The sequence below is a fragment of the Bordetella genomosp. 7 genome, from assembly GCF_002261415.1.
Classification (GTDB): Bacteria; Pseudomonadota; Gammaproteobacteria; order Burkholderiales; family Burkholderiaceae_B; genus Bordetella_A.
On sequence record NZ_NEVI01000014.1, the window covers coordinates 280,787 to 393,297 of the forward strand.

A 112,511-nucleotide genomic window follows, 5' to 3' on the forward strand; every position below is an offset into this window, starting at 1 on the left:
CGTTGCATCATCAGGCTGCGCCCTGCCCACCACGCGCCTACCGCCGCCCCGGCGCAGGCGCCGAGCGCGCCCCCGACCACCACGGCAATATCGCCGCTGGACAGAAAAATTGCCGCGACGGTGGCCAGCAATGCGCCCACGGCTGCCAGGGCCGCTGCGCGCCAAGCCAGGCTGTAGCGGACCTGGCCGGCCTGCGCCTCGGGGTCATCCGCCCACGATTGCACTTGCCCAGTGCGCCGGCCGCCGCGGAACAGGCTCACCGCGTCTTCGCGGAACCCATCGGTAAACAGGGCATGGGCGGCGCTCTTGGCCGATGGAACACTATCGAAACGGGCAACGATTATCGACGACATACGCAGACCCTTGGCAGATAGACCGTGCCCCTATTCTGCTCGTAGTCCGACGGCGAATCCCCCTGCTTTGGCAACCAGCGGTAATGCAGTATTTCGCCGAAGCCACCCCAGATACACTTGTTCGGGAACTCGGCCGATTGGCTATCGTTTAGTTAAAAAGCATTGCAATCGGCGTCGTATGCTTGACAGCGCAACGGGGTGCGCCGCGACAATAGCCTACGCACAACTGCCTGGAAACCGTCGAATGGTCCCACCCCGCAGCATGTTCGCCCCCGCGTCGCACGCCCTGGCAGAAGACTCGCCCGGCGCGCCGGCGCAGGCCAGCCAGGAACTACAGGCCGGGTTGCTGGCCCCATCGCCGCATATTGACCCCAAGTACCTGTACGACCGCCTGGGCTCCAGTCTGTTCACAGCCATCACGCTACTGCCCGAGTACTACCCCACCCGCTGCGAAGCAGAGATACTGCAGGAGCATGCGGCCGATATCGCCGCGCATGCGGGGAAAGTCGAGGCCTTGATAGACGTGGGCGCCGGCGACTGTGTCAAGGCCGAACGCCTGTTCGCCAGCCTGCAACCGCGCCGCTACGTGCCTATTGATATCTCGGCCGGCTACCTGCAAACGGCGGTACAGCGCCTGCAACACTCGCATCCGGATATCGAGATCATGGCAGTCTGCCAGGATGTCCACGACACGCTCGACCTGCCGCACGCCATTCCCGAACGGAACCGGCTGTTTTTCTACCCCGGCTCGAGCATCGGAAACCTCGACCCCGGCCGGGCAGCGCGGATGCTCGCGCGCATCCGCGCCGCCTGCCCCGGCGGGGGCCTGCTGGTGGGCGTCGACCGGGTCAAGCCGCGCAGCATACTCGAGCCGGCCTATGACGACGCATTGCGCCTGACCGCCGCATTCAATCTCAACCTGCTGCGACACGTAAACCAGTTGCTGGGCAGCGACTTCCAGGTGGATGACTGGTCCCACGTGGCGCACTACGATGAAGCCAACTCGCGCATCCAGATGTTCCTGCAGGCGCAACGCGATGTGCTCGTACGCTGGCCCGCAGGACAGCGGCGCTTTGCCGCCGGCCAGCGCATTCATACCGAGAACTCGTATAAGTACACGCCCGAGAAATTCCGCGACCTGCTCGCCCAGGCGGGCTTTCGCGACATACAACATTGGTCGGACGAGCGCGGCTGGTTTTCCGTGTTCAGCGCCCGCGCTTGATCCGCAATACCCGAGACGCCATGGACGCTCCCGTCTTGCCAGCACAGCCCGCCGGGCCAGATTCTCTTGCCGCAACGCCGCCCGTGCGTGAACTTGCGCAACGCTATGCCGATGTGCGCGGATTGACGCGCATGCTCGCGCAACCCCTGAGCGCCGAAGATTGCCAGATCCAGTCCATGCCCGACTGCAGCCCGGTGAAATGGCACCTGGCCCACACAACCTGGTTCTTCGAGACTTTCCTGCTGACGCGATTCCAGCCCGGCTACGAACCGTTCCACCCGCAATACCGGGTGCTGTTCAACTCGTACTACAACGCCGTGGGCGAAAAGCATCCGCGTCCGCAGCGCGGCATGCTGTCGCGGCCGTCCCTGGATGACGTTCTGCGATATCGTGAACATGTAGACCTGGCCATGGCGAAACTGCTTGGCGACACGGCCGACCCCGCTTGCGCCGCGCTGGCCGAACTGGGCCTGAATCACGAACAGCAGCACCAGGAACTCATTCTCACCGACATCAAGCACGCCCTGTCCTTGAACCCGCTGCGACCGGCCTATGCGCAGGCGTCGCAGCCATCCGGCACAACGCCCAGCTTGCCCGCGGGCTGGGTGCGCTACAAGGGCGGCATCGTGCGCATCGGCCACGAACAGGCCGGTTTCGCCTTCGACAACGAAGGCCCGCCCCATGATGTACTGCTGCAGCCGTTCCTGCTGGCCGACCGCCTGGTCACCCAAGCTGAATACCTGGAGTTCATGAACGACGGCGGCTATCGCCGCCCCGAACTGTGGCTGTCGCTGGGGTGGGAACGCGTATGCGGCGAACAATGGCAGGCGCCGCTGTACTGGGAACATCACCAGGGCGGCTGGCACGCGCTCACCCTGCAAGGCATGCAGCCGCTTGATCCGGCCGCGCCAGTGACGCATATCAGCTACTACGAAGCGGATGCCTACGCGCGCTGGAAACAGGCGCGGCTGCCTCGTGAAGCCGAATGGGAACACGCGGCCCGCACGCTCGCCGAGCCCGGCCCCGCCAACCTGCTCGACGCGCAACGACTGCACCCCCAGCCCGCGCCCGCCGGGGGCCGCGTGCCCACGGCACCGGCCCAGCTCTATGGCGACACCTGGGAATGGACCTGCAGCGCCTACGACGCGTATCCGGGCTACGCGCCCGCGGCGGGCGCGGTGGGCAAATACAACGGCAAATTCATGTGCAACCAGTTTGTGCTGCGCGGCGGCTCGTGCGTCACGCCGCCCGGCCATATTCGCGCCACTTACCGCAATTTCTTCCCGCCGGAAGCGCGATGGCAGTTCTCCGGGATCCGCCTGGCGCGTGACGCCTAGGCTGTTTGCAAGAAGCAAAACGATCGTGCTAGAATTTTGTTCTTGCCCGGGCACGCGCTGCCAGGCAGGAAGCAGGCGCAGGCATATCATGCCCCCCTTGCTTAGGCGCATTAGCTCAGCCGGTTAGAGCGACGGAATCATAATCCGCAGGTCCCCTGTTCGAATCAGGGATGCGCCACCAGAATTACACGGCCCGCAGCAATGCGGGCCGTTTTTATTCGCGCGCCCGGCTCAACGTAGCCCAATTCCTGCCCGCATCCACATCGCCGTGCCGCCAACAGCCAAATGGCCCGCGCGTGGGCGGGCCATTCTGCGTCGAGCGTGTGGACCAGGCTACGCGGCCACGCGCAAATGCCGCCCGGGCTTGCCCGGCTTGGCGGGCCGCAGCAGGCTGCTGGGCACGTCTTCCACCAGAGCCGGTTCGCACCGTGCGCTGACCTGCCCCGGCAATATCCAGCTTTTGCCGTCTTTGCACTCGGTGGCCTGCAGATGCCTGGCCAGGCGCAGCGCATCAAGCTCGGCGCGCTCGCGCCCCGATCGCACCATGTCGCAGAAGCGCGCAAAGCTGAACGTATGCGCACCTTCGCGCCCGATGATATCGACGCATCCGCGATATTCGCCGAAGTCGACCTCATGCACCCGTGGCCGGATGGAATAACTCACCTTGGAAGCGAAAGCAGAAAGCGTGTCCATGGCTTGATCTCCCTGTGAAGTGATGCCCTTCCAGGGTAGAGCAAGACACGTACCCGCACGTGTTTCCTTTGCAATCGTTGAGAACGATTACTGCGCGGTTACAACTGCCACACTTGCCTACATCCCATCGGATGCGGGCAGGTCGTCCCGCGCCCGGGCCTTGTCGAGGTCGGTGCTGAACAGATCCCAGCAGGCCACAAACAGCGCCGCCACCAGGGGCCCGATGACGAAGCCATTCAGGCCGAACAGGGCCATGCCTCCCAAGGTGGATATCAGCACGACATAGTCGGGCAGCTTGGTGTCCTTGCCCACCAGCAGGGGCCGCAGCACGTTGTCGACCATGCCGATCACCAGCACTCCGAACAGGATAAGCACCACCCCTTGCCAGACAGCGCCGGTGCCCAGGAAGTAAATGGCTACCGGCACCCAGATCAGGCCGGCGCCGATGGCGGGCAACAGCGACAGGAACGCCATGACCACGCCCCACAGCACCGGGCCCTGTACCCCCAGCAGAAAGAAAATTGTGCCGCCCAGGGCGCCCTGCACTGCGGCCACCACGATATTGCCCTTGACGGTGGCGCGTATGACCGTGGTGAACTTGCGCAGCAGATGCGTCTTGCGCGCCTTGCTCAGCGGCAGCGCGCCGCGCAGCCGCGCCGACAGCAATGATCCGTCGCGCAGCAGAAAGAACAGCAGGTACAGCATGACGCCGAAGCTGATCACGAACTGGAAGGTATCCTGCCCGATGTTGAAGGCCTGTGTGGCAAGAAACTGGCTACCCTGCATGACGCCGGCGGTCAGCTTGTCTTGCATGCTGGTCAGGTCGCCCAGGCCGAAACGGTCGAGCAGTTCCTGCACCGACACCGGCAGCGCGCCCAGAACCTGCTGAAAATACGCGCCGAAGTTCACGCTGCCGGACTTGACGCGCTGGTACAGGTTGGCGCCCTCTTGCACGAGCGACCCGGCGATGAAGGCTACGGGCACTATCACCACCAACAAGACTAGGGTCAACGAGATGAGCGCGGCCAGGTTGCGGCGCGCCCCCAGCTTGGCCGCGATTTGCCGATGCGCCGGAGCAAAAATGATGGCCAGGATGGCGCCCCAGAACACGGCGCCGTAGAACGGCCACAACACTGCCAGGAAGGCGATTGTGACTACGGTCAGCAACAGCAAGAAAAAACGGTAATGCAGGCTAGATCCGCTCATGTTTCAGTCCTGTCCCGGCGGTTGCAGTGTGATGCGCATTGTACAAAGCCCGCCGCAGATCAGTCGGGGGCAAGGGCCCAAAGACCGGCCCGGGCCTGACCGATGGTGGTCGCGTGTCCGTTCAGAATATCGAGCAGCCGATTGAGTTCGTGCAGTACGGATGGGTCGCGCACCGCCGCGGCGTCTGCGGTTACCGCGATCTGATCGCCGTGCCGGTCCACGTATTCCACGACACGCAACGCATCGTCCGTTGCCGCTGCCGCGGTCGCGAGCCAAACGTCCAGTCGGGCCCCTTGGTCGATGACGATGCGCTGGTATACCGGCGCATAGACGCGTTGCACTTCGTCTGGCTGCCGCAGTTCGGCGACCTCGGCGTTCGCGTGGCCCAGCGCCTGCTGCAGGTCGTCACGCGCGCGCGCCAGCGCCTGCCGGTCGGTGGCCAGCGCCGGCCCGCGCTCGAGCAACTGCGCCAGGGTATGAAGTTCGTCGTGCTCGAGCGCGGCCTTCAAGACGTCGACTGCCCGCCGGGCGACCTGGTCGTAATCTGCCAGCACCTCGTAATGTCGGGCGTATGTGCCGAAGGCATCGCGCTGCGCATCATCCGGCACGCGCAACGGGCCGGTGTGCTCGGGCATAGCCTGTGGCTGCAACCAAGCGATAAATGCCGCGCGCTCTTCAGGTTCGTTATTCATGCATGCCGCAAGCGCCAGCCCGACCACCGCCAGCCAGGCTAGGCGAAACCATCCGTTCACCACCATACGCTCAATACTCAAGAGTCCTCCCGGCCCGGCTGTCTTGCCGCCGGTTCGAACATTACCTGAACTGCGCCCCTGCAGGGCGGGTATACAGGTATTGTTGCCTGGGAATCGATATGTGACAGCCGCGCGACCGCAACGGGCCGCCCGCAGCTGGCCGCCCGCAGCTGGCCGGCCTCTTGCCCTACAATGCTCGGCATGACCACCAGACCCGACGCCACCCCGCAACCCTGGGGCTACAGCCACCCTGACTGCCGCGGCGCCACGGCATTCCTGTTCTTCACTTCAGACCTGGCGCGCACGGTCAACCAGGAACTGGCGTCGCCCCCGATCGACGACGCCGCCCTGGCACGCGCCCAGCAGGCGGTCGACGCCCTGCTGCAACGCTATATCGACATCCAGGCTGCCCCGGCGGCCTTTGCCGGCCAGCGCATCACTTTGAAGCTTGAGCATTCGCCTGGCGGTGGCGCGCAGGTGGCACTCGAAATGTCACCCGAACTGGAAGACCAGATCATCGAAGCGCAGCGTCTTGCCCACCAGGACGCCGCCCTCAGGCAACAAGGGCACTGAACCCAAAAAAGTATTGACAAAACAATAATTTAGTCCTACTATTAATGGTTTGCGACGCCCCAGCCAGGGCGCGCTCAATACACGGGTATTCGAAAAGATTGCCGGCCGTCAACGCGATTCGTCCGGCTATTCAATAAAGTCATCCCGTCGCAGCCATCCGGCTGGTCATTGCGCCGCAATGCCTGCCATGGCTGCCGCCCGGTACGCGGGCGGCAACTTCCCGCCGACATCGGCAACCGCCCCGGGCCGCCTCGAAGCGCATTGCGCTTGCGTATGCCCGATCGCACCAGCTAGTGCACACAGGCCACGTCGCCCCTGCATGCGCACGCACGTTGCTGCATTTCCATAACGACAACTCGAAAGGAAACAATATGAACCGATCCATCCACGCCCTGAACGTCGCCCAGCTCCTGCCTCGCGACCGCCACTGCAAGCTCGACCACACGCCTATTCACGTGGGCGACGTGGTGCACCTCAAACCTGCCAACGGGCCCGAAATCCGCGCCACCGTGATCTACAACGCGCCGATCAATGGCACGGTGACCTACACCACTGACCTGGTGCGGCCGTGCGGGCAGTCCGTCGGCCCCGCCATGCGTATCCGCTTTCGCCACGAACACGTGCACCGCATCGAGCCGGTGCGCCGCCCGGAATCCCGCACTGCCTGACCCGGCCGGCATCGCCGGCACGCATGCTAAAGTCGGCGTCGTCGCCTTCTTTTGTCTTGCCCATGCAGCACACACGTTCGTCCGTACGCATCTGGGATCTTCCCACCCGCCTGTTCCACTGGGCCCTGGCCGCCTGCATCGTCGGCGCATACATCAGCGTCAAGCTCGGCGGCTTGTACATGGAATGGCATGTATGGTTCGGCCTGGCCACGCTGGGGCTGGTGGCATTCCGGTTGATGTGGGGGTTGGTAGGGCCGCGCTATGCCCGGTTCGCCACCTTCGTGCGAGGCCCCGCAGCGGTCAAACGCTATCTGCAAGGGGCGATGGCCCCGGCCGGACACAACCCCCTGGGCGCCTGGTCTGTGCTCGCCCTGCTGGCCGTTGTGGGTTTCCAGGCAGTCAGCGGCCTGTTCGCCACCGACGACATCATGACGCAAGGCCCGCTCTACGCGCGCGTCGAGGAGCCCTTGTCGGCATGGTTTACGTCGTGGCACGGCACCAACGAGTGGGTCATCATAGGCCTGGTCTGCCTGCACTTGCTGGCCGTGGCCTGGTATGCGGTAGTGCGCCGCAAACGCCTGGTGCGCACCATGATCACCGGAGACGCTCGCCCGCAGGATGTGCCGCCCGGCACCCCGCCCGCCGATGACGGGCTGCACATATGGCTGCGCGCCCTGCTGGTCGCCGGCCTTGCCGCCGCGCTCGTATTCTGGATACGGTCGCTGGAAGTGGTCGCCAGCTTCTCGTTTTAGCTGGCCACCCAACCATACAAGACAAACCCCCCGGCACCCGCAAGGGCGCCGGGGGGTTTGCTTTTCGGCCACGGACAGCCGTTATTTCTTCTTCCGGTACGAGTCGTGGCAGGCCTTGCAGCTTGCTCCCACATCGCCAAAAGCCGCGCGCAGTTTGTCCAGGTCGCCCGAATCAGCCGCCGCGGTAAGCTTGGTCATGCTCTGGGCGAACCGTTCGCGCTTCTGCTCGAAACCGGCCGCATCGCTCCAGACTTCCGGACGCGCATCGCCGCCTTCGGTGCCCGGCCCGAACGCAGCCCAGGGCAAGGCGGCCAGCGTATTCAGGATTTGCACATTCGCCTTGATCTGCTCGGCATCGTACGGCGCCTGGCCCTTGATGACCGGTTGCATGCGGCCAAAATGCGAGCCCATCAGCGCGAGGGCCGACTGCCGGTACTTGATGGCGTCGGCCGGCTTGGCGAACTGCGCATGCGCCGCAGCGGGCCACAGCGACGTGACACTGATACAGGCGGCAAGAGCCAACATGGGGAACTGCTTCATGAATAATCTCCCGTGAAGGACAGACAAAGCCGGACGACCGGCAGTGTACGGACTATATCGCCCGCGCAAGTTGCGCCGCCAGCCCCACGTACGTGCGGGGCGTCATGGCCAGCAGGCGCGCCTTGGGTTCGTCGGGCAACTCCAGGCCCTGGATGAATTCGCGCAAGGCTTCTTCGGTGATGCCCTTGCCCCGGGTAAGGGCCTTGAGCTGTTCGTAAGGCTGAGGCAACCCGTAGCGACGCATCACGGTCTGCACCGGCTCGGCCAGCACCTCCCAGCATGCGTCGATATCCGCATCGATGGCGGCGGCATTCACTTCCAGCTTGCCCAGGCCGCGCAGGCACGAGTCCCACGCCACCAGGCTGTACCCGAACCCCACCCCCAGGTTGCGCAGCACGGTGGAGTCGGTAAGGTCGCGCTGCCAGCGCGACACCGGCAGCTTCTCGGACAAATGGCGCAGCACAGCATTGGCCAGTCCCAGGTTGCCTTCGGAATTCTCGAAATCGATAGGGTTGACCTTGTGCGGCATGGTGGAAGACCCCACCTCGCCTTCTTTCAGGCGCTGCTTGAAGTACCCCAGCGCCACATACCCCCAGATATCGCGATCGAGATCCAGCACGATGACGTTGGCACGCGCCACGGCGTCAAACAGCGCCGCCATCCAGTCGTGCGGTTCGATCTGGATGGTGTGGCGATTTTGCGTCAGCCCCAGGCCGGCCAGCACGCGCGCGCTGAAGGCGGGCCAATCGATCTCGGGATAGGCCGACAGGTGCGCGTTGTAGTTGCCCGTGGCGCCGTTGAGTTTTGCCAGAGGCTCGACCGCCTCGATGGCGGCAATGGCGCGCTGCAGCCGGGCCGCCACATTGGCGAACTCCTTGCCCAGCGTGGTGGGGCTGGCCGGCTGGCCGTGCGTACGCGACAGCATCGGCTGGTCGGCATGCTGCCCGGCCATTGCCTGCAGGGTGTCGGCTATCTGGCGCAGGCGCGGAACCAGCACCTGGGAGCGCGCACGGGTCAGCATCAGTGCATGCGACGTATTGTTGATGTCTTCCGACGTGCAGGCAAAGTGGATGAATTCGGCGGCGCGGGCCAGTTCGGGGTCGCCTTCAACCTGCTCTTTCAGCCAGTATTCCACCGCCTTGACGTCGTGATTGGTGGTGCGTTCGATTTCCTTGATGCGGGCGGCATCGGATTCGGAGAAGTCGCGCACCAATTGGGCCAGCCGGCTGCGCGCGGCCTGCGTGAATGGAGGCAGTTCGGGCAGGCCGGCGTCGGACAACGCCACCAGCCACGCCACTTCGACTTCGACCCGATGGGCCATGAAGCCCGCCTCGGACAAAAGCCCCCGCAGCGCATCGCCCCGGGCGGCGTAGCGGCCGTCCAACGGGGACAGCGCATTGAGATAACTGATCTGATCGGCGATTTGCATGGCGAAGTGGGGGAAAAGACGAATGAACGGGCGGGCTGGCGATTTTATCACCCAGGCTGTGTAACAACTTGGCAACAATCCGTGGCATAAAGAGAACTTCGCACATTAGCGGATACCGCTCCTGCTATACTGCGGCCGCTTTCCGACTTCGCTTGTGGCCTCCATGAAACTGATCGGCTCGCTTACCAGTCCCTATGTCCGCAAAGTGCGGGTCGTCATGGCCGAGAAGAAGCTGGACTTCCAGCTCGAACTCGAAAACGTCTGGTCTCCCGACACCCAGATCCATACCTACAACCCGCTGGGCAAAGTGCCCTGCCTGGTCATGGAAGACGGCGGCGCTCTGTTCGATTCGCGCGTCATCGTCGAGTACGTGGATACCCTGTCGCCGGTTGCCCGGCTGATTCCGCAATCGGGGCGCGAGCGCGCCGCAGTCAAGTGCTGGGAGGCCATTGCCGATGGCGTGCTTGACGCCTGTGTCACGATCGTAAAAGAAAACCAACGCCCCGAGACGCAGCGCAGCCCGGACTGGATCGAGCGCCAGTATCGGAAGATTCACGCGTCTCTGGACGCGATGAACACCAGCCTGGGCGACCAGCCGCATTGCATGGGCGTGAACTACACCCTGGCCGACATCGCCGTGGGATGCGCCCTGGGATACCTTGATTTCCGTTTTGCGTCGCTGGACTGGCGCGCGGACCATTCCCATCTGGCGCGCCTGTACGAAAAACTGTCGGCGCGCGTCTCGTTCATCGACAGCGCGCCCCCGCGGTAAGCGCGGTTTCCGGCGCCGCCAGGCCGCCGCGCGGCGGGCCGCGCCGGAGTCTGATCATGTGCGTCCGGGCATGGGGCCACGCCCGCGAGCGGGCGCAACCCCAGTTGTGCGCTTACATCGCGAACGCCTGCCAGGCCTTGACCAGCATGTATGCGGCCAGCGCAAACAACAGGCAGGCAAATACCCGCTTGAGCGTGGCCACGGGCAGGCGATGCGCCATGCGGGCGCCAGCCGGCGCGGTAAGCACGCTGGTGGCCACCAGGGCCAGCAAGGCCGGCCAATAGATGTAGCCCAGCATGCCTGGCCGGCTGATCTGCTCGTTCAGCCCCGACACGACGTAGCCGACACTATTGGCCAGGGCAATGGGAAACCCCAGCGCGGCCGACGTGGAAACGGCGGAGTGCAGCGCGACATTGCACCAGACCATGAACGGAACCGACAGGAACCCGCCCCCGGCGCCCACCAGCCCCGACAGGAACCCGATACCGGCGCCGGCCGCCGTGGTGCCCGCGATACCCGGCATCTGGCGGGACGGCTTGGGCTTTTTGTTGCGCAACATGCTCCAGGCCGAATAACCCACGAACAGCGCAAAGAACAGGGACAGCCAGGCGGTACTCAACGCCGCAAACGCGGCGCCGCCCGACAGCAAGCCGCCCACGATGATGCCCGGCGCCATGGCGAACACGATCTTCCATTGAATGGTGCCCTTGCGCTGGTGCGCGCGCACACTGGATACCGAAGTAAACAGAATGGAGGTCATGGACGTGGCGATGGCGGCGTGCACGATAAGATCCGGCGACATCCCCTGCCAGGTAAACAGCATTGTCAGGAAGGGAACCAGCAGCATCCCCCCACCGATGCCCAGCAGGCCGGCCGCGAACCCCACCACGGCTCCCAGCGCCAACAGGCAAACCAGCATTGCTACATCCACGTACTACTCCTTGGCTTGATAGAAAAAACGTGCGCGCGGCCCGGGCGGCATCAGGCGATGATGCCGCCGCCCAGGCAAATATCGCCGTCATACAGTACGGCCGACTGGCCGGGGGTTACCGCCCACTGGGGCTGGCTGAATGACAGCCCGAAATCGGTTTGCGTGACGGCATCGATGGCGCAGGCCGCGTCGGCCTGGCGGTAACGCGTCTTGGCGCCGTAGTCGCCCGGTTGCGGCGGACGGCCCGCCACCCAGCTGGCGTCCTGCGCCTTCAGGCTGCTCGAAAGCAGCCATGGATGGTCGTGACCCTGCACGACATACAGAATATTGCGTTCGAGGTCCTTGCGGGCCACGTACCAGGCGTCGGCCGTGCCGTCTTCGCGCTGGCTGCCCTTGACGCCGCCCACCCCCAACCCCTTGCGCTGGCCCAGCGTATAGAAAGACAAGCCGTGATGGCGCCCCACGCGCTGGCCTTCCGGCGTCAGGATATCGCCGGGCTCGGTCGGCAGGTAGCGGTTCAGGAACTCGCGAAACGGCCGCTCGCCGATAAAGCAGATGCCAGTCGAATCTTTCTTGGCGGCATTGTGCAACCCGATCTCATGGGCGATCCGGCGCACCTCGGTCTTGTTGATTTCCCCCAGCGGGAACAAGGTGCGCGACAGCTGCGCCTGGTTCAGCCTGTGCAGGAAGTAGCTCTGGTCTTTGGTGGCATCCAGCGCTTTCAGCAACTGGTATTCGCGGCCATGCGGCCCGGCAATGGCGCGCACCCGAGCGTAATGGCCCGTGGCAATATGGTCGGCGCCAAGCGTCATCGCATGGTCGAGAAACGCCTTGAACTTGATCTCGGCGTTGCACAGCACATCGGGATTGGGCGTGCGGCCGGCCGAATACTCGCGCAGAAACTCGGCGAAGACGCGGTCTTTGTATTCGGCGGCAAAATTGACGTACTCGAATTCCACACCCACCAGGTCGGCTACGCTGGCCGCGTCCAGCAAGTCCTGGCGGGTCGAGCAATATTCCGAATCGTCATCGTCTTCCCAGTTCTTCATGAACAGGCCGATGACTTCGTACCCCTGCTGCTTGAGCAGCCAGGCGGAAACAGACGAATCGACGCCGCCGGACATGCCGACGACTACGCGGCGGCCTTTGCCGGAAATCGGGGGGAGTGTTGCAGGTGACATGGCGGCCATTTTAGAGCGAGGCGGCCCGGACCGATGCGGAGGCCTCTGCCGGACGCGGCTCGGCCGCCGCGGACACCTCCATCAGCCAGGCGCGAAATGCCTGCAGGATGGGCAGGCTGGCCTTCTGCTCGGGGTAGCACAGGTAATAGCCCTGGCGTGCGCGTATCGGCAACCGCAACGCCACCGCCAGCTTGCCGTCGCGAAGCTCGTCTTCGATGAGGCAGCGCGGAATCAGCGCGATGCCAAAGCCGGCGGCGGCGGCCTGCGACAACAGGGAGTACTGATCGAAACGTGCGCCCTCGAGCGCGCGCCGCGTGTCGCAACCGGCCTGCTCGAACCAATCGCGCCAGCCTTCCAGTGCGGACGTATGGTGCAGTAGCGGATAGCGCAACAGTTCGTCGGCCTGCTCACAGCCGTCCGAAATCAGGCGCGGGCTGCATACGGGCACGACATCCCGCCCCACGATGTAATCGGCCCCGCTGCCGGGCCAGATGCCGTCGCCAAATCGTACAGCGGCGTCCAGCTCATGGTTGGAAAAGTCGTAGCCCAGGCGATGAGGCAGGAACTCCACATGGATATCCGGCCGCACCCTCATGAACGCCGCCAGACGGGGAATAAGCCACCGCGCGCCGAACGTGGGCATGCAGGTCAGGTACAGCGTGCCGCCCTTGCCCTGGTGAGCGATAAGCTCGACCGTGGCAGCCTCGATCTGCCCCAGGCCCGCCTGGATTTTCTTCAGATAGCTTTGCCCTGCTTCCGTCAGGACCAGGCCCTGCCGGATACGCAGGAATAGTTCCACCCCAAGAAACTGTTCCAGGTGTTTCACTTGTTTGCTGACGGCCCCCTGCGTTACGCAGAGTTCCTGAGCCGCCCGCGTGAAGCTGCTATGTCTGGCAGCGACTTCAAAGGCCTGGAGGTCGGTAAGGGAAGGACAGAATCGGCGCATCGGGCGCGAGGCAATTCGTAACGAATTACAACAACAAGCATGACCAAAAGGAATAGCTTACGGAGAATCTTTCGTTTGCGCAAATGGGCGCGCGCCGCCCAGAATCGTGGAGTTTGCGAATCGCAACGCACCGACTATTTCTTTCAGGGGAATCCATGCAACGTCGCAATGTCATTCTAGGCCTGTCTCTGGCCGCCGTGCTGGCCTCGCCGCTGGGCGCAGGCATCGCCCACGCCCAGGACGCGTATCCCAACAAACCGATACGCCTGGTCGTGCCCTTCCCGCCCGGCGGCACCACCGATATCGTCGGCCGCTTGTTCGCCGACCAGCTCGGCAAGGTGCTGGGCCAACCCGTGGTGGTGGAAAACAAGGCTGGCGCCGGCGGCTCCATCGGCAGCGCCCAGCTGGCCAGCAGCGAACCCGATGGCTACACGCTGGGCATCGCCACGGTGAGCACCCATGGCATCAACCCGGCCATCTACCACAACCTGCCCTTCGACGCCGAGAAAGACTTCACCCCGATCTCGAACCTGGCAGCCGTGCCCAACGTCATGGTCGTCAACCCCAAGGTGCCGGCCAAGAACATGGCCGAGTTCATTGCGCTGGTCAAGAAAGAGCCGGGCAAGCTTGCTTACGCCTCGGCCGGCAACGGCTCGGTGTCCCACATGATGGGCGAACTCTTCAAGATGGCGTCCGGCACCGACCTGATGCACGTGCCCTATCGTGGCGTCGGCCCCGCGCTGAACGACACGCTGGCCGGCCAGGTGGACGTGCTGTATGACAACCTGCCTTCGTCGCTGCCGCACATACAGGCCGGCAAGCTCGTGGCGCTGGCGGTGGCCTCGCCCAAGCGCGTCGCCGCGCTGCCCGACGTGCCTACTTTCGCCGAAGCCGGGCTGGAACCCGTAAACGATTCGTCCTGGTTCGGGCTCGTGGCGCCGGGCAATCTGCCCAAGCCCATCGTCGACAAGCTGTACGCCGCCGTCGTGAAGGCCAGCGCTGACCCTGCCGTGATCCAACGCCTGGAAAACCTGGGCGCCGCGCCCGTGGCCAACACGCCCGACGCATACGCCCAGCAGATCTCGGCCGAAATCGCCAAGAACAAGCGTATCGCCAAAGAAGCCAACGTCAAGATCGACTGATCGATCGGGCCTCCGCCCTCCCCGGGCGGAGGCTTTTCCGCTTTTGCCTTGCCATCCCCATGCTCATCACCGAACCCCTGTCCTATCGCCTGGCGCTGCCCGCCGACTATCCCGAAGCCTCGGCCGCCCTGGTGCTGGACTCGCCGCACAGCGGCACCGCCTACCCCCCGGATTTCGCATCATCGGCGCCCCTGGGCGCGCTGCGCACGGCGGAAGACACCTGGGTCGATGACCTGTGGGGCGATGCGGTATCGATGGGCGTGCCGCTGATCGCGGCCTCGTTTCCACGCGCCTATATCGACGCCAACCGTTCGGTCGAAGAAATCGATCCGCAACTGCTCGATCAGCCCTGGCCCGAGCCGCTGCCGGAATCGCCCAAGGTAAAGCTGGGCAAAGGCCTGATATGGCGCATGCTGGACGACGGCACGCCGCTGTACGACCGCAAACTCAGCGTGGACGAAGTGCGGCATCGCATCGATGCCTGCTGGAAGCCATACCACGCGCGCCTGGGCCAGCTGATCGACGCCGCACATGCGCGCCACGGCAAGGTCTGGCACATCAACTGCCACTCCATGCCCAGCGTCGCCGGCGCGTACGCCACCGACAAGCCTGGCCTGGTGCATCCCGATTTCGTGCTGGGCGACCGTGACGGCTCGACCAGCGATCCGGCGTTCCGTGAGTTCGTCGCGGCCTGGCTGGGCGAGCGCGGCTACGACGTTACTGTCAACGACCCTTACAAGGGCGTTGAGCTGGTGCGTGCCTTCGGCCAACCTTCGCAAGGCCGTCACAGCCTGCAGGTAGAGATCAACCGCAAACTCTACATGGATGAAACCAGCCTGCGCCCCACCGCCAACTATGCCAAGCTGAAGAGCGATCTGCGCGACCTGACGGCCGCGCTGCTCGACTGGACCCGTACACAGCTGGGCTGAACCAAGCCGCCGGATCGGCCGCCTGGCCCCTGCGGCCGGGCGTCTGACCCTTGGTCGCGGCCCCTCGTGGGCCGCCGCACCCCTTCCCCGACATTCTCCCAAGCCGCGACAAATGCGGCTTATCTTTCGCACGGCCGCCCAAATAAATGCATGCACATACATTTATGTTGACATGCCTGCGCGGCGCCAATAATATGCATGCACATGCATTTATATGGAGAGCCCATGCATACCATCACCGTCTACTCCGACTTTGTATGCCCGTACTGCCTGCTGGCAGAAAAGGTCCTGTCGGAAAGCCTGGCCGGCAACGAGTTCCGCATCGATTGGCGGGCCTTTGAACTGAGGCCCTACCCGGTGCCGACGCTCAAGCCGCAGGACGCGTACCTGCCTGAAGTCTGGCGGCAGTCCGTCTATCCGCTGGCTGAACGGCTCGGCGTGCCCATCCGCCTGCCTGCGATTTCTCCTCAACCCCGCACCCGATTGGCCAGCGAGCTGCTGTGGCTGGCTCAAGAGCGTGGCCGGGGCCATTCGTACACCATGCAGGTTCTGCGCGCATTTTTCCAGGACAGTCAGGACATCGGCAACGCCGAAGTTCTGGTACGGCTGGCCGGGCAATCGGGGCTGGACTCAGAAGAAGCCGGCCAAGCGCTTGATTCCGGCCGATACAGCGGCGCACACCGCGCGGCGCAGCATCACGCGCGCGATGTCCTGGGCATCACCTCCGTACCAACCATCATCGTGGGCAACCAGACCTTCCGCGGCATACCGGCCCCGGCTGCGTTGGCCAGCGCCCTGGTCTCTATTTAAGGAAACAACATGAACTGGATCTATCTGAGCGTCGCCGTAGTGTTCGAGATCGCCGTCGCCGTCAGCGCAGGCAAGGCCATGGGATTCACCCGTCTCGGCTGGACGGTCGCCACGCTTGCCAGCGGCGCCATCGCGACGTTTTTCCTGAGCCTTGCCCTGCTCACCTTCGATGTGGGCGTGGGCTACGCAATCTGGACGTCAGTAGCCGGCGTGGGCATTGTGATACTCGGCGCACTGTTCTTCGGCCAACCGATAACCGGCAAGAAACTGCTCGGCATACTACTTGTGATAGGCGGCGTGGTGGGCCTGCGGCTAAGCGGCGCGGCTTAACAGAAAAGGATGGGAAACGACATGACTACTGAAAAGCAAACAAACAACGGGCGAGCCTGGCTGATGCTGATGCTGGCGAGTGCTTTCGAGATCGGCTACGCACTGAGCGTAGCCAGCAGCAAGGCCTTCACAGTTCTGGACTGGTCACTCGCCGCCGGGGTGTTTTTCCTGCTGACGCTATACACGCTGAGCGTGGCGCTGCGCACCATCGACGTGGGCATCGGCTACGCAGTATGGGCCGGCATAGGTTCGGTGGGCGCAGCCGCCCTGGGCAGCGTAATGTTGCACCAGCCGCTCACCCTGGCGCAGGCGTTCTGGCTGGCCGTGATCATCGCGGGCGTGGTGTGGCTGAAGCTGGCCGACAGCGCGCGGCTCGCGACACTCTCGCAAGGCGCAGCCTCGGGGGCCAGGCAATGAACGGCCAACCCCAGGAACTCATTCTCAAGCGCATGCAGGAAACAGTGGAGCTGTCACTGCGCCAAGTGGACCGCGGAGGCATACCCTTTGCTGCCATGGTGCTGGATGTTCATGGCCGCGTGCTGGGCAGCGGTGTGAACCAGGTGCGCGAACACCATGATCCTACGGCCCACGCGGAAGTGCAGGCCATGCGCAATGCCTGCGCACGGGCAGGTGCGACGCGCCTGCCCGGCACGATCCTGCTGGCATCTGGCGAACCATGTGCCCTGTGTTACCTGGCCGCGCTTTATGCGGGTGTGACGCAGATCTGGTTTGCAGCCAGCCGCGACGAGGCCGCCGCGCATGGATTCGACTACCGCGACACCTATCGGATCTTTGCGCACGACCCGCTGGATTGGCCCGCTGCGGCCTCGGCGCGGCTCGCGGTGCCGCCGGCCCACAAGCCTTTTCATGCGCACCGGGCGCGCGGCCGCGCGCCATGACGGGCATGGGCGCCAACTTGCATGGCCATGCATATGCGAAAATGTGCTTTTCTGCAGGCTGACATCGGTTCCGGAATGAGCAAGAAGAGCGACGCATGGCTGCACCTGATCCAGGTGGTTGCGGCAGTCGAGAACGACCTGGGCAAGACGCTGCAGGCCGGCCACGGCCTGGGGCTGTCGGAATACCGTGCGCTGGCCGCCCTGGCGCAAGCCGAAAACGCGGAACTGCGCATGCAGGACCTGGCCTCGCACCTGGGGCTGAACCAGAGTTCGGTCTCGCGCATGGTCGAACGGCTCGAACGCGCCGCCCTGACCGTGCGCGACCTTTGTCCGGACGACAGGCGCGGCGTTTATACGGTGCTTACCGATGCCGGCCGTGCGCGGCTGGAGCAGGCCCGCCCAGACTATGAGCGCGCATTGTCCGGGGCGCTGAAAAAGCACCAGGGCGACAGATTCCTGTCCGCGGGCGCGCCCAAGGCCAGGTAGGCCCGCGCCTGCCCCAACGCGGCCGCGCTACGACTTCGTCGTCTGCGCCTGCAACAGTTCGTCCACGATCTCGATCCAGTGCCGCACCGGCGTATCGGTACCGCTTTGCAGGTGGGCAACACAACCCATGTTGGACGACAGGATGATGGGCGGCTCCTGCGCCGCGATGGACTTGAGCTTGCGGTCGCGCAGTTCCAGCGCCATGTCGGGGTTCAGCACCGAATAGGCGCCCGCCGAGCCGCAACACAGATGGGTGTCGGCGAAAGGCTGCAGCTCAAACCCCAGATCGGCCAGCAGGCGTTCGCTGACTGTGCGCAGGCCCTGCCAGTGCTGCAACGTGCAAGGCGGATGGAATGCCGCCTTGCCGGCGCGTGCCATGCGGGTGCGCAATGCCGGCGCATGCGGAGCCACGACCTCGGCTACGTCCTTTACCATGTCGACGATGCGCGCCGCTTTCCCGGCATAGCGCGCATCCCTGCGCAGATGGTGGGCGTATTCCTTGACCATGGCGCCGCACCCGGACGCGTTCATCACGATGGCCTCGATCTCGCCGCGCTCGACCATCGGCCACCAGACATCGATGTTGGCCCGCATCTGGTCCAACGCTTCGTCCTGGGCGTCGAGGTGAAAGTTGATGGCCCCGCAACACCCTGCGCCGGGCGTCACACGCGCCCCGATGCCGATCGCATCCAGCACGCGCACGGTGGCGGCATCGATGGTGGGCATCATGGCTGGCTGCACACAGCCGGCCAGCAGCAGCACCTGGCGCGCATGGCCCCTGGTGTCCGGCAACCGCCCCGGGTCGCGCCGCACCGGCACCTTGCGTCTGAGCGCGGCCGGCAACAGTTCCCGCAGCATCTGCCCCGCGCGCATCGCCGGAGCGAACAGGGCGGAGTTCATTCCTTTGCGCAACAGCAGCCGCATCATGCGGTCGCGCCACGGGCGCCGCACCTTTTCGTCGACCAGGCGGCGCCCGATATCGACCAGGTGCCCGTACTGCACCCCCGACGGACAGGTGGTTTCACAGTTGCGGCATGTCAGGCAGCGGTCCAGATGCTGTTGAGTCGAATGGGAGGGCTGCGCGCCTTCAAGCACCTGCTTGATGAGATAGATGCGGCCGCGCGGCCCATCCAGCTCGTCGCCGAGCACCTGGTACGTCGGGCACGTGGCCGTACAGAACCCGCAATGCACGCAGCGACGCAGGATCGCGTCGGCCTCGCGGCCGTTGTCGGTGTCACGCGCCCAGGAAGCAAGATTAGTTTGCATACCGGGTCATAGCTCCCGTACCAGGCGGCCTGGATTGAACAAGCCGGCCGGATCCAGTTCATGTTTCAGGCGCCGCGTAATCGCCGCCACGCCAGGCGAAAGCGGATGGAACACGCCATCGTCCGGGGTCGCCGTGCCGTTGGCGCGGAACAACGTGGCGTGTCCGCCCAGCCGCTGCGCAAGCTCGCGCATCGCATGCGCGTCGGCGTTGCCGCTGACCCAACGCTGGCCGCCACCCCATTCGATCAGTGCCGGCCTGTCCAGCCCCAGCCCCGGCGCCGCCGGCGGCAAAGCCAGGCGCCACAGGGGCAGGCCGCGGCTGAAAAACGGATGGGTCTGCTCCCGCAGCGACGTCCAGAACCGTTGCGCGTCGGCCGGGTCCATTTCATCGCCGCCGATGTGCCTGGCTGCCGCGCGTACCGCCGCGGGAGCGCCGGACAGGCGTACCGTCACGCAGCCTTCGTCGCCATCGGCCGGGACCCAGCAGCTGGCCGACACCGCAAGCGGCCGGGCGCGCCAGGCCGCGAAGTGTTGCAGCGCCTGCGCCTCTGTGGCGTCGTAACGAACAGTGCGTTCCTCGTAGGGCCGCGGCATCACCTTGAGCGATACGTCAAGAATCGCGCCGAAGATCCCATGCGACCCGGCCAGTAACCGCGATACATCGTAGCCCGCCACGTTCTTCATGACTTCGCCGCCGAATGACAGAACGCGGCCCTGCGAATCGAGCAACCGCGCGCCCAGCACGTAATCGCGCACCGCCCCTGCCGCCATCCGGCGCGGCCCGGCCAGGCCGGCGGCCACACAGCCGCCAACGGTGGCCGCCGACCCGAAATGCGGCGGCTCGAACGCCAGCATCTGCCCCTGTTCATCGAGCACCGCTTCCAGCATGGCCAGCGGCGTGCCGGCGCGCGCCGTCACAACCAGCTCGGACGGCTGGTAGCTGATGATGCCGTTGTAAGGGGTCATGTCGAGCAGGCAGTGGCCGTCCTGGGGCGTCACCGCCCGGTAGTTGCCGTAGAACGATTTGCTGCCGCCGCCCATCACAAACAGCGGCCGGTGGCCGGCGCGCGCCGTCATGACCTGCTCGCACAGTTCCCTGAGGACAAATTCCATAAAGCGCAGCCCTAGAAGCGCGCCAGATCGGGAAAACTTATTTGGCCCGCGTGTACGTGCATCTTGCCGTATTCCGCGCAGCGAGCCAGGGTCGGTATGACCTTTTCGGGGTTCAGCAGGCCAGGAGGGTCAAACGCCCTCTTCACTGCAAGAAACGCGTCCAGTTCATCACGCGAAAATTGCACACACATTTGATTTATCTTCTCCATTCCCACCCCGTGCTCTCCGGTCAGGGTGCCTCCCACCTGCACGCACAGCTCAAGAATTGCCGCGCCGAATTTTTCCGCCCGCTCGACCTCGTCGGGCTTATTGGAATCAAACAGGATCAACGGATGCAGGTTGCCGTCTCCCGCGTGAAACACATTGGCGCAGCGCAGCCCGAACTCATCTTCCATCTGCTCGATGGCGCCCAGCACGCGCGCCAGGTGGCGACGAGGAATCGTGCCGTCCATACAGTAATAGTCGGGCGAGATCCGGCCTGCAGCGGGAAAGGCGTTCTTGCGCCCTGCCCAGAACCGCAGCCGTTCGGCTTCGTCGCGCGAGACCTGCAGGCGCGTGGCGCCGGCCTGGCGGAAAACCGCCTCCATGCGCTCGACTTCGTGGGCGACTTCTTCGGGTGTGCCGTCGGATTCGCACAGCAGTATGGCCTGCGCCGTGAGATCGTAGCCCGCATTGACGAAGGGCTCGACCATCTGCACCGCCCGTCGATCCATCATCTCGAGCCCGGCCGGTATGATGCCGGCAGCGATGACGTCGGTCACGGCCTGCCCGGCGGCCTCGATGCTGGAGAAGCTGGCCATGATCACCTGCGCGCACGCAGGCCTGGGTATCAGCTTGACGGCTATTTCGGTCACGAGCCCCAGCATGCCTTCGGAGCCGACGAACAACGCCAGCAGGTCCAGCCCCGGAGCGTCGGGCGCATCGGAGCCCAGCTCGACCACGTCGCCATCGATGGTGACCACGCGCGCGCGCAACACGTTATGCACAGTCAGGCCGTATTTCAGGCAATGCACGCCCCCTGAATTTTCAGCCACGTTGCCGCCGATGGTGCAGGCAATCTGGCTCGAAGGGTCTGGCGCGTAATACAGGCCATAAGGCGCGGCCGCCTCGGAGATGGCAAGATTTCGCACCCCCGGCTCGACGACGGCCGTGCAGCTGGCCACATCCACGTGCTTGATGCGGTTGAATTTGGCCAACCCCACCAATATGCCTTGTGAATGCGGCATGGCGCCGCCCGACAGGCCCGTGCCGGCGCCGCGTGCCACCACGGGCACGTTCATGCGCTTGCACAGCCGCAGTACGGCCACCACCTGCTCCTCGGTTTCGGGAAGCACCACTACGGGCGGCAGCGTCCGATACAGCGACAGGCCGTCGCATTCGTATGGGCGCGTGTCTTCTTCACGGTGGAGCACGCAATGGGCCGGCAGCACCCCGTGCAGTGCGTCGATGACGCGGGTGGCGGAGAAAGGCTGCGAGGCGTGACTGAGGTTCGGTTCTGCCAGGGAATTCATGAGCGCAACGATAGCGCGCGCCTATCATTCGCGGCAGAGCGGATTTACCCGCACACGCACGCCCCAACCAAACCCCGCCCGCCCCGGCTACCAGCTGATGACCTTGCCCGGATTGAGGATATTGTGGGGATCCAGGGCATGCTTGATGCTGCGCATAAGGGCCAGCGCATCGGGGCCGTGCTCATCTGCCATGAATTGCATCTTGTGCAGGCCGATGCCGTGTTCGCCCGTGCACGTACCGTCGGCGGCGATCGCGCGCCGCACCAAATTGTGATTTATGGTTTCAGACTCTTGCCATTCTGCTTCGCTGTCGGGATCCAGCAACATCAGTACGTGGAAATTGCCGTCGCCCACGTGACCGACGATGGTGTAGGGAAAGCTGGCCTGTTCAAGTTCGTCGACGGTTTCCCGCACGCAATCCGCCAGCCGGGAAATGGGCACGCAGACGTCGGTCGTGCTGGCGCGGCAACCGGGCCGCAGCTGCAGCCCCGCAAAGTAGGCATTGTGCCGCGCCGTCCAGAGCCGGTTGCGGTCTTCGGGACGCTCGGCCCACTCGAAATCCATGCCGCCGTGGTCGGCCGTGATGCTCTGCACCAGTGCGGCCTGCTCTTGCACGGCCGCAGGGCTGCCGTGGAACTCGAACACCAGCATGGGCGATTCGCGCAGGTTCAGCTTGCTGTGCAGATTGACCGCGCGCACCGCGGCCGTATCCATGAATTCCACCCGGGCCACGGGCACGCCCATCTGGATGATCTCGATGACGCTCATGACGGCCTCATCGAGCACCGGAAAGTTGCAAACCGCTGCGGACACTGCCTCGGGCTGCGGATACAGGCGCACGGTTACCTCGGTGATGATGCCCAGCGTGCCTTCGCTGCCCACGAACAGGCGGGTAAGGTCGTAGCCTGCCGATGACTTGCGCGCCCGGCTCGAAGTGCGGATGACGCGACCGTCGGCAGTGACCACCGTCAGCGACACGACATTCTCGCGCATGGTGCCGTACCGTACCGCGTTGGTGCCCGATGCCCGCGTCGCGGCCATGCCGCCCAGGCTGGCGTCGGCGCCCGGGTCGATGGGAAAGAACAAGCCGGTATCGCGGATCTGCTCGTTGAGCTGCTTGCGTGTCACCCCGGCCTGCACCGTGGCGGTCAGGTCTTCGGCATTGACGGCCAGCAACTGGTTCATGCGCGACAAATCCAGGCTGATACCGCCCTGGATGGCCAGCAGATGGCCTTCCAGCGATGACCCGGCGCCGTAGGGAATGAGCGGCACGCGATGCTCATTGCAAAGGCGGGCCACCGCCGCCACCTCTTCGGTGGTTTCGGCAAACACCACTGCATCGGGCAGCATGGGCGGATACGGCGATTCGTCGCGCCCATGATGCTCGCGCACGGCGTGCGACACAGAAAGGCGGTCAGCGAACTGCGCGCGCAGGGCATCCAGGCATGAAGAAGGAACCGGGCGGCGCAGGGTTTCGGCTGTGGCGGGTGCATTCATGGCGACATCAACGCAGGAAAGATTTGGAACCTTCCATTCTACGCCGCCCGCAGCCGGGCGGCCGCCTGTGGCTGGCGCCGTGGCCGCGCCCGCCCCCGTGCGCCTATTTGCCGGCGGTGGCCAGCACCCGGCGCCGCTCTTTCACGGCGCGGGCCAGCCGTTCCAGCACCTGAACCGAAGCGTCCCAATCGATGCAGCCGTCGGTGATGCTCTGACCGTAGACCAGCGGTTCCCCCGGCAGCATATCCTGCCGCCCTCCTACCAGGTGGCTCTCTACCATCAGGCCGACAATGCGCGCATCACCGGCCTCGACCTGGCGCGCCACGTCGTCGGCCACCAGCGGCTGATTCTCGGGCTTCTTGCTGCTGTTGGCGTGGCTGGCGTCGATCATGACGCGCTGCGCCAACCCCGACTTGGCCATTTCCTGGCATGCCGCCGAGACACTGGCCGCATCGTAGTTGGGCGCCTTGCCGCCGCGCAGGATCACGTGGCAGTCTTCATTGCCAGCCGTTGCGACAATGGCGGAGTGCCCGCCCTTGGTCACCGAAAGAAAATGATGCGGCTGCGACGCGGCCTTGATCGCATCGACGGCGATCTTCACATTGCCGTCGGTGCCGTTCTTGAAACCCACCGGACACGACAGCCCGGAAGCCAGCTCGCGATGAACCTGGCTTTCGGTCGTGCGCGCCCCGATGGCGCCCCAGGACACCAGGTCAGCGATGTACTGCGGGGTGATCATGTCCAGGAATTCGCAGCCGGCGGGCAACCCCTGCGTGTTGATGTCCAGCAGCAGCTCGCGGGCCACCCGGATACCGCGGTTGATGTCGAAACTGCCGTCCAGCGCCGGGTCGTTGATGAGCCCCTTCCATCCCACCGTGGTGCGCGGCTTCTCGAAGTACACCCGCATCACGATTTCGAGTTCGCCGAGCAGGCGGTCGCGCACTGGCTTCAGGCGCGATGCATACTCGAGGGCCGCACGGGTATCGTGAATAGAACAAGGGCCGATGACGACAATCAGGCGGTCGTCCATGCCGTGCAGGATGCGGTGCATGCCCTGGCGCGCCTGGAAAACGGTTTCGGATGCCTGCTGGGTGCAGGGAAACTCGCGCATGACGTGCGACGGCGGGTTCAGTTCTTTGATTTCGCGAATGCGTAAGTCGTCGGTATTGTGCGACACGGTAAAACTCCTGGATGACCCGCCAGGCTGACGGCACAAAAAAGCCGCCAGGGTGCTGGCGGCTTTTTTGAGGGATTCGGTACGAACTTCAGGTTGAGCGTGCCCCTTCCTCCGCCAGCGGCTTCAGAAACCCAAAAAAATAAAAATAAAAAGCGGGGGACGCGAACTTCATAGCGGCAAACTCTAGCACATAGTTTTTCGGCCGTCCACGGTTTTCTGGCTGCGGAACCCGGCCGGCAGCCAGCCATCCAACCCTCATGACTGCTCGACTCACCAGATTGTCCTGGCTCTGGCGCGCAACAAAGCGCCTGGCCCTGCTCGTGGCGCTGGGCGCCCTGGCCTGGTGGGGCTGGCCCCGCCTGCCCGACGGCTGGCGCGCGCCCTGGCACATCGTCAGGTTGAGTCTCCAGCCCGCGCCCACCGCCCTGCCCGTCCCGGTGGCCGGGGTCGCGCCACAGCAACTGGCCGACACCTGGGGCGCGTCCCGTGGCGCCGATCGCCGCCACGAGGGCATCGACATATTCGCGCCGCGCGGCACGCCGGTGCTGTCAGCCACAGAGGGCGTGGTAACGCGCCTGGACACCACGCCCATAGGCGGCAAGGTCGCGTGGGTGCTGGGCCCGGGCAGGCAGATGCACTATTACGCGCACCTGGACGGCTACGCGGCCGCCGCCCCGGGCAAACTGGTGGCGCCGGGCGAGCCGCTGGGCTACGTCGGCAACAGCGGCAACGCGCGCGGCACACCGCCGCATCTGCATTACGGCATATATCAATCGGGCGGCGCCATCAATCCGTACCCCCTGCTGCGCGCCCCTTGATCCGCCCGGGCGCTACACTCTTGGTTCCCAGGACAACACCGAACGATATGGCCACCGAGGTATGGACTCGCACGCGGCGCTGGCTGACGATAGGCGCCGGCGTCGTGCTGTTGGGGCTGGCGCTGTTATTTACCGCCAGTTGGGTCATGCGCGACACGTCGCCCCAGTACAGCACGCAGGCGCGCACGGGCAGCGGCGAACTGCTCAAGCTGACGCTGCCCGACGATTCCACCGTGGCGCTCAACCGCAATACCGCCCTGGCCGTCGCGTATTTTTCCCGGCGGCGTCACATCGCGCTGGGCAGCGGCGAGGCATTTTTCCATGTGCGCTGGCAGCGCCGCGCCGCCTTTGAAGTGAGCAACGGCCCGGACACCATTGAAATCGTCGGCACCCGCGTTCCCGTGCCGGATACCCGATTCAATGTTCGGGCAACCCCCGACGCCTTGCAAGTGCAAGTACAGGCCGGAACCGTAAGGGTGCAGACCCCGGCGGCCGGCCCGCGCGATTATGTGGAACTGCACGCCGGCGACAGCCTGACACTGTGGCGTGACCAGCGGCCGCATGAACTGGCGCGGGTCGACCCGGCCAGCGTAGGCGGCTGGCTCGGCGCACCCTGATGCCCGGCCGGGCGCTCAGCCTGTGCCGCCCACCGTCAGGCCATCCATGCGCACGGTCGGCATCCCCACGCCCACGGGCACGCTCTGGCCGTCCTTGCCGCAGGTGCCCACGCCCGAATCGAGCTGCAGGTCGTTGCCGATCAGGCTGACGCGGTTCATCGCGTCGGGGCCATTGCCGATCAGCGTGGCTCCCTTGACGGGATAGGTCACCTTGCCGTTCTCGATCATGTAGGCCTCGGAAGCCGAAAACACGAACTTGCCGTTCGTGATATCGACCTGGCCGCCGCCGAAGTTGGCCGCGTACAGGCCGCGCTTGACCGAGGCGATGATTTCCTGCGGCGGCGTGTCGCCCGCCAGCATGTAGGTGTTGGTCATGCGGGGCATGGGAAGATGCGCGAACGACTCACGGCGCCCGTTGCCGGTGGCCGCCGTCTTCATCAACCGCGCATTCAGCGTATCTTGCATATAGCCGCGCAAAATGCCGTCTTCGATCAGCACATTGCACTGCGTGGCATTGCCTTCGTCGTCGATATTCAGCGAACCGCGACGATCGGGCAAAGTTCCGTCGTCGATGACGGTAACGCCCTTGGACGCCACCCGTTGGCCTATGCGCCCCGAAAAAATACTGGACCCTTTACGGTTGAAATCGCCCTCCAGGCCGTGCCCCACCGCTTCGTGCAGCAAGATGCCCGGCCAGCCCGACCCCAGCACCACCGTCATTTCACCGGCGGGCGCAGGCCGGGCCTCGAGATTGACCATGGCCTCGTGTACCGCGCGCTCGACATAGCCCTGCAGAATTTCGTCGGAAAAATAATCGAGGCCCAGGCGCCCGCCGCCGCCGGCATGGCCCATCTCGCGACGCCCGTTGCGCTCGGCGATCACGGTCAGCGACAGCCGCACCAGCGGACGCACATCGGCCGCCAGCCGCCCATCGCTGCCGGCCACGAGCACTACGTCGTATTCGGCGCCGAGCCCGGCCATCACCTGGATGACTTGCGGGTCGCGCGCGCGCGCCATGCGCTCGACGCGCTCGAGCAGCGCCACTTTTTCGGGCGCGGTCAGGGTCGACAGCGGGTCGATGTCCGCATACAGGCTGCGGCCTGAAACAGGCGGCACCTGCGCGGCCACCTTCACCTTGCCCGCGCCCCGCCGTGCAATGCCCCGCACCGCATGGGCCGAGGACAGCAGCGCGTCCGGCGACAGCGAATCGGAATAGGCAAAGGCGGTTTTCTCGCCGCTGATGGCGCGCACGCCCACGCCCTGCCCGATGGAAAAACTGCCGGTCTTGACGATGCCTTCTTCGAGGCTCCAGCCTTCGCTGCGCGTGTACTGGAAATACAGGTCGGCATAGTCGACCTTGTGGGTGAAAATCTCGCCCAGGGCCCGGGCCAGGTGCGCTTCGTCCAGACCCCAGGGGTCGAGCAGCAGTGACTTGGCAGTGGCCAGGGATTGAATATCAGGATCTATCAGGTTCATTAAATGTTGTCTCTGTGTCTACAGGACGCGATGGCGCAGCGCGGGCAGCGAGGCCCGCACTTGCGCCAGACGCTCAGCCTCTATGGTACCGCTGACCACGCCCGGCCCCTCTGGCAATACGTCGATAATTTCGCCCCAGGGGTCGATCAGCATCGAATGGCCCCAGGTACGGCGGCCATTGGGGTGGCGGCCTCCCTGGGCGGCAGCGAGCACATAACATTGGTTTTCAATGGCGCGCGCGCGCAGCAATAATTCCCAGTGCGCTTTACCGGTGGTATAGGTAAATGCCGCGGGCACCAGAATCAGGTCCACTTGCCCCAACGCCCGATACAGTTCGGGAAAGCGCAGGTCGTAACACACCGACAAACCCACCCGCCCCCACGGCGCATCGAAAGCCCGTACCGTGTCACCCGGACGGATCGCGATGGATTCGTCGTACGCTTCGTTGCCGCGCTTGAAATTGAATAAATGGATCTTGTCATAGCGAGCCGCCGGCTGACCGTCCGGGCCGTATACAAACGTCGTATTGAATACGCGGCCGGGATCCGGGCACGCCAGCGGTAAGGTTCCCCCCGCCAGCCATACCTGATGGCGGCGCGCCTGTGCCGCAAGAAAGTCCTGGACGGGCCCGGCGCCGGGTTCTTCTTTGATTTCAAGCTTTTGCAGGTCGCCATGGCCCATGAAGCAGAAATATTCGGGCAAGGAAACCAGGCGCGCCCCGGCGGCGGCGGCCTTCTCGATTAATTCGGCGGCTTGCGCAAGATTATCCTGCACATTGGGCGTGGAAATCATCTGAATTGCGGCCACATGCGTCGAATTCGAGCCAGAATTACCCATATTTAGACCCTCTGCCAAATTAAAAACAGCGCACCATAATGTTCGCCACATATGAACTTCTGTATTATGTGCGTAATGCCGCAACTTCGAACATTATGCGGCGCCATTTCGTATATACCCAATAAATCCCAGGACACCACATGGCCCGAGAAAGCTATTCCGCCTTGCAAGCAAAGATAGAAAGAGAAATCAACAAATTGCAAAAAAAAGCCGAAGCTTTGCAGAATAAGCGGCGCAAACCGGTAATCGCGTCAATCATTACGTCCATGCGCGAATACAATATTACCCCTGAAGAAATTGCGTTGGCCTTTAATAAAGGCGTCAAGGCGCCGCGCGGCGCCAGCGCACGCAAGGCGGCTCCCGCCAAGCGTCAGGTGGCGCCCAAATATCGCCACCCCGAAACCGGCGAAACCTGGAGCGGCCGCGGCAAGCCCCCGCGCTGGTTGACGGCCGAAGAGGCCGCGGGCCGCACCCGCGACGCCTTTCTTATTGCCGATTAACGGCGGCGCAACGGCCCGGCATTGCCTGCAAGAGCCACCGGCGGCGCCCACGCCGCCGGTTTCAGCACGGTAACGTAACAGAACGCGGATATAACGCGACGCCCTAGCGCCCCGACGGGTATTCAACCTGGCGCTCCGAGCCATTATTACCCGGAAAACCGTCGAAAATCGCGCGCGCCAGATACGGCATGGTGCGCACCAGGTCTTCCTGCCCAGTCACGATATAAGCCGACGCCCGATATACTTCGGCGCCGCCCCGGGCGGTATCGGTTATCTGCACGCTGAGCCGGTTGCGATAGGCCACGGCGGGCACGTCTACCCAATCGGGGCCCCAATAGCCCACGCCCGGCCCCCACCAGCGGGGCCCGTAAAATCCGCCGAACCCGCCATAGAAATATGGATCGTAGGCGCGGCGCACCATCACCTGAGTCTGCTGCGCCCCATATTCGAACGACACGTGAAAACGCGCTTTCTGGCCCGGTTGAGCCTCGACCAGACCGGTGGGCCCGATGCTCGCCCGCAGCGCGTCTTGATAGGTCTGGTATTCAAGGTTGCCGGCCTGTCCTGGCGTGGCGTCCACGAATTTATAGGTCTGGCCTTCGACCCCGGCCGGCCATTGCTGGAAGGACGTCACCCGCGCCTGCACCGTGGGCGCGGCGCATCCGCTTAGCAAACCCGCCGACAAAACCAAAGCCAAGGCGGCCCAGCGCCACATTTTCGACCAGATTGCTGACATGATGCTTCTCCCAGGGCGCCTATCGTACGCAAGTTTCGACCGCGCCGGGGCCCGAAAGTTTTCAACGGGATATTTCTGCCGGCCATCGAGCACATAGCGTGCCACTACAATACGCCATTGCCTATTCTGGACTGATTCCGCGCATGCGTACCGAAACCCCTGTAACCGTGTATCGCAAGGATTATCGACCCTACCCGTACGCGATTCCGGAAGTGTCGCTGGAGTTCGACCTTGATCCCGATTCCACACTCGTGCAAAGCAAGCTGCGGGTGCAGCGCAAGGCAGACGCCGCCCCAGACGCGCCGCTCGTGCTCGATGGCACCGACCTGCAACTGATATCGCTGCGCGTCGATGGCCGGGACTGGCCGGCAAGCGGGTACACGCTCGACGACGAAACCCTGAGCATCTGCGGCCTGCCGCCCGAGGCCGTGGTCGAGATCGCCAGCCGTTGCCGGCCCCAGGCCAATTCGACCCTGATGGGCCTATACGTGTCGGGCGGCAATTTCTTCACGCAATGCGAGGCTGAAGGGTTCCGGCGCATTACCTGGTTTGCCGACCGGCCCGACGTCATGTCGCGCTACCGCGTCACGCTGCGGGCAAGCCCCGACTTCCCCGTCCTGCTGTCCAACGGCAACCTGCTGGACACCGCCACGCTGCCGGACGGGCGCCAGCAAGCCCAATGGGAAGACCCCTTCCCCAAGCCCTGCTATTTGTTCGCGCTGGTGGCCGGCCGCCTGACGCACCGCGAGACCACGGTGCGCACGGCCTCCGGGCGCGCCGTTCTGCTGCAGGTATACAGCGACCCCGGCTCGGAAGACCGCACGCAATGGGCTCTGGAATCGCTGGAGCGGGCGCTGCGCTGGGACGAAACCCGCTTCGGCCTCGAGCTCGACCTGGACCGTTTCATGGTGGTCGCAGTGCGCGACTTCAACATGGGCGCCATGGAAAACAAGGGCTTGAACATTTTCAATGCCGCATATGTGCTGGCCGACCCGCAAACCGCCACCGACGCCAATTACGAAGGCATCGAGGCCGTCATCGGCCATGAATACTTCCATAACTGGACGGGCAACCGGGTCACCTGCCGCGACTGGTTCCAGCTCAGCCTGAAAGAAGGCCTGACGGTATTCCGCGACCAGGAATTCACCGCCGACATGATGGCGCGCGATCTGGACCCCGCCGCGGCCGCCAGCGCGCGCGCCGTCAAGCGCATCGATGACGTGGTCACGCTGCGCGCCGCGCAGTTTCCCGAAGACGCCGGCCCCATGGCTCATCCCATACGTCCGGAAAGCTACCAGGAAATCGGCAACTTCTATACCGCCACGGTATACGAGAAGGGGGCCGAGGTCATCCGCATGCAGCACACGCTTTTGGGCGCCGAGGGCTTTCGCGCAGGCATGGACGAGTACTTCCGCCGCCACGATGGCCAGGCCGTGACCTGCGACGACTTCGTCGCGGCGATGGAATCGGTCTACATGCGCCAGCATCCCGGGCGCGACCTTGCGGTATTCCGTCGCTGGTACAGCCAGGCGGGTACGCCGCGCGTGACGGTCACGCTGGATTACCAACCCGCCACGCGGCGCTGCACCGTCACCCTGGCGCAACAATGCCCGCCGGTTGGGGTGGAAAAACGCGCCGGCAGCGACTATGTCAAGCAGCCTTTCCACATTCCTTTTGCCCTGGGGCTGCTCGACCCGCAGGGGCGTGCCCAGCCGCTGCGGCTGGGCAACGGCGCGGCGCAAGATACGGTGCTGCTGGAATTGACGCAGGCGCGCCAGCAATGGGTGTTCGAAGGCATTCCCGCCAAGCCCGTGCCATCGTTGCTGCGCGGATTTTCCGCGCCGGTCATCGTGGAATACGACTGGACCGATGCCGAGCTGGCCCTGCTGTCCGCCCACGACACCGACCCGTTCGCACGATGGGAAGCCGGACAGGAGCTCGCGACCCGGCAGATACTCGGCCTGGCGGCGCAGCACCAGTCGGGCGCCGACCTGCGCGTGGACGCCGGGTTTGTCGACGCTTGGCGCGCGCTGCTTACCGACCCTGCGCTGGACGCGGGCTACCGCGCGCGCGCGCTGGCCCTGCCTTCGGAGAAAACGCTGGCCGAACGCATGCACGAGATCGACCCGCGCGCCCTGGCCGTGGCGCGCGACTTCCTGCGCGCCGCGCTGGGCCGTGAACTCGCCGATCAATGGCGCAACGCCTTCGATGCCAACCAGACGCCCGGTGCGTACAGCCCGGCCCCCGGCCCCGCGGGCCGCCGCGCCCTGAAGAACCAGGCGCTTGCACACCTGATGGCGGCGGAAATCAATGGCGCGCAAACACTGGCGCAAGACCAATTCGCCCAGGCAGACAACATGACCGACCGCCTGGCCGCCCTGTCCGCCCTGGTGAATCACGGCCATCCCGACGTCGCCGCCGAGGCATTGGCAACCTTCTATGCCGGCTGGCAGGACGATCCGCTGGTCGTCGACAAATGGTTCGCGCTTCAGGCCACCGCCATCAGTACCGATGTGGCTGCCGTGCGCGCGCTGATGGCGCATCCGGCCTTCACACTGCGCAACCCCAACCGCGCGCGCGCACTGGTATTCCAGTTCTGCCTGAACAATGCGCGCGGCATGCACCGCCCGGATGGCGACGGCTATGCTTATTGGGCCGAGCAGGTTCTGGCCCTGGACGCCCTGAACCCCGAAATCGCCGCCAGATTGGCGCGCGCGCTCGACAACTGGAGTCGCTTCGTGCCCGCGTTGCGCACGCCCATGCAGCAAGCGCTGCAGACGGTTCGCAGCCAGCCTGGCCTGTCGCGCAATGTTGTCGAAATCGTATCCAAGGCACTGGAGCTCGCCGCTTGAGTTCCAGGCCCTTATTCGCTGCCAACGGAGACCGCTCTTGAAACACAAAACCCTTACTCAATACTTGGTCGAGCAGCAGCGCTCGGCCGATGCGCTGGCCCCCGAAGTACGCCTGCTGATCGAAATCGTGGCCCGCGCCTGCAAGGCGATCAGCCACGCCGTCAGCAAAGGCGCGCTGGGCGGCGTGCTGGGCAGCCTGGACTCCGAAAACGTCCAGGGCGAAGTCCAGAAAAAACTGGACGTCCTGTCCAACGAAATCTTGCTCGAGGCCAACGAATGGGGCGGCCACCTGGCCGCGATGGCGTCCGAAGAAATGGAAACCATCCATCTGATTCCCAACCGGTATCCCAAGGGCGAGTATCTGCTGCTGTTCGATCCCCTGGACGGCTCGTCGAACATCGACGTCAACGTGTCGATCGGCACGATTTTCTCGGTATTGCGCGCCCCTCACCATGTGTCCGGGGCCGAAGTCTGCGAACAGGATTTCCTGCAGCCCGGCAACCAGCAGGTTGCGGCAGGCTACGCGGTGTACGGGCCGCAGACCATGCTGGTGCTCACCATCGGCAATGGCGTCGTCGGCTTTACGCTGGACCGCGAAATGGGCTCGTGGGTACTGACGCACGACCAGATCCGCGTGCCCGAGGACACCAAAGAATTTGCCATCAACATGTCGAACATGCGCCATTGGGCCCCGCCCGTGCGGCGCTATATCGACGAATGCCTTGCCGGCACCACCGGCCCGTTGGGCAAAGACTACAACATGCGCTGGATCGCCTCGATGGTGGCCGATGTGCATCGCATCCTGACCCGCGGCGGCATCTTCATGTATCCCTGGGATGCGCGCGAACCGGGCAAGGCGGGCAAGCTGCGCCTGATGTACGAAGCCAATCCCATGAGCATGATCATCGAGCAGGCGGGCGGCGCGGCAATCGACGGCAACCAGCGCATTCTGGACATCCAGCCCGAAAAGCTGCATCAGCGCGTCAGCGTCATACTGGGATCAAAAAACGAGGTGGAGCGCGTGGGCCGCTACCACGCGGAAGCGACAGCTGCGCAAGCCTGATTGCGCTGTCGAAGGTGTCCGGCTCTTGCAGGAGCCAGACACCTTTTTAACTTGAGCGCCGCAATGCCGGCTACCCGGCAAGCCAGAACGATCAATCAACCTCTTCGATCGTCTTCACGTCGTCCTTGTTCATCTGGACTTTGCTGCCGTTCTGTTCGTACTCGTAAAAGCCGCTATTCTTGTCGTACTCGGGCTCATCCGGGGTCACGACCTGGCCGCCGTCGCGCGTATGCACCACCGAGGGCGACGAGCAACCCGCCAGTACGCCGACTCCGGACAGGATCAGGGCAAGCGTCGTGGTCTTGAGTTTCATGGGCGTTTCTCCGTCTGGTTGAACGAAGTTTCACTGTAGGCTCGCGCCCGTGCCCGGACAGTGACGGGATGTCGGCAAAATGCATAAGTGTGTAATGGCGCGGCCCGCGCCGGCGCGCCTACGCATTGACGCGATCGTGCGCGGCGCCGGCGATAAAAAAAACCCCGGCATGAACGCTCCGGGGTTTTTTCGGGGTTGCAAACTTACACAGCGGATACACCCTTACACCTTGGCATGAGCCTCGATGTAGCGTCGAACCAACTGTGCGTCGCAGTCCAAGACCGTGACCCGCTGGGGCAGCGATTCCAGCCCTGCCAGCGCGGGCGGCGGCGTAACGGGACGGCCCAGGGCAGCCTCGATGGTGTCCGAGAATTTCGCCGGCAAGGCTGTCTCGAGCACGAGCATGGGCACGCCAGGCTCGACGAACTCGCGAGCCACCTTCACCCCATCGGCGGTATGCGGATCAACCAGAACGCCCGTGGTGTCGTACGTGGAACGGATAACTGCCAGCCGGTCGGCATGCGTGCTGGTGCCTGCCAGGAAGCCATAGCGCGATTCGAATTCCGGCTTCAGCTCGGACAGGTCGAAGTAGCCATCGCGCGCAAGCCCTGCCCACAACGCCTGTACACGGCCCGGATCGCGGCCCGTGAGGTCGAACACAAAGCGCTCGAAATTGGACGCCCGCGAAATGTCCATGGACGGGCTGGACGTGGCGAACGTATCGGCCGCCCCGCGCGGACGATAGATACCCGTGCGGAAAAATTCTTCCAGCACATTGTTCTCGTTGGTGGCCAGCACCAGGCGACGCACCGGCAAGCCCATGGATCGCGCAATGTGGCCCGACAGGATGTTGCCGAAATTGCCCGACGGCACGGCAAACGAGACTTCCTGCCCCGGCGCGGTGGTGGCGCGCAGCCAGCCCTGAAAGTAATACACCACCTGGGCCGCGATGCGCGCCCAGTTGATGGAATTGACAGCGCCGATGCGGTAACGCGTCTTGAATTCCAGGTCGCCCGCCAGGGCCTTGACGATATCCTGCGCGTCGTCGAACACGCCGCGCACGGCGATGTTGTGGATGTTTTCGTCTTGCAGCGAATACATCTGCGCGCGCTGGAACGCGCTCATGCGGCCGTGCGGCGACAGCATGAACACGGCCACGCCTTTCTTGCCGCGCAAGGCATACTCGGCCGCCGACCCCGTGTCACCCGAGGTGGCGCCCAGGATGTTCAGGGTGGCGTTGCGCTGCGTGAGCACATACTCGAACACTTGGCCGAGGAACTGCATGGCCATGTCCTTGAAGGCCAGTGTCGGCCCCTCGGACAGACCCAGCAGATGCAGCCCGCCATCGAGCGGGCGCAACGGCACGATATCTTCGCTGCTGAAGACGCCCTGCCGATAGGCTGCGCGCGTCAGTGCGCGCAAGTCGTCGGCGGGAATGTCGGTGGCAAAGCGTGACAGGACCTCATAGGCCAGTTCGGCGTACGACAGGCCGCGCCAGCTTTCGAGCGTTTCGGCAGAGATCTGCGGCAGCGACTCGGGCACGGCCAGGCCGCCATCGGGCGCCAGGCCTTCGAGCAGGATGTCGCTGAAGGCTTGCGGGGCCATGCCGCCGCGGGTGGATATGTATTTCATGTCAGTGTCTCGACACGCAGGCGCGTCACGTTGGAACGCACGAACGGCAATTGCTCGATGCTGCAGATGGCGCGCGCCACATCGCCTTCTGTCGCCTGATGTGTCAGGAAGATGATGTCGGCCCCGCCGATATGGGACGGCTGCTGGATCATGGAGCCAATGGAAATGGAATGGTCGGCCAGCACGCGGGCGATATCGGCCAGCACGCCAGGCTGGTCGTCTACGCGCAGGCGCAGGTAGTACGAGGTGCTGACCTGCTCGATAGGCAGAATGGGCAGGTCGGACAGCGCATCGGGCTGGAAAGCCAGGTGCGGCACGCGGTTGCCCGGATCGGCCGTATGCAGTCGCGTGACATCGACCAGATCGGCCACCACGGCCGATGCGGTGGGTTCTTCGCCGGCGCCCTGCCCGTAGTAAAGCGTGGGGCCCACGGCGTCGCCGCGCACCAGCACAGCGTTCATTGCGCCTTCGACGTTGGCGATCAGGCGCTCGGCGGGCACCAGCGCCGGATGCACGCGCAGCTCGATGCCATCGGTGCGGCGCTTGGTGATGCCCAGCAGCTTGATCCGATACCCCAGGCGCTCGGCGTGGGCGATGTCTTCCTGGGCCAGTTGCGAAATGCCCTCGATATAGGCTTTGTCGAACTGCACCGGCACCCCGAACGCGAGCGAGGCCAACAGGGTCAGTTTATGGGCGGCGTCGACGCCTTCGATGTCGAACGTCGGATCGGCCTCGGCGTAGCCCAGCCGTTGCGCTTCTGCCAGCACGTCGGCAAACGGCAGGCCGCGCGATCGCATTTCGGACAGGATGAAGTTCGTGGTGCCGTTGATGATGCCGGCCAGCCATTCGATACGATTGGCCGTCAGCCCTTCGCGTATGGCCTTGATGATGGGAATGCCGCCCGCCACGGCCGCCTCGAAGGCGACCATCACGCCTTGCGCAGAGGCCGCGGCGAAGATTTCGTTGCCATGCTTGGCCAGCAACGCCTTGTTCGCGGTGACCACGTGCTTGCCATGCGCAATGGCTTCGAGCACGAGTTCGCGCGCCAGCGTATCGCCGCCGATCAGTTCGACCACGATATCCACTTCGGGATCGCGCACCAGCGCATGCACGTCGCTATCGACCGCCACCCCGTCGCCCACGCGGGCGCGCGCCTTGGCGACGTCGCGCACGGCAACCCGGCTGACCTCGATGCGCCTTCCGGCCCGGCGGGCGATTTCTTCGGCGTTGCGCGACAGCACTGTCCAGGTGCCCCCGCCCACCACGCCCAGGCCCAGCAAGCCGATCTTGATGGGTTGCAGCTCGGCGCGCGGAAAGGAAGCGGGCGTCGCAGACAGCGTACTTGCAGAATTCGTCATTTCAGTTTCCAGATACGGCGGGCATCGGCACATGGCGGCATGCCGCCATGTGCCGACGGCGGCTCGTTTACTTCAGCAGCCCGTCTTTGCGGAACATATCCTTGATGCCGCGCACGGCCTGGCGCGTGCGCTGCTCGTTTTCGATGAGCGCGAAGCGCACGTATTCGTCGCCGTATTCTCCGAAGCCGATGCCGGGCGAAACGGCGACCTTCGCGTCAGACAACAGGCGCTTGGCGAATTCGAGCGAACCCATGGCCCGGTAAGGTTCGGGAATCAGCGCCCAGATGTACATCGAGGCTTTGGGAATCTCGACGTTCCAGCCCGCTTCATGCAGGCCGCGCGCCAGCACGTCTCGACGGCTGCGGTATTGCTCGACGACTTCGGTCACGCATTCCTGCGGGCCGTCCAGCGCCGCGATCGAAGCCACCTGGATCGGCGTGAAGGTGCCGTAGTCGTGGTAGCTCTTGATGCGCGCCAGCGCATTGACGAGTTCGCGGTTGCCCACCATGTAGCCGATGCGCCAGCCGGCCATGTTATAGCTCTTGCTCATGGTGAAGAATTCGACTGCCACGTCGCGCGCCCCTTCCACCTGCATGATGGACGGCGCGACGTAGCCATCGAAGCAGATGTCGGCGTACGCCAGGTCGTGCACGACCAGGATATCGTGTTCCTTGGCCAGCGCGACCACCCGCTCGAAGAACGACAGGTCGACGCATTGCGCGGTGGGATTGCTGGGAAAGCCCAGAATCATCATCTTGGGCTTGGGAATGGATTCGCGCACCGCGCGCTCGAGCTCTTCGAAAAAATCGACGCCCGGCGTCATGCGCACCGAGCGGATGTTGGCGCCCGCGATGACGGCGCCGTAGATGTGGATGGGGTAGCTGGGGTTGGGCACCAGCACGGTGTCGCCGCGGTCGAGCGTGGCCAGCATCAGGTGCGCCAGGCCCTCTTTCGAGCCGATCGTGACGATAGCCTCGCTGTCGGGGTCGAGTTCGACGGCATAGCGGCGCTGGTACCAGTCGCAGATGGCCTTGCGCAGCCGCGGGATGCCCTTGGATACGGAATAGCCGTGCGTCGTGGGCCGCGTCGAGGCTTCGACCAGCTTGTCGACGATGTGCTTGGGCGTGGGGCCGTCGGGGTTGCCCATGGACATGTCGATGATGTCCTCGCCGCGCCGCCGGGCGGCCATTTTGAGCTCGCCAGTGATATTGAACACGTACGGCGGCAGACGCTCGATGCGGGAGAACTTCCTCATGGGGACATTCCTAGGGTTAAGGCGGGACGCGCAGCGCAGTTTGCGGCGCAGCAAAACTCAGTAATCTAGCGCAAGCGGGCCCAGGCGGCAAATGGGGCATTCCACCCCCCCTCGCCCAGGGATATCCTGCAACATGGCCCGATTCCAATGCGCTATCATCGGAAGCATCAAGCCGGAGTTTTTATTGAAGCTGCATACTGACCCTGCATCGGCCCTGAACACGGTAACCGCCTACGGTGACGGTTACATCGAGGTCAACCAGGTACGATTTTCCCACGCGGTGGCCTTCGGTCCCGAAGGCGCCGTCGCCGAGTGGCCGGTCCGGACCGCCACAGATATCACCGCCGCCCTGCTGCAGCAGGCTGCCGGCCTGACCCAGGCGACAAGCGACCCCATGGCCTTCCTGGACGCGCCCGAATCGGCGGCCCCGGCCCGTGGCCAGGGCCCCGAAGTGCTGCTGGTAGGCACGGGCGCGCGGCAGCGGCTGTTGCCGCACGACGTGCTGCGCCCCATGCTGGCCGCCGGCGTGGGCGTGGAAGTCATGGATACGCAGGCAGCCGCGCGCACCTACAACATCCTGATGGCCGAGGGCCGGCGCGTAATCGTCGCCCTGCTGCCCACCGACGGAGATTCCCCCGCATGACGCCTCACATAGGCAAGCCCGCCCCGTCTTTCACCGCCGAAAGCACGATAGGCCCTCTCAGTCTCGAACAATGCCGCGGCCGTGCCGTCGTGCTGTATTTCTACCCCAAGGACAACACCCCGGGCTGCACCACTGAAAGCCAGGATTTCCGCGACCTGCACGCCGATTTCCTGGCCACCGGCGCCGTCGTCATTGGCGTGTCGCGCGATTCCCTGAAGTCGCACGCGAACTTCCAGGCCAAGCACCAGTTGCCCTTTCCCCTGATTTCCGATGCCGACGAAACCGTATGCAATCTGTACGGCGTCATCAAGCAGAAGAATATGTACGGTAAACAGGTACGCGGCATCGAGCGCAGCACCTTCCTCATCGATGCCGAAGGCCGGCTCGTGCAGGAATGGCGCGGGGTGAAGGTGCCCAACCACGCCAACGAAGTGCTGCAGGCCGCCCGCAGCATCGGTTGAACCGAGAACTTTTTTTGTCAGGCGCTATAGCCGGCCCCACAGGAGACCCCCCTACATGCCGCTACCGAAGTTGCCCTCCCGACCCGCAGCTATCCTGACATTCCCCTCGGGCGAAGCCGCCCGTACCAAAACCAAGCCCTCCAGACGGGCCGACACCCCCAAGAGCGCCCCGGCTGCAGCGGCTGCGCTGCCCGTGCAGCCCGAACTGGATGGCCTGAAACCGCATTCCGCCCCGGCGGCGCAGGCCGTGCCGGCCGCGCCCTCGCGACGCCCGACGCCGGCCGCGGCGCCGGCGCGCAAGCCGAAAGCCCGCGCCGGCGCCGCCGGACGCAAGCTCTTCGTGCTGGACACCAACGTGCTGCTGCACGACCCGAGTTCGTTGTTCCGCTTCGAAGAACACGACATCTTCCTGCCCATGATGACGCTCGAAGAGCTCGATCACCAGAAAAAGGGCATGTCGGAAGTGGCGCGCAACGCGCGGCAGGTAAGCCGCTCGCTCGACGCGCTGGTGCATGACGCCAGCCAGCTGGACGACGGCCTCGAACTGAGCGCGCTGGGCAACAAAGAAGCCACCGGTCGCCTGATGTTCCAGACCACGGCCATACACAGCACGCTGCCGGCCGACCTGCCGATGGGCAAGGCCGACAATCAGATCCTGGGCGTGGTGCGCGCGCTGCAGGAACGCTACCCGCAGCGCGAAGTCGTGCTGGTGTCCAAGGACATCAACATGCGCCTGAAGGCGCGCACGCTGGGCATGGCGGCCGAAGACTATTACAACGATCACGTCCTGGAAGACACCGACCTGATGTATTCGGGCGTGATGCAGCTGCCCGAAGACTTCTGGAACCGCCATGGCAAGGACGTCGAATCCTGGCAGCAAGGCGGCACCACGTTTTACCGCGTGCACGGGCCGCTCTGCGCGCAGTTCGTCGTCAACCAGTTCGTGTATTTCGAGGGGCAGATGCCGCTGTATGCGCAGGTGCGCGAAGTCAGCGGCAAAACGGCGGTGCTGGCCACGCTGCGCGACTACACGCACGGCAAGAACAACGTGTGGGGCATCACGGCGCGCAACCGCGAGCAGAACTTCGCGCTGAACCTGCTGATGAATCCCGACTGCGATTTCGTATCGCTCCTGGGGCAGGCCGGCACGGGCAAGACGCTGCTGGCGCTGGCTTCGGGCATCACGCAGGTACTTGAAACCAAGCGCTATACCGAAATCATCATGACGCGCGTGACCGTGCCCGTGGGCGAAGACATCGGCTTCCTGCCGGGCACCGAAGAAGAAAAAATGCTGCCCTGGATGGGAGCGCTGGAAGACAACCTGGATGTGCTCAACATGGGCGACGGCGACGGCGGCGACTGGGGCCGCGCGGCCACCATGGACCTGATCCGCTCGCGGATCAAGGTCAAGTCGCTGAACTTCATGCGGGGCCGCACGTTCCTCAACAAATACCTCATCATCGATGAAGCCCAGAACCTGACGCCCAAGCAGATGAAAACCCTGGTGACACGCGCCGGCCCGGGCACCAAGGTGGTTTGCCTGGGCAACATCGCCCAGATCGACACACCCTACCTTACCGAAGGCAGTTCGGGCCTGACGTTCGTGGTTGACCGCTTCAAGGGCTGGCCGCACGCCGGGCATGTCACCTTGCAGCGCGGCGAACGTTCGCGGCTGGCCGACTACGCGGGCGACGTACTGTAATGACCCCGGCCCGGCCTGTCGGCATCACCATGGGAGATGCAGCCGGCATCGGCCCGGAAATCATCGTCAAGGCGTGCGCGCAAGGCCTGCGGGCGCCGGCGGTCGTTTATGGCGATGCCGGCATCATGCGGCGCGCCGCGGCCGCCCTGGGCGCGCGCCTGGACGTCGTTGAAGTCGGCTCGGCCGCGCAGGCGCAATGCGAGCCGGGATGCATCGAAGTGGTGCCGTGCGGCGCCCCGTTGCCGCCGGACCTGCCCGTGGGCCAGGCCTGCGCGCCCGCGGGGCAGGCCGCCTACGACTATCTCTGCGCGGCGATCGATGCCGCGCAGGCTGGCCACATCCGGGCCATTGTGACCGCGCCGCTGAGCAAGCATTCGATGCATCTGGCGGGCATAGACCAACCGGGCCATACCGAAATCCTGGCAGAACGCACGCACACGGCCGATTACGCCATGATGCTGGCCAACGACGAACTGCGCGTGCTGCTGGTAACCATACACATCGCGCTGGCCGACGTGCCGCGCGCCATCACGTTGCAGGCAGAATCCCGCGCCATCCGGCTCGCCGACCGCGCATGCCGCCAGATGGGCATTGCACGGCCGCGCATCGCCGTGGCCGGGCTGAACCCGCATGCGGGCGAAGACGGCAAGTTCGGACGCGAAGACATCGACATCATCGGGCCGGCCATCGCACAGGCCCGCGACGCCGGCCTGGACGTATCGGGCCCCTGGCCCGGCGATACCGTGTTCATGCGCGCGCGCCGGGGCGAATTCGACATCGTGGTGGCCCAGTATCACGACCAGGGCTTGATACCCGTGAAATACCTGGGCCTGGATCAAGGCGTCAATGTCACGGTGGGCCTGCCCTTCGTGCGCACCAGCGTCGACCATGGCACGGCGTTCGACATTGCCGGCAAAGGCGTTGCCGATGCGGCATCGCTGGTGGCCGCGTTCGATCTGGCCCTGTCCATGACGCCCTGAACACGGGGCGTTGCACGGCGGGTCTACAATACCGGCCTTCGGCGCTCACCGTGGCGCCGCCCGCGCCAGCCGTCTCATGTCCCGCCACACCCGCTTTCTGCCTGACCGCTTCACGCTCTTTATTGCTGCCACCGTCATCATCGCGAGCGTCCTGCCCGCCCACGGCGTCGGCATGGCGGCATCTGAAACGATCACCAACGTCGCCATCGCCCTGCTGTTCTTCCTTCATGGCGCGCGCCTGCCCCGTGAAGCCATCGTGGCCGGCATGATGCACTGGCGCCTGCACCTGACGATATTCTCGGCCACGTTCGTGATGTTTCCGCTGCTGGGCGTGGCACTGAAGCCGCTGCTGCAGCCGCTGGTAACGCCCGAACTCTACACCGGCGTGCTGTTCCTGTGCTGCCTGCCGGCCACGGTGCAATCGGCTATCGCATTTACCTCGATGGCGCGCGGCAATGTGCCCGCGGCCGTGTGCAGCGCCTCGGCCTCCAGCCTGCTGGGCATCTTCCTCACGCCGCTGCTGGTGGGCGTGGTCGTGGTGGCCAGCGCGAGCGCGCCGGTTTCATTCGATGCCGTGGGCAAGATCATGCTGCAGCTGTTGCTGCCGTTCGTGCTGGGGCAGCTATTGCGCCCATGGATCGGCGCCTGGGTGTTTCGCCACAAGAGCCTGCTCAAGTACGTGGACCAGGGCTCTATCCTGCTGGTGGTGTATACCGCTTTTTCCGAGTCGGTCAACGAAGGTCTGTGGCGTGACACCCCTGCCCCCGCCCTGATGGGCCTGGTGCTGACGTGCGGCGTGCTGCTGGCGTTGTCGCTGCTGGGTTGCGTGGCGCTGGGCCGGGTGTTCAAGTTCAAGCTCGAAGACCGCATTACGCTGCTGTTCGGGGGCTCGAAGAAAAGCCTGGCCAGCGGCATTCCGATGGCCCAGGTGATTTTCGCGGGCCAGGCGGTGGGCGCCATGGTGCTGCCCCTGATGCTGTTCCATCAGATACAGCTGATGGTATGCGCCATTCTGGCCGCGCGATACGCCCGGCGTCCGCGCTAGCGGCGCCCGTGCCAGGCGGTCAGCCCGCCATGAGCTTGCGCCAGCCCTCCCAACCCAGCCGCTGCATCGTCTGGATGTTCTTCTCGTAGATTTCCGCAGCATCGGCATAAGCCTCTACGGCGCGGTCGATGCTGTCTTCTCGCAACAGATGAAGAATCGGATGCGGCGACCGGTTGGTGCAGTTTTCGATGTCGTCAGGCAGGCTGTCGGCAAACTGGAACGCGGGATGGAACGTCGCCACCTGCAGTGTGCCCACCAGTCGCATGCGCTTGAGCAGGCGGTCCGACAGGTCGCCGAAATCGTTGAATTCGTAGAAATCATCCAGCGCGTCCGGCACGATCAGCAGCGTGGTGTCGATTTCCTGGTCATCGGCCTGCGACAACAGCAGCAGTTCGTCTTCCAGGTCGGCCAGCACTCCCTCGGCGTCGGTGGCGTCGCTGGCCGCATAGCGTACTTGCTGCTTGACTTGCACCGCCTTGGCAAACGGGCACAGATTCAGGCCGATGACGGCACGCTCCACCCAGAGGCGGGTTTCGTCGATGACGCGCTGATAGGCGCCGGCGGTATGTATCATGGGTTCTCGATCAAACCGGCATGGCCGCCATGGTTTGCGCAACGGCGGCGGTCAGGCGCTTGCCGTACGGTACATGCAGGAACTCGTTGGGGCCGTGCGCGTTCGAGCGGGGCCCCAGCACGCCGCACACCATGAACTGCGCCTTGGGAAACCCCTGCTGCAGCATGCTCATCAGGGGAATCGTGCCGCCCTGCCCGATATAGCCACAAGGCGCGCCGTAGTACTGGTGCGAAGCGGCGTCAAGCGCCCGGGTGAGCCAGGCCGCCGACTCGGGCGCGTTCCAGCCGGTTGCGGCGCCCTGGTCGGCATGGAAGATGACCTTGGCGTTATAGGGGGAATCGGCTTCGAGCAATTGCTTGATTTCTTGCGAAGCCGACACGGCGTCGACCAGCGGCGGCAGGCGCAGCGAAAGTTTGAAGGCGGTGCGCGGACGCAGCACATTGCCGGCGCTGGACAGCGGCGGCAGGCCTTCGGCTCCGGTAACCGACAGGGTCGGCCGCCAGGTGCGGTTCAGCAGCGCTTCTTCGGGATGCGTCGTCATGGGCAACACAAAGCCGCCCTCGGCCCCACAGCTCCAGGGAAAGCGGCGCCAGACTTCGTCGCCCAGAATGCGCGCCGTCTCGCGCACCTGTTCGCGGCGCTGGGCCGGAATTTCGCAATGCAGGCTTTGCGGCAGCAGACGGCCGGTCGAGCTGTCTTCCAGGCGGTCGAGCAGATGGCGCAGGATGCGGAAACTGGAGGGCACCACGCCGCTGGAATCGCCCGAATGCACGCCTTCGTCCAGGACCTGGACTTCGAGGGTGCCCGCGACCAGGCCACGCAGCGAGGTGGTCATCCAGAGCTGGTCATAGTTGCCCGCGCCCGAATCCAGGCACACCACCAGCGCGACATTGCCCAGGCGGTCGCGCAGGGCATCGATATAGGGCAGGAGGTCATAGCTGCCGGATTCTTCGCACGTTTCCACGATGCCCACGCAGCGCGGGCGGGCCACGCCCTGCGCGTCCAGCGCCATGATCGCGGTGAGAGACGCGTAGATGGCATAGCCGTCGTCTGCGCCGCCGCGGCCGTAGAGCTTGCCGTCCTCATATTTGGGCGTCCAGGGGCCCAGGTCGGAACGCCATCCCGAGAATTCCGGCTGCTTGTCGAGATGGCCGTACAACAGTATGGTGTCGCCGCTATCGGCGCGCGTGGCGGGCGCGTCGAAGAAAATGACCGGCGTGCGGCCAGGCAGGCGCACCACCTCGAGCTTCAGCCCCGCCACCTTGCGTGATTCCACCCACTGCGCCGCATCGCGCACCACGCGCTCGATATAGGCGTTTTTTTCCCAGTCGGCGTCGAAGGCCGGGCTCTTGGCCGGCACGGCGATATAGTCGGTCAGCGCCGGGATGATCTCGTCATCCCACTGGCGGTCGACATACGCCTGCAGGGCGTCGGGATCGAGCGTGGGCGGCAGGGCGTCGTCGGGAATGCGGGCGTTCATGGCGGAGTTCTCCGGCAGGGCTGAACCTGGATTTTATGCCCGGGCACCAAAAAAAGGGGCGCCTGCCCGGCGCCCCTGCCAACGGAGCGCTGCAGGCGCCCGGATTCTTCGCCGATCAGCCCACCCACACCCGGGCATTGCGGAACATGCGCATCCAGGGGCTGTAGGCGCCGCCGCTGTCGGCCGCGCCCCATTTTTGCGGCGCCCACGACATCATCACATTGCGCGTGACGCGCTCCGGGTGCGGCATGATGACCGTAAAGCGGCCGTCGGCGGTGGTGACCGAGGTCTGCCCGCCCGGGCTGCCATTGGGATTGAACGGATAGGCTTCGGTGGGGTTGCCGCGGTGATCGACGAAACGCGCCGCCACCAGCGCCTTGGCGGCATCGCCCTGCACCGCGTAGTTGGCGTAGCCTTCGCCATGCGCTACCGCGACGGGCACCCGGGTTCCCGCCATGCCCGCAAAGAAAATCGACGGCGTATCGCCGATTTCGACCAGAGACAGGCGCGCTTCGTACTTTTCGGACTGGTTGCGGGTAAAGCGCGGCCAGTGCTCGGCGCCGGGGATCATGGGCGCCAGCGCAGCCATCATCTGGCAGCCATTGCACACCCCCAGCGCGAAGGTGTCGGGGCGGTTGAAGTAGGCGGCGAACTGGTCGGAAAGCCGGCTGTTGAAGCGGATGGTGCGGGCCCAGCCCTCGCCCGCGCCCAGGACGTCGCCATAGCTGAAGCCACCCACGGCGACCAGCCCTTGCATGGCGCTGAGATCGATGCGGCCCGCCAGCAGGTCGGTCATGTGCACGTCGATGGCCTCGAAGCCGGCGGTGTCGAACGCCCAGGCCATCTCCACCTGGCTGTTGCAGCCCTGTTCACGCAGGATGGCCACGCGGGGACGCGCGCCGCCGGCGATGAACGGCGCTGCGACGTCTTCCTGGGGGTCGAAGCTCACGCGCGGAGACAGGCCGGGATCGGCGACGTCGTTCCAGGTATCGAGTTCAGCCTGCGCGCAGGCCGGGTTGTCGCGACGCGCCATGATGCGATAGCTGACTTCGCTCCAGGCGCGGCCCAACTCGGCGCGCGGCTGGCTCCACACCTTTTTGCCATCGCGGAAGAATTCGACCATGTCGGCATCGTTCAGGCCGCCGATGACATGCGAATGCGCCGACAGGCCGGCGCCGCGCAGCACCTGCATCACCGCATCGCGCTGCGCCGCAGGCACCTGGATGACGGCGCCCGCCTCTTCGGAAAACAAGGCCTTGAGCGTGAGTTCGTCGCGCTGCACCGCCACTTGTTCGGGGCGGATCTTGTAGTCGCCCCAGTCGGCCGAGCCGGGGTCGAACGTGAGCATGTCCAGGTTGACCGAAATGCCGGTGCGGCCTGCGAACGCCATTTCGCACAGCGTGGCAAACAGGCCGCCGTCGGAGCGGTCATGGTAGGCCAGCAATACGCCGGCTTCGGCCAGCGTGCGGATCGTGACGAAGAACGTGCGCAGGTCTTGCGGCGTATCGATGTCGGGCACGCTGTCGCCGACCTGGTTGTACGCCTGCGCCAGGATCGAGCCGCCCATGCGGTGCCGGCCGCGTCCCAGGTCGATGACGATGAGCACGCTGTCGCCGGCGTCCGTGCGCAATTGCGGGGTGAGGCTGGCGCGCACGTCTCCCACCGGCGCAAACGCGGTCACGATGAGCGACACCGGAGCCACGACCTGGCGCTGCTCGCCGTCCTGTTCCCAGGAGGTTTTCATGGACAGCGAATCCTTGCCCACCGGAATGGACAGGCCGGTGGCCTGGCACAGCTCGCTGACGGCGGACACGGTGTCGTACAGCGCGGCATCCTGCCCGGGCACGCCGCAGGCCGCCATCCAGTTGGCCGAAAGCTTGATGTCTTCGAGACGGGCCACGTCGGCGGCGGCCAGGTTGGTCAGCGCCTCGGCAACCGCCATGCGGCCGGACGCGGGGGCATCGAGCACCGCCAAGGGCGTACGCTCGCCCATGGCCATGGCCTCGCCCCGGAAACCCTCATAGTCGGCCAGGGTGACGGCGCAGTCGGCCACGGGAACCTGCCAGGGCCCGACCATCTGGTCGCGGCTGGACAGGCCGCCCACGGTGCGGTCGCCGATCGTGATGAGGAACGATTTATTGGCCACGGTGGGATGACGCAGCACGCGGTAGGCGGCCTCGGTGAGATCGATGCCGACCAGGTCGAGCGGCTCGGCGACCGCCGGCAGGCGTTGCACATCGCGCGTCATGCGCGGCGGCTTGCCCAGGATGACGTCGATGGGCACGTCGACGGGCCGCGTACCGGCCGCGCCGGCCGCCTGCTCGGCGTCCAGCCCTGGCAGGCCTTCACCATCGACCACGCGCAACTGCCGCGATTCGGTAGCCACGCCCACCACGGCATAGGGGCAGCGCTCGCGCCGCGCGATCGCATCGAAGCGTTCAAGGTCTTGCGGCAGAATCGCCAGCACGTATCGCTCTTGGGACTCGTTGCTCCAGATTTCGGCGGGCGACAGGCCGGATTCTTCGAGCGGCACGCGCTTGAGGTCGAATACGGCGCCGCGCCCGGCATCGTTGACCAGTTCGGGAAAAGCGTTGGACAACCCTCCGGCGCCCACGTCGTGAATGGCCAGGATGGGGTTGGCCTTGCCCTGCTGCCAGCAGCGGTCGATGACTTCCTGCGCCCGGCGTTCGATTTCCGGATTGCCGCGCTGCACCGAATCAAAATCGAGCTCGGCGAAATTGCTGCCCATGCTGATGCTGGACGCAGCCCCACCGCCCATGCCGATGCGAAAGCCCGGGCCGCCCAGCTGGATGAGCAGCGCCCCGGGGGGGATGACTTCTTTGTGCGTGAGTTCGGCGTCGATGGAACCCAGGCCGCCCGCGATCATGATGGGCTTGTGGTAGCCCCAGCGCGTGCCGCCGGCCGTTTGCTCGTAGGTACGGAAGTAGCCCAGCAGATTGGGACGCCCGAATTCGTTGTTGAAGGCCGCGCCGCCGATGGGGCCGTCGATCATGATCGACAGCGGCGAGGCGATGCGATCGGGCAGCCCGTGATGGTCGGCTTCCCAGGGTTGCAAAGCGTCGGAAAAACGCAAGTGCGACACGGTGAAGCCGGTCAGGCCGGCCTTCGGCTTGGAACCCCGGCCCGTGGCGCCTTCGTCGCGGATCTCGCCGCCCGCGCCCGTCGCGGCGCCTGGAAATGGCGCGATCGCCGTAGGATGGTTGTGCGTTTCGACCTTCATCAGGGTGTGGACGACCGCGTCACGACGCACATAGCGCGTCGCGTCGCCATTGCCATCGCCGGCGCTGTCCGAAGCCGGAACGCCGGCCTGGAAACGCTGCGCCGGGCCGCCCTGCATGATCGCGGCGTTGTCGGAATAGGCCACCACGGTGCCTTCGGGCTGCGCCCTGTGCGTGGCGCGGATCATGCCGAAAAGGGTCTCGGATTGCGGTTGGCCATCGATGACCCACTGCGCGTTGAAGATCTTGTGGCGGCAGTGTTCGCTGTTGGCCTGCGCGAACATCATGAGTTCGACGTCGGTGGGATCGCGCCCCAGCGCCCCGAATGCCTGTGCGAGATAATCGATTTCGTCCTCGGACAACGCCAGGCCCAGGGCGATGTTGGCCTCGGCCAGCGCGGCGCGCCCGTCGGCCTGCACCGGCACCGTGCGCATCGGCTTGCCTTCGAGCGGCTGGAACAACGCCTGCGCGTCGAAATCGGCATTGACCACCGTTTCGGTCATGCGGTCGTGCAGGCAATCGGCCGCACGCGCCAGCATGGTTTCGTCCAGCGTCTTGGCGCCGAGCAGCCCGCGTTCGGGAACCAGGAAATAACGCACGCCACGCTCGACGCGGCGCACGGCATCCAGGCCGCAGTTATGCGCGATGTCGGTCGCCTTGCTGGCCCACGGCGAGATCGTGCCCAGGCGGGGGATGACCAGCAGGGACAGGCTCTTGGGCGGGACTTCGCCGGCCGGCTCGGTGCCGTAGTCGAGCAGTTGCACAAGCTGCTGTTGCCGGGCGTCGTCCAGCCGCGCATCGGTGCTGACGAAATGCTCGTAGCGGGCCGAGATATCGGCGACGGGCAAGCCCGCTTCGCGCAATTGCGCCAGCAGCCGCTCGCGGCGAAAAGCGGAAAGGACGGAAGAACCGGGCAGATGCTGAACGAAAGACACGATGCGGGCGCCGTTTGAAATTGAGGAAAGGCAAAACAGGGATTTTACCTTTTCAGGGATTTCCCGGAATTGGCGCTTCGCCGCGCCAGCCCCGGCCCGGAATCACGCACGAAATGGCCCCGGTTACAAAATAATTCCCGTGGCGGGCGTCCAGATTGCCGCGTTGCAATATTCATGCCTTTTGCGGAAACCCGGCGATTTCATCGAGAAGTCGACCCATGCATGTAGAGTTTTTATTGCGCTGCAGTATGTTGTGCCGCGTCTTCATCCACGGGAAAACACGCACTAACGCGCCGCCGCACCGCGGGTAGGATGCTGCGATCCCGACTTGCCCGCCTTGCCGCTGTTGCCAATGCCCCGCCATGATGTCCACACCGAACCGGCCGAACCGGTCGAGCCCATCATCCCCGACGAACGCGATCCTGCCGTAAAAGTCCCCCTGGCCCTGGAAGACTGGCTGGCAGTGAGCGTGCTGGCGGTGCTTGCGCTCATTACGTTCGGCAACGTGCTGGTGCGCTACTTTACCGACCAGTCATTTGCCTGGACGGAAGAAATTTCGGTATTCCTGCTGATTGTGCTGACCATGGCGGGCGGCAGCGCCGCATTCGTGCGCAACCACCATATCCGGATCGAAGCGGTAGCCGACGCCGGCTCGCCGGCCCGCCAGCGCCGCCTGGCGTTGGTTTCCAACGTGGTGGTGCTGCTGTTCTTCGTCCTGCTTACCGTGCTGTCGACGCGGCTGGTGTACGACGAGTACATCTATGAAGAGACTTCGCCGGCCATAGGTGTGCCTACGTGGTGGTATTCCATATGGCTGCCCGTGCTGGCGGCAGTGGTTGCACTGCGCACCCTCGGCACACTGCGCCGGCTCTGGAGCGAGCGGCGATGATCGCCACCCTGCTCTTCGTCGTGTTCGCGGCGCTGATGATCATCGGCGTGCCGGTAGGCGTGGCGCTGGGTGTGGCAGGCACGCTGGCGATCGTGATGTCGAACCAGGACGTGGCATGGTTCGGCCTGCTCGCGGTGCCGCAGAATTTCTACGCCGGCCTGGCCAAGTATCCCCTGCTGGCCATCCCCATGTTCGTGCTGGTCGGTTCGATCTTCGACCGGTCGGGGGTCGCGCGACGGCTGGTCGACCTGGCGATTGCCATCGTGGGGCGCGGGCCGGGCATGTTGCCGCTGGTGGCAATTGCCGTTGCCATGTTCCTGGGCGGCATTTCGGGCTCGGGGCCGGCTTGTGCAGCCGCCGTGGGCGCGGTCATGATCGCCGCGATGTCACGCGCCGGCTATCCGGGTTCGTTCTCGGCATCGGTGGTGGCCGCCGGGGCGGCCACAGACATCCTGATCCCGCCGTCGATTGCCTTCATTATCTATTCGGTGCTGGTGCCCGGCGCCTCGGTGCCCGCGCTGTTCGCGGCCGGGATGGTGCCCGGCCTGCTCGCCGGCATCGCCCTGATCGTGCCCACGGTCTGGCTGGCTCGCAGAAACAAGTTCGGCGGGCTGGAAGCCCACCTGCCCCGCCCCCCGTTCTGGGCCAGCCTGCGCGAGGCCAGCTGGGGGCTGGCCGCCCCGGTACTGATATTGGGCGGTATGCGCATGGGCTGGTTCACGCCCACCGAAGCCGCCGTGGTCGCGGTGTTCTATGGCCTGTTCGTGGGCATGTGCATTCACCGCAGCATCAAAGTGCGCGACCTGTTCATCATCTTGCGAGAGGCGGCCGAGCTGTCGGCGGTCATCATGCTGGTGGTGGCGCTGGCCGGCATTTTTGCGTGGGCCCTGTCCACGCTCAGCATCATCGACCCTGTTACACATGCCATCGTCAACTCCGGCCTGGGCGAATGGGGCGTGCTGGCGCTGCTGGTCCTGTTGCTGATGATCATGGGCATGTTCCTGGACGGGATCTCGATATTCCTGATCTTCGTGCCGCTGCTCATGCCGATCGCCGACGCCTACGGTTGGGACCCGGTGTGGTTCGGCGTGATCCTGACCTTGAAGGTGGCGCTGGGCCAGTTCACGCCGCCATTGGCCGTCAACCTGATGGTGTCGTGCCGCATCGCGCGCGTGCCGATGGAGTCGACGATTCCCTGGGTGCTATGGTTGCTGGGCGCTATGTTCCTGGTACTGATAGCCGTGCTGGCCTTTCCGCAGCTGGCTCTCTGGCTGCCGCATTACCTGGGATACTGAAGCAAGGCGGCCTGATAAATCCACAACGTCATATAGCGAGGAGAACACGATGAAATTACGCAACATGATCGGCGCCGCCTTGTGCGCGGCCATCACGCTGGCCGTGCCGGCGGCGCACGCACAGAATTACAAATCGGAGTACAAGCTGTCCATCGTGGTCGGCACCACGTTCCCGTGGGGCCAGGGCGCCACCATCTGGTCGGACCTGGTACGCGAGCGCACCGACGGCCGCATCAACATCAAGGTGTATCCCGGCACCTCGCTCGTGCAGGGCGACCAGACACGCGAATTCACCGCAATACGCCAGGGCGTGATCGACATGGCCGTGGGCTCTACCATCAACTGGTCGCCCCAGGTCAGACAACTGAACCTGTTCTCGCTGCCCTTCCTGATGCCCGACTATGCCGCCATCGACGCACTGGTGCAGGGCGAAGTCGGCCAGGAGCTCTTCAAGGTTATCGAGAAAGCGGGCGTGGTGCCGCTGGCCTGGGGCGAAAACGGCTACCGCCAGCTGAGCAATTCGCGCCACCCCGTGTCCAAGCCTGAAGACCTCAAGGGCCTGAAGCTGCGCGTAGTGGGGTCGCCGCTGTACATCGATACTTTTACGGCCCTGGGAGCCAACCCTACGCAAATGAGCTGGGCAGACGCGCAGCCGGCGCTGGCCGGCGGCGCGGTGGACGGCCAGGAAAACCCGCTGTCCATCTACACCGGCGCCAAGCTGTACGATGTTGCGCAGAAGTACCTGACCTTATGGAACTATGTGGCCGACCCGTTGGTGTTCGTGGTCAACCGCGAGGTCTGGGAATCGTGGTCCGAGGCCGACCGCAAGATCGTGCGTGAAGCAGCGCTGGAAGCCGGCAAGCGCCAGATCGCCATCGCGCGCAAGGGTGTCACGCCGCAAGACCCATCGCTGCTCAAGGAAATCGAAGGGCATGGCGTGACGGTTACTTCGCTGACGCAGGAACAGCACGCGGCGTTCGTGAAGGCAACCAAGCCCGTATACGACAAATGGAAGTCGCGCATCGGCCAGGAACTGGTCGACCTGGCCGAGAAGTCGATCGCGGCCCGCACGAAATAAGCAGCAGCCCACAGGGGAGAACGGCGGCATTGCCGCCACCGGAAGGCCGGGCACAGAACCCGCCTCCAGCACGGACGCCATCGGGCGTCCGTGTTTTTTTGCGCGGCGGCGCCTGGGGCCGACGAGGCCGGACACCCGCGGCCGCGCACGTGTGTTCCGGCCCGTTCAGGCCGGGTCGGGATAACTGACTTCGAGGATCTCGAGCTCTTCGACGCCGCCCGGTGTGCGCAGCACCACGGTGTCGCCCTCGCGGGCCTTGATCAGCGCACGCGCCACGGGCGATATCCAGCTGATCTTGCCCGTGAGCGGTTCGGCCTCGTCGACGCCGACGATGGTGACGGCGTGTGTCTCGCCCGCCTTGTCCATGTAGGTGACCGTGGCGCCGAAGAACACTTGGTCGCGGTTGGGCTGCGCCGAGGGGTCGACCACCTCGGCCACGTCGAGCCGCTTGGTCAGGAACCGCATCCGCCGGTCGATTTCGCGCAGCCGCTTCTTGCCGTAGAGATAGTCGCCGTTCTCGGAGCGGTCGCCATTTGACGCGGCCCACGACACGACCTGCACAACGGCCGGCCGCTCGACATTCATCAGGTGCGCCAACTCGTCGCGCAGCCTGGCATAGCCCGCAGGCGTCATGTAGTTGCGCGTGCCGGCCGGCAAGATCTGCGCGTCGGGCAGCTCATCGTCGTCGTCGCGATCGGATTCTTTGACAAAAGCCTTGTTCATGAAAACTTCAGAACCAGTCGTGCCATACGGGTTTTAGGTCTGCAGGCAACGGCGCAAGCGCACCCAGGTCGACCCGGCTTTCACGCGGGCTGTGGAAATCCGAGCCGCGCGAGGCCAGGAAGCCGTAGCGCCGCGCCACCTGCGCATAATGCCTTGCTTCTTCGACCGTATGGCTGCCCGTGGTGACTTCGATGCCCTCGCCTCCGCACTGCAGGAACTCTTCAAAAAGGGCATCAAACTGGGTGGGCGTATATTTGTAGCGGCCCGGATGCGCGATGACGGCGCGGCCACCGGCCTGGCGGATCCATGTCACCGCGTCGGCGAGCTTTGCCCATTGCATGGGCACGTACCCCGGGCAATCGTCGCCCAGATATTTGTTGAATACGGTTTGCACATCGGGGCAATAGCCCGCCTGCACCATGTACCTTGCAAAGTGCGTGCGGCTGACCAGTTCGGGGTTGCCCGCAAAGGGCAAGGCGCCTTCATACGTGCCGGGAATACCCAATTCGGCCAGGCGCTGTCCCATGCGGCGCGCACGCTCGGCGCGGCCCGCGCGCGTGGCTCGCAGCCCGTGCACCAGGGCCTGGTTGGCCGCATCGAAGCCCAGGCCGACAATGTGAACCGTTTGCGCCGCCCACGTCACCGATATTTCGACGCCGGTGACAAATCGCATACCGAAGCCCGCTGCCGCGGCGCCCGCCTCGGCCAAGCCGCCGACCTCATCGTGATCGGTCAGCGCCCACACATCGACCCCATTGGCGCATGCGCGCGCAGCCACCTGGGCCGGCGGCAACACGCCGTCGGACACGGTGGAATGGCAATGCAGATCGACGTTGAGAGCGGTAGGCATGAGTTCATTGTACGGCCGCAGGGCGCGCGCAGTCCGTTTCAGTCTGCCGGATGAGCAAGCAAAAATTTCGCCACCGGATCGACCTGTGCGTCGTCCAGGAGCGTAGGCGCATGCCCCACGTCGGGCACTTCTACCAGCCTTGCTCGCGGGTTGCGCGCCAGCATCTCGGCCGCGGTTTCGGCCGTCAGCAGATCCGACTGCGCGCCGCGCACGACCAATACCGGGCAGTCCAGCGAATCGTACGCGTGCCATAGGACCTGCTCGCCGGTGGCGTAGGCGTCCGCCGTCTGCGCCGCAAGCGGCAGCGCCAGGTTCAGGTCGTAGTGTTTGACCCACTTGCCATCGCGCTGCACGTACACGTGCCTGGCCAGATCCTCCCATTGCTCATCGGTGTGCGGCCCGAAGGTGGCCGATACCTCGCGCACCGCCCGCACCGCCTGGTCAAAGGAGTCGAAACGCCCTGGCTGGCCGACATACTGGCCAATGCGCGCCAGCGCCGCCGGTTCGAGCCGCGGGCCGACGTCATTGAGCACCATACGCTCGAACCGGATGTCGCGGCCTTCGGGCCAGTCGCCACCATTGGGCTGCGAGGCACGCGCCATGCGGGCGTATGCCGCGGCGCCCGCCAGCCCCAGTCCGATCAGCCCGCCCATCGAGGTGCCCACCCAAGCCAGCGTAGCGGGTCGCAGCCGGGCGATCAGCGTCACCATGTCGGACACATACTGCGGCACGGTATACAGCGCAGGATTGCTCAGCCAATCAGACCGTCCTCGTCCCACGACATCCGGGCACACCACACGGTACTGGCCGGCAAGCCGTCGCGCCAAGGTATCGAAATCGCGCCCGGTGCGGGTCAGGCCATGCACGCAGAGCAGTATCCGGTCGTTGTCGGGATCGCCCCATTCGGTATAGGCCATGCGATGCAATCCTGCAGCGCTGGCGCATGTGACGAAATCGAATCGGGGTGCCTGCATGTAGTGCTCCGCCTGGACGAACAAGAGCTACATCTTATAGCAGCATCAGTGGCGAGCCTCCCGGTGCCAATAGCGCCGCGAGGCCAGCGCATGTGCTCGCACTTCCAGATCGCCCGGAGCCGAGATGACGGTAACGGCGCCGTGCACGTCTGTGCGCCAGAACCGCGCGCCGGCGGCCTCCCAGCGTGCCTGCACCCGGGGCGACGGGTGCCGGAAGCGGTTCAGGCGTCCGGCCTGGGCGATCACGTGGGCGGCCTGCGCGGCGCCGACCAGTGGGGCGCTGGAGGACGTGGTCGAGCCGTGGTGCGGCGCCAGCACTACGTCCGTGCGAGGAAGCTGCCGTGCCACGCCGCGTTCCTGGGCGGCGCCGATGTCGCCCGGCAGCAGCACGGCGTGCGAGCGTCCTTGCACCAGCAGTACGCAACTGTACGCGTTGCCCTCGCCGCCTGCGCCCTCGGGCGGATGCAGGAAACGGAACGCTACGCCATCGACATGCCATGCCTGCCCCGCCGCACAGCGCCGCATGGACTGCGGCAGGCGCGGCATCGCAGCACCGGCAGGGGTGGTGTCCGCCGTCACTTTCGCGCGCATGTCGAACGATGCATGCGCCTGGGAAACGGACATCGATGCCAGCACGCTGGCCAGGCCGCCGGCATGGTCCAGGTCGGCATGGGAGACCACCAGCCCGTCCAGGCGCCGATAACCCCTCGCCCGCAGGAACGGCACGATATAGCGTTCGCCGGCATCGGCCGCATCGCCATGGCGCGGGCCGGTGTCGATCAGCCATGCCTGCGTGGCCGTTTCGAGCACGATGGCGCTGCCCTGCCCCACATCCAGCGCGGTAAGGGTCCAGTGACCGGCGGCAGGCCGCTCCGGCCGCCAGCAGAGCATGGGCAGCAACAGCAGCCAACCCGCGCCGCGCGCCGGCCAGCCCGATGGCTGCAGCGCCCAGGCCACGCCCACCGCGGCGAGCGCCACCCATGGCCACGGCGCCGCCGCGACGTCCATCACGGCCCACGGCGATGCTGCGGCCCATAGCGTGGGCCACATCATCGCTTCGAAAATCGCATGCCCGACAATGCCGCAGGCCTGCCCGACGAACTGCAGCCCCGGCACGGCCGCGAACGCAGCGCACAGCAAGGCCAGCGGCGTCACCAGAAAACTGACGATGGGAATAGCGTATGCATTGACCACGGGCGAGGCGAGCGACACCTGGTGCACCAGGTAAGCCAGCAATGGCACCAAACCCAGCGTAATGGCCATCTGGATGCGGCTGAATTCCTGCACCAGGCGGCCCAGGCGCACAGTCCAGCCGCTCCGGGCGGCAGGCGCCGGCGTGTCGGCGGCGCGCAGCAGAATCGCCACCGCGCCGAACGAGAGCCAGAAACCCGGCGCCAGCACCGCCCACGGATCAAACAACACCACGGCCGCCGCTGCCAGCGCCAGCACGCGCATGCCGGACAGGGGCAGCCGCATCATGGCCGCCACCGCCACCACCGCCAGCATGAAGAACGTGCGGCGCGCCGGCACGCCCCATCCCGCCAGCAGGCAGTACAACAGCGCAGTGCCCAGCGCGACCGCAGCGCCGACCATCTGGGCGGGCACCCGCTCCGGCAGGCCGATGTGACGCCAGCGCGCCCGGCGCCAGGCGAACATGGCGAGGTATCCTCCAAGCCCGGCGATCAGGGTCACATGCATGCCGCTGATCGATACCAGGTGCGTGATGCCCGTGCGGTTGAATATCCGCCAATCGTCGCGTTGCACCCCAGCCTGGTCTCCCATGGCCAACGCCACCAGCACCGGCGCGTAGCGCCGCTGCCCGATGGCCTCGCGCATGGCGGCACGCACATGGTGTCGCATGCGTTCTATCACGACGCCTGCGCTGGCCCACGGCTGATCGCGCAGCAACACGGGCATGCCGCGCACGGTTGCCATCGCGCCTATGCCCGATGCAAAAAAGCGCCCTTCGGCATCATTGCCATGCGGGTTGCGCGTGCCGTGCGGGTGGCGCAGCACCAGCGCCATGCGCCATACCTGGCCGGGCAAGGGTTCGGGCACCCGCATGCCTTGGGCCGCCCGCCACGACACCGCGATGCGCGCCGGTACGCCGGCAGGGGCGCCCTCGGCCGGCTCGCCCGTAAAGCGCCATTGCCCGGCATCACCCTGGGCAAGGTCAGTCACGCGCACGGCAAGCCGCGTGACCACATCATGATGCGCGGGCGCCAGCGCGTCATCGAGCCTGGCGTGGGCATGCCAGGCGGCCCATGCTGCGCCCAACCCGAAGCCCAGCCAGGCCGCAGCGCACTGGCCGGCCAGCCGGTGGCGCCGCCGACTCGACGCCACGACGGCCGACGGCAGCCACGACACCGCCCACAACCCCCACCGGTTCGCGGCAGGCAACTCTGGCAGCAGCTGGACGGCCGATACGCCCGCCAGTATGGCCAACAGGAAAAGACGCCCGACGATGCTGTTCCCCCAAAGCGCACAGCGTAGGCCGTGGCCGGGGCATCGGGGGCGTGCAGTGAATGGAAAAGTCCCTGGCGGCCGTCAGGCCGCGCCGGCACCTTGCCTAGAACGTGATGTTGGCAGACACCCAAAGGCGGCGGCCTTCCAGCACCTGGCGATACGAGTTGCTCCAGCTCGCGTCGGCCACAGGCGCGCTGGTGCCCGTGCGAGGCGGCCCGTAGTCGACGAAATTCTTGTCGAACAGGTTGAACACGGCGGCCGACACGGTGACGTTCTTGTTCACGACGTACGATCCGCCCACGCTGGTCAGCCAGTACGGTTTATAGAACACCTGTTTTTCGTTCCAGTCCACGCCCTGGAACTGCTTGGCGCGGTATTCGCCGCGAATCCACGTGTTGGCGCGCTCGTTGATGCTCCAGTTCAACCCCAGGTTCAAGGCGTGGCGCGGCTGCGAGCCCAGCGGCTGGCCCTCGGAAGCGCCCGAGGTCTGCTCGCTGGCGGTGTAGGTGTAGTTGCCATTGAACGACAGGCCCTCGTAGAGCGGCACCGTACCGCCGATTTCCAGGCCGCGTATGGTGGCCGAATCGATGTTGACGCGCCGCGAGAATGTGTCCACCGGCACGCCGCGCCGACGCCAGTCTCCCAGGTCCAGGCAGCCCGGAACGTTGTTGCCGGGCGCGCGGCAGTTGGGCACATCTTCGGTATCGATCTTGTCCTTGAACTTCGTATGGAAGAACGTCAGGTTGCCGCGCAGGCCTTCCTGGTCGTCGAACAGCACGCCGAGTTCGGATGACGTGCTGCGCTCGGGAGTGAGTTCCGAATTGCCCAGCAAGGGGATGGTGCCCTGCCCGCCCAGGCCGATGATGCCGTCGGTCATGAGATTGATGTCGGGCGTCTTGTAACCGCGGCTGACGCCGCCCTTGAACGTCCATGACGGCGTGGCGTTCCACACCAGGTAGCCCCGCGGGCTCCATTCTCCGCCGAACTGCTGGTTGCGGTCGTAGCGCGCGCCCAGGGTCAGGGCCAGGTCGTCCACGATGCGCCATTCATCTTCGGCGAACAACGCCCATTGCCACTGCGTCAGGTCCAGCGGCGCCGACGCCAGCGAGTCGACGAACTTCTGCTCGCGCCACTGACCGCCTACCGTCAGGTTGTGGCGATCGTTGAACAGCGGCATGGTCCACTTCGTGTCGAACACCCAGTTGTCGTATTCCAGCTTGCGAGACGTACCATCGGCCGGCTGCCGCGGCGAACTCATGGGGTTGGTGCGCCCTTTGGTCTCGGTAGTGTCGTACACCAGGCTCGTGTCCGACGTAACCGACGCATACCGGCCAAGGTGAGTAAGCGCGTAGCGCGTGCGGTTGAACTTCAACTCGGGCGCATAGCCGCCGCCGGCGCGGCCCGGCTCGACCTCACTGTTGAGCGTACCCACCTGGCTGTTGGAGTTATCGTACTGCTGCCAGCTCTGGTCCACATCGAACAGGATGTCGTGGTCGCGAGTGGGGGTCAACGCCAGCTGCATGCCCACGTTCGTCAACTTGCTTTCGCCCAGGCCGCTGAAACTGCCGACGTCGCCCGTATAGTCGCCGCTGTTGTATTCGGCCAGATTGGCAGAGTATTGGCCGGTTGCCGCCAGGCGGCGCTGGTAGCCGCCACGCAGGGACAAGCCCAGCATGTCCGACTTGATGGGCCCGCTCAGGTAGAACGCCGAGCCATAGCTGTTGCCGAACCGATTGTCGCCTTGCACGGTGCCATCTACCGTAACCTGGCCCATCCACTCCTCGGCCACCTTGCGCGTAATGATGTTGATCACGCCGCCCATCGCGTCGGAGCCGTACAGGGTGGACATCGGCCCCCGCACCACTTCGATGCGGTCGATCGCTGCCATGGGAGGGATGAAATTGGTGTCGACATCGCCAAAACCGTTGGGGCGCGACCCGCTGCTGTTGCGGTTGACGCGTTTGCCGTCCACCAGGATCAGCGTGTAGTCGCTCGGCATGCCGCGAATACTGATGTTCATGCCGCCGGCCTTGCCGCCCCGCTCCACCGACACACCTTCGATATCGGCGACCGCATCGGCCAGGTTATGAAACGGCCGCGCCTCCAGCTGCTCGCGCGTCACTACCGAAATCGAAGCCGGCGCGTTCTTGATTTCCTGCTCGAACCCGGCCGCCGTCACCACAACGGTGTCCATCTGGGCGATGCCCATGGTGTCCTCGGCCAAACCCTGCTGCGCGCAAGCAGACCAGGCGGCAGCAAGTGCGGCCACCAAGGCAGGGTATCGCGCGGCACGCCAGGGTTGCGATAGCGGCACCTCGGGCGGCGCGGACATAGAAGCAGTCACGACATAATCTCCGGAATCTGAAATCGAAAAAAGCGCCGCGGGCGTCAGCCTGCCCCGCACGCATGGATCATTTGCATTCAGCTTTATTTAAGCTGCGCAAATGATATTGATTCTCAGAATTATGTCAATCTGCGACAGCCATATGGCGCAACAAGGCGTTGCGTTTCATCAACGCACGATGGAACCAGCAAGCAAATTCAGGCCGGCAGGCGAGGCAGCACGCGGCGTGCGTTGGCCGTGGTCGCCCGCGCGATCTCGTGGAGTTCGATGCCGCGCAGTTCCGCCAGCACTTGGGCAATTCGCGGCAGTTGCGCGGGGTCGTTGCGCCGGTTTGGCCGGTGCAGCCAGGCGGGAGGAATATCCGGGGCGTCGGTTTCCAACACCAGGTGCTCCAGGCCGATGTCGGTAGCATGGCGGCGTATCTGCAACGCGCGCGCATATGTCATGGCGCCCCCCAGCCCCAGGGCAAAGCCGCGTTCGACAAACCCCTGGGCCTGCTGGGCGCTGCCGTTGAATGCATGGGCAATGCCGCTGCGCACACCGATGCGACGACGCAGATACTTCAACACGATATCTTGCGAACGTCGCACATGCAGCAGCACGGGCAGGTCGAATTCCGCGGCCATGGCCAATTGAGCGTCGTAGAAGCGCTCCTGCTTATCCCGCGCCTGACCCGAGGCGATCTCCGGCACGAAGAAATCCAGGCCGATCTCGCCGATGGCGACGAAGTGCGGGTCGTCCAGTGCCGACACCACGGCCTCGCGCAAGGCATCCAGGTCCTCTTGCCGGGCGCGTTGGACGAACAATGGATGTATGCCCAGCGCGTATGTCCCGCCTTCGATCCGTCGGGCAAGATCGCGCACGACGCAAAAGTTGGCGCGCTCGACCGCGGGGATGACGATATGCCTCACGCCGGCCGCATGCGCCTGCCGCGCTACGTCGTGGCGGTCGGCGTCGAATTCCTCGGCATCCAGGTGGCAGTGCGTGTCGATCAACATAGCGATTCGGTACGGCTTGCGCTTCGCGGCCCGCGGCCGCGACCCATGGCAGTGCTATCCCGACACCAGTTGCCCGCTTTCCATCAGCAACTGGCGGTCGGCCAGCCTGGCCAGTTCGGCATCATGCGTGACGATAGCAAACGCTGTGCCGGATTCCCGGTTTACGCGGGTCAGCAATTCGAACATCTTGTGCGCCGTGCCGCGGTCCAGATTGCCTGTGGGCTCGTCGGCCAGCACGCATGCCGGCCGGGTGACCAGCGCACGCGCCAGGGCAACGCGCTGCCTTTCACCGCCAGACAACTGGCCGGGAAAATGCCCTTCGCGCGCTGCAAGGCCCACCAGCTCCAGCACCTCGCGCGCGGCGATGCGCGCCTTGTCGCGCGGTTCGCGCCTGACAATGAGCGGCATGGCAACGTTGTCAAGCGCCGAGAACTCGGGCAGCAGGTGGTGGAACTGGTACACGAACCCCAGGCTGCGGTTGCGCAGTGCGCTCTTTTGCGACTCCGACAGCCCGTTGCCCGCCACCCCGTCTACGGTGACCTGCCCCGAGGTGGGCACATCGAGCAGACCCAGGATGTGCAGCAGCGTGCTCTTGCCCGAGCCCGACGCGCCTATGATGGCAACCATCTCGCCGCGTTGCACGGTCAGGCTGACGTTATCCAGCACCTGTATGCGCGCCGGCCCCTCGTCGTAGGTCTTTACCAGGTTGCGGGCTTCCAGGGCCGGCGTGTCGGGAGCGGACATAGAAACGGCGTCAGTCATGGCGCAGCACCTGGGCGGGTTGCAGGCGCGAAGCGCGCCAGCTCGGGTACAGCGTGGCCAGAAGCGAAAGCACCAGCGAAGTCACGCCTATGGAGATGATGTCGCCCGAGCGCGGATCGGAAGGCAGCTGGCTGATGAAGTAGATCTCGCGAGGCAGGAAATGTATGCCCAGCAACCCTTCGATGAAGGGCACGATGACGTGCACGTTATAGGCGATGAGCATGCCGCCAAGCACGCCGACCACGGTGCCGACCACGCCTATCAATGCGCCCTGCACCAGAAAGATGCGCGCCACCTCGCCCGGGCCAGCGCCCAGCGTGCGCAGGATCGCGATATCCGACTGTTTGTCCTTCACGGCCATTACCAGCGACGACAGCAGGTTGAAAGCCGCCACGGCCACGATCAGGGCAAGAATCAGGAACATCATGCGTTTTTCTGTCTGCACCGCCGCGAACCACGTACGGTTGTTGCGCGACCAGTCGCTGGCCATGACATAGGGCGGCAGCACCTTGCCGAGCTCGGCCGCCACCTGCGGCGCCCTTTGCATGTCCTGGATCCGCAGCCGCACTCCCGCCGTGCCGCTGTCGCGGAACACCCGCGCCGCATCCTGTGCATTGACGAACGCCAGGCTGGAATCGTATTCGTAATGCCCCGAGTGAAAGGTGCCCACTACCGTGAACTGCCGCATCCGGGGCGTAAAGCCCGCCGGGCTGATCGAGCCTTGCGGGGCCAGCACCAGCAACGTATCGCCCACCTGCACGCCCAGGGCATTGGCCAGGTCGCTGCCCAGCACCACGCCGAAACTGCCCGGCTGCAGGTCGGAAAGCCGGCCGGTGCTCATCTGGCCGGGCACATCGGAAACCTGGGCCTCGGTGCCGGGGTCGATGCCGCGCACCTGCACCCCCTGCAGCGCCTGGCCCCGCGCCAGCATGGCTTGTGCGGCCACGAAAGGCGCCGCACCCCTGACCTCGCTGTTGCGTTCGGCCGCGTCGGCAAACTGCCGCCATTGCTCCAGCACCCGCTCGGGCACGGCGCCCGGAATGTAGAGCTCGATGTGCGGCAAGACCGACAACATGCGGTCGCGTACTTCTTTCTGGAACCCGTTCATCACCGACAGCACCACGATCAAGGCGGCGACGCCCAGCGCGATGCCCGCCATGGAAGTGGCGGCAATGAAAGAAATAAAGCGGTCGCGGCGCCCGCGTCGCTGGCGGATGCGGGCCATGCCCGCATAGCGGGCGCCGATCCAGAGTTCATAAGGTATTTTCAGCACCCGCGCATTATGGCATTAACTGCCACGACAGCCAGCAGCCGCGCGCTGCGACTACAATCTGCGCCATGTTCATAGCCATCCCGGGCGCACTGCCGCCCCCGCCGGTTGCCGCCGAATTGGCCCGCCTGCTGCCGCAGCAAGCCCCCGTGCTGCACGCCTGGCTGCAGGCCGCAACCGCACGGGTGGAACGGTTCGATGTGCGCACGCACGGTTGCACGCCTTACGAAGGCTGGCAGCTGGAGCAGGCAGGCTACCGGCCTGCCCAAGGCCTGCCGCTGGGCAGCGGGCTGGGACCATTGCTGGCCCCAGGCCATGCCCCGGACGGCGAGCCGGTGTGGCTGGCCGAGCTGTCGCACCTGGCATTGGGCGCCGACCAGGCCGTGCTGCTCGATCCGGCGCAAATGGACGTGCGCGCGGACGAGAGCGATGCCCTGCTGCAGGCCGCGCGGCCCAGCCTCGACGCCGCGGGGTTCGCCGTTCAACCGCTGGCGCCGCAACGCTGGCGCCTCGGCTTGCCCGCAGGCCTGGCGCCCGCCACGGCCAGTCCGGCCGCCGTCGCAGGCCAGCCGCTGCGCGACTGGTGGAGCCAGGACCCGGCCATGCGTCCGTGGCGCCGGTTGCTGAACGAAATACAGATGGCATGGCACGGGCATCCGGCCAATGAAGCCCGCCAGGCGCGCGGCGCGCCGCCCGTCAATGCCTTGTGGCTATACGGCGGCGGCACCGCCTGGAAAGCCGCCGACGCCCCGCCGGCGATGGTGGCCGATGAGCTGGACGCTCCGCATCGTGCCGCCGATTGGTCCGCATGGCTGCAGGCGCTTGCCGACATCGACCGGCTGCGGCTGCGGCCGCTGGCCGATGCGGCACGGCGTCCCCTCGAACCCATGCAGCTTCTATTGCTGGGCGCCGACCGCCGCGCCCATCTGACCCTCAAACCCCGCAGCCGCCTGCTGGGCTGGCTGCCTGCCCCGAACAAAAACTGGAATAGCTGGTGGTCTCGCCCCGTCTGACAATCCGCCCCGCCGATTTCGACGCCTGCCGCACCCTGCAGGCCGCAGGCATACACCCGCTGCTGGCGCGCCTGTGGGCTGCACGCGGCGTCACGCATCCCGATCAGACACGCCTGGCCTGGCCCGCGCTGCTGCCGCCGGCAACCCTGACCCACGTCGCGACTGCCGCGGCCATCCTGGCTGATGCGATCGCGCAGCGCAAGCGGCTGTTGATCGTGGCCGACTACGATTGCGACGGTGCGACGGCATGCGCCGTGGGCCTGCGCGCATTGCGGGCCTTCGGGGCAGACGTGGATTTCCTGGTGCCCAACCGCTTCGAGACCGGCTACGGCTTGTCGCCGGCCGTCGTCGAGCTGGCCTGCAATCATCGCAACGGCAAGCCGGACATGATCATCACCGTGGATAACGGCATCGCCAGCGTCGATGGCGTAGCGGCGGCCAATGCGGCAGGAATAGGCGTACTAGTCACGGACCATCACCTGCCCGGCGACACGTTGCCCGACGCCCTGGCGATCGTCAATCCGAATCAGCCGGGCTGCGGCTTCCCCTCCAAAAACCTGGCCGGCGTGGGCGTGATCTTCTATCTCATGCTGGCCCTGCGAGCCGAGCTGCGTCGGCGCGGCGTCTATGCGCCCGACGCAGGCCCGCGCCTGGATGCCCTGGCCGATCTGGTAGCCCTGGGCACCGTGGCCGACGTAGTCAAGCTCGACGCCAACAATCGCCTGCTGGTCACGCAGGGGCTGCAGCGCATGCGCAGCGGCCGCATGCAGCCCGGCGTGCGCGCCCTGTTCGCAGTGGCCGCGCGCGAGCCGCGCAACGCCAGCGGCTTTGACCTGGGCTTCGCCCTGGGTCCGCGCATCAATGCGGCGGGCCGCCTGGCCGACATGAGCCTGGGCATCGCCTGCCTGACCACCGACGATGAAGACCAGGCGCTCGACATGGCGCGCCAGCTCGACCAGATCAACCGCGAACGGCGCGGCATCGAGGCCGAAATGCGCGACCAGGCGCTGGCCGCCATGGACGCGGCCGGCGACACGGGGGGCGCCACGGTATGCGTCTTCGACCCGGGCTGGCACCAGGGTGTGGTCGGGCTGGTGGCGTCGCGCCTGAAAGAAAAATTCTGGCGCCCCACCCTGGCGTTTGCCCCGGCCGGCGATACAGAAATCCGCGGATCGGGGCGCTCCATCCCCGATGTGCACCTGCGCGATGCGCTCGATCTCGTCTCCAAGCGCCACCCGGGGCTTATCCGCAAATTCGGCGGGCACGCCATGGCGGCCGGCCTGACGCTGGGCCGGGACGACTTCCCCGCCTTCGCGCCCGCATTCGACGCGGCCGTGCGCGAACTTACCGGACGCCACTCGTTCGAGCCGCTGCTGGAAACCGACGGATCGCTCGAGTCCGGCTATGCCAACGCCGAGGTGGCCACGCTGCTGCAGCAGCAGGTCTGGGGGGCGGGTTTCGCGCCGCCCCTGTTCCTGGACGAATTCGCCGTGCGCAATCAGCGGCTGGTGGGCGAAAAGCACCTGAAGCTGTCGCTGGAGCGCGGCCATCAGCGGTTCGACGCCATCTGGTTCGGACACGACCAGCCGCTGCCCGGACACGTGCGCGTGGCCTACCGGCTGGAACCCAACGTCTGGAACGGCATCGTATCGGCCCAGCTCGTCGTCGAACACGCCGAATAATCCACGCTAAAATGCTTGGTTTCGCACCGGAATCAAGCCAGGACACATCATGGAAGCCGAACGCCAGAACCAGCTAGCCGCCCGCCTCGCCGACTACGCAGAGCGCGAGCAGGCGCTACGGAGGTATCTTTGACTACGACCTGAAGGCCGAACGCCTGCACGTCGTCAACGCCGAACTGGAAGACCCGGCGGTCTGGAACGATCCCAAGCACGCCCAGGACCTGGGCCGCGAAAAAAAATCCCTCGAAACCGTCGTTGAAACCCTGACGCACCTGCGTGCGGGTATCGCCGATTCGCTCGAACTGTTCGAACTGGCTGCCTCCGACGATGACGACGCCACCCTGTCGTCCATCGAGCGCGATGCCGACACATTCCAGGAACAGCTCGAAGACCTGGAATTCCGGCGGATGTTCGCCAATCCGGCCGATCCGCTGAACTGCTTCATGGACATCCAGGCAGGCGCGGGCGGCACCGAAGCGCAGGACTGGGCGTCGATGCTGCTGCGCCAGTATCTCAAGTACGCCGAACGCAAGGGCTTCAAGGCCGAGGTGCTCGAAGAATCCGAAGGCGAAGTCGCCGGCCTGAAATCGGCCACCATCAAGATCGAGGGCGAATACGCGTTCGGCTACCTGCGCACCGAAACCGGCGTGCATCGGCTGGTGCGCAAGAGCCCGTTCGACTCCTCCGGCGGACGGCACACGTCTTTTGCCAGCGTCTTTGTTTATCCCGAAGTCGACGACTCGTTCGAGGTCGAGGTCAATCCGGCCGACCTGCGCACAGACACCTACCGCGCCAGCGGGGCGGGCGGGCAGCACATCAACAAGACCGACTCGGCGGTGCGGCTGACCCACATCCCCACCGGCATCGTCGTGCAGTGCCAGAACGACCGCTCGCAGCACCGCAACCGCGCCGAAGCCATGCAGATGCTCAAGTCGAAACTCTACGAGCTCGAGATGCGCAACCGCATGGCCGAACAGCAAAAGCTCGAAGACTCCAAGACCGACGTGGGCTGGGGGCACCAGATCCGTTCCTACGTGCTCGACCAGAGCCGCATCAAAGACCTGCGCACCAACGTCGAAATCTCCAACACCCAGAAAGTCCTCGATGGCGACCTCGATGCCTTCATCCAGGCCAGCCTGAAGCAAGGCGTGTGATCCACGGCGGCGCGCTTGCGCGCCGCTTTCTATCGTGAACCCCTCAAGAGGCAAGCGCATGACCGATACGATCGCAATCCTGACCGGCGCCTCCCGCGGCATAGGCGCGGCGCTGGCCCGCGGCCTGGCCCGGCCCGGCACGCGCCTGATTACGCTGGCGCGCCGCGCCGATCCTGATCTGGCTGCCCACGCCCAGGCGCAGGGCGCCGAACTGGAGCAGATCCAGGTCGACCTGTCCGACCTGCAGGCAGCGGCCGCGGCCGCCACCCGCATCGCGTCGGCGCTGCCCCGCGACGCCAAGCGTTATCTGCTCATCAACAATGCCGGCACGGTGCAACCCGTGGCCCGCACTGCCTCGCTTACCGAAGGTGCCGCCATCGCCGGCGCCTTCAACTTGAATGTCACCGCCGTCATGCTGCTTTCAGCGCATTTCGTGTCGGCGGTGCAAGGCCTGCAGGCGCAGCGCCGCATTCTCAATATCTCTTCGGGCGCCGGCCGCAATCCCAATGCGGGCTGGGGCGTCTACTGCGCCACCAAGGCCGCGCTCGACATGTACACCCGTGTGCTGAACCAGGAACAAGGCGCCAGCGGCGTACGTGCCGTCGCCCTGGCCCCGGGCGTGGTCGACACCGACATGCAGCAGGCCATACGCGCCAGCGATCCCTCCAGCTTCCCGGCCCTGCCCCGTTTCCAGGAACTCCACGCCACCGGCCAGCTTGCATCGCCGTCGGCCGTGGCCGACCGCATCCTCGCCTACCTAGACCGCGATGATTTCGGTGCGACCGAAATCGACGACATCCGCAATTACAACTGATCCACCATGACCGACCACTCGCCCGCCCCGGCTGCCCAGGATGAAAACCGCTTGATCGCCGAGCGGCGCGCCAAGCTGGCCAAGCTGCGTGAAGCCGGCGTCGCGTACCCCAACGATTTCGTGCCCGACGCACATGCCGCCGACCTGCATCGCCAATATGGCGACCAAGACCAGGAAGCCCTGGCCAGCGCCGGCAAGCAGGTGAAGGTGGCCGGCCGCATGATGCTCAAGCGCGTCATGGGCAAGGCCAGTTTCGCCACCGTACAAGACGGCAGCGGCCGCATCCAGATCTACCTTGACCGCGGCACACTGGGCGAAGAGGCCTACGCGGCTTTCAAGCAATGGGACATCGGCGACATCATCGCGGTCGAAGGGTCGGTTTTCAAGACGAACAAGGGTGAACTGTCCGTGCACGCCGCCACGGCCCGGCTGCTGGCGAAGTCGTTGCGGCCGCTGCCCGACAAGTTCCACGGCGTGGCCGACCAGGAACTGCGCTATCGCCAGCGGTACGTCGACCTCATCATGACCGAGGACACGCGCCGCACGTTCGAGATCCGCAGCAAGGCGGTGGGCGCCATCCGCCAGGTCATGCTCGACGCCGGCTTCCTCGAAGTCGAGACGCCCATGCTGCACCCCATTCCCGGCGGCGCGGCGGCCAAGCCGTTTGTCACGCACCATAATGCGCTCGACATGGAAATGTTCCTGCGCATTGCGCCCGAGCTCTACCTGAAGCGCCTGATCGTCGGCGGATTCGAGCGCGTGTTCGAGATCAACCGCAACTTCCGCAACGAAGGCGTCAGCCCCCGGCACAACCCCGAGTTCACCATGATGGAGTTCTACGCGGCCTATGCGGATTACCGCTGGCTGATGGACTTCACCGAGCAGATCTTGCGCCAGGCCGCCGTTGCGGCCACCGGCAGCGCAGTGCTGCGATACCAGGACCGCGAACTCGATCTTTCCCGGCCGTTCGATCGCCTTACGATCTGCGAAGCCATACTCAAGTATGCGCCGGGGTATACGCAGGCCCAGCTCGACGACGCCGCCTTCCTGCGCGCAGAGCTGAAGAAATTCGGCGCCGACATCAATGGCCCGGTGCTGGCTCGCGCCGGCCTGGGGGCGCTGCAGCTCGCGCTGTTCGAAGAAACTGCCGAAGCGCAGCTGTGGAACCCCACCTACATCATCGACTATCCGGTCGAAGTCTCGCCGCTGGCCCGCGCTTCGGATACGCGGGCGGGCATTACCGAGCGCTTCGAGCTTTTCATGACGGGCCGTGAAATCGCCAACGGGTTTTCCGAACTCAACGACCCGGAAGACCAGGCCGCACGCTTTCATGCCCAGGTCGAGGCCAAGGACGCGGGCGACGAAGAAGCCATGTACTTCGACGCCGACTACATCCGTGCCCTTGAATACGGCATGCCGCCCACCGGCGGGTGCGGCATCGGCATCGACCGGCTGGTCATGCTGCTGACCAACAGCCCCAGCATCCGCGACGTCATCCTGTTCCCGCACCTGCGGCGCGAAGACTGACCCGGGAGGCCGCCTTGCTCATCAAGTTGCTGATCATCGCGGCCGTCATCCTGGGGGTGTTGTACCTGGTCCTGCCCAGGCGCCGCGCCACTGCCGCCCGTGCCCCCGCCAACCGGCTGGCGCTGACCTTGCTGGCCACCGCGGGCGTGGTGCTGTTCATATTGTCTTTGTTCTGCGCGCTGCTCTGGCTGGGCGGCATTTCCGACACCGTTACGGGGGCCGGCGACGTGCTGGGCGGCACCGGCCTGCTGCGTATCGCCGGCGTGCTGCTGGCGCTGTCGCTGGCGTGCGGCGTCATCGTGTTGTTCAAGCGCCGCTAGCGGGCGGCGCCATGCCGCCCTGGTGGCGCATGCGGGCCTGTGCCCTCAGCGTCGGGCTTTCTGCTGGCGTATGGTCACGGCCTGCGCCCAGCGCCTGGCCACGCTGGGCGAGGTCACGCAAGTGGCATGGCGGGTAGCCACGCGCACCGCGCGCTCGAGCAACTGGATGTCGGCCTCGTGTTGCCGTGCCACGTGCGGATCTTCAAAGAAAGCCACCCGTTGGCAGCGGTGCTCCAGCACCAGTTCGGCAATCTGGGCATCGCCGCCCAGCGGGCCGCTCAGGTAACGATGCACCCAGGGTTTGTCGGCGGGCCAGCCGCGCGACCATGCCAGTTCGTTCAGGCGGCCGCCGGTCGTGCCGGTGGCCACGCGTCCGGCAAACTGCGACAACAAGTCGAAGTGTTCGGCCGCGAAAGCCATCATTTCGTCCTTGAGCGCGTCGTGCGCAATCAGGGCGATGGTCTGCGACCCGAAATCGAAATAGCGCGACACGGCCGGGTCGGGCGGAAGCTGTGCCAGGACGGACTCCACTTCGATCCATTCGATAGCGCCCGCCAGCGTCGAGATGAACGGCCGGCCATGCGTGATGCACTGCCGCTTGAGCGCCAGGGCCTCCGGAAAAATGGACGAGGGGTCGACCGGATCGATCAGGTAGATCGCGCCGTCGAAAGGCGCGTCGCCATCGCGCCCTTCGGTCACCCGGGCCACCAGCTTCATCAGCCCGCCCTCGCGTCCATACGGATAGCGGATCAGGCCGCTATAACCCTGCAACATGCCTTCACGCAGAATGGCGTCGTGCGTGCGCCCCACCGTGTGCAGCTGCATCCCCAGATTGCGTATGCCCGCAGAACTGGCGCGCAGCCAGTCGAACAAGGCCGCATCGGCCGTTTCGTGATGCAGGCGGTTGGCAGCTAGGCCGAAACGCAAGGCAGTCATGGCACTCGGATCAATGAGGGATTACGAAAGACGCCGCAACGGTGTGGCCGGATCGACGCGCAGTCAGGCAGCTTCGTCGATCCAGGCCATCTGTATCGCTTCCAGGATTTTCTCGCCGCTGCGCGCCGCGTCGTCGTCGAACCCGGGCAGCGCAATTACCCACTCGCGCAGTTGCGTGAATCGTACCGTGGCAGGGTCCACGTCGGGGTGCGCATCCGCCAGCGCGGCGGCGATCTCGTAAGTATCAACCCACTTCATCAGTGTTCCTCTTTGGCGTGGTTGATGGTGTACTTGGGAATTTCGATCGTCAGGTCGGCCTGGGCAATCCGCGCCTGGCACGACAAGCGCGAAGTCGGGCTCAGTCCCCAGGCCTTGTCCAGCAAATCTTCTTCGTCGTCCGTGGCATCCTCGAGCGACCCGAAACCTTCGCGCACGATGACATGGCACGTCGTGCATGCGCACGACAGCTCACAGGCATGCTCGATTTCGATATGGTTATCGAGCAGCACGCGGCAAATGGACGTGCCCTGGGGGGCGTTTTCGATCACCGCCCCTTCTGGGCAGACGTCCGGGTGAGGCAGTACGGTAAGTTTGGGCATACGGGTAGTTATATCAGGCGATTTCGTCCAGTTTACGGCCAGCCAGGGCGGCACGAATTCCGCGGTCCATGCGGCGCGCGGCGAAATCCTCGGTAGCGTCCGAAAGCGCCTGCACGGCGTTGCGCACCGTGTCGACATCCTCGGATTCCCGCGCGGCGATCGCCGCCTGCAGGCGGGCATCCACCAGGGCGCGTTCCTCGGCGTCCAGCAGGTCGGCGTCGGCGGCCAGCGCGGCCTGTACGGATTCGACCAGGCGCCGGGCCTCCACTTGCTGCTCGCGCAGCATGCGCGCCTGGGCGTCGCTGTCGGCCTGCGCCACGCTGTCGGCCAACATGCGCGTAATCTCGTCGTCCGACAAGCCATACGATGGCTTGACCGCCACGGCGGCTTCGACGCCGGTGCTCTGTTCACGGGCCGTCACACTCAACAAACCGTCGGCATCGACCTGGAATGTGACCCGGATGCGGGCGGCGCCCGCCACCATGGGTGGAATACCGCGCAACTCGAATCGCGCCAGCGACCGGCAATCGGACACGAGCTCGCGCTCGCCCTGCACCACATGCACGCTCATGGCTCCCTGGCCGTCCTTGAACGTGGTGAATTCCTGCGCGCGCGCAACGGGGATGGTGCTGTTGCGCGGGATGATGCGCTCAACCAGGCCGCCCATGGTTTCCAGCCCCAGCGACAGCGGAATGACGTCGAGCAGCAGCCAATCTTCGCCCGGCATGCGATTGCCGGCCAGCAGGTTGGCCTGCAACGCCGCCCCCAGCGCCACCACTTGGTCCGGATCGAGGTCGACGAGCGGCTCGGTACCGAACAATTCGGCCACTGCCCGGCGCACCACCGGCATGCGGGTGGCTCCGCCCACCATCACCACACCCTTGACCTCCGACACAGACAGGCCGGCGTCGTGCAGGGCCGAGCGTGCGCGGTCCAGCGTACGCTGCACCAGCGGCCGGGCCAGCTCCTCGAATTGCGCACGCGTGAGCGTCAGGTCGACCTCGCGGCCATCCTGCAACGCAACGCGCAGCGGCGCCTGCTCGGTCTGCGACAGCGCTTCGCGCGCCTGGCGTGCGGCAACCAGCACGTTGCGCCGGTCGGCTGGCGCAAATGGCGCTTCGCCCAGCGACTCGCGAGCAAACTCACTGATGGCCCAGTCGAAATCGTCGCCGCCCAGCGCGGTGTCGCCGCCCGTGGACACCACCTCGAATACACCCTTGGTCAGGCGCAGTATGGAAATATCGAAAGTGCCGCCGCCAAGGTCGTACACCGCGTAGGTGCCCTCGGCCGCCTGGTCGAGCCCGTACGCGATGGCTGCGGCGGTCGGCTCGTTGAGCAGGCGCAATACGTTCAGGCCCGCGAGACGGGCCGCGTCGCGGGTAGCCTGGCGCTGTGCATCGTCGAAATACGCTGGCACGGTAATAACTGCCCCGACTAGGTCATCGCCCAGCACGTCTTCGGCACGCTGGCGCAGCACGGCCAGGATCTGGGCAGAGATTTCCACGGGGCTGAGATCGCCCTGCACCGTATGCAGCCGTACCATTCCGGGGGCGTCCACGAATTCATAGGGTGCGCCGCTGGCCTGCGCTTCGTCGATCGAGCGCCCCATGAACCGCTTGACGGAAACCACCGTATTGAACGGGTCGGAGCTCTGGCCTGCCAGGGCCTCGCGGCCGATGGCCACCCTGCCATCCGGAAAATAGCGTACGGCCGACGGCAGCAAAGGCTGCCCGTCGGCATCGTTCAGGACTTCGGGCGTGCCGCTACGCACCGCGGCCACCAGGGAATGGGTCGTGCCCAGGTCGATACCCACCGCAAGCTTGCGCTGGTGCGGGGCGGGCGATTCGCCAGGCTCGGAAATCTGCAATAAGGCCATGATTAAGCTTCAGGTCGGTAAGCGGAATAGCGGCTTGGCGCGGGCCCTTGGGGGCCGCCGTCAGCCGGGCGGCCGGCTGGCCGCGAGTTCACGCGTCAGTTTGTCGACGAACATCCACTCGCGCACCTTCGTGCCGGCGGCGGCGTAGTCGCGGCGTTCGTCCAGCAGCATGGCGAGCGTGGCGTGCATCTGTTGGCGCGCGTCGTTCAGTTCGGCTTGCAGCGCGGCGTGCACGGCCGCATCGGTACGCGCGTCGTCCAGCATCTCGCGCCACTGCAGCTGCTGCATCAGAAACGCGGGATCCATCGCGGTATTGCTTTCGGTCTGCAGGTCTATGCCCGCCTGCTCGCACAGATAGCGGGCTCGCAGCAACGGATCGCGCAACTGCCTGTAGGCTTCGTTGGCGCGAGCCGCCCATTGCATGGCCACCCGCCGCTCGGCTGGGCTGGCCGTTGCGTAGCGGTCGGGGTGCACTTGCGCCGCCACGCGTCGCCAGGCTTGCTCGAGCGCCTGCGTATCGATGTCGAACTGCGCGGGCAGGCCGAACAGGCTGAAGTGATCGTCTGCCGCCAAAGGCTACACCGTGAACGACTCGCCGCAGCCGCAGGTCGCCTTTTCGTTGGGGTTACGGAACTTGAACCCTTCGTTCAAGCCCTCGCGGGCGTAGTCGAGCTCGGTCCCGTCCAGGTAGGCGAAGCTCTTGGGGTCGATGAACACCTTCACACCGAAGTTCTCGAACACCAAGTCTTCGGGAGAGGGCTCATCCACGTACTCGAGCTTGTAGGCCATGCCCGAGCACCCCGTGGTGCGCACGCCCAGCCGCAACCCTACGCCCTTGCCGCGCTTCTGCAAGTAGCGCCCGATATGCGAGGCCGCCTGTTGGGTCAGGGTAATGGGCATATCAGTTCGTCGTGGCAGCCGCTACCGAATCCACGGGGGCCTCGTGCTTGGCCTTGTAGTCGTGCACTGCAGCCTTGATGGCGTCTTCGGCAAGGATCGAACAGTGGATCTTCACGGGCGGCAACGCCAGCTCTTCGGCGATCTGGGTGTTGCGGATGGACAGGGCTTCGTCCAGGGTCTTGCCCTTAACCCATTCGGTAACCAGCGAGCTCGAGGCGATGGCAGACCCGCAGCCGTAGGTCTTGAAGCGCGCGTCTTCGATGACGCCCGACTCGCTGACCTTGATCTGCAGCTTCATGACGTCGCCACAGGCGGGCGCGCCGACCATGCCGGTGCCCACGGACTCGTCGCCCTTGTCGAACGAGCCCACGTTGCGGGGGTTTTCGTAGTGATCCAGTACTTTGGCGCTGTATGCCATGGTGATTCTCCTGTGTCGGTCGCGTGCAGGCTCAGTGAGCAGCCCACTGTACGGTGTTCAGGTCTATGCCGGCCTGGGCCATTTCCCAAAGCGGCGACATGTCGCGCAACTTGCCCACGCGGCTCTTGATCAGTTCAATCGTGAAGTCGATATCCTGCTCGGTCGTGAAGCGCCCCAGCGTGAAACGGATCGAACTGTGCGCCAGTTCATCGTTGCGCCCCAGCGCCCGCAGCACGTACGACGGCTCCAGACTCGCCGACGTGCACGCCGAGCCGCTGGACACCGCCAGTTCCTTGATGGCCATGATCAGCGATTCGCCCTCGACGTAGTTGAAGCTGACGTTCAGGTTGTGCGGAACACGCTGCTCGAAATCGCCGTTCAGGTAGGTTTCCTCGATCTGGGACAGGCCCGACCACAGGCGGTCGCGCAGCATGCGGACACGCTCGTTCTCGGTGCCCATTTCTTCGCGGGCCAGCCGGAAAGCCTCGCCCATGCCGACAATCTGGTGCGTGGCCAGCGTGCCCGAACGGAAGCCGCGCTCATGCCCGCCCCCGTGCATCTGCGCTTCGATGCGCACCCGGGGTTTGCGGCGCACATACAGCGCCCCGATACCCTTGGGGCCGTACGTCTTGTGCGCCGAAAACGACATCAGGTCGACTTTCAGCTTCTGCAGATCGATGGCCACCTTGCCCGTAGCCTGGGCCGCGTCGACGTGAAACACGATGCCCTTTTCGCGGCAGATCTCGCCCAGGGTTTCGATGTCCTGGATCACGCCGATTTCGTTATTGACCATCATCACCGAAACCAGCACGGTGTCCGGCCGCAACGCCGACTTGAATACATCCAGGTCGATCAGGCCATCGTCGCGCACGTCGAGATACGTCACCTCGAAGCCCTGCCGCTCGAGTTCGCGACAGGTATCCAGCACTGCTTTGTGCTCGGTCTTGACGGTGACGATATGCTTGCCGCGCTCGGAATAGAAGTTGGCGGCGCCCTTGATGGCCAGGTTGTCGGATTCGGTGGCGCCGGATGTCCAGATGATTTCGCGGGGGTCGGCGTTGACCAGCAAAGCCACTTCACGGCGCGCATTTTCGACCGCTTCCTCGGCTTCCCAGCCAAACGCGTGGCTGCGCGAAGCCGGGTTGCCGAAATTGTCATACAACCAGGGCACCATTTTTTCGACCACGCGCGGATCGACCGGCGTGGTGGCGGAATAATCAAGGTAAATCGGGCGGGTGGTCATGAGGGAAAGGCTCCTGCTTCTTATACGGTGGCACCGGCGGCAACTGAAGAGCTCGAGGCTGCGGGGGCGCCGGCACTGCCGCGCTCTACCCGTACAGCCGCACAGCTCTGCGCCGCCTGGGAGGCTTCCTGCAACTGGCGCAGCCGCTGCTGGTCCACCAGGTCTTGCAGGGAAACGGAATCGAGATAGTCGACCATCTTGCGGTTCAGCGTGGTCCAGAGCTCGTGAGTCATGCACTTGCCCGACTTGCCGTCCTTGCCGCTGGTGCAATCGTGCTTGCCGCCACAGTTGGTGGCATCCAGAGGTTCGTCGACTGCGAAAATGATGTCGGCCACAGTAACGTTGCGCGCCAAGCGGGCCAGCGAATAGCCGCCGCCCGGGCCCCGCACGCTGTCGACCAGTTCGTGGCGGCGCAACTTGCCGAAGAGTTGTTCCAGATAGGAAAGCGAAATATTCTGGCGCTGGCTGATCGCCGCGAGAGTCACCGGACCGCTGTGCTGCCGCATGGCCAGGTCGATCATCGCGGTGACCGCGAACCGCCCTTTCGTCGTAAGCCGCATGGTGGTTTCCTGTAAAACCGGCAGGCCACCCCGGATGGGCAACCAATACCTGAGTAATTACCTCAAGTATAGCAAATTCCCGACTAAATTGCTAAGTCATCGCAGTCGCAAAAAACCGCGCCTGGGCGCGGTTTTGCGGGAAAGCTGCGGTTCAGGCAGCCTGATATTGGGTTGCGCGCTTGCGGACGAGTTCGAGCACGCCCTGACAGGCGTCTTCAAGGTAATCGAGCACTTTGCCGAAACCTTCAGGCCCGCCGTAGTAGGGATCGGGCACCGTGGCTTCTTCGAATTCGTTGGCAAAGCGCATCAGCAGCATCAGCTTGTGCTGATATTGCTTGGGACACTGTTGCTGCAACGCAGACAGATTGTCCCAGTCCATAGCCAGAATGAGGTCGAATTCGCGGAAGTCGTCGGCCGTGACCTGACGAGCCAGGCAATGGCCGATCTCGTAGCCGCGCTTACGGGCCGCCGCCTGCGCGCGCGCGTCCGGCGCCTCGCCAATGTGATAGGCGTGCGTACCTGCGGAATCCACATGTACGACATCGCCCAAGCCGGCATCGTTCACCAAATGGCGAAAAACGCCCTCTGCGCTCGGCGAGCGACAGATATTACCCATGCAAACGAAAAGTACCTTGGTCATCATGGGTGCAAGTCTGAGGGAAAACCCGGAATATAGCAAGTTTTTTTTGCATTTGCGCAGTCATGCAGCGCGCGATAACAGCCATTGTTTATCTAAATCAAATCAATAGCTTATAGCGATCACTGAAAGCTTATTCTCGGTTTTTGTTGCGCCGCATTTGTAACAGCCGCGGAGCGCTGGCTGCGATGCAACACAAGGCTGTTATCAGCCCATTTTTAATGCCGATCCGGGGCCGCGCCATGCTAGGGGCCGCCGCCCAGCAAGACCTTCTGCTTGAGCGCATTGAGGGCGTCGCGCGCGGCGGCCGCCTGCTCGAATTCCAGGTTGCGCGCGTGATCGGTCATCAACTTTTCCAGGCGCCGGATTTCGCGCGCCATTGCCTTTTCGTCGGCCAGCAGTTCCGGCGCCACCGCGGCTTCGAGCGTATCGTGGCGCGCCGGGGCGACAATCCCGTCGATCAGCTCGCGCACGGCTTTGTTGACGCCGCGTGCGGTAATGCCGTGGTCGGCGTTGAACTTCAGTTGCTTGGCGCGGCGGCGCCCGGTTTCGTCGATGGCGCGCCGCATGGACGCCGTAATGTTGTCGGCATAAAGAATGGCGTGCCCGTTGAGGTTGCGCGCCGCGCGCCCGATGGTCTGGATCAGGCTGCGCTCGGACCGCAGGAAGCCTTCTTTGTCGGCGTCCAGGATGGCCACCAGCGAAACTTCGGGGATATCCAGCCCTTCGCGCAGCAAGTTGATGCCCACCAGCACGTCAAAGGTGCCCAGCCGCAGGTCGCGGATGATCTCGACGCGCTCGACGGTGTCGATGTCGGAATGCAGGTACCGCACGCGCACCCCGTGCTCGGCCAGGAAATCGGTAAGGTCTTCGGCCATGCGCTTGGTCAGCGTGGTGACCAGCACGCGTTCCTGGACCGCCACCCGCCGCTTGATCTCACCAAGCAGGTCGTCGACCTGCGTGCGCGCGGGGCGCACTTCGACCTGGGGATCGACGAGCCCGGTGGGGCGCACCACCTGTTCGACGACGTTGTCAGTGTGCTCCTGCTCGTAGGCGGCCGGCGTCGCGGACACGAACACGCATTGCCGCATGCGCGCCTCGAATTCTTCGAGGCGCAGCGGCCGGTTGTCGAGCGCCGACGGCAGCCGGAAGCCATACTGCACCAGCGTTTCTTTGCGTGCCCGGTCGCCACGGTACATCCCGCCCAGCTGTCCGATGGTGACATGGCTTTCGTCGATGAACATCAGGGCGTCGGCGGGAAGGTAATCGATGAGCGTCGGCGGCGGCTCGCCGGGCGCCGCGCCCGACAAGTGCCGGGAGTAGTTTTCGATGCCCTTGCAGAAACCGAGTTCCTGCAGCATTTCGAGGTCGAAGCGGGTGCGCTGCTCCAGACGCTGGGCCTCGACCAGCTTGCCTTCGGCGGTAAGCAGCTTCAGCCGTTCGCGCAGTTCTTCCTTGATCGTTTCGATGGCGCGCAACACGGTATCGCGCGGGGTGACATAGTGCGAACCCGGGTACACGGTGAACCGGGGCACCTTCTGGCGCACGCGGCCGGTAAGCGGGTCGAACAGTTCGAGCGACTCGATTTCGTCGTCGAAAAGGGTGACGCGCACGGCGAGTTCCGGGCTTTCGGCCGGAAAGATGTCGAGCGTTTCGCCGCGGGCGCGGAAAGTCCCGCGGGTGAAATCGGCGTCATTGCGGGTGTACTGCATGGCCACCAGGCGCGCCAGCACTTCGCGGCGCGAAATGCGATCGCCGGCGCGCAGGATCAGCACCATGGCATGGTAGTCGCCGGGGTTGCCGATACCGTATATGCACGATACGGTGCCCACAATGACTGTGTCGCGCCGCTCCAGCAGGCTTTTGGTGGCCGACAGCCGCATCTGTTCGATGTGCTCGTTGATGGACGAGTCTTTTTCAATGAACAGGTCGCGTGTCGGCACGTAGGCCTCAGGCTGGTAGTAGTCGTAATACGAAACGAAATACTCCACCGCATTCTTGGGAAAGAACTCGCGCATTTCGGCGTACAGCTGGGCGGCCAAGGTCTTGTTGGGCGCCAGCACCAGCGCGGGCCGCCCCAGCCTGGCGATGATGTTCGCCATGGTGTACGTCTTGCCCGAGCCGGTTACCCCGAGCAGCGTCTGGTACATGAGCCCGTCCTGTATGCCCTGCACCAGGCTGTCGATGGCCGTGGGCTGGTCGCCAGCCGGCGGATAGGGCTGGTACAAATGGAAGGGGCTGTCGGGAAAATCGACGAATCCGGGGGCGGTCATGCTAGACTGTTTCAGGGTAAACCCCCCATTATCCACAGCGGGCCTTCTCGCGTCCACACACCTTACTGAACTCCCATGAGCTCCCTTTTCGATTCCGTCGAACTTGCGCCGCGCGACCCCATCCTGGGTCTGAACGAACAGTACAACGCCGATACCCGCCCCGGTAAAGTCAACCTGGGCGTGGGTGTGTACTACGACGACGATGGCCGTATTCCGCTGCTGTCGGCGGTGCGCAAGGCGGAAATCGCGCGCATCGAGGCCGCGTCGGCGCGGGGTTACCTGCCGATCGAAGGCATCGCCGGCTACAACAAAGGCGCGCAAACGCTGCTGCTGGGCGCGGACTCCTCCCTGGCCGCAGAAGGCCGCGTCCTGACCGCCCAGGCGCTGGGCGGCACCGGCGCCCTGAAGATCGGCGCCGACTTCCTGCGCCAGTTGCTGCCGCAATCCAGAGTGCTGATCAGCAACCCCAGCTGGGAGAACCACCGGGCGCTGTTCGAACGCGCGGGCTTCACGGTCGATACGTATGCCTACTACGACCCGGCCACTCATGGCCTGGACTTCCCGGGCATGCTGGCCTCGCTGCAGGCCGCGCCGGAACAGACCATCGTGGTGCTGCACGCGTGCTGCCACAACCCCACCGGCGTCGACCCGACGCCCGAGCAATGGCAGCAGATCGCACAGGTCGTCAAGGCGCGCAACCTGGTGCCCTTCCTCGACATCGCCTACCAGGGCTTTGGCGCAGGCCTGCAGGAAGACGCCGCGGTAGTGCGCCTGTTTGCAAGCCTGGGGCTGACCATGCTGATCAGCTCGTCGTTCTCCAAATCGTTCTCGCTGTACGGCGAACGGGTGGGCGCGCTGACTGTAGTGGCCGGCAACAAGGACGAAGCCACGCGCGTGCTCAGCCAGCTCAAGCGCGTCATCCGCACCAACTATTCGAACCCGCCCACGCACGGCGGCACGGTGGTCTCCACCGTGCTGAATACGCCGGAGCTCTATGCGCTGTGGGAAGAAGAACTGGCTGGCATGCGCGACCGCATCCGCCTGATGCGCAAGGAACTGGTCGAGAAAATCGCCGCCGCAGGCGCCACGCAGGACTTCAGCTTCGTGCTGCAGCAGCGCGGAATGTTCTCGTATTCCGGCCTGACCTCCGCTCAGGTGGACGTCCTGCGCGAGCAACATGGCATTTACGCTGTGTCCAGCGGCCGCATCTGCGTGGCGGCCTTGAACAGCCGCAATATCGACACCGTCGCCAACGCGATCGCCGCAGTCATCAAGCAGTAAGCCCGGCCACTGCGCAGCAAGGCCCGTCCGGCAAAGGACGGGCCTTTTTTGTTGCGAGTCGGCTTTCCCCGCGGCCGGATCCGCGGCGACGCTCGTCCATGCCACACCCGTGCAACAAACCGGGCAGCCGCTCCCGCTGCGCGGCGCTTGCATTTTCGCCCGCGCTCGTCCAGAATCCACGCTGTATATCCATACAGTCCGCCTTTCGGATCATCGCCATGGCCACTAAACTCACCGACCGCCAGCAGGAAATCCTGGATCTCATCCGGGTTACGGTCGAGCGCACCGGTTTTCCTCCCACGCGGGCAGAAATCGCCCGCGCGCTGGGGTTCCGCTCGCCCAACGCCGCCGAAGACCATCTCAAGGCGCTGGCGCGCAAAGGGGCCATTGAACTCACAGCCGGCGCGTCGCGCGGCATACGCCTGAAAGACGCCGGCCACTCCTCCGCATCCGCTGCCGCCGCATCCGCTGCTGCATCGTCCGCGCTGGCCGGCATGGCCGACACCGTCGGGCGGCTGCTGCTGCCGCTGGTGGGCCGGGTGGCGGCCGGCAGCCCCATCCTGGCTGCCGAACACGTCGAGCGCGAAATCGGCGTCGACCCAGCCTTGTTCGCGCAGGCTCCCGACTACCTGTTGAAGGTACGCGGCATGAGCATGCGCGACGCAGGCATTCTGGAAGGCGACCTGCTCGCGGTAAAACGCGCCGCCGACGCTCGCAACGGGCAGATCATCGTCGCCCGCCTGGGTGACGACGTCACCGTCAAGCGCTTGCAGCGCCGCCAGGGTCGCATCGAGCTGCTGCCCGAAAACCCCGACTTCTCTCCCATCCTCGTCGACAACACTCAGGAATTCGCGCTTGAAGGTATTGCGGTAGGGCTGATTCGCACCCAACCGTTGCACTAAGGCGCCGCCGGCCTGGCCAAGGCGGCATCCCGCCGGCCCACAACGAGAGTCTCCGCGCCGGCAACGGTGTGCAAAAAAAACAGGGCGCCATATAGCGCCCTGTTTTTTTGCCCGGGCGGATAACCGCCCCTACAACCCTTAATGCTTGAAGACAGGGTCTGTCGGCGCAGGGTCGGCCGGCTTGCTGACCAGCGGCTCTTTCACGGCATCATCGTCGGCCAGGGGTTCGGGCTGGCGCTCAAGCGCCAGTTCCAGCACCTTGTCGATCCAGCGCACCGGCACGATCTCGAGCTGGTTCTTGACGTTGTCCGGAATCTCGGCCAAGTCTTTGACGTTTTCCTCGGGGATCAACACCGTCTTGATACCGCCACGATGCGCGGCCAACAGCTTTTCTTTCAAGCCACCGATGGGCAGCACCTCGCCGCGCAGGGTGATTTCGCCGGTCATGGCAACGTCGGCGCGCACGGGAATACCCGAAAGCGCCGAAACCATGGCCGTCGTGATGGCGATACCAGCCGAAGGGCCGTCCTTGGGGGTTGCGCCTTCAGGCACGTGTACGTGCATGTCGCGCTTTTCGAAAACACCGTCGGCAAAGCCCAGACGACGCGCCCGCGAGCGCACCACGGTGCGCGCGGCTTCTACCGATTCCTTCATGACGTCGCCCAGCGAACCCGTGCGCTGAATCGCGCCCTTGCCCGGCATGTCGGCGACTTCGATGGTCAGCAGGTCGCCGCCCACTTCGGTCCAGGCAAGCCCCGTGACCTGTCCGATCTGGTTCTCTTTCTCGGCCATGCCGAAGGTGTAACGCCGCACGCCCAGGTAATCGTTGAGGTTGTCGGCATTGACATGCACCGGCGCCGGCTGCGCGGGCTTGCCTTCGGCCTTGGCTTTGTCGGCTTCGGACAGCAGTTCCTTGACCACCTTGCGGCAAATCTTGCCGACTTCGCGCTCGAGCGCACGCACGCCGGCTTCGCGGGTGTAATACCGCACGATATCGCGCAGGGCCGAATCATCGACCGTAAGCTCGGACTCTTTCAGCCCATTGTTCTTCATCAGCTTGGGCAGCAGGTGGTCACGAGCGATGTGAACCTTTTCGTCTTCGGTGTAACCCGACAGGCGAATGACTTCCATACGGTCGAGCAGGGCCGGCGGAATGTTCAGCGTATTGCTGGTTGCCACGAACATGACATCAGACAGGTCGAAGTCGACCTCGACGTAATGGTCCTGGAACGTGTGGTTCTGTTCGGGGTCGAGCACTTCAAGCAGGGCCGACGACGGGTCGCCGCGAAAATCCATGCCCAGCTTGTCGATTTCGTCGAGCAGGAACAGCGGGTTGCGCACCGCCACCTTGCTCATGTTCTGCAGAATCTTGCCAGGCATCGAACCAATGTAGGTGCGGCGATGGCCGCGGATCTCGGCTTCATCGCGCACGCCGCCCAGCGCCATGCGCACGAACTTGCGATTGGTGGCGCGGGCGATCGATTGGCCCAGCGAGGTCTTGCCTACCCCCGGGGGGCCGACCAGACACAGAATGGGCGCCTTGACCTTGTCCACACGTTGCTGCACGGCGAGATATTCAAGGATGCGTTCCTTGACCTTTTCCAGGCCGTAGTGGTCGTCGTCAAGTACCTTCTCGGCATTGCCGATAGAGTTGTTGATCTTGCTCTTGCGCTTCCAGGGAAGGTTGATCAGCGTGTCGATATAGTTGCGCACCACCGTGGCTTCGGCGGACATCGGCGACATCAGCTTGAGCTTCTTCAGTTCGGCGTCGGCCTTTTTGCGCGCCTCTTTGGGCATGTGCGCGGCGATGATCTTCTTCTCGAGTTCCTCGATGTCAGCGCCCTCTTCGCCTTCGCCGAGTTCCTTCTGGATGGCCTTGACCTGCTCGTTCAGGTAGTAGTCGCGCTGGCTTTTCTCCATTTGCTTCTTGACGCGGCCACGAATGCGCTTCTCGACCTGGAGGATATCGATCTCGGTTTCGAGTTGCGTCAGCAGCCCTTCAAGGCGCTCGGAGGTGCCCAGGATTTCGAGCATCTTCTGCTTTTGCTCGAGCTTGAGCGGCAGATGCGCGGCGATGGTGTCGGCCAGGCGGCCGGCGTCATCGATGCCTGCAAGCGAAGTCAGGATCTCGGGCGGGATCTTTTTGTTGAGTTTGACGTACTGCTCGAACTGGGCCACGATGGCGCGGCGCAGCGCCTCGGTTTCGGCCCCCTGCACGACGTCATGCGCCACGGGGGTCACCTGGCACACGAAGTGCGATTCGGCGTCTTCGATGCTGTCGATGCGGGCGCGCTGGGTGCCTTCGACCAATACCTTTACGGTGCCGTCGGGCAGCTTGAGCATTTGCAGGATGCCCGCCACGCAGCCGATTTCATAGACGTCTTCGGGCGTGGGGTCGTCCTTGCCGGCGGACTTCTGCGCCACCAACATGATGCTCTTGCCGGCTTCCATTGCCACCTCGAGCGCCTTGATCGAACGCGGGCGCCCGACGAACAGCGGGATGACCATGTGCGGGAACACCACGACGTCGCGCAGCGGAAGCAGCGGCAGATCGATGGGTTCTGAAGGCAGGGTCTGGCTGGCAGACATAAAAAATTCCTTGTGAGACTCGGCGTATCGGTACGGACGTCCGGTCGGACGTTTTTATCCGTATGGGTTACGTCTGATATGGGAACGATAGCCGAAAAATCAAGCGGCCGGCATCCGGGCGGGCGCTATAGGCAAAAAAACCCGTTACGTAACGGGTTTTTTTGCTTCATTCATTTTCAGGCTGCCGCACCTCGAACCTGGTTGCGCGCCGGCTTGTCGGGCGCGGTGGTTTCGTCGGCGTAGATCAACAGCGGCTTGCCGTCGCCGTCGATGACGTTCTCGTCGAGCACCACCCTGCCGACATTGCCCTGGGAAGGCAGATCGTACATGGTGTCGAGCAATGCCGCCTCGATAATGGAGCGCAGCCCGCGCGCGCCCGTCTTGCGCTTGAGCGCCTTGCGGGCGATGGCCTTCAGGGCCCCCGGACGCACGTCGAGTTCCGCGCCTTCCATGGCGAACAGCTTCTGGAACTGCTTGATGAGCGAGTTCTTGGGCTCGGTAAGAATTTGTACCAGCGCGGCCTCGTCAAGCTCGTCGAGCGTGGCGACCACCGGCAGTCGACCCACCAGTTCGGGGATGAGCCCGAACTTGATCAGATCTTCCGGTTCGACTTCGCTGAACAGTTCCCCTACCCCGCGCTCGGACTTGGCGCGCACCGAAGCCGAAAAGCCGATGCCGGACTTCTCGGTGCGGTCGCGGATGACCTTTTCGAGCCCGTCGAAGGCGCCGCCCACAATAAACAGAATGTTGGTCGTGTCGACCTGGACGAAGTCCTGGTTGGGGTGCTTGCGGCCGCCCTGCGGCGGCACCGAGGCCACCGTGCCTTCGATGAGCTTGAGCAAGGCCTGCTGCACGCCTTCGCCGGACACGTCGCGCGTGATCGACGGGTTGTCGGATTTGCGCGAGATTTTGTCGATTTCGTCGATGTAGATGATGGCGCGCTGCGCCTTCTCGACCTCGTAGTTGCAGTTCTGCAGCAGCTTCTGGATGATATTTTCGACGTCTTCGCCTACGTACCCGGCCTCGGTCAGTGTCGTGGCGTCGGCCATGACGAAGGGCACATTCAGCATGCGCGCCAGGGTCTGTGCGAGCAACGTCTTGCCCGAGCCGGTAGGCCCGATGAGCATGATGTTGCTCTTGGACAGTTCAACGTCGTCGCCCTTGATCTCGCCGTGACGGATGCGCTTGTAGTGGTTGTATACGGCCACCGCCAACATGCGCTTGGGCAGGCTCTGGCCAATGACGTACTGGTCGAGGAACGTCTTGATTTCGGACGGCGTGGGCAGCTCGGACCGTATGGCCGCACGCGCACTGGCCTGCGCTTCTTCGCGGATGATGTCATTGCAGAGGTCGATGCACTCGTCGCAAATGAACACCGATGGCCCCGCGATCAGCTTGCGGACTTCGTGCTGGCTTTTATTGCAGAACGAGCAATGCAGCACCTTTGCGTCGGCCGATCCCTTCTTGTCAGGCATATGTGTTTCGTATCTCTGGTGAGAATATGGCGGCCCGGGCCGGGCCGGCACATTCAGCGCTTACTCGGACGTGACGGTACCGCACTGCCCGCGGGATTACCGCGGCCTAGCTCTCGGAGCGGGATGCGAGAACCTTGTCCACCAGACCATACGATACCGCATCTTCGGCGGACATGAAGTTGTCACGCTCGGTGTCTATGGCGATGCGGTCGACGGGCTGGCCGGTATTCTCTGCCAGGATGCGGTTCAGGCGTTCGCGCAGGTCCAGGATCTCGCGAGCCTGGATCTGGATGTCGGAAGCCTGCCCCTGCGCCCCGCCCGAGGGTTGGTGGATCATGATGCGCGAGTTGGGCAGCGTGAACCGCTTGCCCTTCTTGCCCGCGGCAAGCAGGAACGCGCCCATGCTGGCCGCCAGGCCCGTGCACAACGTGGACACATCGGGCTTGACGAACTGCATGGTGTCGTAGATTGCCATGCCGGCATAGACCGACCCGCCGGGCGAGTTGATGTACAGCGAGATGTCTTTGTCAGGGTTTTCCGATTCCAGAAACAGCAGCTGCGCCACGATGAGGTTGGCCGTGTTGTCGTTGACGGGGCCCACCAGGAACACGAGGCGCTCGCGCAGCAGGCGCGAGTAGATGTCGTAGGCGCGCTCGCCGCGCCCCGACTGCTCGATGACCATCGGGATGTATCCCAGCCCGGTGGGCGTAACCGACGCCCCACCGTACATTGACGCGTAGAAATCGGTAAAACGCTGCATATGTTTATGCCATCCCCATCAACTGATCGAAGGCCACCTGTTCTTCAGTGACCTTGGCTTGGCTGAGCACGTGCTCAACGACGTTGTCTTCGAGCACGATAGCCTCGATTTCGGCACGACGCTGGCGATCAGCAAGGTAGTAGCTGACCACCTGAGCCGGCTGCTCGTAGTTTTGCGCGAACTCTTCGATGCGCGCGCGCACCTGCTCCGGCTTGGCCTGCAACTGGGCCTGCTTGACCAGTTCGGACACCAGCAGGCCCAGACGCACGCGACGCTCGGACTCGGTGGTGAACATTTCGGCCGGGATCGGCACAGATTCGGCATTGGGCACACCGCGCTGCTTGAGTTCTTCGCGGGCGGCCTGCACGCGGCTCTGCACGTCGCTGTCGACCAGCGCCTTGGGCACATCGAATTTGCCGGCTTCGACCAGGGCGTCCATGACGCTGGCCTTGGTGCGGCCCTGGGTGCGAGCCTTGACCTCGCGCTCGATGTTGGTGCGGACGTCGGCCTTGAGCTTCTCGACATCGCCTTCGGCCTGGCCGAGCGCCCGGGCGAACTCGGCGTCGACCTCGGGCAGGATGGCTTCGGCCACTTCCTTGACGGTGATGGTGAATTCGGCGGTTTTGCCCGCCACTTCCTTGCCCTGGTAGTCGTCGGGGAACTTGAGCGGGAACACTTTGCTTTCACCGGCCTTCAAGCCCGTGGCCGCCGCTTCGAACTCCGGCAGCATGCGACCCTGACCCAGCACGAACGGGAAGTCCTCGGCCTTGCCGCCTTCGAACGGCACGCCGTCGATGGTGCCCGCAAAGTCGAGCGTGACGCGATCGCCATCCTGGGCGGCGCGGTCGGTGCGGGCTTCGTAGGTAGCGCGCTGCTTGCGCAGCACATCGAGCGTCTGTTGCACTTCGGCGTCGGTCACAGGCGTGGCGTAACGCGTAACGGACAAGGCCGAAAGGTCGGGCAAGGTTACTTCGGGATAGACCTCGAACGTGGCGCTGAAGGCCAGGGTGTCGTCGGCAACACCTTCAGTCTTGGGCTCGAGCGTGGGCGCGCCCGCGACGCGCAACTTGGCGCCCTCGACGGCTTGCTCAAAGGCGCGGCCGACTTGGCCGTTGATGACGTCGTAGCGGATGCCGGGGCCATGGCTGCGTTCGAGCATGGCCAGCGGAGCCTTGCCAGGACGGAATCCGGGCACCTTGGCGGTACGGGCAACGCGCTTGAGTTGCGCCTGGACTTCCTTTTCGACGTCGGCCACGGAAACCGTCAGATCGACACGGCGTTCCAGACCAGATAGGGTTTCAACCTCAGGCTGCATCAAATTTTCCGAAAGTAAGTGAACGAACAGGTAAACGGCGCATTTTACCGTAAAGCTCCAGGCCCCTGCTTGAACGGGTAGCCAGACCTGGGGAACTCCCCACCCTGTGCCGCCTGAACGGCCCGTCAATACCGGCCGGCAGGCGCAGCAACTGCCATATTTGTTTACATCTTTGTCGGCTCGCGCCGATAGCGGTCAGACAAAAACGCCCCGCCCGGCCCAGGGCCGGCGAGGCGCACGATACCCCTGCGGACAGCGCCGCAGCGGTCAGCTGGTGACTTTGATGTTCTTGGCGCTAGGGCCCTTCGGCCCTTGCCCGACTTCGAACGTCACTCGCTGGTTTTCCTGCAGCGACTTGTAGCCTTCGCTGCTGATTTCCGAGTAATGCGCGAAAAGGTCTTTACTGCCGTCGTCGGGAGTAATGAACCCGTAACCCTTTTCAGCGTTGAACCACTTGACGATGCCTGTTGCCATGGATGTGCCCTTCACCTTCGGAATAGCGATTGCTCGCGGGACGCCAGATCTTCAAGGATGGGATGGGCAACTGGCTACCGTGTACGGCGACTGGAGCGGCGACCACGTCGCTTGAGAATCTCGCTCAGCCAGTGTATGGGGGAACCCGGAAACGCGTCAACGCCCGTACACGAGCGCGGCCGGGATGAACGCGCGCGTCTGCCCCGGCGCCGGACAGACCGACTGGATGGCGCACCAAATAAAAAAAGCCCCCGAAGGGGCTTTTTTAGTGCCAGGAGCTTAGATCACCTGGATTTTCGTGGCTTGCGGACCCTTGGGGCCGTTAGCGGTCACGAAGCTGACGCGTTGGTTTTCTTCCAGGGACTTGAAGCCGTTGGCCTGGATTTCCGAGAAGTGCGCGAACAAATCCTTGCCACCCGCTTCCGGGGTAATGAAGCCGTAGCCCTTTTCCGAGTTGAACCACTTAACAACGCCGGTTTCCATACTGTATTTCCTAGAGATAATGGGCAAATGCCCGGGGGTCACGAATCAACAAGGAGGGGACAGTAGAACAATAACGCTGGCCGGAAAAGGCACTGCACTGAACGAAAATCGCAACGCTTGAGATCGTGTCCCGACACTATCGTTAGGTTCCCCTCACAAGTCAACATAATCCTCAAAAATACGTGCCAATAATGCAACAAAGCGAAACGGCACACGGGTGATATTGGAACCAATCCGCGTCCGAGCGGTCCGCGCGCGTCGCGCGAAGGCCGGGCAAGCCTGTGGCGCCGGGCCGCAATCGCGCGCTAGTCGAGGGGAACGCCCAGGAGATCCAGCGCGGCGTTGTATGCGTCTTCATCCGCGCACAGGAACACAACCACATCTGCCGGATTGACGTTTTCGAGCACCTGGTCCACCTGCTCTTGCGCGGTATCTACAGCATCGACCGCAGCCACATGGATATCGGCACCGGCCTCGGCTTTGTCGCGCGGCACGATATCGGCCACCATTTCGAGGTCGGGCGCGCCAATGACGACGTAAGCGTCGATACGCTCGCCGTCGAGCGTGGTCTCGAGGTGCACGCCGTGCGCGATTGTTGCAACTTGACGACTGGTTATATCCATGGCTTATGCATCCGTAGGTGTGCGCCGGGCCGCGACTATACCAGCCGCGTCGGAAACTGTCGCACGCACCACACAAGTGCTGGTATGGTGTGATCTGGTCTTGTCCGGGAGCGGCCCATGCAGCGTGATTTTGATCTGGTGGTAACGATTTTGAGTGAACTGCGCAATGCCGATGCGGCGTCGCTGTCGCAGCAGGATATCGAGGCGGCCGTGGCGGCCAGCATGCCGGACGCGCCGGCCACTGCCGTGATGGTGCACCATCTGGACATCCTTGCGGACGCGGGGCTCATCTCCATGGTCGCGCAAAACGGCCAGGCAAGCCAACCGCATTGGCGCTTGACGTGGAAAGGACACGATGCGCTGGACCAGCAGGATGAAGACGACGAGGAGCCGGAAGGCGACGACTGAGTGTGCCGCGGTGTCAGGCGCTGCCGGGCGGCAGGCGCCTGGCCCGGCGCAGGCGCCACACCTTGCGCGACACCAGTGTGGCGGCCGTGCCGATGACCAGTGAAAACATGAAGGCTGCAACGGCCAGCAAGGTGACGATATCGCCGAGCCCGGCGCGGCCGGCAAGCACAACCACCAGCACCACCACCAGGGCCGATATCGCCGCGACGCCCGCCAGGCTGCGCGCCACGGTCGCGCAACGGCCCAGCAGCGCGCCGCCGGCCAATGCCGCGGCCACGATGGCCGCCATGGCCCAGAAAAGGTCTTCGTAGTGCTGCACGGTGACTCTTGCTGATGGGGCCGACCCGGCCCAGCCGCCGCCCGTTCAGGCTGCGGCGAAATGAGTTGGTGCGAAGGGCGGGACTCGAACCCGCACACCTGTTACGGCGTCAGGACCTAAACCTGGTGCGTCTACCAATTTCGCCACCTTCGCAAAGCCAAGCCCGGTATTGTAGCTTGCTTGCTAAAATCTTGCGTCATGAACTCGCGCCTTGATGCCCTGCACTCTTATCCCTTCACGAAATTGCGGGCGCTGCTTGAATCGGCCGGCCCCCCGCCGGCCGATATTGCTCCCATCGACCTGTCGATAGGCGAGCCCAAGCACGCCGCCCCTGCCTGCGTAGGGCAGGCGCTTTGCAACAATCTCGGGGGCTTGTCGGTGTACCCGGCCACCAAGGGCGACCCCGCGCTGCGCGCGGCCATTTCCCAGTGGCTGGCGCGCCGCTACAGCATTCCTGCCCCCAACCCTGACACCCAGGTGCTGCCGGTGCTCGGTTCGCGCGAAGCCTTGTTTTCGTTCGCACAGACGGTGCTGGACGCAGCACAACAGCCGCTGGTGGTGTGCCCCAACCCCTTCTACCAGATCTACGAAGGCGCGGCCTTGCTGGCTGGCGCACAGCCCTACTACGTCAATGCCGACCCGTCGCGCAACTTTGGCTGCGACTGGCTGGGCGTGCGCGAGGCGACATGGCGGCGCACGCAGCTGGTGTTCGTCTGCACGCCGGGCAACCCCGCAGGCAACGTCATGCCGCTGGAAGACTGGCGCATCCTGTTCGACTTGTCGGACCGCTATGGTTTCGCGATTGCGTCGGACGAGTGCTATTCGGAGATCTACTTCGAGGAGGGCGACGCGCCGCTGGGCGCCTTGCAGGCGGCTCGCAGGCTCGGGCGCGACGACTACAAGAATCTGGTGGTGTTCTCGAGCCTGTCCAAGCGTTCGAACGTGCCGGGACTGCGCTCGGGCTTTGTTGCGGGCGATGCGCGCCTGCTGGACCGCTTCCTGCTGTACCGGACCTATCATGGCAGCGCCATGAGCCCGGTTGTCTCGGCCGCCAGCGTCGCGGCCTGGAACGATGAAACCCATGTGCGCGACAATCGCGCCCAATATCGCGAAAAATTTGCCGCCGTCGTGCCGCTGCTGCAGCCCGCGCTCGATGCCCGGCATCCGCAGGCATCTTTCTACCTGTGGCTGCCGGTGGCCGGGTCGGACACGGCATTCGCACGCGATCTTTACGCACGCACCGGCGTTACCGTGCTGCCGGGCAGCTACCTGGCCCGCGAAGCGCACGGGGTCAACCCCGGCCATGGCCGCATCCGCATCGCCCTGGTAGCGCCCCTGGCACAATGCGTCGAGGCCGCGGGCCGCATTGCCCAGTTTGTTCGCACCACGCTTTGATCAACCCTTTTTACGTAGCTGAGCCGTTATGACTCTCGATCTTCAGACCACCATCGAAAACGCCTGGGAAAACCGTACCAGCCTGTCGCCCGTCGACGCCACCGCCGAAGTGCGCGAAGCCGTCGACCAGACCATCGCCGCGCTGGATCTGGGCCGCCTGCGCGTGGCCGAGAAAACCGAGGCGGGCTGGATCGTGCACCAATGGATCAAGAAAGCCGTGCTGCTGTCGTTCCGCCTGTACGACAATGCCATCATGGGCCAGTCGCCCATGCAGTTCTACGACAAAGTGCCGCTGAAGTTCGCTGAATTCGGCGACACCGCATTCCAGCATGGCGGCTACCGCGTTGTGCCGCCCGCGGTAGCGCGCCGGGGCGCCTTCATTGGCCGCAACGTCGTGCTGATGCCGTCGTATGTGAACATCGGCGCCTATGTCGATGAAGGCACCATGGTCGACACCTGGGCCACGGTGGGCTCGTGCGCGCAGATTGGCAAGAACGTGCACTTGTCCGGCGGCGTGGGCATCGGCGGCGTACTCGAGCCCCTGCAAGCCAACCCCACCATCATCGAGGACAACTGCTTCATCGGCGCGCGCTCGGAAGTCGTGGAAGGCGTCGTCGTTGAAGAAAACTCGGTGCTGGCCATGGGCGTGTACCTGTCGCAAAGCACCAAGATCTACGACCGCGCCACGGGCAAGGTCACGTACGGCCGCATACCGTCCGGCTCGGTCGTGGTGCCCGGTTCGCTGCCGGCCGAAGACGGCTCGCACAGCCTGGCTTGCGCGGTGATCGTCAAGCGCGTCGATGCGCAGACGCGCGCCAAGACCAGCATCAACGACCTGCTGAGGGCCTGATGAACGCCAACAGCGCCGTACTCGCGCTGGTGCGCGAGCTGATCGCCCGCCCTTCGGTCACGCCGGATGACGTCGACTGCCAGGTGCTGCTCGCGCAGCGCCTGGAGCAGGCAGGCTTTCGCTGCGAGACCATCGCCCGCGGCGGGGTCACCAACCTTTGGGCGCGGCGCGGCAGCGCCGGGCCCCTGGTGGTGTTCGCCGGTCACACCGATGTGGTGCCGCCGGGCCCGCGCGAAAAATGGGATAGCGACCCGTTCGTGCCGACCGAACGCGACGGCCACCTGTACGGGCGCGGGGCGGCCGACATGAAAAGCTCGATTGCCGCCTTCGTGGTGGCGGCCGAGGAATTCGTGGCCGCCCATGCCGGCCACGCCGGCTCGATCGGCCTGCTGCTCACCTCGGATGAGGAAGGCCCCGCGGTGGATGGCACCGTCATCGTCTGCAATGAACTGCAGGCGCGCGGCGAACAGATCGATTACTGCATCGTGGGCGAACCCACGTCGGTGGACGTGCTCGGAGATACCTGCAAGAACGGGCGGCGCGGCTCGCTGTCGGGCCGGCTCACCGTCAAGGGTATTCAGGGTCACGTGGCTTATCCCCACCTGGCGCGCAACCCGGTACACCAGCTGGCCCCCGCCCTGGCGGAACTGGCGGCCACGGAATGGGACCACGGCAACGAGTACTTTCCACCCACCACGTTCCAGGTATCCAATTTGCGGGCCGGGACGGGCGCCACCAATGTCGTGCCTGGCGAGGCGGTCGTGCTGTTCAACTTCCGGTTCTCGACCGCCAGCACGCCGGACGGCCTGAAGCAGCGCGTCCATGCGATGCTGGACAAGCACGGCCTGGAATACGAACTGCAATGGGAACTGGGCGGCGAACCCTTCCTGACACCCCGCGGCACGCTTACCGACGCGCTGGTCGAAGCCATACGCGCCGAAACAGGGGCGGCGGCCGAACTGTCCACCACGGGCGGCACATCCGACGGCCGCTTTATCGCCAAGATCTGCCCGCAGGTCATCGAGTTCGGTCCGGTCAACGCCACGATCCACAAGGTCAACGAGCGCATCGCGCTCGACGCGCTCGAACCCCTGAAGAACATTTACCGGCGCACGCTGGAAAATCTGTTGCTGCCCCGCTAGGAATTCATGCCACCTGCTTCTCACCCCGAATTGCAGACACTGCGCGACCTGATCCGCTACGGCGTCTCGCGCCTGCGCGAGGCCGGCGTCGCGCTGGGCCACGGCAGCGACAACGCCTGGGACGAGGCTGTCTACCTGGTCTTGCATGCCCTGCACCTGCCACTGGACACGCTGGACCCGTTCATCGACGCCAGGGTGCTGCCCGACGAACGCGCGCGCGTGCTCGACCTGCTGGAACGGCGCGTAACCGGGCGCATGCCGGCGGCCTATCTTACCCAGGAGGCCTGGCTGTGCGGACATCGGTTTTATGTCGACCCGCGCGTCATCGTGCCGCGCTCGCCTATTGCAGAACTGCTGGAGCAAGGCCTGGCGCCCTGGGTCGAGCCTGACGCGGTAGGCACGGCACTGGACATGTGCACGGGCTCGGGCTGCCTGGCGATCCTGGCTGCGCTGGCGTTTCCCGATGCGCATGTCGATGCCGTGGACGTTTCGGCAGACGCGCTGGAGGTGGCGCGCCGCAACGTCGACGACTACGGCCTGCAGGACCGCCTTACCTTGTATCGCAGCAACCTGTTCGACGAACTGCCGCAACGCGCCTATGACGTGATCGTCTGCAATCCGCCATATGTAAACAGCGGCTCGATGGCCACCCTGCCCCAGGAATATCGCCACGAGCCCAGCCTGGCGCTGGCCGCAGGCGTGGATGGCATGGATCTGGTGCGCAGCATTCTGGCTGCCGCGCCGAGTTACCTGGCGCCGCAAGGCGTGCTGGTGCTCGAAATCGGGCATGAGCGCGAACACTTTGACGCGGCTTTTCCGCAGCTGCAGCCCGTGTGGCTGGACACCGAAGCGGCCAGCGACCAAATCTTGCTGCTCGCACGCGACCAGCTCGCCCCGCATACGGCCACGCCGTGATACGCGCTACAGGATTGACCTTGCGTCGCGGCACCAAGGTGCTGCTCGAAGGCGCAGATTTCGTGGTGAACCCGGGCGAGCGCGTGGGGTTCGTTGGCAAGAACGGCGCCGGCAAATCATCGTTATTCGCCTTACTTACCGGCAGCCTGGATCCGGACGCCGGCACACTGGACGTGCCGGCCGGCTGGCGCATTGCGAGCGTGCAACAGGAAATCGCCGCCGATGATCGCCCGGCGCGGGAATTCGTCATCGACGGCGACACGCACCTGCGCGATCTGCAGGCGCAGCGCGCGGCCGTGCCGGACGACCAGGGCACGCGCATCGGCGAACTCGAGGCGGCACTGTCCGAAGCAGGTGCCTGGAGCGCCAATTCGCGCGCCGAGCAGCTGCTGGCTGGGTTGGGTTTTGCTCCGGACGAATGGCTCAGGCCTGTGGCCAGTTTTTCGGGCGGATGGCGCATGCGTCTGGCGCTTGCGCGGGCGCTGATGGCGCCTTCCGAACTGCTGTTGCTGGACGAGCCCACCAACCACCTGGACCTGGACGCGATGTTGTGGCTGGAGAAGTGGCTGGCCGCCTATTCCGGCACGGTGCTGCTGATTTCGCACGACACCGAATTCCTGGATGCGGTCGCGCGCGTCATCCTGCATTTCGACCACGGCAAACTGATCCGCTATCGCGGCGGTTACCAGGACTTCCTGACCCAGCGCGCCGAAAGGCTGCGCCAGACCGGCCTTGCGCATGAGCGCCAGGCGCGCGAAGCTGCCCGCCTGCAGAGCTTCATCGACCGCTTCAAAGCCAAGGCTTCCAAGGCCAAGCAGGCCCAAAGCCGCGTCAAGGCATTGGCCCGCATGGAAGCATTGGCGCCGGTACATGCCGAGGCAGGCATCGATATACGCATCCCGTCGCCCGACCATATGCCAGACCCGCTGCTGGCGCTGGAAAATCTGGCCGCGGGCTATACCGATGCATCCGGAACGCAGGTGCCCATTCTGCGCGACGTCACGCTGATGGTGCGCGCCGGCAGCCGCATCGGCATACTCGGCGCCAACGGGGCAGGCAAGAGTACCCTGATCAAGACCCTGGCCGAAGAGCTGCCGGTGCAGGCCGGCCAGCGACGAGCGTCGCGGGGCCTGGCGATTGGCTATTTCCACCAGCACCAGCTCGACATGCTGGATCTGCAGGCCACCCCGCTGGCGCACCTGGCACGCCTGGCGCCCGATGCGCGCGAACAGGAACTGCGCAATTACCTGGGCGGATTCGGCTTTTCGGGCGACGCGGCCACCGGCCTGGTGGGCCCGATGTCCGGCGGCGAAAAGGCGCGGCTGGCACTGGCATTGATTGTCTGGCAGAAACCCAACCTGCTGCTGCTGGACGAACCCAGCAACCACCTGGACGTCGAAACACGCGAGGCCCTGGCCACGGCCCTGGCCGAGTTTTCCGGCAGCATGTTGCTGGTGTCGCACGACCGCCATCTGCTGCGCACCACTGTCGACAGCTTCTGGATTGTGGCCGATGGCCAGGTGCGCGAGTTCGATGGCGACCTGGAAGACTATCGTGACTGGCTGAACCAACGCAACGCCGCGATGCGGGCCGAGGCGCGCGCAGAAACCGCGGCCCGCGATCCGGACAATGCTGCGCCCGACCGCAAGACCCAGCGCCGCCTCGAAGCGGAACAACGCCAGAAACTGGCGTCGCTGCGCAAGCCGCTACAGACGCAGCTGGACAAAGTAGAACGCGAAATGGACCAGTTGCGCCAACGGTTGCACGCACTGGACGCGCTGATCGCGGACCCCGATCTTTATTCGGACGCCCGCCGCGTCGAGCGGCAGCAGGTGATGGCCGAACATGGCGAACTGGCCAAGCGCCTGGATGTGCTTGAAGAAGAATGGCTGCAAGTCCAGACATCACTGGATGAACTGGCCGCCTCGTCCGGCAACTGATCGCCCCCAGCCATGGCGCAGGGCCTGTCCCGGCACTGCGCCATGCGGGCCGCGTTACGAGTACGGACGATCGCGCTGCTGGCGATGATCGGCCACGACCACATCGATAATGGCACGCAGGATCGTCACGGCAAGATCAGGAGGCACGCCGGCGTCGATGGCAACATCGCGGATACGCTCGAGCTGCTGTTGAGCGCGCTCTTGATCAAAGGGATCCAGCCCGCCCGCCTGCTTGAGTTCGGCGATCATGTCGGTGCAGCGAAACCGCACGCCCAACAGCAGCATGATCTGTTGATCGATCTCGTCGACTTCGGCGCGCAGAGCCGCCAATTCGGTTTGGGTGTCGTCGCTGCTGCCCATGTGCCTACCCCTGGATGATGTCCAGTTTGGCGATGCCCAGCGCCAAGGTCTTGGCGCCCACGTCGCGAAACTGGATCTGAGCCTGTGCGTCCTGGCCCGCGCCGCTCAAGCCGATGATGGTGCCGTCGCCAAAGCGCGCATGCCGCACCCCCTGCCCGATACGATACTGCCTGTCGCCGACGGTGACCCCGCTGGTGACTCCCCTGGGCTGGCGAGGCGAGATCGTGCCGGTAGACCGGCGGCCGAAAGCGTCGCCGCGGCTCGCCCAGCCTGAATCGCCAAAGCCGCTCTGCGCGGGTATCGACCCCATGCGGGGCGTCAGCCATTTCAAGTGCTGCTCGGGGATTTCGTCCAGAAAGCGCGAGCGCATTGCATAGCGCGTCTGGCCGTGCAACATGCGGCTCTGGGCCAGGCTGAGATACAGGCGCTGGCGGGCGCGGGTGATCGCCACGTACAGCAGGCGCCGCTCTTCCTCAAGGCCGGCGGGCTCGAGAATGCTGTTTTCGTGCGGAAACAGGCCCTCTTCGAGGCCGGTGATGAACACCGCGTCGAATTCCAGCCCCTTGGCTGCATGGACGGTCATGAGCTGGACAGCGTCCTGACCGGCCTGTGCCTGGTTGTCGCCGGCCTCGAGCGCCGCGTGGGCCAGGAAGGCCGCCAGGGGCGTCAGGCCATCTGAAGGCACATCCGGCCCCAGGTCGGGCACACGCCCCGCCGGCAGCCCCTCGTAGTTCTCTTCCGAGGCGAATACGGCCGCCGCGGTGACCAGTTCGTTAAGGTTTTCAAGGCGCTCGGCACCCTCGCGCTCGGTCTTGTAGTGAGCGATCAGCCCGCTCGCCTCGAGCATGTGGCCGACCAGCTCGGGCAGCGGAAGGTCTTGTGTTTCGTGCGCCAGGCGTCCGATCAACTGGGCGAATTGCGCCAGGTTGGCGCCGCCTTTGCCCGGCACTCGGGCCACGGCCCCGAACAGGCTGGAATCTTGCGCGCGCGCCGCATCGGCCAGCAATTCGAGCGTGCGCGCTCCGATGCCGCGCGTAGGAAAATTGACGACCCGCATCCAAGACGTGTCGTCATGGGGGTTGGCCATCAGACGCAGGTAGGCCAGTGCGTGCTTGATTTCCTGACGCTCGAAAAAGCGCAACCCGCCATACACCTTGTACGGGATGCCGGCAGAGAACAGCGCGTGCTCCAGCACGCGCGATTGGGCGTTACTGCGGTACAGCACGGCGATTTCGCGTCGCAGGCTGCCTTCGTTGATAAGTGACCGCACTTCGTCGACGACCCACTGCGCCTCGAGGCCGTCTGTGGGCTGTTCGACCACGCGCACCGGCTCGCCTTCTCCCTGTTCCGTCCAGAGGTTCTTGCCCAGGCGGCCACTGTTATGGCCGATGAGCGCATTGGCGGAATCCAGGATATGCCCGTACGAGCGATAGTTCTGCTCCAGGCGGATGACGGTGCCGCGCGCGTAGTCGCGCTCGAAGTCGGCCATGTTGCCGACATTGGCGCCACGGAATGCGTAGATGGATTGGTCGTCGTCGCCCACGGCAAAGATGGCGGCGCCGCCGCCGGCCAGCAGCTTCAGCCACTGGTATTGCAGCGTATTGGTGTCCTGGAACTCGTCGACCAGGATGTGGCGAAAGCGCCGCTGATAGTGTTCGCGCACGGGGGCATTGCGGCTGAGCAATTCGTACGCGCGCAACAGCAGCTCGGCGAAATCCACCACGCCCTCGCGCTGGCACTGGGCTTCGTACAGTTGATAGATTTCGACCAGCCTGCGCTGGTGGCTGTCGTAGGCCTGCACATCCGCCGGGCGCTGGCCGTCTTCTTTGGCGCCGTTGATGAAGCGCTGCACGTCCCGCGGCGGATATTTGTCGTCGTCCAGGCCATTGGCCTTGAGCAGGCGCTTGATTGCAGCCAGTTGATCTGCCGTGTCGAGGATCTGGAACGTTTGCGGCAGTCCGGCGTCGCGGTGGTGCGCACGCAGCAGGCGGTTGCACAGGCCGTGGAATGTACCGATCCAGAGGCCGCGCGTGTCGATCGGCAAAATGGCCGACATGCGAGCAACCATCTCGCGCGCAGCCTTGTTGGTGAACGTGACCGCCAGCAGCCCAAAAGGACTGGCCTGGCCGGTTTGAATCAGCCAGGCCATGCGGGTGGTGAGCACCCGGGTCTTGCCGCTGCCCGCCCCGGCCAGGACCAGGGCATGCTGCGGTTCGAGCGTTACGGCGGCACGTTGTTCAGGATTGAGCTTCTCTAGCATCATGCCGCGTAGCGGCTCAGGCGATGCGCGAATTGCTCGAGCCCGGCGATGCCGCTTTGCTGGGCGCGTTGGCACCAGGCCTGCAGGTCGTGCAGCAGTTGTTCGCTGCTGGCACTGGAACTTTCCCACAGGCGGCCGAGTTCGCGGCGCATCTGCACCAGCGTTGCCAGGGCCGTGTTCTGTGCGATGGCCTGGTCGACCTCGGCACGCTGCTCGGGTTGCAGCACTTCTTCGTTGCGATGCAGCCAGCGGCGCACGCGTTGCAGGCGCGAGACGGATTCATCCTGGGCCGACTGGCGCTTGGCAAGCTCTTCGCGCACAGCGGTCTTGACGATGTCGGCATAGCGCGCCATGACTTCGTAGCGGTGCGTGATGACGCCTTGCAGCGTGCGCAGGTCGATGGCCTTGGCGCTGGATTCGAGCTTGAGCTTGGGCGCAACCTTCTTGACCTTGGCCAGGCCGAAGAATTTGAGCACGCTGATATAGCACCAGCCGATGTCGAATTCGTACCACTTGGCCGAGAACTTGGCCGAAGTGCCGTGCGCATGGTGGTTGTTGTGCAGCTCTTCGCCGCCGATCACGATGCCCCACGGAAACACGTTGGTGCTGGTATCGGGGCTGTTGTAGTTGCGGTAGCCCCAATAATGGCCGATGCCGTTGACCACGCCAGCCGCCCAGAAGGGGATCCAGGCCATCTGCACGGCCCACACCGTCAGGCCGACGGCGCCGAACAGCGCGACGTCGATGCCCAGCATGATCAGCACGCCCATCAGGCTGTGCTTGGAATACAGGTTGCGCTCGAGCCAGTCGTCGGGCGTGCCGTGGCCGAACTTGGCCATGGTTTCTTTATTATTGGATTCCAGGCGGTACAGCTCGGCGCCACGAAACAGCACCTTCCAGACGCCGAACAGCATGGGCGAATGCGGGTCGCCTTCTTTCTCGCATTTGGCGTGGTGCTTGCGATGGATGGCAACCCATTCCTTCGTGACCATGCCGGTGGTCAGCCAGAGCCAGAACCGGAAGAAGTGCATGACTGCCGGATGCAGATCAAGGCCGCGGTGCGCCTGGCTGCGGTGCAGGAAGATCGTGACCGACACGATGGTGACATGGGTCAGGGCCAACGTGTACAGGACGATCTGCCACCACGTGGCTTGGGCTAAGCCCCCGGAAAGAAAGGAAAGGAATTGATCCATAAAGCTTTTTGCGACCCTCGCAGAAAAGAATGCCAGGGAGTTTAGCCTACCTGGTTGGCTTAGGACAGCCGGTTTTCAAAATAGTTTTCAATGACAAATCAAGGACTAAGCCTTGCACTCTTCGATAATACTGCTGCACACTGTCCGCGCCATGCGACCCCTTTTCTTGTTATGTCTGTGCGTTACAGCGACGCAAGCGGCGGACCTGAACACTGCGGTTACGCAGGGCCAGGAACTGCCCTTGGGCACGTATTACGAGATCGACCGGGGAAGCTGCCAGGCACTGGCCGCCCCCCGGGTGCGACTGGGGGAAAAACCGCGCCTGGGGCGCGCGACCGTTGTAAAACTCCAACGGCAAGTCGTACAGACGGGAGGCCGCTGCGGGACCATGGCGGTACCTGCCGTGCAGATCCGCTACCAGGCGCTGCAACCGGGCAGCGACACGATGGCATGGGAAGTCACGTACCAGGCGCGCGGCGCCGCCCCCAGAGAGATCGACGCCGCCATACGTGTCATGCCGCGCCCCGCGCCCGCCCGACCCAGGTAGCGGGCCCGCTACGCAGACGTGGCGGGATCCGTCGTTTCGGCGGCAGCGGGATCCGTCGTTTCGGCGGCAGCGGCATCCGACACCACGGCCGCGCCGGCATCCTGCCCGGCACCCACTTTCTTGCGTTCGAAAACCGCGGCAAAGAAGCCGTCGGTGCCATGCAGGTCGGGGCGCAGCCGCACGTACGGACCGGAGATAGCCAGATCGGGGCACCGCGCCTGCAGCAGCGCCGCGCCATCGATCAGCTCGAACCCGGGATGGGCGGCCAGGAACTGCGCAGCCTGGGCTTCATTTTCTTCGGGCAGCAGGCTGCAGGTGGCGTATACCAACCGCCCGCCAGGAGCTACGCAACGCGCCGCGCTGGCCAGGATGCGAGCCTGCAGGGCACATAGTTCGGCCAGCGCCTCGGGGTGTTGTCGCCATTTCAGGTCGGGGTTGCGCCGCAGCGTGCCGATGCCGCTGCACGGCGCATCGACCAGCACACGTTGCGCCTTGCCCGCCAGGCGCTTGACGCGCGCATCGTTTTCGCTGTCGATGGCCACCGGGACCACGTTGGACAGGCCGCTGCGGGCGAACCGCGGCTTGGCGCGGGCCAGGCGCGCCGCCGACACATCGAACGCATACAAGCGGCCGGTAGAGCGCATCAGCGCCCCCAGCAGCAGGGTCTTGCCGCCCGCGCCCGCGCAGAAATCGATGATCATCTCGCCCCGGCGCGGGCCAACCAGAAGCGCCAGGAGCTGGCTGCCCTCGTCCTGGACTTCGATACTGCCATTTTCGAACTGCGGCCAGCGGTTGACCGCCGGACGGCCGGCCAGGCGAATGCCCCAGGGGGAATGCGGCGTGGGACGGGGATCGTAACGGCCCGCAGGGCTGTCGATCAGCGCAGCCAGCGCGGCGTCGCGTTCGGCTTTCAAGGGGTTCACGCGCAGATCCAGGGGCGCAGGCACATTGAGCGCGGCCATCAGGCCTTCGGCATCGTCCAGCTGGCCCAGCCGTTCGTCCAGCCAGTCGGGCATGCTGGCGCGTACCGCACGCGGCAGCGTCGCCGGATCGATGCGGTCGACGCGCTGCAGCCATTGATCTTCTTCGGCCCCCAGCCCGTCCCGCAGTGCGCCTGTGCCCAACGTGGCCGCCAGGCCCAGAATGGCCAGCCGCCGGGATGCCGCCCCGCTGCCGCTTTCAGCCAGCTGCCGGTATTTGCGCAGGTTGCGCAGCACATTGAAGACCGCTTCGGCGACTTCGGCGCGGTCGCGTCCGCCCAGGGCGGGATGCGCGCGGAACCAGTGCGACAGCACCGCGTCGGCGGGATAGCGCCATTGCAGGAGTTCGCCCAGCACACGCTGCACCTGATCGATACGGATGGCGGCCAGCGGGGTGCGCGGATGGATTGCAGCGGGGTTTGCCCCCCGGCCGGCCGGCGCGCGGCGCTGTCCGCCTCGCGCGGGGCGCGAAGTGGCGGGCTGCCGGGAAACAGAATTCTTGGTCATGGTGATTCCAGTGGGGCCCGAACGAAACATGCGGGCCGGTCATAACACTGAAGGATAAGGCATCGGGCGGTCAGCCCATCCCGCTTCCTGTGAACAAGCGAGGCGGCTCGCCCTCGACTTCCACCCGCTGGTCGGCCGTCAGGCGCACCCGCCCCTCGGCAAGCCAGCGCACCGCCGCCGGATACACACGGTGTTCAACCTCGAGCACGCGCTGTGCAAGGGCATCGGGCGTATCGCCGGCCAGCACCGGCACGCAACCCTGGGCGATGATGGGCCCGTGATCCAGTACCGGCGTGACAAAGTGGACGGTACACCCGTGCAGGCGCACGCCCGTTGCCAGCGCCTGGGCGTGGGTATGCAAGCCCGGGAACATGGGCAACAGCGAAGGATGGATATTTACCAGCCGCCCGGCGTAGTGGTTGACGAACGCCGGCGTCAGCACCCGCATGAAACCGGCGAGCACAACATAATCGGGCCGGTACCGGTCGATTTCCGCGGCGAGCGCGGTGTCGAAGGCTTCGCGCGAGGGAAAATCCTTGTGGTGCAGTGCACCGGTGGCAATACCCTGCTCGCGGGCCCATTCCAGCCCCTGTGCGTCGGGCCGGCTGGCGATGACCGCGCAGACCTCGGCCGGCCACGCCTGGTCGCGGCAGGCCTGCACCAGGGCTTGCATATTGCTGCCCCGTCCGGATATCAGGATGACCAGCCGGCGCCGGGACGTCATGGGTGAAGATTCAGGCAAGATAAATGATTCCGAAGGCACGCCAACCCAAAATTGTAAACTCTCGGTCGTGAAAACCTCGCTGCACTTCTACCGATCCGCGCCGCCCGCCTCGCGGCGCGCGCCATGCGCCCTGACCATCGGCAATTTCGATGGTGTCCATCGCGGCCACCAGGCCATCCTGGCGCGCGTCAGGCAGGTGGCCCTCGAGCGCGGCCTGGTGCCAGGCGTCATGACGTTCGAGCCGCATCCCCGCGAGTATTTCGCCCGGCTGAACCAGCGCCCCGAACTCGCTCCCACCCGCATTTCCGGGCTGCGCGACAAGCTCGAGGCGCTGGCATGCCACGGCATGCAGCAGGTGCTGATCGAACGCTTCGACGCCCGGCTGGCCGATATGTCGGCCAACGCATTCATTGAAGACCTGCTGGTAAACCGGCTGTGCACGCGGTGGCTCCTGGTGGGCGAAGATTTCCGCTTCGGCCGCAAGCGCAGCGGCGACATCGACCTGTTGCGCGAGGCCGGCATGGTGCATGGCTTCGAGGTGCAGACGCTGGCTGACGTGACAGACGACCATGGCCATCGCGTGTCGAGCTCGGAGGTACGCACCGCGCTGGCGGTGGGCGACATCGCCCGCGCCCAGGACCTGCTGGGCCGGCCGTTCCAGATCAGCGGCCATGTCGTCCACGGCCAGAAACTGGGCCGCACCCTGGGCTTTCCCACCCTGAACCTGCGCGTGGCCGCCCGTTGCGCCGCACGGTCGGGCATCTATGTCGTGCGCGTGCACGGGCTGGGCGACCAGCCCCGGCCGGCAGTCGCCAGCCTGGGCGTGCGCCCCACTGTCGAAGATGGCGGGCGGGTGCTGCTCGAGGCACACCTGCTCGATGGGGGGGCCGACGCATACGGTAAACTCGTGCGAGTCGAGTTCCTGCACAAACTGCGGGACGAAGAAAAATTTCCTGATCTCCCTTCCCTGACTGCCGCCATCGCCGAAGACGCGCGAAATGCGCGCGCCTATTTTGCCGTTCATGGACTATAAAAAAACCCTCAACCTGCCCGACACCCCTTTTCCCATGCGGGGGGATCTCGCCAAGCGCGAACCCGCCTGGGTTGCCCAGTGGGAAGAAAACCACGTCTACCAGGCCATCCGAGCGGCCAGCCGCGGGCGCCCTCGCTTTGTTCTGCATGACGGGCCGCCCTATGCGAACGGCGATATCCACATCGGCCACGCGGTCAACAAGATCCTGAAGGACATCATCGTCAAGAGCCGCAACATGGCGGGCTACGATGCGCACTACGTGCCCGGTTGGGACTGCCACGGCATGCCGATCGAGATCCAGATCGAAAAAAAATACGGCAAGCATCTGCCCGTGACCGAGGTGCAGGCCAAAGCGCGCGCCTATGCGCTTGAGCAGATCGACCGGCAGCGCAAGGACTTCAAGCGGCTCGGCGTATTGGGCGAATGGGACCGCCCGTACCTGACCATGAACCACGCCAACGAGGCCAATGAAATCCGCGCGCTGGGCAACATCCTGCAAAAGGGGTATCTGTTCCGCGGGCTGAAGCCGGTGAACTGGTGTTTTGATTGCGGCTCGGCGCTGGCAGAGGCAGAGGTCGAATACGCGGACCGCGTCGACCCTGCCATCGACGTGGCCTTTCCGTTCGCCGACAAACCGGCGCTGGCCCAGGCGTTCGGCCTGCCTTCGGTAGACGATGGCGCGGTAGTGATCTGGACGACCACCCCCTGGACCATCCCCGCCAACCAGGCCTTGAACGTGCATCCGGAAATCGACTACGCGCTGGTCCGCGTCACGCCGGTTCCCGCGCATGGCCCGCTTTTGCTGCTGGCGCGCGAACGTGTCGAGCCCTGCCTGCAGGCCTGGGGCCTGCAGGGCGAAGTGATCGCCACGGCTACCGGGGCGGCGCTGGCGGGCCTGCGCTTTCATCATCCGCTGGCCCAGGCCGACGCCGGCTATGACCGCAGCTCGCCTGTTTACGTGGGGGACTATGTCACGCTGGATACCGGCACCGGCGTCGTGCATTCCGCGCCCGCCTACGGTATCGAGGACTTCGTATCCTGCAAGGCGCATGGGCTGGCCGACGACGACATCCTCAATCCCGTGCTGGGCGATGGCAAATATGCGGAAAGCTTGCCGTTGTTCGGCGGGCTGTCGATCTGGGATGCCAATCCTCGCATCGTCGACGCCCTGAAGGCGGCCGGCTCGCTCATGCATGTACAGAAGCTGCCCCACAGCTATATGCATTGCTGGCGCCACAAGACGCCGGTGATCTTCCGCGCCACCAGCCAGTGGTTTGCCGGCATGGACGTCAAGCCTGCCGACGGCGGCCCCACGCTGCGTGAGACGGCCCTGGCCGGCATCGAGGCCACGGCGTTCTACCCCGCCTGGGGACGCGCGCGGCTGCACGCCATGATCGCAAACCGCCCCGACTGGACGCTGTCGCGGCAACGCCAGTGGGGCGTGCCGATGGCCTTCTTCGTGCACAAGGAAACGGGCGCGCTGCACCCCCGCACGCCCGAACTGCTCGAACAGGTGGCCCAGCGCGTCGAAAAGCACGGCATCGAAGCCTGGCAGGCGCTGGACCCCCGCGAATTGCTGGGCGACGAGGCCGATCAATACGAAAAGAACCGCGACACGCTCGATGTGTGGTTCGATTCCGGAACTACCCACGCCACCGTACTGGGCGGCAAAGACCAGGTACTGGGCGGCTCGCACGGCGCCGAACTGGCGTGGCCGGCCGACCTTTACCTGGAAGGCTCGGACCAGCACCGCGGCTGGTTCCATTCGTCGTTGCTGACCGGCTGCATGCTGTATGGGCAGCCCCCCTACAAAGGCTTGCTGACGCACGGGTTCGTCGTCGATGGCCAGGGCCGCAAAATGAGCAAGTCGGTGGGCAATGTGATTGCCCCGCAAAAGGTTTCCGACTCGCTGGGTGCCGAGATCCTGCGCCTGTGGGTGGCATCCACCGACTATTCCGGCGAGCTCTCCATTTCCGACGAGATCCTCAAGCGGGTGGTCGAAGGCTATCGGCGCATCCGCAACACGCTGCGCTTCCTGCTGGCCAACCTGGCCGACTTCGACGCCGTGGGCCAGGCGGTGCCTTATGGCGAGCTGCTGGAAATCGACCGGTACGCGCTTGCAATGACGGCGCAGATGCAGGCCGAAGTCGTGGCGCATTGCGAACGCTACGACTTCCACCCTGCGGTGGCGCGCCTGCAGACTTTCTGTTCGGAAGACCTGGGCGCGTTCTACCTGGATATCCTCAAAGACCGGCTGTACACCACGGCCGCCGACAGCCGCGCACGGCGCTCGGCACAGACGGCCCTGGCCGAGATCACGCAGGCGCTGCTCAAGCTGATGGCGCCTATCCTGTCGTTCACCGCCGAAGAAGCCTGGAAGGTGCTGGCCGACTCTGCCTTGCGCAACCAGGCAGATGCGGGGCGTGTCACCATTTTCACCGAGGTTTATCACACCTTGCCGCCGGACGCCGACAGCGACGCCTTGCTGCAGAAGTGGGCGCGCCTGCGCACGATCCGTGCCGAGGTCCAGCGCAAGCTCGAAGAAGTGCGTACCGCCGGCGGCATCGGTTCGTCGCTGCAGGCCGAAGTCGACGTGTATGCCCATGGCGCCGATCTTGAATTGCTGCAAAGTCTGGGCGACGACCTGCGTTTCGTCCTGATTGTCTCGCGCGCAACCGTACATGCCGGCGAGGGCGAGCTGCGCATCGAAATCGCGCCCTCGGCGCACCAGAAATGCGAGCGCTGCTGGCATTGGCGCCTGGATGTGGGTAGCCATGCCGACCATCCGGAGATCTGCGGCCGTTGTGTCAGCAACCTGTTCGGCGCGGGCGAACCGCGCGAGAAGGCCTGACGCATGGCTGCCACTGCAGCCGGCAAAGCCCCCGCCCCGTCCAGCCGTACGCCCCATATCGGGCATTGGCTGGCGCTGGCGGCGGCGATAATCATCCTGGACCAGGTCACCAAGCTGTATTTCGACGCGGCCTTCGAATACGGCGAGCGCCTGAATGTACTGCCGGTGTTCGACTTCACGTTGATGTACAACCGCGGGGCGGCCTTCAGTTTCCTGGCATCCGAAGGCGGCTGGCAACGCTGGTTCTTCACGACGCTGGGGATCGTGGCCGCGGTCATCATCGTCTGGATGCTTCGGCGCCACCGTGAACAGCCGCGTTTCTGCCTGGCGCTGACGCTGATTCTGGGCGGCGCGCTGGGCAACGTGATCGACCGCCTGGCCTACGGGCACGTCATCGATTTCCTGCTTTTCTACTGGAAAGACTGGTACTACCCGGCGTTCAACGTGGCGGACATCAGCATCACGTGCGGCGCCGTACTGCTGGTGCTGGACGAACTGTTGCGCACGCGCCGCTCCCGCAACGCTTAAAATCACTTCATTCCTTTCACCGCCCTGACTGACGGCGCTCGCCCGCCGGCCCTCCATGCTTGATCTTGCCCGCAAACGCATCGTCCTCGGCCTGACTGGCGGCATCGCCTGCTACAAGATCGCCGAGCTGGTCAGGCGCCTGACGGAACAGGGGGCCGTGGTCGATGTCGTCATGACAGAAGCCGCCACCCATTTCATTACGCCGGTCACCATGCAGGCCCTGTCCGGACGGCCGGTGTATGTCGACGCCTGGGATGCGCGCATCGGCAACAACATGGCGCATATCGAACTGACCCGCGGCGCCGACGCTGTGCTCGTGGCGCCGGCCAGCGCCGACTTCATGGCCAAGCTGGTGTACGGCATGGCCGACGACCTGCTCTCTACGCTGTGCCTGGCGCGCGCCTGCCCGCTGCTGGTGGCTCCCGCCATGAACCGCGAGATGTGGGCCAACCCCGCGACTCAACGCAATGTGGCGCAACTGCGGGCCGACGGCATCACCGTGCTGGGGCCGGCGTCCGGCGAGCAGGCCTGTGGCGAAACCGGCGACGGCCGCATGCTTGAAGCGCACGAGCTGCTGGTCGACCTGATTGCCTTTTTCCAACCCAAGGTGCTGGCCGGCCGTCACCTGCTGCTGACCGCCGGGCCTACTTCCGAACCCGTGGACCCCGTGCGTGTGCTGAGCAACCGCTCGTCGGGCAAGACCGGTTACGCATTGGCGCGGGCCGCGCGCGAAGCCGGCGCGCGGGTCACGCTGGTAACCGGCGCGACCGCCCTGCCCATCCCGCGTGGCGTCACCGCGCTGTCGGTGACCACCGCGCGCCAGATGCACGACGCCGTCATGGCCAACGCGCACGACGCCGACGTATTTATCGCGGTAGCAGCCGTGGCCGACTGGCGCGTGAAAAACGTCAGCGATCAGAAACTGAAGAAAACCACCGAAGGCGGCGGCGCGCCCGTGCTCGAATTCGAGCCCAACCCGGATATCCTGGCCGAAGTCGCCAAGCTGCCCAATGGACCATGGTGCGTAGGCTTTGCGGCCGAAACCGAAAAACTGGCCGAACATGCCGAGGCCAAGCGCCTGCGCAAGGGCATCCCCCTGTTGGTGGGCAACCTGGCCCACAAGGTCATGGACGCAGACACCACCGAACTGGTGCTGTTCGACGCCAACGGCCCCCACCCGTTGCCGGCGGGCTCCAAGCTCGAGGCCGCGCGCAGGCTCATCGCGGAAATCGCGGCGCGCCTGCCCTGAGCGCGCCTGCTTGCGCATTCAGCCTGCGGCCGGGCTGAGCCGGGCATCGGCGGGCCCGTCTCCCTTGATCACCCGCGCCAGCAGCGCCACGATGGCAAGGGTCAGGGCCACGCGCCCCACCAGGATGATCCAGATATCCGCGCCCAGCGTCAGCAGCAGCGCGGTATCTTCGATAAGCGAGTGCGACAGCGAAATCCAGGCCAGCGCCAAAAAGCGCGTGCGCGCCGACAGTTCGTTCTTGTCAGCCTCTTCAATGATGAGCGCGCCGCCGTAGCTCAAGCCCAGGAGGACGCCCACGGTGGTCACCGGAGCAACCTGGGCGTTCAGGCCCGACAGGCGCAACAACGGCATCAACAGGGCCGTAATGGCACGGGTCAGCCCGGTCCGGTCGAAGATGTCGAGCAGTACTAACAGCGCGACAATCACTCCGTATGTAATCAGCAACGACACGGCGGTGCTCTGCAGCCAGGCCATCAGGCCGCTGCCGGCGGGTTCCCCCTCCAGGGCCGAACCCTGCAGCCAACCCAGGGAAACCGGGTCTTGCAACCAGCCGCCCCAACTGCAGGCCCACCCCACGATGGCCGCATACAGGACGGCCGCCCCCACGCGTAGCGCGCCCGTTGCCCAGAAGCTCGCGCCGGCGCGGCGCACGATGGCCTGCTCCACCGGCAGACCGTGCGCAAACAGCACCATGGCGCACAAGGCGCTCAACTGGGCCGCGGTGAAATCCAGTGTCGGCGCCAGGCTGATCATGGCGGCAATGGCGCCATACACCCCCACGCACATGCCCGCCACCCAGATCATGCCGGCCTCGGGCGGCAGATTCAGCAGCCCCATGGCGGGCGCGATGACACGACCCAGAGCGTCGACCCAACCCAGCCACTGCATGACCTGGACCAGCGCCATGACCGGCAGCATCACCTTTACCAGGACCAGGAACAAGCGCCGGCTGCGGCGCCACAGGTTGACGAGATACGGCACGGGGAACATCCAGTATGCAATGAGAGTCGGGGCACCAGCATAAGGCAGCCGCCGCGAAATTAGGACGCATTTTATTGTGTATCACGCACGATTATTGTGCTAAGTTGCCTTGAAACTGCACGAATCGCCCAATGCACGCGCGCACCGGCGGGCGTGCGACCCCGCTAGCCTGAAAACCCAATATGACCCTGGACAACCTGGACGTGCGCATCCTGGCGCAACTGCAGCGTGATGCCGACCTTTCCAACGCCGCGCTCGCAGCGCGCGTGGGCCTGTCGCCCTCGGCCTGCCTGCGGCGCGTTGCCCGGCTAAAAAAGCAAGGCATCATTCGGCGCATCGTGGCCGTGGTGGACCCCGCCCGGGTCGCCCATGGATTGACCGCCATTGTCACCGTGGAATTCGCGCGGCATGGCACGGTTCACCGGCTGGACTTTCTTGCGCGCGTGCGTATCGAACCGACCGTCACGCAATGCTATATGGTCACCGGCGACGTCAGTTGCGTATTGATCGCCCATATGCGCGACATGGACGATTACCTGGCGTTGGCCGACCGGCTGTTCGAACGAGACGACAACGTCCAGGCGTTCTATACGCACATCGTGATGCAGACCATCAAGCACGAGCCCGGCATACTGATGTAGCGCGCGGCGCTTACGGCAGCGCCCGCGCGGCGTAGGCGGCCCATTCGGCCAGCGGCAACGGCGTGCTGCTGTCGAAGATGCGCGCCAGCAGCAACTGCATCTGCGGCCATCCGCCGCGCCCGCTCGGCCACCGGCGCGGCACCACGGGATGCCAGCGTCCATCGGCGCCGCGCTCGGCCATCACGAATCGAAAGGTGTAATAGCCGGCCACACCCATGCGCAGGTCGGTCACCACCAGGGCGTCGCCGATCACGTCGTAGCGCAGCCAATCGTCCGTGAACCAGCGCAGGCGATCGTGCAATGCCACCCCGTCCAGAATGGGCCGCTGCGCCAGGTGCAGCGGCAGCGCCAGCATTTCGGGGGGATGTCTGTCGAGCCAGCCGCTTACGGCTTCGTAGTACTGACCGTGGCCGTCTTTGGCCAGCACGCGCCACAACAAAATATTGAACGGCATGGGGGTTGCCAGCACGGCAGTCGGGCGCACGCCTTGCTGCAACAGCGCCTGCCTGACCCGCTCTTCTGCGTGCCAGCGCCCTGCCAGGGCCACGCCCAGGTACACCGTGCCCAGCATCAACACTATTGCCAGGGCGCGGCGCGTCCCGCCCGTGCAGCCGAAAATCGCAGCGGCCAATACCGCCAGGGCCAACGGCACCGTATAGACCGGGTCGATGATGAACATCGCCGACCAGCTTTCCGGCACGCTGGGCCACGGCCAGAAGAGCTGCGTGCCATACACCGTGAACGCGTCCAGGACGGGGTGTGTGACCAGCACCAGGAACAGCGTCAGGAACAGGCGCCCGGCGCTGTAGGGCGCATGCGGCCATTTCTTGCGTATCAGCCATGCCAGCACGGCAGCCAGGCCGCCCAGCACGAAGACGGAATGCGAAAAGCCGCGATGGTAGGTCATGAGCGACACCGGATCGGGGTAGCTCACCAGGACATCCAGGTCGGGCAAGGTGGCAAGCAGGCCGCCGTACAGCAAGGCCTTGCGACCCTGGTACCGGCCCATCAGGCTGCCCTGGATGCCGGCTCCCAGCACCGCTTGTGTCAGAGAATCCATAGTCGTCGGGATAGGTGGCGCGGTTGTTGATGGACAGGCCGGCGATCCCGGCGGGCGCGGCCACGATGGCAGGCGTTAAGATACCGCATCGGCCACGTCGGTTTGTTGCAACGTCGTGGCGCCTCATGCGATATACCACTGACTCGGAACGGAACCCATGGCCATCGATGGCGAACCTGAAGACGGCGATTACGTACGCTACATCGACTCCCTGAATCGCCAGGCCGGCTCGCCCGGACAGGTGCTGCAGAAGCCGGCGCGAGCAAGCGACAGGGGCGGCTGGGGCCGCCGCGGCGCCACCACGTCTCACGGCACCCCGTCCGCACCGGCGCCCGCCGCCGCCCTGCCTGGCGTGGCCCCGGGCGATGCCGGCAGGCCGCCCCCCACCCTTGCCGCCCGCACCGGGCAGCGACGAGTGGCGCTTGCCCTGACCATCGCCGGCGCCTTTGCCCTCTGGCACGCGGTGCGGCTGCTCATGCTGGCGCTCGAGTACGACCCGATGGAGTTCGACGACCTGGTTCCCGCAGTGTTCCTGGGAATCTGCGCGTTCATGCTGCTCAAGGGCGGCAGCCGCCTGCGTTCGGCACAACGCCGCCGGCCATTGCCTGCCTTGCCGCCGCTGAGCACCCTGCCGCCGCGCGACCAGGGGCGGGCCTGACCGGGCCGCGGCCTGGTGCTAACATTCCGGGCCCAAGGCGGCCATGCCAACTGACATTGCGGAGCATTCGTGAGCGACACCCCAGCCGGACTGACCGAAGCCCAAGCGGCAACCATGCTGAAACTGCAGGACCGCCTCAACAGCCTGATCAATCCACAATGGATAGACGGCGGCGCCCGATTCCTGCGTGCCGCCTTCGTGGAATCGGCAGAAGCGCTGGAACACTATGGCTGGAAATGGTGGAAGAAGCAAAGCACCGACCTGCCGCAAGTGCAGATGGAACTCATCGACATCCTGCACTTTTACCTGTCTCACACACTGGTGTCGGCCAAGGGCTGCGCAACCGATGCGGCGTTGCTGCTGGTGGCCGACCTGGCCGCCCCCGACACCATTGTGCTCGACGGCAACCCGCACAGGCTCGAAGCACTCGATGTGCCGCAATTGCTCGAGCTGATCGGCGGCCTGGCAGTATGCGGACGCGCCAGCTACAAAACGCTGGAATGCACTATGGCGCGCTGCGGCCTCACCTGGGACGAAGCCTTCAATCAGTACGTCTCCAAGAACGTACTGAATATCTTCCGCCAGGAAAACGGTTACCAGGCCGGCACCTATATCAAGATGTGGCACGGCGAAGAAGACAATGTGGTACTGGCGCGCCTGATGTCCGCCCTGGACCCCACGCGCGCCGATTTTGCCGAAGCCCTGCACGGCGGCTTGTCGGAGGCCTACGCGAAAGTGCGCTGACGGCCCTTTGGGCAGGCGCCCTGGGCTTCCCGCCGCAGGCGCCCGGGCGGCCCCGCTCAGGCCGCCTCGATCACCGTCTGCAGGAACTGGCGCGTGCGCTCTTCGCGCGGGTTCGAGAACAACACGCTGGACTCCGCATCTTCGACCACGTTGCCCTGGTCGAAGAACAGGGTGCGGTCGGAACTGCGTTCGGCAAAACCCATCTGGTGCGTGACGATGATCATCGTCATCGTGCGCTGGGCCGCCAGATCGCGCAGGATCTGCAGGATGCCGCCCACCAGCTCCGGGTCCAGCGCCGAGGTCACCTCGTCGAACAGCATGACTTCCGGACGCATCGCCAGCGCCCGCGCAATGCCCACGCGTTGTTTCTGGCCGCCCGAGAGCTGGGCGGGATAGGCGTCCAGCTTGTCGCCCAGGCCTACCAGTTCCAGGTATTCGCGCGCGCGCTGCGCTGCCTCGTCCCGCGACAGGCCCTCTACGTAGATGGGCGCTTCCATCACGTTGCCCATCGCCGTTTTGTGCGGAAACAGGTTGAAGTGCTGGAACACCATGCCAATCTTGCCGCGCACGCGCCGCACATGGGCCGAATTGGGCCCCGCCTGCCGCCCCTGGGCGTCCACCCACATCGACTGCCCGTCGATCAGGATCTCGCCGCTGGTGGGGCGGTCCAGCGTCATCAACAGGCGCAGCAA

At 65.0% G+C, this 112,511-nt stretch carries 107 protein-coding genes and 2 tRNA genes (2 of these 109 running past the window's edge); 49 read left to right on the plus strand and 60 right to left on the minus strand.

The features are described 5' to 3' along the window. Nucleotides 1-353, minus strand: partial view of a hypothetical protein gene (locus CAL18_RS08250; RefSeq protein ID WP_051423590.1) — the 5' portion only. Its footprint begins 232 nt before the window's first position; only the first 353 of its 585 coding nucleotides appear in the window; the start codon lies at nucleotides 351-353; its stop codon lies beyond the left edge, outside the window. A gap of 244 nt (nucleotides 354-597) precedes the next feature. Here CAL18_RS08250 and egtD point away from each other — a divergent pair, with 244 nt between their 5' ends. From egtD to CAL18_RS08265, 3 genes are all read left to right on the plus strand, one after another. Further along, a complete protein-coding gene (gene egtD / locus CAL18_RS08255) occupies nucleotides 598-1,575 on the plus strand; it encodes an L-histidine N(alpha)-methyltransferase (protein ID WP_094817664.1) in 978 nt (325 codons plus the stop codon). A gap of 20 nt (nucleotides 1,576-1,595) precedes the next feature. Beyond that, nucleotides 1,596-2,912, plus strand: coding sequence for an ergothioneine biosynthesis protein EgtB (gene egtB, locus CAL18_RS08260; RefSeq protein ID WP_094817665.1), 1,317 nt, complete (start codon nucleotides 1,596-1,598; stop codon nucleotides 2,910-2,912). Between the two features lie 104 nt (nucleotides 2,913-3,016). Further along, nucleotides 3,017-3,093: transfer RNA gene (locus CAL18_RS08265), tRNA-Met, on the plus strand. 152 nt (nucleotides 3,094-3,245) lie between these two features. On the opposite strand, the gene CAL18_RS08270 is transcribed toward CAL18_RS08265, so the two are convergent. The 3 genes from CAL18_RS08270 to CAL18_RS08280 all read right to left on the minus strand — a co-directional run bounded on the left by CAL18_RS08270 (nucleotide 3,246) and on the right by CAL18_RS08280 (nucleotide 5,584). After that, nucleotides 3,246-3,605, minus strand: a complete 360-nt coding sequence (locus tag CAL18_RS08270; protein WP_026638057.1) for a hypothetical protein — start codon at nucleotides 3,603-3,605, stop codon at nucleotides 3,246-3,248. Nucleotides 3,606-3,722: 117 nt separating this feature from the next. Continuing rightward, nucleotides 3,723-4,811, minus strand: coding sequence for an AI-2E family transporter (locus CAL18_RS08275; RefSeq protein WP_094817666.1), 1,089 nt, complete (start codon nucleotides 4,809-4,811; stop codon nucleotides 3,723-3,725). A gap of 59 nt (nucleotides 4,812-4,870) precedes the next feature. Then, on the minus strand, nucleotides 4,871-5,584 hold the full coding sequence (locus CAL18_RS08280; RefSeq protein ID WP_141217753.1) for a DUF3053 family protein: 714 nt from the start codon (nucleotides 5,582-5,584) through the stop codon (nucleotides 4,871-4,873). A gap of 180 nt (nucleotides 5,585-5,764) precedes the next feature. Here CAL18_RS08280 and CAL18_RS08285 point away from each other — a divergent pair, with 180 nt between their 5' ends. From CAL18_RS08285 to CAL18_RS08295, 3 genes are all read left to right on the plus strand, one after another. Beyond that, nucleotides 5,765-6,136, plus strand: a complete 372-nt coding sequence (locus CAL18_RS08285) for a hypothetical protein (RefSeq protein WP_094817718.1) — start codon at nucleotides 5,765-5,767, stop codon at nucleotides 6,134-6,136. Between the two features lie 371 nt (nucleotides 6,137-6,507). After that, nucleotides 6,508-6,804 (plus strand): hypothetical protein, encoded by a 297-nt coding sequence (locus CAL18_RS08290; protein WP_094817668.1) that lies wholly within the window; start codon nucleotides 6,508-6,510, stop codon nucleotides 6,802-6,804. 62 nt (nucleotides 6,805-6,866) lie between these two features. Next, nucleotides 6,867-7,556 carry a cytochrome b/b6 domain-containing protein gene (locus tag CAL18_RS08295; RefSeq protein ID WP_094817669.1) on the plus strand — a complete coding sequence of 230 codons (690 nt, stop codon included), beginning with the start codon at nucleotides 6,867-6,869 and terminating at the stop codon, nucleotides 7,554-7,556. 81 nt (nucleotides 7,557-7,637) lie between these two features. Here CAL18_RS08295 and CAL18_RS08300 read toward each other — a convergent pair whose 3' ends face one another. Together CAL18_RS08300 and purB are read right to left on the minus strand one after the other, a co-directional pair. Continuing rightward, complete coding sequence (locus tag CAL18_RS08300) at nucleotides 7,638-8,096, minus strand: c-type cytochrome (RefSeq protein ID WP_026638063.1); 459 nt, start codon at nucleotides 8,094-8,096, stop codon at nucleotides 7,638-7,640. A 52-nt stretch (nucleotides 8,097-8,148) separates the two neighbouring features. Beyond that, nucleotides 8,149-9,525, minus strand: a complete 1,377-nt coding sequence (gene purB / locus CAL18_RS08305) for an adenylosuccinate lyase (RefSeq protein ID WP_026638064.1) — start codon at nucleotides 9,523-9,525, stop codon at nucleotides 8,149-8,151. Nucleotides 9,526-9,688: 163 nt separating this feature from the next. Between purB and CAL18_RS08310 the strand changes: the two genes are divergently transcribed. Beyond that, nucleotides 9,689-10,297, plus strand: coding sequence for a glutathione S-transferase (locus CAL18_RS08310; protein ID WP_026638065.1), 609 nt, complete (start codon nucleotides 9,689-9,691; stop codon nucleotides 10,295-10,297). Between the two features lie 112 nt (nucleotides 10,298-10,409). Here CAL18_RS08310 and CAL18_RS08315 read toward each other — a convergent pair whose 3' ends face one another. The 3 genes from CAL18_RS08315 to gcvA are packed head-to-tail and all read right to left on the minus strand — an operon-like array spanning nucleotide 10,410 to nucleotide 13,355. After that, on the minus strand, nucleotides 10,410-11,228 hold the full coding sequence (locus tag CAL18_RS08315) for a sulfite exporter TauE/SafE family protein (RefSeq protein ID WP_026638066.1): 819 nt from the start codon (nucleotides 11,226-11,228) through the stop codon (nucleotides 10,410-10,412). Nucleotides 11,229-11,278: 50 nt separating this feature from the next. After that, the gene (gene mnmA / locus CAL18_RS08320; protein ID WP_038851881.1) at nucleotides 11,279-12,409 is read right to left on the minus strand and encodes a tRNA 2-thiouridine(34) synthase MnmA; all 1,131 of its coding nucleotides are present in this window, start codon (nucleotides 12,407-12,409) and stop codon (nucleotides 11,279-11,281) included. 10 nt (nucleotides 12,410-12,419) lie between these two features. Continuing rightward, a complete protein-coding gene (gene gcvA, locus CAL18_RS08325; protein WP_026638068.1) occupies nucleotides 12,420-13,355 on the minus strand; it encodes a transcriptional regulator GcvA in 936 nt (311 codons plus the stop codon). A gap of 155 nt (nucleotides 13,356-13,510) precedes the next feature. On the opposite strand from gcvA, the gene CAL18_RS08330 reads away from it, so the two are divergent. From CAL18_RS08330 to CAL18_RS08360, 7 genes are all read left to right on the plus strand, one after another. Then, the gene (locus tag CAL18_RS08330; protein WP_094796675.1) at nucleotides 13,511-14,497 is read left to right on the plus strand and encodes a Bug family tripartite tricarboxylate transporter substrate binding protein; all 987 of its coding nucleotides are present in this window, start codon (nucleotides 13,511-13,513) and stop codon (nucleotides 14,495-14,497) included. A 59-nt stretch (nucleotides 14,498-14,556) separates the two neighbouring features. Next, nucleotides 14,557-15,426, plus strand: a complete 870-nt coding sequence (locus tag CAL18_RS08335; RefSeq protein WP_094817670.1) for an N-formylglutamate amidohydrolase — start codon at nucleotides 14,557-14,559, stop codon at nucleotides 15,424-15,426. 225 nt (nucleotides 15,427-15,651) lie between these two features. Continuing rightward, the gene (locus CAL18_RS08340) at nucleotides 15,652-16,236 is read left to right on the plus strand and encodes a DsbA family oxidoreductase (protein WP_094817671.1); all 585 of its coding nucleotides are present in this window, start codon (nucleotides 15,652-15,654) and stop codon (nucleotides 16,234-16,236) included. Between the two features lie 9 nt (nucleotides 16,237-16,245). After that, nucleotides 16,246-16,566, plus strand: coding sequence for a DMT family transporter (locus CAL18_RS08345; RefSeq protein ID WP_026638072.1), 321 nt, complete (start codon nucleotides 16,246-16,248; stop codon nucleotides 16,564-16,566). A 21-nt stretch (nucleotides 16,567-16,587) separates the two neighbouring features. Continuing rightward, the gene (locus tag CAL18_RS08350) at nucleotides 16,588-16,983 is read left to right on the plus strand and encodes a DMT family transporter (RefSeq protein ID WP_094817672.1); all 396 of its coding nucleotides are present in this window, start codon (nucleotides 16,588-16,590) and stop codon (nucleotides 16,981-16,983) included. Next, complete coding sequence (locus CAL18_RS08355; RefSeq protein ID WP_026638073.1) at nucleotides 16,980-17,465, plus strand: nucleoside deaminase; 486 nt, start codon at nucleotides 16,980-16,982, stop codon at nucleotides 17,463-17,465. The genes CAL18_RS08350 and CAL18_RS08355 overlap by 4 nt, the downstream gene beginning before the upstream one ends. A gap of 75 nt (nucleotides 17,466-17,540) precedes the next feature. Continuing rightward, on the plus strand, nucleotides 17,541-17,951 hold the full coding sequence (locus CAL18_RS08360; protein ID WP_026638074.1) for a MarR family winged helix-turn-helix transcriptional regulator: 411 nt from the start codon (nucleotides 17,541-17,543) through the stop codon (nucleotides 17,949-17,951). Nucleotides 17,952-17,978: 27 nt separating this feature from the next. Here CAL18_RS08360 and glcF read toward each other — a convergent pair whose 3' ends face one another. The 5 genes from glcF to aroG form a co-directional block, all read right to left on the minus strand. Beyond that, the gene (gene glcF, locus CAL18_RS08365) at nucleotides 17,979-19,217 is read right to left on the minus strand and encodes a glycolate oxidase subunit GlcF (protein ID WP_094817673.1); all 1,239 of its coding nucleotides are present in this window, start codon (nucleotides 19,215-19,217) and stop codon (nucleotides 17,979-17,981) included. Nucleotides 19,218-19,223: 6 nt separating this feature from the next. Beyond that, on the minus strand, nucleotides 19,224-20,330 hold the full coding sequence (glcE, locus tag CAL18_RS08370) for a glycolate oxidase subunit GlcE (protein ID WP_026638076.1): 1,107 nt from the start codon (nucleotides 20,328-20,330) through the stop codon (nucleotides 19,224-19,226). A gap of 11 nt (nucleotides 20,331-20,341) precedes the next feature. Beyond that, nucleotides 20,342-21,841, minus strand: a complete 1,500-nt coding sequence (locus CAL18_RS08375; protein ID WP_094817674.1) for an FAD-linked oxidase C-terminal domain-containing protein — start codon at nucleotides 21,839-21,841, stop codon at nucleotides 20,342-20,344. Between the two features lie 87 nt (nucleotides 21,842-21,928). Continuing rightward, a complete protein-coding gene (locus tag CAL18_RS08380) occupies nucleotides 21,929-23,338 on the minus strand; it encodes an FAD-binding oxidoreductase (RefSeq protein WP_026638078.1) in 1,410 nt (469 codons plus the stop codon). Between the two features lie 103 nt (nucleotides 23,339-23,441). Then, a complete protein-coding gene (gene aroG, locus CAL18_RS08385) occupies nucleotides 23,442-24,515 on the minus strand; it encodes a 3-deoxy-7-phosphoheptulonate synthase AroG (protein ID WP_026638079.1) in 1,074 nt (357 codons plus the stop codon). A gap of 257 nt (nucleotides 24,516-24,772) precedes the next feature. Here aroG and CAL18_RS08390 point away from each other — a divergent pair, with 257 nt between their 5' ends. Together CAL18_RS08390 and CAL18_RS08395 are read left to right on the plus strand one after the other, a co-directional pair. Beyond that, a complete protein-coding gene (locus tag CAL18_RS08390; protein WP_094796682.1) occupies nucleotides 24,773-25,333 on the plus strand; it encodes a M23 family metallopeptidase in 561 nt (186 codons plus the stop codon). Between the two features lie 47 nt (nucleotides 25,334-25,380). Further along, nucleotides 25,381-25,950, plus strand: coding sequence for a FecR family protein (locus CAL18_RS08395; protein ID WP_026638081.1), 570 nt, complete (start codon nucleotides 25,381-25,383; stop codon nucleotides 25,948-25,950). Nucleotides 25,951-25,965: 15 nt separating this feature from the next. On the opposite strand, the gene tldD is transcribed toward CAL18_RS08395, so the two are convergent. Together tldD and CAL18_RS08405 are read right to left on the minus strand one after the other, a co-directional pair. After that, the gene (gene tldD / locus CAL18_RS08400) at nucleotides 25,966-27,426 is read right to left on the minus strand and encodes a metalloprotease TldD (protein ID WP_094817675.1); all 1,461 of its coding nucleotides are present in this window, start codon (nucleotides 27,424-27,426) and stop codon (nucleotides 25,966-25,968) included. Between the two features lie 18 nt (nucleotides 27,427-27,444). Beyond that, on the minus strand, nucleotides 27,445-28,263 hold the full coding sequence (locus tag CAL18_RS08405) for a carbon-nitrogen hydrolase family protein (protein WP_026638083.1): 819 nt from the start codon (nucleotides 28,261-28,263) through the stop codon (nucleotides 27,445-27,447). A 140-nt stretch (nucleotides 28,264-28,403) separates the two neighbouring features. On the opposite strand from CAL18_RS08405, the gene CAL18_RS08410 reads away from it, so the two are divergent. After that, nucleotides 28,404-28,763, plus strand: coding sequence for an H-NS family nucleoid-associated regulatory protein (locus CAL18_RS08410; RefSeq protein WP_026638084.1), 360 nt, complete (start codon nucleotides 28,404-28,406; stop codon nucleotides 28,761-28,763). 103 nt (nucleotides 28,764-28,866) lie between these two features. Here CAL18_RS08410 and CAL18_RS08415 read toward each other — a convergent pair whose 3' ends face one another. After that, nucleotides 28,867-29,499, minus strand: a complete 633-nt coding sequence (locus tag CAL18_RS08415; protein WP_026638085.1) for a DUF4136 domain-containing protein — start codon at nucleotides 29,497-29,499, stop codon at nucleotides 28,867-28,869. Nucleotides 29,500-29,642: 143 nt separating this feature from the next. On the opposite strand from CAL18_RS08415, the gene pepN reads away from it, so the two are divergent. Both pepN and CAL18_RS08425 read left to right on the plus strand, forming a co-directional pair. Beyond that, complete coding sequence (pepN, locus tag CAL18_RS08420; RefSeq protein ID WP_094817676.1) at nucleotides 29,643-32,351, plus strand: aminopeptidase N; 2,709 nt, start codon at nucleotides 29,643-29,645, stop codon at nucleotides 32,349-32,351. Nucleotides 32,352-32,388: 37 nt separating this feature from the next. Beyond that, the gene (locus CAL18_RS08425) at nucleotides 32,389-33,414 is read left to right on the plus strand and encodes a class 1 fructose-bisphosphatase (protein ID WP_026638087.1); all 1,026 of its coding nucleotides are present in this window, start codon (nucleotides 32,389-32,391) and stop codon (nucleotides 33,412-33,414) included. A 91-nt stretch (nucleotides 33,415-33,505) separates the two neighbouring features. Here CAL18_RS08425 and CAL18_RS08430 read toward each other — a convergent pair whose 3' ends face one another. From CAL18_RS08430 to alaC, 4 genes are all read right to left on the minus strand, one after another. Beyond that, the gene (locus CAL18_RS08430) at nucleotides 33,506-33,727 is read right to left on the minus strand and encodes a YgdI/YgdR family lipoprotein (protein WP_026638088.1); all 222 of its coding nucleotides are present in this window, start codon (nucleotides 33,725-33,727) and stop codon (nucleotides 33,506-33,508) included. 222 nt (nucleotides 33,728-33,949) lie between these two features. Continuing rightward, the gene (thrC, locus tag CAL18_RS08435) at nucleotides 33,950-35,359 is read right to left on the minus strand and encodes a threonine synthase (RefSeq protein ID WP_094817677.1); all 1,410 of its coding nucleotides are present in this window, start codon (nucleotides 35,357-35,359) and stop codon (nucleotides 33,950-33,952) included. Further along, entirely contained in the window at nucleotides 35,356-36,660 is a 1,305-nt protein-coding gene (locus CAL18_RS08440) for a homoserine dehydrogenase (protein ID WP_026638090.1), read from the minus strand. Before CAL18_RS08440 ends, thrC begins: the two co-directional genes overlap by 4 nt. 124 nt (nucleotides 36,661-36,784) lie before the next feature. After that, a complete protein-coding gene (gene alaC / locus CAL18_RS08445; protein ID WP_094817678.1) occupies nucleotides 36,785-37,972 on the minus strand; it encodes an alanine transaminase in 1,188 nt (395 codons plus the stop codon). A gap of 184 nt (nucleotides 37,973-38,156) precedes the next feature. Between alaC and CAL18_RS08450 the strand changes: the two genes are divergently transcribed. The 5 genes from CAL18_RS08450 to CAL18_RS08470 all read left to right on the plus strand — a co-directional run bounded on the left by CAL18_RS08450 (nucleotide 38,157) and on the right by CAL18_RS08470 (nucleotide 42,803). Continuing rightward, nucleotides 38,157-38,615, plus strand: coding sequence for an Mth938-like domain-containing protein (locus CAL18_RS08450; protein ID WP_026638092.1), 459 nt, complete (start codon nucleotides 38,157-38,159; stop codon nucleotides 38,613-38,615). Continuing rightward, the gene (locus CAL18_RS08455) at nucleotides 38,612-39,076 is read left to right on the plus strand and encodes a peroxiredoxin (RefSeq protein ID WP_026638093.1); all 465 of its coding nucleotides are present in this window, start codon (nucleotides 38,612-38,614) and stop codon (nucleotides 39,074-39,076) included. Before CAL18_RS08450 ends, CAL18_RS08455 begins: the two co-directional genes overlap by 4 nt. Nucleotides 39,077-39,131: 55 nt before the next feature. Next, nucleotides 39,132-40,778, plus strand: a complete 1,647-nt coding sequence (locus tag CAL18_RS08460; protein ID WP_094817679.1) for a PhoH family protein — start codon at nucleotides 39,132-39,134, stop codon at nucleotides 40,776-40,778. Further along, on the plus strand, nucleotides 40,778-41,758 hold the full coding sequence (gene pdxA / locus CAL18_RS08465) for a 4-hydroxythreonine-4-phosphate dehydrogenase PdxA (protein WP_094796688.1): 981 nt from the start codon (nucleotides 40,778-40,780) through the stop codon (nucleotides 41,756-41,758). The genes CAL18_RS08460 and pdxA overlap by 1 nt, the downstream gene beginning before the upstream one ends. Nucleotides 41,759-41,834: 76 nt before the next feature. Beyond that, complete coding sequence (locus tag CAL18_RS08470; protein ID WP_094817680.1) at nucleotides 41,835-42,803, plus strand: bile acid:sodium symporter family protein; 969 nt, start codon at nucleotides 41,835-41,837, stop codon at nucleotides 42,801-42,803. 19 nt (nucleotides 42,804-42,822) lie between these two features. Here the strand turns inward: CAL18_RS08470 and CAL18_RS08475 are convergent, their stop codons facing one another. The 3 genes from CAL18_RS08475 to purL form a co-directional block, all read right to left on the minus strand. After that, complete coding sequence (locus CAL18_RS08475; RefSeq protein WP_094817681.1) at nucleotides 42,823-43,377, minus strand: DUF1415 domain-containing protein; 555 nt, start codon at nucleotides 43,375-43,377, stop codon at nucleotides 42,823-42,825. Between the two features lie 10 nt (nucleotides 43,378-43,387). Next, a complete protein-coding gene (locus CAL18_RS08480) occupies nucleotides 43,388-44,857 on the minus strand; it encodes a M20 family metallopeptidase (protein WP_026638098.1) in 1,470 nt (489 codons plus the stop codon). Nucleotides 44,858-44,972: 115 nt separating this feature from the next. Further along, on the minus strand, nucleotides 44,973-49,031 hold the full coding sequence (purL, locus tag CAL18_RS08485; protein ID WP_094817682.1) for a phosphoribosylformylglycinamidine synthase: 4,059 nt from the start codon (nucleotides 49,029-49,031) through the stop codon (nucleotides 44,973-44,975). A 352-nt stretch (nucleotides 49,032-49,383) separates the two neighbouring features. Between purL and CAL18_RS08490 the strand changes: the two genes are divergently transcribed. From CAL18_RS08490 to CAL18_RS08500, 3 genes are read left to right on the plus strand one after another with little or no spacing between them, the layout of a single operon-like run. Continuing rightward, nucleotides 49,384-49,920, plus strand: a complete 537-nt coding sequence (locus CAL18_RS08490; protein WP_038851865.1) for a TRAP transporter small permease — start codon at nucleotides 49,384-49,386, stop codon at nucleotides 49,918-49,920. Continuing rightward, on the plus strand, nucleotides 49,917-51,215 hold the full coding sequence (locus CAL18_RS08495; RefSeq protein ID WP_026638101.1) for a TRAP transporter large permease: 1,299 nt from the start codon (nucleotides 49,917-49,919) through the stop codon (nucleotides 51,213-51,215). The genes CAL18_RS08490 and CAL18_RS08495 overlap by 4 nt, the downstream gene beginning before the upstream one ends. A 49-nt stretch (nucleotides 51,216-51,264) precedes the next feature. After that, nucleotides 51,265-52,293 (plus strand): DctP family TRAP transporter solute-binding subunit, encoded by a 1,029-nt coding sequence (locus CAL18_RS08500; RefSeq protein WP_094817683.1) that lies wholly within the window; start codon nucleotides 51,265-51,267, stop codon nucleotides 52,291-52,293. A gap of 165 nt (nucleotides 52,294-52,458) precedes the next feature. Here CAL18_RS08500 and greB read toward each other — a convergent pair whose 3' ends face one another. The 8 genes from greB to CAL18_RS08540 form a co-directional block, all read right to left on the minus strand. Next, nucleotides 52,459-53,016: a transcription elongation factor GreB gene (greB, locus tag CAL18_RS08505; RefSeq protein ID WP_094817684.1), complete on the minus strand. Its 558-nt coding sequence runs from the start codon at nucleotides 53,014-53,016 to the stop codon at nucleotides 52,459-52,461. A gap of 7 nt (nucleotides 53,017-53,023) precedes the next feature. Then, complete coding sequence (locus tag CAL18_RS08510) at nucleotides 53,024-53,866, minus strand: 3',5'-nucleoside bisphosphate phosphatase (RefSeq protein WP_094817685.1); 843 nt, start codon at nucleotides 53,864-53,866, stop codon at nucleotides 53,024-53,026. A gap of 38 nt (nucleotides 53,867-53,904) precedes the next feature. Beyond that, nucleotides 53,905-54,840, minus strand: a complete 936-nt coding sequence (locus CAL18_RS08515; RefSeq protein ID WP_094817686.1) for an alpha/beta fold hydrolase — start codon at nucleotides 54,838-54,840, stop codon at nucleotides 53,905-53,907. A gap of 45 nt (nucleotides 54,841-54,885) precedes the next feature. After that, nucleotides 54,886-57,285, minus strand: coding sequence for a DNA internalization-related competence protein ComEC/Rec2 (locus CAL18_RS08520; RefSeq protein WP_094817687.1), 2,400 nt, complete (start codon nucleotides 57,283-57,285; stop codon nucleotides 54,886-54,888). A 124-nt stretch (nucleotides 57,286-57,409) separates the two neighbouring features. After that, nucleotides 57,410-59,650, minus strand: coding sequence for a TonB-dependent receptor domain-containing protein (locus tag CAL18_RS08525; protein ID WP_249278387.1), 2,241 nt, complete (start codon nucleotides 59,648-59,650; stop codon nucleotides 57,410-57,412). A 197-nt stretch (nucleotides 59,651-59,847) separates the two neighbouring features. Continuing rightward, complete coding sequence (locus CAL18_RS08530) at nucleotides 59,848-60,648, minus strand: TatD family hydrolase (RefSeq protein ID WP_026638107.1); 801 nt, start codon at nucleotides 60,646-60,648, stop codon at nucleotides 59,848-59,850. A 54-nt stretch (nucleotides 60,649-60,702) separates the two neighbouring features. Further along, nucleotides 60,703-61,410, minus strand: a complete 708-nt coding sequence (locus CAL18_RS08535; protein WP_038851866.1) for an ABC transporter ATP-binding protein — start codon at nucleotides 61,408-61,410, stop codon at nucleotides 60,703-60,705. Beyond that, nucleotides 61,403-62,635, minus strand: a complete 1,233-nt coding sequence (locus CAL18_RS08540) for a lipoprotein-releasing ABC transporter permease subunit (protein WP_051423600.1) — start codon at nucleotides 62,633-62,635, stop codon at nucleotides 61,403-61,405. Before CAL18_RS08540 ends, CAL18_RS08535 begins: the two co-directional genes overlap by 8 nt. Nucleotides 62,636-62,748: 113 nt before the next feature. Between CAL18_RS08540 and CAL18_RS08545 the strand changes: the two genes are divergently transcribed. The 6 genes from CAL18_RS08545 to CAL18_RS08570 all read left to right on the plus strand — a co-directional run bounded on the left by CAL18_RS08545 (nucleotide 62,749) and on the right by CAL18_RS08570 (nucleotide 69,190). After that, nucleotides 62,749-63,693 (plus strand): hypothetical protein, encoded by a 945-nt coding sequence (locus CAL18_RS08545; RefSeq protein WP_094796690.1) that lies wholly within the window; start codon nucleotides 62,749-62,751, stop codon nucleotides 63,691-63,693. Next, nucleotides 63,675-65,375 carry a single-stranded-DNA-specific exonuclease RecJ gene (recJ, locus tag CAL18_RS08550; protein ID WP_026638111.1) on the plus strand — a complete coding sequence of 567 codons (1,701 nt, stop codon included), beginning with the start codon at nucleotides 63,675-63,677 and terminating at the stop codon, nucleotides 65,373-65,375. Before CAL18_RS08545 ends, recJ begins: the two co-directional genes overlap by 19 nt. A gap of 49 nt (nucleotides 65,376-65,424) precedes the next feature. Continuing rightward, nucleotides 65,425-66,529, plus strand: a protein-coding gene (gene prfB / locus CAL18_RS08555) for a peptide chain release factor 2 (protein ID WP_141214372.1) whose coding sequence is annotated in 2 segments (ribosomal slippage) — nucleotides 65,425-65,505 and nucleotides 65,507-66,529 — 1,104 coding nt in all. Because the reading frame shifts where the segments join, the coding sequence is not laid out codon by codon here. Between the two features lie 58 nt (nucleotides 66,530-66,587). Beyond that, a complete protein-coding gene (locus tag CAL18_RS08560; RefSeq protein ID WP_094817689.1) occupies nucleotides 66,588-67,343 on the plus strand; it encodes an SDR family oxidoreductase in 756 nt (251 codons plus the stop codon). Between the two features lie 6 nt (nucleotides 67,344-67,349). Then, a complete protein-coding gene (gene lysS, locus CAL18_RS08565; protein WP_026638114.1) occupies nucleotides 67,350-68,870 on the plus strand; it encodes a lysine--tRNA ligase in 1,521 nt (506 codons plus the stop codon). Between the two features lie 14 nt (nucleotides 68,871-68,884). Continuing rightward, the gene (locus tag CAL18_RS08570; RefSeq protein WP_026638115.1) at nucleotides 68,885-69,190 is read left to right on the plus strand and encodes a hypothetical protein; all 306 of its coding nucleotides are present in this window, start codon (nucleotides 68,885-68,887) and stop codon (nucleotides 69,188-69,190) included. A gap of 45 nt (nucleotides 69,191-69,235) precedes the next feature. Here the strand turns inward: CAL18_RS08570 and CAL18_RS08575 are convergent, their stop codons facing one another. The 11 genes from CAL18_RS08575 to uvrB form a co-directional block, all read right to left on the minus strand. Then, nucleotides 69,236-70,126, minus strand: coding sequence for a methylglyoxal synthase (locus tag CAL18_RS08575; protein ID WP_026638116.1), 891 nt, complete (start codon nucleotides 70,124-70,126; stop codon nucleotides 69,236-69,238). 63 nt (nucleotides 70,127-70,189) lie between these two features. Next, nucleotides 70,190-70,384, minus strand: a complete 195-nt coding sequence (gene iscX / locus CAL18_RS08580; protein ID WP_026638117.1) for a Fe-S cluster assembly protein IscX — start codon at nucleotides 70,382-70,384, stop codon at nucleotides 70,190-70,192. After that, nucleotides 70,384-70,725: an ISC system 2Fe-2S type ferredoxin gene (fdx, locus tag CAL18_RS08585; protein WP_026638118.1), complete on the minus strand. Its 342-nt coding sequence runs from the start codon at nucleotides 70,723-70,725 to the stop codon at nucleotides 70,384-70,386. Before fdx ends, iscX begins: the two co-directional genes overlap by 1 nt. Nucleotides 70,726-70,738: 13 nt before the next feature. Beyond that, nucleotides 70,739-72,601, minus strand: a complete 1,863-nt coding sequence (gene hscA, locus CAL18_RS08590; RefSeq protein ID WP_094817690.1) for a Fe-S protein assembly chaperone HscA — start codon at nucleotides 72,599-72,601, stop codon at nucleotides 70,739-70,741. Between the two features lie 60 nt (nucleotides 72,602-72,661). Continuing rightward, nucleotides 72,662-73,174 (minus strand): Fe-S protein assembly co-chaperone HscB, encoded by a 513-nt coding sequence (hscB, locus tag CAL18_RS08595; RefSeq protein ID WP_094796694.1) that lies wholly within the window; start codon nucleotides 73,172-73,174, stop codon nucleotides 72,662-72,664. 3 nt (nucleotides 73,175-73,177) lie between these two features. Next, a complete protein-coding gene (gene iscA, locus CAL18_RS08600) occupies nucleotides 73,178-73,501 on the minus strand; it encodes an iron-sulfur cluster assembly protein IscA (protein ID WP_026638121.1) in 324 nt (107 codons plus the stop codon). Between the two features lies 1 nt (nucleotide 73,502). After that, a complete protein-coding gene (iscU, locus tag CAL18_RS08605) occupies nucleotides 73,503-73,919 on the minus strand; it encodes a Fe-S cluster assembly scaffold IscU (protein WP_026638122.1) in 417 nt (138 codons plus the stop codon). Between the two features lie 31 nt (nucleotides 73,920-73,950). Beyond that, nucleotides 73,951-75,162, minus strand: a complete 1,212-nt coding sequence (locus tag CAL18_RS08610; RefSeq protein ID WP_026638123.1) for an IscS subfamily cysteine desulfurase — start codon at nucleotides 75,160-75,162, stop codon at nucleotides 73,951-73,953. Nucleotides 75,163-75,182: 20 nt separating this feature from the next. Next, the gene (gene iscR, locus CAL18_RS08615; RefSeq protein ID WP_026638124.1) at nucleotides 75,183-75,722 is read right to left on the minus strand and encodes a Fe-S cluster assembly transcriptional regulator IscR; all 540 of its coding nucleotides are present in this window, start codon (nucleotides 75,720-75,722) and stop codon (nucleotides 75,183-75,185) included. Nucleotides 75,723-75,873: 151 nt separating this feature from the next. After that, nucleotides 75,874-76,365: a low molecular weight protein-tyrosine-phosphatase gene (locus CAL18_RS08620; protein WP_026638125.1), complete on the minus strand. Its 492-nt coding sequence runs from the start codon at nucleotides 76,363-76,365 to the stop codon at nucleotides 75,874-75,876. A 239-nt stretch (nucleotides 76,366-76,604) separates the two neighbouring features. Continuing rightward, a complete protein-coding gene (uvrB, locus tag CAL18_RS08625) occupies nucleotides 76,605-78,632 on the minus strand; it encodes an excinuclease ABC subunit UvrB (RefSeq protein WP_094817691.1) in 2,028 nt (675 codons plus the stop codon). 75 nt (nucleotides 78,633-78,707) lie between these two features. Here uvrB and CAL18_RS08630 point away from each other — a divergent pair, with 75 nt between their 5' ends. Beyond that, a complete protein-coding gene (locus CAL18_RS08630; protein ID WP_094796696.1) occupies nucleotides 78,708-79,913 on the plus strand; it encodes an amino acid aminotransferase in 1,206 nt (401 codons plus the stop codon). Nucleotides 79,914-80,131: 218 nt separating this feature from the next. Next, nucleotides 80,132-80,815 carry a transcriptional repressor LexA gene (gene lexA, locus CAL18_RS08635; protein ID WP_026638128.1) on the plus strand — a complete coding sequence of 228 codons (684 nt, stop codon included), beginning with the start codon at nucleotides 80,132-80,134 and terminating at the stop codon, nucleotides 80,813-80,815. Nucleotides 80,816-80,953: 138 nt separating this feature from the next. Here lexA and lon read toward each other — a convergent pair whose 3' ends face one another. From lon to CAL18_RS08670, 7 genes are all read right to left on the minus strand, one after another. Next, on the minus strand, nucleotides 80,954-83,404 hold the full coding sequence (lon, locus tag CAL18_RS08640) for an endopeptidase La (RefSeq protein ID WP_026638129.1): 2,451 nt from the start codon (nucleotides 83,402-83,404) through the stop codon (nucleotides 80,954-80,956). Between the two features lie 176 nt (nucleotides 83,405-83,580). Then, complete coding sequence (gene clpX, locus CAL18_RS08645; protein ID WP_026638130.1) at nucleotides 83,581-84,879, minus strand: ATP-dependent Clp protease ATP-binding subunit ClpX; 1,299 nt, start codon at nucleotides 84,877-84,879, stop codon at nucleotides 83,581-83,583. Nucleotides 84,880-84,985: 106 nt separating this feature from the next. Continuing rightward, entirely contained in the window at nucleotides 84,986-85,639 is a 654-nt protein-coding gene (gene clpP, locus CAL18_RS08650) for an ATP-dependent Clp endopeptidase proteolytic subunit ClpP (RefSeq protein ID WP_026638131.1), read from the minus strand. Nucleotides 85,640-85,643: 4 nt separating this feature from the next. Next, nucleotides 85,644-86,954, minus strand: coding sequence for a trigger factor (tig, locus tag CAL18_RS08655; protein ID WP_094796698.1), 1,311 nt, complete (start codon nucleotides 86,952-86,954; stop codon nucleotides 85,644-85,646). Between the two features lie 267 nt (nucleotides 86,955-87,221). Beyond that, a complete protein-coding gene (locus tag CAL18_RS08660) occupies nucleotides 87,222-87,428 on the minus strand; it encodes a cold-shock protein (protein ID WP_026638133.1) in 207 nt (68 codons plus the stop codon). 279 nt (nucleotides 87,429-87,707) lie between these two features. After that, nucleotides 87,708-87,911, minus strand: a complete 204-nt coding sequence (locus CAL18_RS08665) for a cold-shock protein (RefSeq protein WP_026638134.1) — start codon at nucleotides 87,909-87,911, stop codon at nucleotides 87,708-87,710. Nucleotides 87,912-88,216: 305 nt separating this feature from the next. Then, nucleotides 88,217-88,534 carry a hypothetical protein gene (locus tag CAL18_RS08670; RefSeq protein WP_026638135.1) on the minus strand — a complete coding sequence of 106 codons (318 nt, stop codon included), beginning with the start codon at nucleotides 88,532-88,534 and terminating at the stop codon, nucleotides 88,217-88,219. A gap of 117 nt (nucleotides 88,535-88,651) precedes the next feature. Between CAL18_RS08670 and CAL18_RS08675 the strand changes: the two genes are divergently transcribed. Continuing rightward, nucleotides 88,652-88,942 carry a DUF2513 domain-containing protein gene (locus CAL18_RS08675; protein WP_094817692.1) on the plus strand — a complete coding sequence of 97 codons (291 nt, stop codon included), beginning with the start codon at nucleotides 88,652-88,654 and terminating at the stop codon, nucleotides 88,940-88,942. Between the two features lie 13 nt (nucleotides 88,943-88,955). Here CAL18_RS08675 and CAL18_RS08680 read toward each other — a convergent pair whose 3' ends face one another. Both CAL18_RS08680 and CAL18_RS08685 read right to left on the minus strand, forming a co-directional pair. Beyond that, on the minus strand, nucleotides 88,956-89,261 hold the full coding sequence (locus tag CAL18_RS08680; RefSeq protein ID WP_432759138.1) for a hypothetical protein: 306 nt from the start codon (nucleotides 89,259-89,261) through the stop codon (nucleotides 88,956-88,958). Between the two features lie 66 nt (nucleotides 89,262-89,327). Next, nucleotides 89,328-89,414, minus strand: a tRNA-Leu gene (locus CAL18_RS08685). 45 nt (nucleotides 89,415-89,459) lie between these two features. On the opposite strand from CAL18_RS08685, the gene dapC reads away from it, so the two are divergent. From dapC to CAL18_RS08710, 5 genes are read left to right on the plus strand one after another with little or no spacing between them, the layout of a single operon-like run. Then, on the plus strand, nucleotides 89,460-90,656 hold the full coding sequence (dapC, locus tag CAL18_RS08690; RefSeq protein ID WP_170940302.1) for a succinyldiaminopimelate transaminase: 1,197 nt from the start codon (nucleotides 89,460-89,462) through the stop codon (nucleotides 90,654-90,656). A 28-nt stretch (nucleotides 90,657-90,684) separates the two neighbouring features. Beyond that, nucleotides 90,685-91,506 (plus strand): 2,3,4,5-tetrahydropyridine-2,6-dicarboxylate N-succinyltransferase, encoded by an 822-nt coding sequence (dapD, locus tag CAL18_RS08695; protein WP_026641161.1) that lies wholly within the window; start codon nucleotides 90,685-90,687, stop codon nucleotides 91,504-91,506. Continuing rightward, nucleotides 91,506-92,648: a succinyl-diaminopimelate desuccinylase gene (gene dapE, locus CAL18_RS08700; RefSeq protein ID WP_094817693.1), complete on the plus strand. Its 1,143-nt coding sequence runs from the start codon at nucleotides 91,506-91,508 to the stop codon at nucleotides 92,646-92,648. The genes dapD and dapE overlap by 1 nt, the downstream gene beginning before the upstream one ends. Before the next feature lie 6 nt (nucleotides 92,649-92,654). Beyond that, nucleotides 92,655-93,563 (plus strand): 50S ribosomal protein L3 N(5)-glutamine methyltransferase, encoded by a 909-nt coding sequence (gene prmB / locus CAL18_RS08705; protein WP_094817694.1) that lies wholly within the window; start codon nucleotides 92,655-92,657, stop codon nucleotides 93,561-93,563. Next, a complete protein-coding gene (locus tag CAL18_RS08710; protein WP_094796701.1) occupies nucleotides 93,560-95,503 on the plus strand; it encodes an ABC-F family ATP-binding cassette domain-containing protein in 1,944 nt (647 codons plus the stop codon). The genes prmB and CAL18_RS08710 overlap by 4 nt, the downstream gene beginning before the upstream one ends. A 54-nt stretch (nucleotides 95,504-95,557) precedes the next feature. On the opposite strand, the gene CAL18_RS08715 is transcribed toward CAL18_RS08710, so the two are convergent. The 3 genes from CAL18_RS08715 to CAL18_RS08725 are packed head-to-tail and all read right to left on the minus strand — an operon-like array spanning nucleotide 95,558 to nucleotide 99,316. Further along, nucleotides 95,558-95,863, minus strand: a complete 306-nt coding sequence (locus tag CAL18_RS08715; protein ID WP_026641165.1) for a chorismate mutase — start codon at nucleotides 95,861-95,863, stop codon at nucleotides 95,558-95,560. A gap of 4 nt (nucleotides 95,864-95,867) precedes the next feature. After that, nucleotides 95,868-98,126, minus strand: a complete 2,259-nt coding sequence (locus CAL18_RS08720) for a UvrD-helicase domain-containing protein (protein WP_094817695.1) — start codon at nucleotides 98,124-98,126, stop codon at nucleotides 95,868-95,870. Beyond that, nucleotides 98,123-99,316, minus strand: a complete 1,194-nt coding sequence (locus CAL18_RS08725; RefSeq protein ID WP_094796703.1) for a DesA family fatty acid desaturase — start codon at nucleotides 99,314-99,316, stop codon at nucleotides 98,123-98,125. Before CAL18_RS08725 ends, CAL18_RS08720 begins: the two co-directional genes overlap by 4 nt. A gap of 388 nt (nucleotides 99,317-99,704) precedes the next feature. Here CAL18_RS08725 and CAL18_RS19825 point away from each other — a divergent pair, with 388 nt between their 5' ends. Then, nucleotides 99,705-99,863: a hypothetical protein gene (locus tag CAL18_RS19825; protein ID WP_155807786.1), complete on the plus strand. Its 159-nt coding sequence runs from the start codon at nucleotides 99,705-99,707 to the stop codon at nucleotides 99,861-99,863. Nucleotides 99,864-99,871: 8 nt separating this feature from the next. On the opposite strand, the gene CAL18_RS08735 is transcribed toward CAL18_RS19825, so the two are convergent. Continuing rightward, the gene (locus CAL18_RS08735; protein ID WP_094817720.1) at nucleotides 99,872-101,200 is read right to left on the minus strand and encodes an RsmB/NOP family class I SAM-dependent RNA methyltransferase; all 1,329 of its coding nucleotides are present in this window, start codon (nucleotides 101,198-101,200) and stop codon (nucleotides 99,872-99,874) included. A gap of 220 nt (nucleotides 101,201-101,420) precedes the next feature. Continuing rightward, nucleotides 101,421-102,074 carry a phosphoribosylglycinamide formyltransferase gene (purN, locus tag CAL18_RS08740; protein WP_094796705.1) on the minus strand — a complete coding sequence of 218 codons (654 nt, stop codon included), beginning with the start codon at nucleotides 102,072-102,074 and terminating at the stop codon, nucleotides 101,421-101,423. A 67-nt stretch (nucleotides 102,075-102,141) separates the two neighbouring features. On the opposite strand from purN, the gene CAL18_RS08745 reads away from it, so the two are divergent. The 4 genes from CAL18_RS08745 to coaBC are packed head-to-tail and all read left to right on the plus strand — an operon-like array spanning nucleotide 102,142 to nucleotide 107,735. Beyond that, the gene (locus tag CAL18_RS08745; RefSeq protein ID WP_026641170.1) at nucleotides 102,142-103,107 is read left to right on the plus strand and encodes a bifunctional riboflavin kinase/FAD synthetase; all 966 of its coding nucleotides are present in this window, start codon (nucleotides 102,142-102,144) and stop codon (nucleotides 103,105-103,107) included. Further along, entirely contained in the window at nucleotides 103,097-105,958 is a 2,862-nt protein-coding gene (ileS, locus tag CAL18_RS08750; RefSeq protein ID WP_094817696.1) for an isoleucine--tRNA ligase, read from the plus strand. The genes CAL18_RS08745 and ileS overlap by 11 nt, the downstream gene beginning before the upstream one ends. Before the next feature lie 3 nt (nucleotides 105,959-105,961). Further along, nucleotides 105,962-106,486, plus strand: a complete 525-nt coding sequence (gene lspA, locus CAL18_RS08755) for a signal peptidase II (protein WP_094817697.1) — start codon at nucleotides 105,962-105,964, stop codon at nucleotides 106,484-106,486. A 55-nt stretch (nucleotides 106,487-106,541) separates the two neighbouring features. After that, nucleotides 106,542-107,735 carry a bifunctional phosphopantothenoylcysteine decarboxylase/phosphopantothenate--cysteine ligase CoaBC gene (coaBC, locus tag CAL18_RS08760; protein ID WP_026641173.1) on the plus strand — a complete coding sequence of 398 codons (1,194 nt, stop codon included), beginning with the start codon at nucleotides 106,542-106,544 and terminating at the stop codon, nucleotides 107,733-107,735. A gap of 18 nt (nucleotides 107,736-107,753) precedes the next feature. Here coaBC and CAL18_RS08765 read toward each other — a convergent pair whose 3' ends face one another. Beyond that, nucleotides 107,754-108,725 (minus strand): hypothetical protein, encoded by a 972-nt coding sequence (locus CAL18_RS08765; protein WP_094796707.1) that lies wholly within the window; start codon nucleotides 108,723-108,725, stop codon nucleotides 107,754-107,756. 173 nt (nucleotides 108,726-108,898) lie between these two features. On the opposite strand from CAL18_RS08765, the gene CAL18_RS08770 reads away from it, so the two are divergent. Beyond that, nucleotides 108,899-109,357, plus strand: a complete 459-nt coding sequence (locus CAL18_RS08770) for an Lrp/AsnC family transcriptional regulator (RefSeq protein ID WP_094817698.1) — start codon at nucleotides 108,899-108,901, stop codon at nucleotides 109,355-109,357. Nucleotides 109,358-109,367: 10 nt separating this feature from the next. Here CAL18_RS08770 and CAL18_RS08775 read toward each other — a convergent pair whose 3' ends face one another. Beyond that, nucleotides 109,368-110,417 (minus strand): metal-dependent hydrolase, encoded by a 1,050-nt coding sequence (locus tag CAL18_RS08775; RefSeq protein ID WP_094817699.1) that lies wholly within the window; start codon nucleotides 110,415-110,417, stop codon nucleotides 109,368-109,370. 157 nt (nucleotides 110,418-110,574) lie between these two features. On the opposite strand from CAL18_RS08775, the gene CAL18_RS08780 reads away from it, so the two are divergent. After that, nucleotides 110,575-111,075 (plus strand): hypothetical protein, encoded by a 501-nt coding sequence (locus CAL18_RS08780; RefSeq protein ID WP_094796709.1) that lies wholly within the window; start codon nucleotides 110,575-110,577, stop codon nucleotides 111,073-111,075. Between the two features lie 69 nt (nucleotides 111,076-111,144). After that, nucleotides 111,145-111,819, plus strand: a complete 675-nt coding sequence (locus CAL18_RS08785; RefSeq protein WP_249278389.1) for a dUTP diphosphatase — start codon at nucleotides 111,145-111,147, stop codon at nucleotides 111,817-111,819. A gap of 56 nt (nucleotides 111,820-111,875) precedes the next feature. On the opposite strand, the gene ehuA is transcribed toward CAL18_RS08785, so the two are convergent. Next, a protein-coding gene (gene ehuA, locus CAL18_RS08790; protein WP_026641179.1) for an ectoine/hydroxyectoine ABC transporter ATP-binding protein EhuA crosses the window boundary here: on the minus strand, nucleotides 111,876-112,511 show its 3' portion. 135 nt of this gene lie beyond the right edge of the window; 636 of the gene's 771 nt are visible here — the last part of the coding sequence; its start codon lies beyond the right edge, outside the window; its stop codon occupies nucleotides 111,876-111,878.

Bases quoted from the DNA above. Each gene is read 5' to 3' on its own strand.
- egtD (WP_094817664.1), top strand. From the start codon at position 598: ATGGTCCCACCCCGCAGCATGTTCGCCCCCGCGTCGCACGCCCTGGCA.
- egtB (WP_094817665.1), top strand. From the start codon at position 1,596: ATGGACGCTCCCGTCTTGCCAGCACAGCCCGCCGGGCCAGATTCTCTT.
- CAL18_RS08270 (WP_026638057.1), bottom strand. From the start codon at position 3,605: ATGGACACGCTTTCTGCTTTCGCTTCCAAGGTGAGTTATTCCATCCGG.
- CAL18_RS08275 (WP_094817666.1), bottom strand. From the start codon at position 4,811: ATGAGCGGATCTAGCCTGCATTACCGTTTTTTCTTGCTGTTGCTGACC.
- CAL18_RS08285 (WP_094817718.1), top strand. From the start codon at position 5,765: ATGACCACCAGACCCGACGCCACCCCGCAACCCTGGGGCTACAGCCAC.
- CAL18_RS08290 (WP_094817668.1), top strand. From the start codon at position 6,508: ATGAACCGATCCATCCACGCCCTGAACGTCGCCCAGCTCCTGCCTCGC.
- CAL18_RS08295 (WP_094817669.1), top strand. From the start codon at position 6,867: ATGCAGCACACACGTTCGTCCGTACGCATCTGGGATCTTCCCACCCGC.
- CAL18_RS08300 (WP_026638063.1), bottom strand. From the start codon at position 8,096: ATGAAGCAGTTCCCCATGTTGGCTCTTGCCGCCTGTATCAGTGTCACG.
- purB (WP_026638064.1), bottom strand. From the start codon at position 9,525: ATGCAAATCGCCGATCAGATCAGTTATCTCAATGCGCTGTCCCCGTTG.
- CAL18_RS08310 (WP_026638065.1), top strand. From the start codon at position 9,689: ATGAAACTGATCGGCTCGCTTACCAGTCCCTATGTCCGCAAAGTGCGG.
- mnmA (WP_038851881.1), bottom strand. From the start codon at position 12,409: ATGTCACCTGCAACACTCCCCCCGATTTCCGGCAAAGGCCGCCGCGTA.
- gcvA (WP_026638068.1), bottom strand. From the start codon at position 13,355: ATGCGCCGATTCTGTCCTTCCCTTACCGACCTCCAGGCCTTTGAAGTC.
- CAL18_RS08330 (WP_094796675.1), top strand. From the start codon at position 13,511: ATGCAACGTCGCAATGTCATTCTAGGCCTGTCTCTGGCCGCCGTGCTG.
- CAL18_RS08335 (WP_094817670.1), top strand. From the start codon at position 14,557: ATGCTCATCACCGAACCCCTGTCCTATCGCCTGGCGCTGCCCGCCGAC.
- CAL18_RS08340 (WP_094817671.1), top strand. From the start codon at position 15,652: ATGCATACCATCACCGTCTACTCCGACTTTGTATGCCCGTACTGCCTG.
- CAL18_RS08345 (WP_026638072.1), top strand. From the start codon at position 16,246: ATGAACTGGATCTATCTGAGCGTCGCCGTAGTGTTCGAGATCGCCGTC.
- CAL18_RS08350 (WP_094817672.1), top strand. From the start codon at position 16,588: ATGACTACTGAAAAGCAAACAAACAACGGGCGAGCCTGGCTGATGCTG.
- CAL18_RS08355 (WP_026638073.1), top strand. From the start codon at position 16,980: ATGAACGGCCAACCCCAGGAACTCATTCTCAAGCGCATGCAGGAAACA.
- CAL18_RS08360 (WP_026638074.1), top strand. From the start codon at position 17,541: ATGAGCAAGAAGAGCGACGCATGGCTGCACCTGATCCAGGTGGTTGCG.
- glcF (WP_094817673.1), bottom strand. From the start codon at position 19,217: ATGCAAACTAATCTTGCTTCCTGGGCGCGTGACACCGACAACGGCCGC.
- glcE (WP_026638076.1), bottom strand. From the start codon at position 20,330: ATGGAATTTGTCCTCAGGGAACTGTGCGAGCAGGTCATGACGGCGCGC.
- CAL18_RS08375 (WP_094817674.1), bottom strand. From the start codon at position 21,841: ATGAATTCCCTGGCAGAACCGAACCTCAGTCACGCCTCGCAGCCTTTC.
- CAL18_RS08380 (WP_026638078.1), bottom strand. From the start codon at position 23,338: ATGAATGCACCCGCCACAGCCGAAACCCTGCGCCGCCCGGTTCCTTCT.
- CAL18_RS08390 (WP_094796682.1), top strand. From the start codon at position 24,773: ATGACTGCTCGACTCACCAGATTGTCCTGGCTCTGGCGCGCAACAAAG.
- CAL18_RS08395 (WP_026638081.1), top strand. From the start codon at position 25,381: ATGGCCACCGAGGTATGGACTCGCACGCGGCGCTGGCTGACGATAGGC.
- tldD (WP_094817675.1), bottom strand. From the start codon at position 27,426: ATGAACCTGATAGATCCTGATATTCAATCCCTGGCCACTGCCAAGTCA.
- CAL18_RS08405 (WP_026638083.1), bottom strand. From the start codon at position 28,263: ATGGGTAATTCTGGCTCGAATTCGACGCATGTGGCCGCAATTCAGATG.
- CAL18_RS08410 (WP_026638084.1), top strand. From the start codon at position 28,404: ATGGCCCGAGAAAGCTATTCCGCCTTGCAAGCAAAGATAGAAAGAGAA.
- CAL18_RS08415 (WP_026638085.1), bottom strand. From the start codon at position 29,499: ATGTCAGCAATCTGGTCGAAAATGTGGCGCTGGGCCGCCTTGGCTTTG.
- pepN (WP_094817676.1), top strand. From the start codon at position 29,643: ATGCGTACCGAAACCCCTGTAACCGTGTATCGCAAGGATTATCGACCC.
- CAL18_RS08430 (WP_026638088.1), bottom strand. From the start codon at position 33,727: ATGAAACTCAAGACCACGACGCTTGCCCTGATCCTGTCCGGAGTCGGC.
- thrC (WP_094817677.1), bottom strand. From the start codon at position 35,359: ATGAAATACATATCCACCCGCGGCGGCATGGCCCCGCAAGCCTTCAGC.
- alaC (WP_094817678.1), bottom strand. From the start codon at position 37,972: ATGAGGAAGTTCTCCCGCATCGAGCGTCTGCCGCCGTACGTGTTCAAT.
- CAL18_RS08455 (WP_026638093.1), top strand. From the start codon at position 38,612: ATGACGCCTCACATAGGCAAGCCCGCCCCGTCTTTCACCGCCGAAAGC.
- CAL18_RS08460 (WP_094817679.1), top strand. From the start codon at position 39,132: ATGCCGCTACCGAAGTTGCCCTCCCGACCCGCAGCTATCCTGACATTC.
- pdxA (WP_094796688.1), top strand. From the start codon at position 40,778: ATGACCCCGGCCCGGCCTGTCGGCATCACCATGGGAGATGCAGCCGGC.
- CAL18_RS08470 (WP_094817680.1), top strand. From the start codon at position 41,835: ATGTCCCGCCACACCCGCTTTCTGCCTGACCGCTTCACGCTCTTTATT.
- CAL18_RS08475 (WP_094817681.1), bottom strand. From the start codon at position 43,377: ATGATACATACCGCCGGCGCCTATCAGCGCGTCATCGACGAAACCCGC.
- CAL18_RS08480 (WP_026638098.1), bottom strand. From the start codon at position 44,857: ATGAACGCCCGCATTCCCGACGACGCCCTGCCGCCCACGCTCGATCCC.
- CAL18_RS08490 (WP_038851865.1), top strand. From the start codon at position 49,384: ATGCCCCGCCATGATGTCCACACCGAACCGGCCGAACCGGTCGAGCCC.
- CAL18_RS08495 (WP_026638101.1), top strand. From the start codon at position 49,917: ATGATCGCCACCCTGCTCTTCGTCGTGTTCGCGGCGCTGATGATCATC.
- CAL18_RS08500 (WP_094817683.1), top strand. From the start codon at position 51,265: ATGAAATTACGCAACATGATCGGCGCCGCCTTGTGCGCGGCCATCACG.
- greB (WP_094817684.1), bottom strand. From the start codon at position 53,016: ATGAACAAGGCTTTTGTCAAAGAATCCGATCGCGACGACGACGATGAG.
- CAL18_RS08510 (WP_094817685.1), bottom strand. From the start codon at position 53,866: ATGCCTACCGCTCTCAACGTCGATCTGCATTGCCATTCCACCGTGTCC.
- CAL18_RS08515 (WP_094817686.1), bottom strand. From the start codon at position 54,840: ATGCAGGCACCCCGATTCGATTTCGTCACATGCGCCAGCGCTGCAGGA.
- CAL18_RS08530 (WP_026638107.1), bottom strand. From the start codon at position 60,648: ATGTTGATCGACACGCACTGCCACCTGGATGCCGAGGAATTCGACGCC.
- CAL18_RS08535 (WP_038851866.1), bottom strand. From the start codon at position 61,410: ATGACTGACGCCGTTTCTATGTCCGCTCCCGACACGCCGGCCCTGGAA.
- CAL18_RS08540 (WP_051423600.1), bottom strand. From the start codon at position 62,635: ATGGCCCGCATCCGCCAGCGACGCGGGCGCCGCGACCGCTTTATTTCT.
- CAL18_RS08545 (WP_094796690.1), top strand. From the start codon at position 62,749: ATGTTCATAGCCATCCCGGGCGCACTGCCGCCCCCGCCGGTTGCCGCC.
- CAL18_RS08560 (WP_094817689.1), top strand. From the start codon at position 66,588: ATGACCGATACGATCGCAATCCTGACCGGCGCCTCCCGCGGCATAGGC.
- lysS (WP_026638114.1), top strand. From the start codon at position 67,350: ATGACCGACCACTCGCCCGCCCCGGCTGCCCAGGATGAAAACCGCTTG.
- CAL18_RS08575 (WP_026638116.1), bottom strand. From the start codon at position 70,126: ATGACTGCCTTGCGTTTCGGCCTAGCTGCCAACCGCCTGCATCACGAA.
- iscX (WP_026638117.1), bottom strand. From the start codon at position 70,384: ATGAAGTGGGTTGATACTTACGAGATCGCCGCCGCGCTGGCGGATGCG.
- fdx (WP_026638118.1), bottom strand. From the start codon at position 70,725: ATGCCCAAACTTACCGTACTGCCTCACCCGGACGTCTGCCCAGAAGGG.
- hscA (WP_094817690.1), bottom strand. From the start codon at position 72,601: ATGGCCTTATTGCAGATTTCCGAGCCTGGCGAATCGCCCGCCCCGCAC.
- iscA (WP_026638121.1), bottom strand. From the start codon at position 73,501: ATGCCCATTACCCTGACCCAACAGGCGGCCTCGCATATCGGGCGCTAC.
- iscU (WP_026638122.1), bottom strand. From the start codon at position 73,919: ATGGCATACAGCGCCAAAGTACTGGATCACTACGAAAACCCCCGCAAC.
- CAL18_RS08610 (WP_026638123.1), bottom strand. From the start codon at position 75,162: ATGACCACCCGCCCGATTTACCTTGATTATTCCGCCACCACGCCGGTC.
- iscR (WP_026638124.1), bottom strand. From the start codon at position 75,722: ATGCGGCTTACGACGAAAGGGCGGTTCGCGGTCACCGCGATGATCGAC.
- CAL18_RS08620 (WP_026638125.1), bottom strand. From the start codon at position 76,365: ATGATGACCAAGGTACTTTTCGTTTGCATGGGTAATATCTGTCGCTCG.
- uvrB (WP_094817691.1), bottom strand. From the start codon at position 78,632: ATGACCGCCCCCGGATTCGTCGATTTTCCCGACAGCCCCTTCCATTTG.
- CAL18_RS08630 (WP_094796696.1), top strand. From the start codon at position 78,708: ATGAGCTCCCTTTTCGATTCCGTCGAACTTGCGCCGCGCGACCCCATC.
- lexA (WP_026638128.1), top strand. From the start codon at position 80,132: ATGGCCACTAAACTCACCGACCGCCAGCAGGAAATCCTGGATCTCATC.
- lon (WP_026638129.1), bottom strand. From the start codon at position 83,404: ATGTCTGCCAGCCAGACCCTGCCTTCAGAACCCATCGATCTGCCGCTG.
- clpX (WP_026638130.1), bottom strand. From the start codon at position 84,879: ATGCCTGACAAGAAGGGATCGGCCGACGCAAAGGTGCTGCATTGCTCG.
- clpP (WP_026638131.1), bottom strand. From the start codon at position 85,639: ATGCAGCGTTTTACCGATTTCTACGCGTCAATGTACGGTGGGGCGTCG.
- tig (WP_094796698.1), bottom strand. From the start codon at position 86,954: ATGCAGCCTGAGGTTGAAACCCTATCTGGTCTGGAACGCCGTGTCGAT.
- CAL18_RS08660 (WP_026638133.1), bottom strand. From the start codon at position 87,428: ATGGCAACAGGCATCGTCAAGTGGTTCAACGCTGAAAAGGGTTACGGG.
- CAL18_RS08665 (WP_026638134.1), bottom strand. From the start codon at position 87,911: ATGGAAACCGGCGTTGTTAAGTGGTTCAACTCGGAAAAGGGCTACGGC.
- CAL18_RS08670 (WP_026638135.1), bottom strand. From the start codon at position 88,534: ATGGATATAACCAGTCGTCAAGTTGCAACAATCGCGCACGGCGTGCAC.
- CAL18_RS08675 (WP_094817692.1), top strand. From the start codon at position 88,652: ATGCAGCGTGATTTTGATCTGGTGGTAACGATTTTGAGTGAACTGCGC.
- dapC (WP_170940302.1), top strand. From the start codon at position 89,460: ATGAACTCGCGCCTTGATGCCCTGCACTCTTATCCCTTCACGAAATTG.
- dapD (WP_026641161.1), top strand. From the start codon at position 90,685: ATGACTCTCGATCTTCAGACCACCATCGAAAACGCCTGGGAAAACCGT.
- dapE (WP_094817693.1), top strand. From the start codon at position 91,506: ATGAACGCCAACAGCGCCGTACTCGCGCTGGTGCGCGAGCTGATCGCC.
- prmB (WP_094817694.1), top strand. From the start codon at position 92,655: ATGCCACCTGCTTCTCACCCCGAATTGCAGACACTGCGCGACCTGATC.
- CAL18_RS08715 (WP_026641165.1), bottom strand. From the start codon at position 95,863: ATGGGCAGCAGCGACGACACCCAAACCGAATTGGCGGCTCTGCGCGCC.
- CAL18_RS08720 (WP_094817695.1), bottom strand. From the start codon at position 98,126: ATGATGCTAGAGAAGCTCAATCCTGAACAACGTGCCGCCGTAACGCTC.
- CAL18_RS08725 (WP_094796703.1), bottom strand. From the start codon at position 99,316: ATGGATCAATTCCTTTCCTTTCTTTCCGGGGGCTTAGCCCAAGCCACG.
- CAL18_RS19825 (WP_155807786.1), top strand. From the start codon at position 99,705: ATGGCGGTACCTGCCGTGCAGATCCGCTACCAGGCGCTGCAACCGGGC.
- purN (WP_094796705.1), bottom strand. From the start codon at position 102,074: ATGACGTCCCGGCGCCGGCTGGTCATCCTGATATCCGGACGGGGCAGC.
- ileS (WP_094817696.1), top strand. From the start codon at position 103,097: ATGGACTATAAAAAAACCCTCAACCTGCCCGACACCCCTTTTCCCATG.
- lspA (WP_094817697.1), top strand. From the start codon at position 105,962: ATGGCTGCCACTGCAGCCGGCAAAGCCCCCGCCCCGTCCAGCCGTACG.
- coaBC (WP_026641173.1), top strand. From the start codon at position 106,542: ATGCTTGATCTTGCCCGCAAACGCATCGTCCTCGGCCTGACTGGCGGC.
- CAL18_RS08765 (WP_094796707.1), bottom strand. From the start codon at position 108,725: ATGTTCCCCGTGCCGTATCTCGTCAACCTGTGGCGCCGCAGCCGGCGC.
- CAL18_RS08770 (WP_094817698.1), top strand. From the start codon at position 108,899: ATGACCCTGGACAACCTGGACGTGCGCATCCTGGCGCAACTGCAGCGT.
- CAL18_RS08775 (WP_094817699.1), bottom strand. From the start codon at position 110,417: ATGGATTCTCTGACACAAGCGGTGCTGGGAGCCGGCATCCAGGGCAGC.
- CAL18_RS08780 (WP_094796709.1), top strand. From the start codon at position 110,575: ATGGCCATCGATGGCGAACCTGAAGACGGCGATTACGTACGCTACATC.